Here is an 89,497-nt window from a genome sequence, read left to right as displayed (position 1 = left end):
TGGGATTGTCGAGATTGCGTCATAACAAACTACCTCCGAGCATGTAAAACTACATGATCAAAAGATAGATTGATAATGACTATTAATCAAAGTTTATGGCTGTCCACTAGTTTAACGCCTTTACTGGCAATCCAACGCTTACCGGTATGCGCTGCAAATGCGGCTAATTCATCTAGCGAGCCTACCGCGCCTTGGTAGTCTTTTCCAAAACTACTAGCTAGCGATAACCAACTTTCACTGTCAAGTCCAAGTGTGTTGAGCAATTTAGGATGATGGCTAACAATTGCACCGCGTTTATCATCTCGTAAAATACGACCGATCCAATCGACCAACTCGATATAATCAAGCAGTGAGAATGGTATACCCTTCTGACTACTTACAAGAGATTGAGCTTCATGCTCATCACCTATAAAACCCAATAATGGCTTTTTCTTAAAACTTAACCCGACCAAAGAAGACTCTTTGTTGTTTTCCTCTTTAAAAGCAACACCATGTATGCGCTCATAAGCAGAAGTATACTCTGACGTTTCAACACTATTATTCATTTTGGCACGAACTGGATTAAGGTCGACATAAGCCATACAAGTTAACAATGCATCTTCATCTAGCAAAGCCTGAGACTTAAATCTACCTTCCCAAAACCGACCAGAGCACTCATCTTCCTTATTCGCTTTACGAGCGATAAACTCATTTAAACAACGCATAAACCAAGATATATCGACTAAACGTTCTCGCCAACCATGAATGATAGTTAATGCCGCTTTATTTTCCGCTACTGAGATGGTTTGTTCACTCAACCACCGCTCTACTAATACAGGCTTAGAATAGAGCTCACACCAACGTTCACAGACCTGTTCATTACTTAGCCCTTCATTAAGCAGTTCATCCACATGCAACACTAAATGATAATGGTTAGACATGATGGCATAGGCACAAATATCGATATTAAATACTGAAGCAAGGTAATGCATGCGCTCAATGACCCATTGACGTCGATGTTCAAAGGACTTGTCAGCATATTTATCTTCACCACATAAATAAGCGCGACGAACACAACGGGAAATGCAATGGTAATAAGGCGTATCGGCAAGCGATACTTGGGATTGTCGAGATTGCGTCATAACAAACTACCTCCGAGCATGTAAAACTACATGATTAAAAAATAGATTGATAATGACTATTAGTCAAAGTTTATGGCTGTCCACTAGTTTGCTCACTAGTTTGCTAGTTTGTTCCCTCAAGCACTTGAATGGTTTGGAGAAAAAGACACGATGATATTTTGTGACTTCATTCAAAAATGGCCCTCACTTGCTAAGGTAAAAAAGGCAAGAAAACAAACGTTATTAGACTTCTTCGATAACCATAACTCACATTACTCAGTGGTGAATAACGCACGAATTATCAGCATTCAGAATGCAATGCCGTTAACTGAGGACAAAGGTATTATTGAACCTAACCAAATGCTAGTAGAGGTACTCATTGCTCAATTTAAAGTGTTGTTAAAAGGTATTGAAAAACTCGATAAAGCAATAAAAGCAACTTATAAAACACAACATGATAAAGTGATATTTGATAGCTTACCTGGTGCAGGCCCACAACTTGCACCACGATTATTAGTCGCATTTGGTAGTGATAGAGAGCGTTATCAAAATGCTTGTGAACTACAACAATATGCGGGTATTGCCCCTGTCATTGAGCGTAGTGGGAAGAAGATGTGGACACATTGGCGTTATAGTTGCCCGACATTTTTAAGACAAACATTTGTTGAATGGGCTGGATTTTCTGTCCGATATTCGTTTTGGACAAAGGCTTATTATGAGCAACAAAAAAGCAAAGGAAAACCACATAACAGCATAATAAGATCGTTAGCGTTCAAGTGGATCAGGATAGTTTTTAAGTGTTGGAAAACCAATACTCCGTACGATGAATCAAGATATTTAGAGGCGCTTAAACGAAGGAATTCACCGCTATTAAAATTTGCAATAAAAAGCTAATTTTTACTAGCGGTCCACCTCAGGGCGTGTTGTTAGCTTACCTCACACCAAGCATTTACTCCCATTTGGCCTACCAAATAGAGTAAAGCAGCAACTGCGGGAGCCAGTAACGTTGCAGCAAAACCTAAGGTAGCACCTATCGCAGAAGAAATCGTAGTAATGCAAAGCCCTTTTACAATATTTGACTCCATCCCTAGTTGTTGGCGTACTTGTTCATACGATTCATGGCCACAAACAAATTTACGAAACTCTTCACAAAAACGGTCATAGAAAGGTTCAGGGTTTCCCCCTCCGCCAAAACCTACGGTGGAATTAGGCCCTTGTGCAGATATACACTGTGTTGTTTGGTTTAATTCGTGGGGGTTTATTCCACCTAGTGATATCCCGCCCCCCTCTGGAACATACGCGCCATTTAACATACCGACAATACGTTGGATCGCGGGAGAATAGATTAGTGAACCTGACTGGCCTGGACGAGACTGAATATTTATTACCGCATATTTACTTTTAATACCATGAGATTGCAATAAGACTTTCGAACCTATTTCAGCACTTTGATAAGTCAATACTCTGCGACCTTCAACACAATGAGGATAACCATAAATATGAACATTTTCAGACACTGATACAGAATCAAAACTTCCCAACTGCGGTAATTTCCCACTAAATGTAATTCCTTGAAGTTGAAGCAAGGCAATATCTTTTATCGGGTCACTCTCAACAATAGTGGCAGGAATACTTTGGCAACTAGTATCACTTGTATCTTGATATTGTGAGAAATTTGTTACATGAGGCATTAATGCAACTAAACCATTGTCACTATCACCAACAACATGCCTAGGAGTTGCGACAATTCCGCTATTACGAACCATAAATCCAGTTCCTAACATGTTAATACCATTAGTCCCAATACGACCAATTACGACTACTATTTGAGTGAATATTTGCACAGCTACTCCGAGTTATATTTGTAAGCTAGCGCCGCATTAAGCGGACAAAAATAGTGGGTTAAAATGTGTAGCGAAGCGAAACGTAACCCACTGTTTTTGTTCTGTTTAAATGCCTTGTTAGCCCTTTGATATTAAAATATAGTGCAATTTGTAATGTTACCAACGGTTTGACAATTGCTACGCTTAACCGAACCATATGCTTTAGCTGCATTGTCATACCCCTTACTCACTGCGTTACCAGCTTCTTGAATTGCATTACTCATATCTTCTCTTGCTTCTTGTTTTTTAAAATTGTGACGGACTAAAGCCCCTCGGCCAAAATTTTTGGCCTCAGAGCATAGTTCTTCTGACACATCCCATCCGTTAGGTATATCTTTCCTTCTAAATTGCTCATCTTTTATCATTTTCCAATATTCAAAATCTTCTTGCATACCTAAATTGAAACAAACATCCAAATTATCCATGTTAGAAATTTCTACTTTCCTACCTTGTTCGATCTCTTGAATTGTTTTACAACCAGACAATAATACCAAAGCAATCAAAATTAATTTTTTCATAAGTTACCATAAAGTAAATGATGTTATTTTACTGTAATACTCAAATAGAGGGCTAACAATATTATTAAACAGAAATATTCCGTATAACTGATGGATATACAGAACACACTATTTTATTTAAATTTGACATGACAATACCAAAATAAACAAGCTAATCATAATGTTAATGACAAAAACTAAAAGCTTCGTCATGTGGATAGACAGAAATATTCCGCATTGTCGACGGAAATACGCAATAGCACATTAACTGTGTATAGACGCACTACTTATAGTTAAAGAAATTAAAATGAAGTCTATATTTTTAAATGCTATTACCAGCAATATGCATTTGAAGTTTTATAGACATAAAAAAACCCGCAAGCTTTTTAATAAGCGTTGCGGGTTTTTCCGTACCTTGGCGGTACTTAATGTGGCGGAGAACAAGAGATTCGAACTCTCGAATGTAACTACGATAAATAAATTAGTTTAAAATCAAACGCTTAACTATATAGCAGGTTATGCTTTTGTACCACTCACTTGTACATATTTTTAATATACTTTCATTGTCTCAAAAAACCTAACTATTATTACCTTTATGTTTTCTTGAAAAGTGTATTTACACTTGGACATTCAAACGATCCAGAATTCATAATATCGTATTTCTGCATACTCCCACACCTTAGCTACAACTTAAATTACACACTATACGTAATCAAGATTAAACTGTGATTTTGGAGACATGTATTTTTACTTTCTGATAGAATCTCACATAGAAATAAACTTATAGGAATACACGTGCAGCTACCCTCTCTAAAGGTTGATGATCAATCTGCCTCATTATCATGGGGTTCTTCAGAGCAAGAAAAAGGTGAAATATTCACTAAACCAACTATCGTGGAGTTCATGCTTAAAACTAGTGGTATATTTAATAATCTATTCAATACCGCAACACGAATTCTTGAACCATCATGCGGACAAGGCGAGTTTGTCATATCAGTAACTACAAAGCTGGTAGATTTAACACAGCAAGGACAAGGGGAATTATCCTATCTTGATACACTTAACCTTATAACTGCTTATGATATCTCTCCTTCAAGTATCGAAATAGCCAAACATAAAACTCAACAAATATTGTGTAAAATCTATTCAAAAAAACAGGCACAGGCGATTGTATCTTCATGGTTCCATCATGGGGACTTCTTATTGACTGAACTTGAATCATCTTTTTCTCATATTATGGGTAATCCTCCTTATATTCGAATTGAAAATATTCCAACCACAATCCTTGCAGCTTACCGTTCTCGATTCTCAACAATGAAAGACAGAGCTGACATCTACATCGCATTTTATCAGAAATGTTTAGAGTCATTATCTGACAAAGGTAAGCTTACATTTATATGCACTGACAGATGGACAAAAAACCTATATGGCTCTTCATTAAGAGCCTTTATATCGAATGGTTATCAATTGGACATGTATGTAGATTTATACGGTAAAGATGCGTTCCAATCTAATGTTCTGGCATACCCAGCTATAACTCAGATTTCCAAACAAAAACAAAAACTTACACTTATAGTACATCAACCAATATTTAATAAAAATTTAGCTGAATCTGTATTAAGAATATTTGAGAATAAAGAGCAACCCTCTGAGAATATGCAGATCAGAAAAGATATTATTGATAATCAAAAACCATGGTTATTTGGTAACGGAGATGAATTAGCTCTAATTAAAAGACTGGAGGATACTTTTCCATCTCTTGTAGACGCAGGATGCCAAGTATTTATTGGTGCTGCCACAGGAAATAATAAAATTTACATAGTTAATGACAATGTTGAATTAGAGCAATGCAGAAAGTTACCTGTCATTACAGCTGCTGATATTCGGACTGGTGAGTTAAAACCTTCAGGTAATTTCATTATCAATACTTACAATGATAATGGAGTAATTAACCTTGAAGACTTCCCGCTCTTACAAATTTATTTAAGAAACCATGAGGATATTCTAAGATCAAGGCATGTAGCAAAAAAGACACCTTTACATTGGTTCAAAACTATAGATAAGGTTCATCCAACCAGAGCAGCCAAAGAAAAACTATTAATCCCTGATATAAAATCGAAATTAATGGCTGTATATGATGCAGGAGAATTCCACCCAAATAATTCAATTTATTATATTGTTACAAATGATTGGGATATTAGAGCATTGCAAGCAGTTCTTATGTCAGGAGTTGGTCAAATGTTTGTTGCTGCATATTCTACAAAAGTTTCTGGTGGTAATCTAAGATTTCAAGCACAGCACTTAAGGCGTATTCGTTTACCTTTATGGCAAGATGTCAGTGCCAGTATGGCAGAAAAGCTTAGACTTGCAGCTATAACAAATGACTTACAAAGAGCTAAGCAATTGACAGCACAACTGTATAACTTTAATGAGCAAGAAACTCAACTATTAGGATAAAATATGACCGAAGTGATAAAAAATGCAGTTAGGCATTTCTGGAATACAAGAAATGGTGGGACAGGTGTATTAGGAGGGAAAACCCTCGATGGCTTTGTCAACTTAGTGCAGCATGTTATTGATGATTCAAATTTAGAGGATTATGAAGTACATACTGGTAAAAATACATCACAGCTTCCTGGATATTTTAGACCTCATAAATCTTGGGATATTGTTGTAGTTTACCAAGGGAAACTTGTAGCTGCAGTAGAGCTTAAATCTCAAGTCGGTTCAATTGGTAATAATTTTAACAACCGAACTGAAGAAGTTCTAGGCAGTGGGTTCGATTTGAGCACTGCAATTGAAGAGGATGCTTTCCCAGCTGGGACACCGCCATTTATGGGATATATTATTTTAGTTGAAGACTCTGAAGCTACTAGACGATCTGCATCAATTAATATGAATTTCTTCCCTGTAATGAATGGGTTTCTAGCTGATGAGGATAAACGTAGTACTGCATATCTACCAGTAAATGGAAAGTACCCTAAAGCAACAGGAATTTCATATCTTGCAAGGTACGAAATACTATGCAGGAAATTAATGCTTAAGAGAGTATATAGTTCAGCTGCATTAATAGCTGCATCTATAGAACACTCATCCACAGGTGATTACCAAAGCTTAAGTGGCATAACTAGTATTGAAGCATTTTTACAAAGATTGAACGACCATTGTAATATGGTTGCTGAATTTGATTAATATACAGAAACTTAGCAATTACAGAGTTGATTTTAACTTACAGTACCCATTAGGTATACCCAAATGACTACGGTCAGATACTGATCAAACAGTACCCGTTAGAGTTGATTTTATTTATTAGGTACATTAACCTTTATCACCTCTAAGAACCAAACGGGTACACTACGTGGCACATATTGCTTATCTTCGAGTCTCTACAGTAGACCAAAATACTAACCGTCAGCTTACTGATACAGGAATACCTTTTGATAAGACCTTCATTGATAAATGCAGTGGAGGTTCAACTAAACGTCCTGCACTAACGGAACTTAAAGACTACGTTAGAGAGGGAGATACTATTCACGCTCATAGCATTGATCGTCTAGCACGTAACTTGGCTGATCTAAAGCAACTGATTAATGAATGGAATAACCAAGGTATTAGCGTGAGGTTTCATAAGGAAAACTTAACCTTCACGGCTAGTGGTAATGACCACATGTCAGAGTTAATGCTAAATATGCTAGGTGCAGTGGCTCAGTTTGAGTTAGCAATTATCCAAGAAAGACGTCAAGAGGGTATAGAGAGAGCTAAAGCAGCAGGTAAATATAAAGGTAGGCCTACTAATAAAGCAAACCACCAGCGTATTCATAAATTAAGAGCGCAAGGAATATCTTTAAGAAAAATAGCAGTATCAGTTGGTGTATCACTATCAACTGTTCAAAGAGCTTTAGATAAGTAAGCAATTGTCTAAAAACTTCACCTATCTGCATGAGGTCTATATGCCCTTATGTTTCGACCCAAAATAACCTCCTACGAAACTAACGACTTATATAATTAGTTGCACTTTATTGACTATTTTGCATTGCTAACTTTTGATAAAATTTTAATATAAATCATTATTATCAATACTTTACAGAAAAATAATCCATTGATAAAATTTCCTACCACCAATCACCTATGAAGTTAAAACACGAGCCTTTAGGCACTAAATTAACAATATTAAATAGATAAGGAATAGCATGACATCAACTCTAAAAGACACTAATAACATCGTACGAGCATATGTAAGTGGATCATGTACTCCGCAAGCTAAATCAGGCGGATGGGGAATAGTGTTGATACGTACTGGAAAACGACTAGAGAAACAAGGTTCAGTGGCACATACAACTAGCAATCAAATGGCTTTAACCGCTGCTATTAATGCTCTTGAAATAATAAAGAAAAATAATTCAGATAAGCAAATAATCGTGACTACGGTTAGTAAATATGTTGTTGATGGTATTACACAGCATATTAAGAGCTGGAAACTTAACGAATGGAAAAATAGTAATAAGAAACCTGTACTAAATAAAGATCTATGGATTCAGTTGGATGAGTTGAACCAGTCTATGGATGTAAATTGGTTAAGAGGTGATAAAACACAAGAGGAGCTTGTAAAAAGTGAATCTTTGGCTAGAGATGCCAGAGCTATAAAGAAACACTAACATTAATGAACCTTTGGACTTTTAGAATATCATTGTGACCCTATAAGCCTTCACACAACGGGCTCTACAGGAAAACCACAACCAACCGTACACATGTGTACACTTGAGAATATATTAGGGTGTACACAACAGTGTAGGCTTTATAAGGCATCTAAAAAATGAACTTTTGTAAAACACGTTTTGGTTAAATATCGTTAAACTAGGCAATCGTCATAGGCGTACCAATGCCCCGCCCCTCCCCCCTGTGTATGAACTACAGCAAGCAACAACCTTAATATTTTTAATTCAGGATCTGGGCACCACCACGGATTCATGCAGGGAGACTATGGAAACTTAACATTTAATTTATAGTTATTATCAGTAGTGGCTGTATCGCTTGGGGATACAAGGAGGGAACCCTAAAAGTAGTCTAATATACATTTAGACTACAACTAAAGAACAAAACAATAAAAATAAAATGGAAAGCAGAAAGATAACCCTATCAGCAATCAATGCAGAAGATAGAAGATACCAAGTGAGAGACCCGAGGACTTCTCCATATGGTGAAAAATCAAATCTAGAACGTGCATCAAAGGAGCACATTAAAGGCATTATTAAGAGCCTTAGTGAGAACAAAAGGGCTAGGCTTGCTCCCATTGAAGTAATAGAAGATCCTAATAACAAAGATAAATATATCATTGTGGATGGGTTCCATAGATACGAGGCTTACTCAAAGATCAAGGAGAGAACCAAAGGAGGTCGTTATAAGCAAATTACAGTAAAGGTATACACTGAAGGCGTACCGCTTAAAAGAGCCCTTACAATCAATACAGAGCACAACGCATTACAGTTAACGAATAACCAACGGGATGAGCTAAAATGGCAGCAATTCCTTAAACTAATGCAGCGGGACAAAGAGCCAAGTAAGAAAGTTACTGTAAAAATATTAGGTCTAGCTGAATCGACCATAGGTACTTGGCGTAAGGTCAGAAGACAAATTATTGAAGCAGGATTCTTTAAGAATGGAAGCAACGTACCCAAGCATCCTATTACAAAGCTACCAATGCTTAAACCAAGCCGTGACGAATTAAAGAAATGCACTGACTGGACAATACCTGAAGATCCCGAGGAGACGGAAGGAGCATTAGCAGAAGAAGACCAAGAGACAGCTTATGAGATATTGAAAAAAGCAAATAAAGCAATTGAGTCAGAGAAACTAGGCAGGTTCATAAAATACTTCTGGGGTAAACCTCTTGATGAAGTAGACCTTACCATGAGCAATGAAGATCTTATAGAAAAAATCAAGGAAGAGGATTTTACAACATAGCTATAATAAACAAACATTAACGCTACAAACCACCAGCAGTAACTCAGAAAGAAATCTAAAGGTTAATAAGCTGGTGGGATATCGCGCTAGGTATTAACTAATAAGTAAGTAGACTAATGAATGGACACAAGCGGACTATCATCAGAATAACAACTTATAATCTAGTTAAATCAAGACGAGGTACTCGGTCAATAACTTTCTTTTTAATAGTTAACTCAACCGTACCATAAGACGCCCCTACACCCTTTGTCTTATGTCCAGTAATAGCATCACTAATAGTGTCAGAAACCTCTAAACTACGCATTATAGTTTTAAAGGTATGCCTAAAGGCATGAAAGGGTTGGTCAATAGAGACCCCTAGTTCCTCTACCACATCGCTCCACCATTTGGATAAACAGGGTGATTTTGACTCATATTTATTTTCTTTAAGGTCTGGAAATAAACGACCTTGAGAAGCTTCCACATATTCAAGAAAACCTAATTCAATAAGGTGTTCAGGAATTGGGAGATGCCTTAAAGAAGAGTCCGTTTTAACACTTTGTCCCTCACCCCTACGAATATTGAAATAATGAATCCCATTTTGATGTTTAACAATATCTGATTTATCAAGCTGTGCCATTTCTTCAATTCTTGCACCAGTATATCTACACATTAATGGAATCCAGTAACAAGCCATTCCATAAGGTTTATGAGCATACGCATCTTTAAATACATCAACACTAAATATCAATTCTACTTCAGCAGCTGTATAGCCTTTATCTTTGTCACACTCTATTTTTTTCTTTGCTTTAGGGGTTTTTACACCTGTAATAGGGTTGGTATTTATTAAAGCTAATTCAACAGCAAAACTAAATACTGGGGATAGTTTCTTCAAGCTATTCTTAACAGTCATAGGTTTAATTGTTTCAAGCCCTTCTTTTTTCACTAACTCAACCTGTTTTAATAAGGGTAGACCTCTAATCGATTGTTTTTTTGACTTCGGTAGTTGTAACAAAGTATCTCTATATTCAACTATATGAGCTCTGTTCAACTCACTCACATCAATATCACCAATAAGCTCAATCAGTCTTTTAACCTGCAATTCGGTTTCATCCAAGGTTTTTCTACTTTTATCCGTTATGATCTCAGAATCTTTATAACGCTGAAACAAATCAGATATTGGGTTATCTACGTTTATGCTCTTTTTAAGCTCTTTTACCTCTTTCAGAGAGATAGATAAGGGCTTTTCAGATATAGGATTGATAATTGGGTTATAACCAAAGTCACGCTTATGACGAGCTCTACATAAGGCTTCTAAACGATGTACATAATGATAGAAAGAAACAGCTAAGCGTCTGAATGAATCACTATTAAAGGAGACTACTAGACCTTCACGGACTAATTGAGCTTGTATAGATTCTTTTAAATCATTTGAAAGTTCTTGAAGCTGAGCAGGAGAAGCAAAATCAATCTCATGACCAGATAGCGAAAGTGTATCAGATAATCCAAACTCATGGATATGACCACCTTTATCACGCTCATATTTAAGGATGCTACTGTAACCGCTTGACGTTTCTATTTGATCTCTAATGTAATCAAACCAACGCTCTGCAATGATAGCGCAGTCTCTCTCGCTAAGCTCAATATCGGATTCTTTTGATAACTGCAACTTAGCTAAAGCAAGCTGTTTGTTAGCTTCTTCAAGATACTTTCCAAAAGACTGCTTTGCTTCAATGAGGTTTTTAGTTCGTAAGGAGGACTTAAAGACTGTTTTTCCAATAAAAGGTATTAACGCTTTTGGAACAGCCATTCTGAAATAATAAACACCAGTTTTAGGATGTTTGTATGGGGATGTCATAATACTCATTTGTACCTACCCTTTGTACCACTAGGTAGTTACACTAACTCTCTTAAGCCCTTGAAATACGCCCCCTCCAGTAAGCAAGGGGGTTTATAAATGTGGCGGAGAACAAGAGATTCGAACTCTCGAAGGGTTGCCCCTTACACACTTTCCAGGCGTGCGCCTTCAGCCACTCGGCCAATTCTCCGTAAATTTTAAAACTGCTCATTAATCATACTGGAAGTGCGTATGTATTAGATAAGCGGAGCGCATGATAGTTAACTCGGTGCTGTAAATCAACTATTAACGCTCATTATTCAGATATTTATGACAATTCTTGTTGTAAATAGACGGCTGCGCCTAATAAACCAGGATTTTCATGGGTAATTAAGTAAGTAGGTACTGTTTTCAAAAAGCCTGCAAAACGCCCTTTAGCTTCAAAAAATGCACGGAACTCACTATTTTGGAAGAAGTCGATAAAGCGAGGCACGATACCACCAGCAATATAAACGCCGCCCTTACAATCTAAGTTCAAAGCTAAGTTGCCGGCAAAACCACCCATTGCTTGGCAAAACAAGGTTAATGTTTGTTCAGCTATTTCGCATTCTGCCGCTAATGCTGATTTGGTAATTTCAGCGGGTTCAAAAAACTCAGGTTGTTTACCAGCAAGACGGCAAAGTGCATGATAAATATTCACTAAACCTTGGCCAGATAATAAGCGCTCATTGGATACATGACCAAACTGCGATTGTAATAATAATAAAACATCGGCTTGTTGTGATGTATTAGGTGCAAAACTAGAATGTCCGCCCTCTCCATCTAAACTCACCCATTTTTGATCGTGTTTAATAAGATGGGATACGCCCAATCCAGTGCCAGGTCCAAATATAGCTTTCACTGCATTGTCGACCACTTCACCACCACCAATTTGAATTTTTTGCTTATCGTCAACAAAAGGGACAGCCAGTGAAATAGCGGTGTAATCATTGATAACATAGAGCGTTTTTAAATCTAGCTTGTGCTGTAACTCACTTTTTGAGAACTGCCAGCTCAAGTTGGTCATGCTGACTAAATCATCTTCAACTGGGCAAGCAATGCCAACACAAAGGTGACTAACGGGATCTGATAAAGTAGCAAAATATTGCGCTAATGCAGATTCTAAAGTGATGAATTGTGCACATGGATACTCTCTTACTTTAGACATTTCACCACTGGCGATGTCTAACACTGCTAAACGTATATTGGTGCCACCGACATCTGCAACAACTGATAACATGGTTCTGCTCCTACACTTTTTAAGTTTCTTTGATCAAGAGGCAGATCAGCCTCTCAGTTTTTTTTATTTTAGCCTTTTTTATTTGATCTAAAACATTGTTTTTATGTAATAAAATGACAAGAAAAGCAGGCTACTTTATAATCCATTTAGAATTTAAACGATTTTTTTGTAGTTTTATTTCATTTCTAGTTACAAAAATTCTTACTAGACACTAATCGCATCGTTACTACTGAGTGAACAATATAATGAATACTTTAGAGTTAATTAAAAAAAATCTCGATACATTTAGTAAATCTGAACGCAAAGTAGCGGAAGCTATTTTGGCGTCTCCACAAACAGCTATTCACTCTAGCATTGCTAATTTAGCAAAAATAGCAGAAGTCAGTGAGCCGACGGTTAACCGCTTTTGTCGTCGCTTAGACACTAAGGGTTTTCCTGATTTTAAACTACATTTAGCACAAAGTTTAGCGAATGGTACCCCATATGTGAACCGTAATGTGAATGAAGATGATGGCCCTGAAGCTTATACTTCGAAAATTTTCGAGTCGACGATGGCTTGTTTGAATGCAGCGAAGAACGGCTTAGATGTAAATTTGATCAATCGTGCCGTGGATGTGCTTACACAAGCAAATAAAATATCTTTCTTTGGTTTAGGTGCTTCTTCATCGGTTGCGCACGATGCACTTAATAAGTTTTTCCGTTTTAACATTCCGGTATCGTGTTTTGATGATGTGGTGATGCAACGCATGAGCTGCATTAACTGCACTGAAGGTGATGTAATTGTTTTGATCTCTCATACTGGGCGCACTAAACCTTTGGTCGAAGTTGCTCAACTTGCACGTGAAAACGATGCCTTTGTAATCGCATTAACAGCGGCTAACTCGCCTTTAGCTGAACAAAGCAATTTAGTGTTATCGCTAGGCGTGCCTGAGGATACTGATATTTATATGCCTATGTCGTCACGTATTGCACAACTGGTATTGATTGATGTATTGACCACTGGATTTACGTTACGCCGTGGCGCTAAATTTAGAGATAATTTAAAACGCGTTAAAGCGGGTATTAAAGATTCTCGTTTTGAAAAAACAGAAGATTAGACATTTTTTATCTTGCAAACGTTCACTCGCTTTAATGTGAGCCGTTTGCAAGTTAGCTTCCCTAACAATTGTTCCCAATACTCACAGCTAATGATCATAGCGAAGAACTATAGTGAAAAACCATAGCTAATAATCGTGATAACATAAGTTGTAATCGAAAGTTCATTAACCCCCTTTATACTTATCTTTTTATTTTTAACAGGAGTTAACATGCCAAGACGTACCAAAATCGTAACCACTTTAGGCCCCGCAACGGATCGTGGTAATAATTTAGAACAGATTATTGCTGCTGGCGCTAATATGGTACGTATGAATTTCTCTCACGGTGAAGCCGCTGATCACGTAAAACGTGCCCAGCAAGTAAGAGAGATCGCGAGTAGATTAGGTAAAGAAGTAGCTATCATGGGGGATCTACAGGGTCCTAAAATTCGCGTATCTACTTTTGAGAACAACAAAATACAATTGACTATTGGTGATAAATTTACACTCGATAGCGATATTGAAAAAGGCCAAGGTAACCAGCAACAAGTTGGCCTTGATTACAAAACATTACCGCAGGAAGTTGATACCGGCGATGTATTGTTATTAGATGATGGCCGCGTTCAACTAAAAGTTGAATCTGTTGAAGGTAATAAAGTACATACGGTTGTTACTATTGGCGGACCTTTATCTAACAATAAAGGAATTAATAAACAAGGTGGTGGTTTATCTGCCGCTGCGTTAACAGAGAAAGATAAAAGAGATATTTTTACTGCTGCTGAAATTGGTTGTGATTACCTTGCCGTTTCATTTCCTCGCAATGGTGCTGATTTACATTACGCACGAAAATTAGCACAGGAAGCAGGCTGTTTTGCAAAAATAGTCGCTAAAGTAGAACGTGCTGAAGCAGTTGAAACTAAAGAAGCTTTAGAAGACATTATTTTAGCGTCTGATGTGGTGATGGTTGCCCGTGGCGATTTAGGTGTTGAAATTGGTGATGCTCGATTAGTGGGTGTTCAAAAAGATATGATCCGTACTGCTCGTCGTTTAAATCGTGTAGTGATCACTGCAACGCAAATGATGGAATCAATGATCAGCGCACCGATGCCAACACGTGCTGAAGTAATGGATGTCGCTAATGCGGTATTAGATGGTACTGATGCGGTTATGTTATCGGGTGAAACCGCTGCGGGTGATTACCCTGTTGAAACGGTTAAAGCAATGAGCGAAGTGTGTATTGGTGCTGAAAAACATCCAAGCATTAACGTTTCTAATCACCGTATCAATTATACCTTTGATGATCCAGGTGAAGCTTTAGCCATGACGACTATGTATGCGGCTAACCATACTAATGGCGTGACAGCGATTGTTGCTTTAACAGCCTCTGGCTCTACCCCATTATTAATGTCACGTTTGAGTTCTGGTCTGCCAATTTATGCATTATCAAGCAATCAACAAACATTAAATTACTGTGCTCTATACCGTGGTGTAACACCGGTTAAGTTTGACTCTACAACGACAAACAGTATTGAGTTCATTGCTAATGCGCTAGAAACGCTTAAGTCATCGGGTTTAATTAAAATTGGCGATCTAATCTTATTAACACACGGTGATAATGTTAAACAAGGTTTCACCAATACTTGTAAGATTATTAAAGTAGAATAACGTTTAATTAAGTTTGTAGTAGTTCAGTTAAGCTTATTAACAACTATAAAAAAATGCTCATAAAAACAATGACCATAAAAAAAGCCGCTTTATTGTTAACCTTATTAGTTAGCAAAAAGCGGCTTTTTTGTTTTTATCGATTGATGAGTCAATTAATAGTTAGCTAAGTAATTGATTCGTTAAACACTCAGTCTTTACCCTACAGGTGCTGTTTCTACAAAGATTGGGTCTGTATTCGCTAGGGTTAATAGATGTTGTAAATTCGGCAGATCCTTTAATGATAAAAGATCTCGGTACGTTGCCCAGTCAAGAAATACGGCTACTCTCATTTCTGCATTGGTTAATGGTAAAGCTTGGCTAAACTTTTTGTTATTCATCGCCACTAACCCTGATTGTGTACGCTGCTGTTGACGTGTTAAATACAGGCTTTTTTCAGGCGTGATGCCATCAAACTTAGCTAACATAAATAAGTTTACGTATGCATCCATCAAGGTATTGGTCATATGGTAGAGCTCAACTTCTTCTACATCTGATAAAAAGTCTTCCCCTGCTACTTCATAGATATGCGTTAAAATCGAGCTAGAGTCTGTTAATTGTAATTCACAATCAACCAATAAAGGTACTTTTTGGGTTGGCGATAACTCTGCGCTTTTGACCATGTCTATTTCAATGAAATCAAAATCTAATGCTGTTTGTAAAAATGCAATACGACATTGGCGTACAAAAGGCGAAGTATAACTACCGTATAATTCCATGAGGATCCCTAAAATATCAGTAAACTAAAAAATAAATGCAGCGTCTCAGCTTTCCATGACTTTGCATCAGTGAGGTGCTACAACATTGAGAACGTTATTAGCACCTTGAAAAACTTACTGTATGGGCAGATTAATGAATAGTCAATAAACACTGTTTATTAAGTTAACTATTTTCAATGCGTTGGCATCTTTGACAGCTAGTCCTATAAATAAAGTTGTAACCAAAACTTCAATTACAGCTTTAAACAAAGCTGTAATTAAAACTATCGTTGTAACTGAAAGCTATCGTTGTATCGAAAAATATAACTGTGGGCAGGGGTTGAGCTTTGGCTTTGCCATGTTCGTTATATTGGTAAAACCCGATTACGACCTAAACGTTTTGCTTTATATAAATAGTCATCGGCCCGTGCGATTAATTCGCTGATGCTTTCACCCGATTTACTTTCAACGACACCAAACGATGCGGTGATGTTATTGATCATTTGTCCTGAACGTTTGTCTTTTAAGGTCAATTTTTCAAATTGTTTTCGTGTGGTTTCGGCAAATTGCCGTGCGATTCGTACATTTGTTTTAGGTAATAACATCACAAACTCTTCACCACCAAATCGATAAGCCGTGCTCCCATTGCGCATAACATCATTGATTTTTCTACCGACTGCTTTTAAGACTTGGTCGCCTAATAAATGTCCCCAGGTATCATTGAATTTTTTAAAATGGTCGATATCACAAAGAATAAGGCATAAACCTTTGGTATCGGCTTTTAAATACGCAGATAACTCAGTATCAAATGCATTGCGATTAAATAATCCAGTTAAAGAGTCATACATAGCCGCATGGCGAGTTTGCACTAACTGTTCTTTTAATGAATCAATTTCACTTTTTGCAACGCTTAAGCTATTACCAAAAAAACGCGTTGCATTACGCATCTGTTTGGCATCTCTTTCTAGATTCTTTAATAACCCGATCACCTCATCGATAGACCAGCCTTCTTCTTCCACTTTACTAATATTAGCGACAGTCTTTTCAAAAGATTGTTGAAATTGATTGGTATCAGAATGGGTATCAATAATTGACTTATCAAGCTGAAGCATCATTTTTTCAATGGAGGTACGGAGCTCTGAGGTTGCATTCTCTTCTTCCGAACGAATATGTTCTCGATACAAGGATTCAGCTTGAATAGGTGGGCAGTTATCATTATCTTTCAATAATTTATCCATTGACTCTTTTAATGCAACATTTTTTTCTGCTGCATAATTATACCAAAGTGCATAATTACTGGGTGTGGTCGGGACTGAATATTTCATCATCAGTGGTAATGCTTTTTTTAAATTTTTTGCTGATTCAACAATTAATTCTCTGCTCATAAGGCTTCTTTCTTATCAAGTCATTGTAAATAGTGATTATAGTGGTTAAGAGTATAGATTGATTTATGAAAATTGATTTATTCAGTATCAATAAGTAAACGTAATGGATCACATTTTTAATCATAACTCGCCTTAATTATCGGCTGAAAAATAGTTTTATAGGTATTAAGCGATAATGCACCATTAACTGTGTCCGTTGCCGTTCAAATTACAGAAGCTAATAAGCAGTTAGCTATCCCCTTACTTTCTATTCACTGATTTAAATTAGCTAACTTACTTTACTAACAGCGAGTTTTGGCCCCCCTTTTTTGCCTTAATTTAACTTTTTCTGATCTGGTTCAGTAAATGTTAGTACATGTCGATTTACAACAGAATATAAAGCAAGTACCCTTGCCGCCTTGCGCGTGATTGCGCTATTAAACTTAGCTTTTAATGCTAATAAACTTAACAAAGGTAGACAGTGTGACAGAAAAAAAATCATTTACATTCGCGACGATTTTGACGTTTATTATTCCCTCTTTAATTGGCTTATTATTATTTATGACGCCTATTAATTACGATAATGCGTTAACTATCCCGATCGCGATTATCTCCAAAGCCCTACAAGCGTTTCTAGGAGATTCTGCCACATTGATCGTAACCTTAGTGGTGCTAACTACTGCGGTTTTAAGTTTATTATGTAAATTTATTAAACCTGCTTTTTTAGTAAATAATGAATTTTTAAATGGATTATTAAACGTCAGCCCTGCTTGGTTGTTGGTACGCGTATTAGGCGCGATTTTTATCACTCTAACCTATTGGCAAGTTGGCCCAGAAATGATCAACTCAGGTAATACAGGGGCCTTAGTGTTGAACGACCTATTACCTATTTTACTTTGTGTATTTATTTTTGCTGGTTTGTTACTACCTTTATTGCTTAATTTTGGTTTGTTAGAATTATTTGGTACCTTATTAACCAAGATTATGCGTCCTGTATTTAACTTACCTGGCCGTAGTGCCATTGACTGTATGGCATCTTGGTTAGGTGACGGCAGTGTTGGTATTCTATTAACCAGTAAACAATATGAATCACGTTTTTATACGCAACGTGAAGCGGCTGTTATTGGTACAACGTTCTCTGCTGTATCCATTACCTTTTCATTGGTGGTGATTGCACAAGTTAAATTAGAGTACTTATTTTTACCTTTTTACCTCTCTGTATGTGCAGCCGGTTTAGTTGCTGCTATCGTAGTGCCTAAATTACCGCCTTTATGCTTTAAAAAAGACACTTATATTGATGGTTCTTCACGTCACGAAAATGATGAAAAAACGCCTGAAGGTCACCATGTTTTATCTTGGGGATTACATCAAGCATTAGAGCGTGCTGAACATTCCAAAGGAATTAAACATACAATAGTAGATGGCTTAAAAAATGTTATTGATATGGTCTTTGGTGTGATCCCAGTGATCATGGCGATTGGTACGGTAGCCTTGGTTATTGCTGAATATACGCCTATTTTTAATTATTTAGGCATGCCATTTATTCCACTACTTGAACTATTACAAATTCCAGAAGCTGAACAAGCATCAACCACTATTGTGGTCGGTTTTGCAGATATGTTTATTCCATCGATTCTAGCGGCTTCTATCGAATCTGATATGACCCGTTTCATCATTGCTGCAATGTCTGTGACTCAATTAATCTATATGAGTGAAGTCGGTGCGTTATTAATAGGCAGTAAAATACCGATTAATATTGTTGAATTATTTATCATTTTTATTCTTCGTACTCTGGTGACTTTGCCTGTGATTGCTGGAATAGCACACCTTATATTTTAAAGCGGTACTGAGATAATAAAATGGACATTACACTATACTTGCACGCTATGACCGGTTTATTGGTTATTATTGACCCCATTGGTTCGGCGCTTATTTTTAATTCACTAACTTCTGGTAGTGATCAAAAATACCGTAACTTAATGGCCATAAAGTCAGTTTTAATAAGTGGTGTAACGCTCATTTTATTTGGTAATTACGGTGAGGCATTGTTTTATCACCTTGGCATTAATATTAACTCCTTACGCATTTCCGGCGGTTTATTACTTTTCTATACCGCCTTTATGATGATCACACAGGAGTTAAAATTTGCTAAGACTGAAAAAGACGCGGATATTTCAGTGTTTCCAATGTCGATTCCCTTATTAGCAGGGCCTGGTACCTTAACTTTAGCTATTTTATTATTTTCTCAAAATACAGAAGGTAATTCAGTGGTCTCGGTTAGCGCTGCCATCATCAGTGTTTTAGTAATAACCTTGTTCGCTATGGTCACATCAAAGTACTTAAAAAAAGTCATAGGTAAAACCGGTGATGAAATCTTACGACGTTTTTTAGGCGTGATCCTCGCTGCGTTAGCGATTCAATTTATTTATGAAGGTATTCGTAACATCTCGATGTGATAATAATTGGCAAGGTATAACTATTTTTACACCTTGCTAATTTTTAGTACCTTCTTATCTTTCGATGCTTTGTTAATTTTTTGTATGCTAAAAACAGCAATGGTTAATTAGCACACTTCAATACTTTATAAATCTAAATTAAGCTGCTTTTCTTGTACTTCAGGTTTTAACATGACACTGAGACCGAGTAGCCTTATCTCTCGACCCTGTTGTCGTTGTAGAATTTCCTGTAGTAACTCGCGAAAATGCGATAAATTTAGCTGCTTTTGCCCATGTTCTATGGTAGTTAATTGAAAATCAGCAAACTTAATTTTAATGCTCTGTTTGGTAATTTTTTTAGAAGGGGAAGCACGTTCTAATCGTTTATCCAATTCATGATAAAGGTGCTGTTCAATGAACTGCCAACATTCATCAAAAGTTGAAATATTGCTTGAAAATGTTCGTTCTACTCCAACCGATTTTCGCTCTCGTTCAGTGATCACTTCCCGTTCATCAATGCCATGGCTGTAATTCCATAACGATAATCCCATGCGACCAAATTTTCTAAGTAATTCACGATAATCAGTATTTTTAATATCTTCACAAAGGTAAAAGTTTTCCTGATGAAGTTTTTTTAAACTGACTTTACCCACACCCGGTATTTTCTCAAGAGGCAGTGTATCGATGACACCTTGAACTTGATCCGGTGGAATAACACATTGGCCATCTGGTTTATTCAGATCAGAAGCGACTTTGGCCAGAAACTTGATGGGAGCAACGCCCGCTGAAGCAGTCAAATTCAATTCATTGCGTATATCATTTCTAATGGCTTCAGCTATTAACGTGGCCGAACCATGTAATTGTCGGCATTCTGTAACATCAAGGAATGCCTCATCTAACGATAACGGTTCTATAAGGTGGGTATAGCGCTCAAAAATAGCTCTTATCTGTTTCGAAACAGCTTTATAAACGTGCATTCGACCAGGTACCACAGTTAATTGCGGACATAACTTCAAAGCCTGAGAGGTTGGCATTGCGGAATGTACGCCATATTGTCGTGCATTATAGTTACAAGTACTGATCACCCCTCGCTGTGAAGTACTTCCTCCAACAGCAAGCGGTATATCTTTATAATTTGGTTGATCACGCATTTCTACCGATGCAAAAAATGAGTCCATATCGATATGTACTATTTTACGCTGCAAAGGTGTTTTAACATTCGCCTCTGTATTCGGATAGCGAGTATCTTTACTCATATCATGACAAACCTTAAATAGAATGATGTGATAAACGATTAGATATAGTTAAATTGCATAGTTAAATCAACTGTTTTTATATCCAGTTGATGATATTGAAATATGCAAAAATTACAAGCGTTAATAAAATGTCTTAATTAGGTTTGACATTACCCTAAGGGTAAGGGTTATGCTTTATGCATCGAAACTATACAGTAAGGCTTTTTAGTCTTTTATGAACAACCTATTACTGGATAAACAATAAGCAGGAGATAACTGATATGACAACAACGCAACAAATAACATTCCCTGTCTATGGTATGAATTGTGCAAGTTGTGCGAGTAAGCTAAGTGCTGCCTTTAATACTCTTGATGGCATAGAGGCGAATGTAAATATCACACTAGAAAAAGCAAGTTTAGACGTCAATAAGTCGCTATTAAATGCCCCGCTTGCGCCACAAATTATGACTATTTTAGAGCAAAAAGGCTATCAAACGGATCATCAACAAGTTATTTTTGAAGCTGAGTGGTCTTGCTCAAGCTGTGTTGAATCAACGGTTACAGCCTTAAAAAAACATCCATTAGTTGTTGATGTTAAAGCTAACTTTGCAACGCAGACTGTGTATATTGAAACCCTAGCCAGCTTTGTCAACGACACATTCATTAGTGAACTTGTCGATTTAAGTCCCTACCCATTAACACAAAAAAAAGCACTAAACTCACAGCAACAACAATTAGCGAAACAACAAAAAGAAGATAAAAAACAGTTACATGAAAAACTCGGTTTAGCTATTGCGCTATTACTAAGCTTGCCATTTTGGTTGGCCATGGTGAGTATGCTATTTAATGATGCCCCGCTATTATCACCTTGGTTAGAGTTTGCCTTGGCGACCCCTTTGCAATTTATTGTCGGCGCTCGTTTCTATAAAGGAGCATGGAGAAGCATTAAAGGACGTTCAGCAAATATGGATGTGCTAGTGGTGTTAGGCACCTCTGCCGCCTACTTTTTTAGCCTGTATATGATATTAACAGGACATGCTGGGCATCTTTATTTTGAAAGCAGTAGTTTAGTGATTGTATTGATCCGTTTAGGGAAGTTTTTGGAGTTTCAGGCTAAACAAGCTAGCTCAAAAGCCGTGAGTGCGCTTAGTAAATTACAAGCTGTTGATGCTTTAGTCAAAAAAGGCAAAGAATTTAAACGCGTGCTGATTGATCAAGTACAAGTGAACGATCTAATACAAATCGCTGCCGGTGATAAAGTACCTGTTGATGGAATTATTTTAGAAGGAAGCAGTTATATTGATGAGTCGTTATTAACCGGTGAAAGTAAACCAATACTCAAGCAAGTAAAAGATACAGCCTTTGCCGGTACCATTAATGGCGATGGTGTTTTATTAATGAAAAGCACCGCTGTTAAAGAACAAACTAAATTGTATCAGATTATCCAATTAGTTGAGTCAGCGCAAATGAGTAAAGCGCCTATATTACAGTTGGTTGATAGAATAAGTGCTATTTTTGTACCGATTGTATTAGCCATTGCGCTGGTCACGTTTAGTGCATGGTGGTTATATAATGGTGATTTTGAACAGGCATTAATCCACAGTGTTGCGGTATTAGTGATCGCCTGCCCCTGTGCGTTAGGTTTAGCGACACCAACGGCTATGGTAGTGGGTACCGGCTTAGCTGCACAAAAAGGTATTTTAATAAAAGATATTAATACGTTACAGCTTGCACATAAACTAACTCACATTGCCTTTGATAAAACAGGTACTTTAACTAAAGGGCAAGTTAGTTTAAATAATATTACTGCCTTTGATAAAGACTTTTTGCCGTTATTATTGGGTTTACAACAGGCAAGCAAGCACCCCATAGCCAAAGCGGTCAGTGCACATTGTCAAACACTTAATGTACAGGCAATGGACGTGAGTGACATTAGTAGTATCCATGGTGAAGGCATTCAAGGTCATTTTAATAACCAAGTCGTGATTGCAGGTAATGCTAAGATATTAGCGCGATTTGATATCGATTTAATACAGCAACTTGCTATTCATGGTGTTAAGCCAGACTCAACAGATAATATTATTTATGTTTGTTATCAACAATATCTGATCGGCTATTTTACTATTGAAGATCAAGTGCGTGCTGAAAGCCAACAAGCTATTTCAGACTTACATGAATTAGGTTTAGCAACCACACTTATCAGTGGAGATAAGGAAAATGTAGTGCAGTCGATGAGCAAGAAGCTGGGTATAAAAAGTTACTTTGCTGAGCAAACGCCTGAACAAAAACTGCAACAGCTGTCGACATTACAACAACAATCACTGGTTGCCATGGTAGGTGATGGTGTTAATGATGCGCCTGCATTAGCAAAAGCAGACGTCAGTATAGCAATGGGAGGGGGCAGTGATGTTGCAAAACAAACTGCTTCAATGACATTAATGCGCGACGATCCTCGTTTGATTGCAGTGGCGATTAAAATATCACGCAGTACTTGGTCAACCATTCGTCAAAACTTATTCTGGGCATTTATCTTTAATAGTTTAGCTATTCCAGCGGCTGCTTTTGGTTATTTAAACCCTACCCTAGCGGCCATTGCGATGACGGCATCAAGTTTAACGGTGTTAAGTAATTCTTTATTGTTAAAACGCATTAAAATCGACATTGATAAATAAGTATAGAAATCACTATTACACGTTAATGTGTAATAGTGACACTAAACAATGATCTTATAAATTATGAACATATAAATCATAATTTTATAACGTATGACTTTAACACTCTGCGACAGGTAGGAGCCGCTATGTATTCAATCAGCCAAGCAGCAAAAGAAACGGGGTTGTCAGTCAAATCGATTCGTCATTATGAATCTATTGGTTTGATTAGCACACCGCCTAGGGGAGAAAATGATTATCGTTTTTACACTCCAAAAATATTAAAACAACTACATTTTATCCATAAAACTAAGTTGGCAGGTTTTAACCTAAAAGAATGTAAAGCATTATTAGTACTCGGTGAGGATGAAAACAGAAGTAGCGCAGATGTAAAAAAGATTGCCTTAGAGAAAATTAAGGAAATCGAGATGCGTATTCAACAGCAGCAAGCGATTGTTAATCAATTAACCAAGATCACACAACAGTGTCACGGCGATCAACATTCGCAATGCAGTATTATCGACGCATTTAGCTAAACCTTTTCAGCTTGTATTGATCCTATTGCAATCTAGGCTTGTACTAAAAGTTAATAGCATAAAAAACCCAGTTCAAACTGGGTTTTTAAACCAATGTAACAAGCCACCAGCTCTGTTATTGCTTGGTTTCGCCTAATTGTACTGACTCATCGATAGCACCTGCATTCGGGTCGTTAAATACATCAATGTCCATCTCTCCTTCTGACTTCGCAACAATACAGGTGACCACACTGTCACCAGTAATGTTAACGGCAGTGCGGATCATATCCAACAATCTATCGACCCCAAGGATCATGGCGATACCTTCAACTGGCAACCCCACTTGATTCAATACCATGGCGAGCATTATTAAACCGACACCAGGTACGCCTGCGGTGCCTACTGAGGCTAAAGTCGCGGTCAGAATAACAGCCCCATAATCTGAAAGACTTAAGTGAATATTAAAAGCCTGTGCAATAAAGACTGTGGCAACACCATGCATGATGGCAGTCCCGTCCATATTAATGGTGGCACCCAGTGGAATGGTAAACGAGGCAACTTTATTATTAACCCCTAGACGCTTGGTTGCTGTTTCTAGGGTTACAGGGATAGTTGCATTTGATGAAGCTGTTGAAAAAGCAAAAGTGATCGAAGTTTCCATCTTTTTGAAAAACGTGATTGGATTTAAACCAGTGAATGTTTTAAAGAAAATACTATAGGTCACAAAAGCATGCAGTAACAAGGTAGCACTTAATACTAAGAAGTAATTGATTAAATTGAATATGGCTTCTAATCCAATTTCGCTAAATAGTTTTGCCATTAAGAAAAACACCCCGTAAGGCGCGATGTTCATCAACATAACAACTAACTTCATAATCACTTTGTTGAAGTCATAAAATAAGCTTGCAATGCGCTCGCCCTCTGGGCCTGAAACACTAATAGCAATACCGAACAAAATTGAAAATACAATAATTTGCAATGTATTACCTTCAGCCATAGAGCTAATAGGATTGGTTGGAAACATGTTAATAATAACGTCTCCCAACGATGGCGCGTCTTTAGTGGAATAGCTGGTTGCCTGCGCTAGATCGACACCTACGCCAGGTTCAAAAATATTAGCCATCAATATAGCAAGTGTTATCGCGATAGCCGTCGTGACTATATAAAATGCTAAGGTTTTTCCACCTAAACGACCTAATGTAGAAAGGTCTTTTAAACTACTTGTTCCACACACTAATGACACAAAAATCAATGGCACTACGAGCATTTTAAGCGTAGCGATAAAAACTTTGCCGCCAACATAAAAGATACCGTTTACAATATAATCTTGAACAAATACAACATCAGCTAATAGACTGCGGATCAAAAAGCCGACCAAAATACCTAAACCCATTCCTATCAATACACGCTTAGTTAATGACATTTTATTTTTGCTTATTGTTGGTGTTACTGCGGGATTTACTGAAGGTGTTATGGTCATATTACTTCCCTGCTTTTCATTACGTAATCCTTTACTTTTCAAAACATTAAAAATTAAAAATTAGGCTTCAATCTATACCTCATCGTTAAGTACACACGCAAGGCAAATTAACTACTCATAGGTTCGCAAAATAAATGTAGTTTAAGCACATAATTACGACCTAAGCAGTTTGTTGAATTTTGCAACTTGAATAGTAATGGGTATAGATCACAATTCTACAGAAATGACGACATTTTAATACTTTTTAATCTTCTAACATAAAATCAATATCAGCCAATTGAACACCATTAACTAGGATAGCAACACTATGTTGGCCACTGTAATATTGTCTTGTAGAGATATTTTTAAAACTGAATGATTTATTAATTAGCTTGTTATCTTTATTGATAACCGCCTCCGAGAGTTGGAATATCTTACGGGCTTGTTGTCCATTTTTTTTCATAAAATCAATGGCAAATTCGATTCTTAATTTATTCAAGGGCAAGGATTTTTGATGGACCAGATGACAAGAGAAAGTAAAAAGCTCTCCCATCGACACTGCTTTATCTGCCTTAAAATTAACTACTTCGATATGTTCTGGTGGTAAAAAACCAAATAACGACAATGCAGTTGGATGGGCTTGTTTTAATAAGCTTCGACATGCGTGTTTTATTAAACGTTTTGTCTCTGTAGTTTTACTTTCAGCTAACCACTGTTGTGCTAAGTTAACCACAATCAAAGGGTGATCCTTGGCAATATCATTGAGATTATTAGCCACACTTCGTCGTACATATTCGCTATCATCATTTTTTAATGCCTCTAATATAGGCAAGATGAAGTTGGGATCTTTTTTGAATTCAGGTAAAGCCATTGCCCAAGGTAATCGAGGTCGGCACCCTTCCGACGCTAAACGACGTATATGACTATCATCACTATTACACCATGTTAATAACACCGCTTGCATCTGTTGCGGGTATTCAACAATAAAAGGCCGTACCGCAAACTCCGCACTGGCAAACTGGGTTATATAAGAGAGAGCCTCAATAGACGCTGAAAATTCATGCAATCCATAGCATTCCACAAAAGCAGGAATAAACATACCTTCGTAACTTGTAAAATGAGGTGCTATTTGTTTAATAATCGCTAAGGTTTGTAAGTAGTCGAGATCAATAAACAGATTTAATTGATGCGCAAGGTGTAAAGTCCGCGCTTTAAGCTCTTTATCTGCCCATTCGTCGTTAAACACCGCTTTGATAAATTGGCTTTTTTGTAATGATGGATAACTTTTTTCAACAACATCAGCAAGGTGCGAAATATAATCTGGGTTATAGACATCTTTTAATAAAGCAGCCATGTTGTTCCTATTTTATTTAGTTAGTTGTTTAGTTGTTTAGTTGTTTAGTTGTTTAGTCGTTTAGTTGGTTAGTTGTTTAATCGGTTAGTTGTTTAATCGGTTGGATGTTAAGTTGGTCCTAGATTAGCATAATAAGTGCAATTTCTTAGATTGGATGTTCAACAGTTTAGTAGCATAAATAATAGAAATGGTGCGGGAATGAGAACGAGGCCATTTTATTCACATCTATGACCTCATAGTGATTACTGATTACTGATTACTGATTACTGATTACAAAATTAACTCACCAAAATGGAAAACACAGAACTGTCCTGTTTCCATCTTGTTCCAGGATTCATCTTTAGTGAGCGGTCGCGTTGCAATCACAGTAACAATATCACTGTCAGAAGTTTCCTCTTGAAAATCAACAATCATGTCTTCATCGATTAACTGTGCTTTACCAAAAGGAGCACGTCGTGTTATCCAGTGTAAATTATTAGTGCAATAACACATCACGTATTGACCATCGCTCAGCAACATATTAAAAACACCTAATGCTCTTAATTGATCTGCATAACTGGCTATTTTTTTAAAGATTAATCGCATATCAGTCGGTTGTTCAGGGAAGTCTTGATGTAGCTTGTGCAAAATCCAACAAAAGGCACGTTCACTGTCTGTTTCTCCAACAGGGCAAGCGTGCCCCATTTCTAAGCTTTCGTATCCAGTAAGTTGTCCATTATGCGCATAAGTCCAATTACGTCCCCATAGCTCACGAATAAAAGGATGTGTATTCTCTAAATTAACACCACCTCGATTTGCTTGACGGATATGGCTGATCACCGATTTACTTTTAATTGGATATTTTTTAACAAGCTCTGCAATTTTAGAGTCACAGCTAGGATTTGGATCTTTAAAACTACGACAGCCTTTGCCTTCATAAAAGGTGATTCCCCACCCATCTTTATGAGGTCCGGTTGCACCGCCTCGTTTCACTAACCCACTAAAGCTAAAACAGATATCAGTTGGGACATTGGCACTCATGCCTAATAATTCACACATTGTTTAACCTAAGCCATTTTCTTTTCAATTAAATAGATCAAAATATGAATGATCTTAATATGTATTTCTTGAATACGATCAGCATAACCAAAGTGTGGTACTCGAATTTCAACATCCGCAAGACCCGCCATTTTTCCACCGTCTTTACCGGTTAATGCGATCACTTTAATGTCTTTACTTTTTGCAACGTCAATGGCCTTTAGAATATTAGTCGAGTTGCCACTGGTCGATAAACAGAATAAGACATCCCCAGCACGTCCAACACCTTCTAAATAGCGCGCAAATATTTGTTCAAAACCATAGTCATTACCGACACAGGAAATATGACTAGCATCTGAAATTGCAATCGCTGGGTATGATGGGCGATGTTCACGGTAACGTCCCGTTAACTCTTCCGCAAAATGCATGGCATCACAATGAGAGCCGCCATTACCACAGGCTAATACTTTGCCATCATTTTTAAAAGCATCAGCTAATAATGAAGCCGCATCTTCAATATTTTGTAAGTTTTGTTGTTCCGATAGAAATGCGGTTAACACCTGTTGAGCTTCTTGTAGCTCATCTTTAATAATCGATAAATTCATAGTACCTACTTAATTGGATTGATTGATAATCATCAGCTCAGAAAACGTAACCATCAATATTTTATTAATTTATATTTATTAACTTATATTGTTCAACTTACAAGTGAGCGCTCGTATTTCTCCATGATACTGTGAGATGTAAAGTCAGCAAGGAAAATCTACAACTTCAGCCGACGCGAGAAGTTTATCCTTAGCTTAAAATGACGAATGGCTATAAATTAATTAAATGTACTTCGTCAGTTTCAGCTGTTTTTGCAAATTGATTTTTTAATACTTTTTTTGATTCCATATAAATTTCACCATTTTGAGCAATGGTGAAATGGTCTGGCTCAACATTAAACTCTTTTTGGTAAGCCATCACCAATTGTAGCGAGTGTGCTTTTTGCTCCTCGGTAAGTGGCGCACCATCTAACCATTTCCCTGTTTCTACGGCTGTTTTTAGCTTTTCATAAAGCTCTGAAGATATATTTTTTGCATACTCATTGATATTTGACACAGACTTTACCCGTAACTAGTTTAGTAATGTGAAGCAAGTATATTTATTTACTTAAAATTATCTAGTGATGATTGCGCAAGCATGAATATTTTTGCCATAGATCGGCTTTTTATAACAAACAGTAGTTGAATGAGAATCATAACAAAAGGGTTTTGAACAATGGACAAACCTAAAAAATAATACAAGGGATAAGCTGAAAGGTGGATATCTTGCGGGGACTTATATTCAATAAAGCGAATACGATTTATCACCATCAAAAACGCCTTAAACTTTTAGTTATCTATTATTAACAATAATTAAGATAAAAAATGTTTAAGGCGTTTTTATAAGTTTTATATTCGCATAAGAAGACTTTATTTTTTAGCTATTAATCTCTTAATTTAGCTTTAAATAATAAAATAGAGTGTGCTTTTGCAAATACAGGGCTGACTACTTTTTTAGGGTCTTCAATCAACTCTCCGCTAGGACAGTTAGTATCCATTACTTCATACCAATCTTTATTGTCAGGTAACTCAGGAAGTTGACAAGCAATTTGATAAGTTGATGCATTCAAGATTAAATGCCAATGTTCACCAGCAGGATCCGCTTCTTTTAACTCTACAGCAAGAGCTTGTGAGTTAGAGGCATGCCAATCAGACTGTCCCATCACATAACCATTTGGATGATACCATTGCACTTGATCACTCACTAACTCATCGTCATTTAATATCAAATCACCAAATAAACGAGAACTTTTACGTAACGCGATCAATTGAGAAGTGAATTTAAATAAGGCTAAATCTGCTTTACTTTGGTCCCAGTTAATCCAACTAATTTGGTTATCTTGACAATAAGCATTATTGTTACCAGATTGATGATTACCCATCTCGTCACCGGATAAAAAATGCGGTGTGCCTTGAGATAAAAATAATGTCGCAATCATATTACGTTTTTGTTGCTGTCTTAATGTGTTGATACGCGCATCTTTAGTTGGCCCTTCACAGCCATAATTAGCTGATAGGTTATGGCCATGACCATCTCGATTGTTTTCACCATTGTCTTGGTTATGACGATCTTGAAAAGACACCATATCATCCAACGTGAACCCATCGTGATAACAAATATAATTAACGCTAGTGGTATTAGTACGTAGTCCAATTGGAAAGAAGTCATGTGACCCTAGAAGACGCATTGCCACTTCAGATACGATCCCGGTATCACCTCGCCAAAAAGAGCGCATTGTATCGCGATAGCGATCGTTACACTCTTTCCATTGTTCAGGGAATGCGCCTAAACGGTATCCTCCCGGTCCAATATCCCAAGGTTCAGCAATCAAAATCACATCACTTAACACAGGATCTTGTAATAATGCTTTGAAAAAGGCACTTCGCTCTGTAAAGCCTTGTGCTTCACGCGCTAAGGTAACCGCCAAGTCAAATCTAAAGCCATCAACTTGCATTTCTGTTACCCAGTAACGTAATGCATCCATAGTGATCTTTAATGACCAACTAAAATCTAAATTAACCGTATTACCACAACCAGAGTGATTACTGTATCGCTGATAATCAAGCCCCAGTTTACTGTTTTCAAAGGTATAATATTGTTTATTATCAAAGCCTTTAAAACTCAGAATTAAACCATCACTACCTGATTCTGCAGTATGATTAAAAACAACATCTAAAATAACTTCAATGTTAGCTGCATGAAGTTCACGCACCATAGTTTTGAACTCAGCAATCGCATCATATTGGGCGTAACGAGTTTCAGGTGCAAAGAAGTTGATTGGGTTATATCCCCAATAATTGGTCAACCCTAGTTTTTTTAAACGTGGTTCACTGACAAAACTAAACACCGGCATGATTTGTAAACTGGTCACGCCAAGAGATTGGTAATGTTTGATGCTTTCAGGGTGTGATAAACCTCGATACTTGCCGCGCATTGGCAAAGGAATATTGGGGTTGGTTCGAGTAAAACCTTTAGTATGCACTTCGTATAAAATACGATGTTGTTCTTCTATTGCAGGTTTTTCTACATTCTGCCAATCAAAATGGTCATCAACCACCACTGATTTAGCTACATAGGTATCATTATAATCGCTTTGTGATTGAACAAAACTGTGTTGAATTTTACTTAGGCATTTGGTGTATGGGTCAATTAATAAGTTTTTATCATTGAATAACAGCCCATTTTTAGGTTGATACTCACCGTAGACACGGTAACCATACATCTGCCCAGCCGTTACACCTTCTAAATAAATATGCCAAAGATGTGAATGAGCAGGTATGAGAAAAAAACTATCAATTTGATTTTCATTTTTATCAAATAGACATAATTCAACACGCTTCCCTTCCTGGCAATGCACTGAGAAGTTGCAACCTTGTTTGTCTAAGGTTGCTCCTAAGGGATAGTTCTTCCCCGTAAAACTAACAAATAGATGCTCTTTAGCATCTATTTGTGTAGCCAATTCCATTTTAGTTCCTGACACTTACGATCCTTTTTTCTTCAAATACACTGTCGATAATGGAGGCAAGTTTAACACAATAGAATGATCTTTACCCTGCCAAGGATAATCTTCACTATTAAAGACACCCATTTGGTCTCCCATTTGGTAATTACTACCCCAATAATATTCACTATCAGTATTTAAAACGACTTCGTACTGGCCGGCTTCATCAACGGGTAGACGGTAACGCTCACGCGGTACAGGAGTAAAGTTACTCACACAGATAACATGTTCTGTTTTATCAATGTTATAACGAATAAACGAAACAACACTATTTTCACCATCACTGTGGTCTAACCAAGCAAATCCCTGTGGCTCATAGTCAGATTCATACATTGCACTGTGACTTTTATAAAAATGGTTCAAGTCACAAATAAGTTGTTTTTGGCCCTTATGTTTATCATAAGATAATAGGTCCCAATCTAAACTTTGGTTATGGTTCCATTCACGAGCTTGCGCGATCTCCCCGCCCATAAAGTTTAGTTTCTTACCAGGGTGGCCGTACATATAACCCATATAGGCACGCAAGTTAGCAGCACCCTGCCATTCATCACCAGGCATTTTTTCTAACATACTTTTCTTACCATGTACGACTTCATCGTGTGATATTGGTAAAACAAAATGTTCATTGTAGTGATAAACCATCGCAAAAGTCATTTCATGGTGATGATATTTACGGTACATAGGATCTTGCTGCATATAACTTAATGTATCGTGCATCCAACCCATATTCCATTTGAAGCCAAATCCAAGTCCGCCATCAAAAGTAGGCTTTGAAACACCAGAGAAAGCTGTCGACTCTTCAGCAATGGTCATTGCGTGAGGATATTGTTTATAAACTTCTTCGTTAAACCATTTTAATAAGCTGATCGCTTCATAGTTATGATTCCCGCCATCAACATTCGGTACCCACTCACCCTCTTCGCGAGAGTAATCCCAATACAACATAGAGGCAACCGCATCAACACGTAATCCATCAACATGGAATTTATCAAGCCAAATCAAAGCACTTGCAACTAAGAATTGACGCACATTGTCACGACCAAAATCATAGATATAAGAGTTCCAATCTGGGTGCCAACCACGACGTGGATCTTCGTATTCATAAAGTGGAGTACCATCGAAGCGTGCTAATCCATGGGGGTCTGATGGGAAATGTGCAGGTACCCAGTCAACAATAACGCCGATGCCAGCTTGGTGACATTGGTCAATAAAGTATTTAAGATCATCTGCATCACCGAAACGACTGGTAGCAGCAAATAAACCTACCGGTTGATATCCCCACGAGCCGTCGAAAGGAAACTCTGAAATAGGCAACACTTCTAAATGTGTATATCCCATCTCAACTAAGTAAGGTAACAAGTCAGACGCCAATTCACGATAGGTGAGCATGCGTTCATGACCATTTTCATTTTTGCGTTTCCACGAGCCTAAGTGCACTTCATAGATACTCATGGCAGCGTAGCGTTTATCACCTAACTGCGAAGCACGCCATGCATCGTCATTCCATTGGTAAGCATCATGGTCAACCACAATTGATGAATGAGAAGGATATAATTCAGCTTGAAAACCAACTGGATCGGCTTTATGCGGTAAACGATTACCTAGTCCATCTTTGAGTTCAAATTTATAAGCACAACCAGCAGCTAAACCAGGGATAAATAACACCCAATGCCCGCACCAACTGCGTTGCATAGGATTACGTTGTCCATCCCAATGATTTTCAGCAGAAATAAGACTGACACTACTTGCATTGGGTGCATATACAATAAACCTAACACCACTAACTTCAACACCGTCAACAGTCACTGTTTTTAATTGAGCGCCTAACGTATGGTAAACATTTTGTGGTGCTTCATGCAAAGTAGATAAACCATCAAATGCAATCTCATGAAACTGATAGGGGTCGATGAATTGATGACTACCACTTTTATATTGAGCATCTAACTGATAAACAAATTTATCGGTTACTTGCGGTAAGTTAATTTCAAATAAACCATCTTCGTATACTTTTAATAATTCACCAGAAATACCGCTATCATCAAGAGCAGAAAATGAAACTGAAGTCGCATCAGGCAGCCAAGCACGTAACAAGAAACCATCACTAATTGGATTTTTAATTAACCCTAATTGCTCAAAAGGATTGGCTAATCGCGCTTCTTTAAGTGATCCTAAAAGTTCATGCTTTAATGGCATCGTTTTAATAGTTGCAGGCACTTTTGCAGCAACTGCTTTTTGATCAGATGTTGCTTTTACCGGTGATTTCTTTGGTGACACTTTCTTTGACGTTGTTTTTTTAGTCATTTTAAATACCTAATCCGAAGTTTATTTAGCCTAATGTCTGATTATTTAGATCTTGCTTCTGTCAAATCTTTCAATAGGCACTGAATAGCTGAGTCAGCAAAAATAGCGTCTAAATTTTTAGATAATTTCCGTTGCCAGTTTTTATATTCATCGCTTGTGCCAGGCACATTAACTGGTTGATCCATTTCTAAAAAATCTTCTAGCTGCAAACTTAACAATGAAGCACTGCCCGCCGCAAGGTGTTTTTGTAACGCAAAGTTCAATACTTGATCCATGCCAGTAGTATTGGCGTCTCGGTTGTAATTTTCAGGTAAACTACCATGCCCATGTAAGCTATCGAGAATCTGTTGCTTGCACTCTACACGGTCACGAAATAGCTTTTCCAACACAGCGGGGTCTGGATATAAACCTAAACTTTTGCCTAAATACAAATCTTCACAATGCCAATATCCTTTAATTGTCGGCATATCATGGGTTGATAACGTAGCCATCGCCTGTTGAATATAATGTGATGGGGATAGAAAACCGCCATCTTCAGCTTGCTCAAAGAAAAACACTTTATAGGAATAAACGCCGGCTTCTTTAAGTAGTTCATCCATACCATCAGGAACGGTCCCTAAATCTTCACCAATAACTAGACATTGATTACGCACACTTTCTAATGCCAATAAATTTAACATGTCATAAATATTGTAATAAATATAAGCACCACAACCAGCAGGTGCACCTTCAGGAACCCACCAAAGTCTTAATAGAGCCATCACATGGTCAATACGTAATGCGCCACAATGACTCATATTTGATTGTAGTAATTCAATAAAAGGTTGATAGCCAGTTTCAAATAACTTATCTGGAGACAGCGGAGGTAGTCCCCAACTTTGACCTAAAGGACCTAAAATATCAGGTGGCGCACCAATACTAATATTTTCATAATAAAGTTCATGATTAGCCCATATTTCACTGCTATTCTTACTCACGCCAACGGCCAGATCACGATAAATACCTAGAGTCATGCCTAATGATTTTGCAAGTTCATCAGCTTCTGCTAATTGCGTTTCTGTGAGCCATTGGCAATAACACCAAAATAAAATTTCAGCTTCATTTTCTAAGCACCATTGTTGGGTTTCAGGTGTAGCGAATGATTGAAAACCTTCCGGCCATACAGGCCATCCCCAAGCTTGCTCGTTTTCAGCCAAAAACTTAAACTGCAGAGCATCGAAAGCAGCTTGCTGCTTTAATGAATCGCCCTTTTCTTCTACAAACTCATTAAGTGCCTGCAAACGTAGATTATTTACCGATTGTCCATCATTTAAGGTTGCAAACAAGTCACGTAATGCACTCAATTTTAATGCAGTAACATTCTCGTAATCTACCCATTCAGTCGCTCGCAGCGAACTTAATTGTTGCTGAAAATCACTGGTTGCTAATTTATCTTTTAACGTTTTGCAATGTTCAAATTCAGGAACCGCATGAATATCGGTATAAAGGATATTTAACCACTTACGTGATGAAGGACTGTAGGGACTTGCATTGTTAGGTTGTGCAGGGCTAAGCGCATGGATTGGGTTTAAGCCGATGAAGTCGCCACCGCTTTGCGCTGTTTTAGTCAATAATGACTTCAAGTCTGAGAAATCACCGATACCCCAGTTATTTTGACTTTTCAAACAATATAGTTGAACACTGGTGCCCCATAGTTTTTTACCTTCTTGCATCGCCTTCGGCGTAAAACAAGCACTTGGAGTAATAATTAAAGCCATATTGGCTAATGGTTCATCATTACCCTGTTCCAATAAATTGAGTTGGTGATAACCGATGGCTAACTCAGTGGGTAAAGTAACTTGATATAGTTGAAATTCAACATCACCTATATCTTTATTACCTAATAATGGGAAATCTGTTGCAGTAATTGTTGTATCTATTTGTTGACCATCTTCCGTGATGATTCTGTAAATAAGAGGATCGGTAACAAAATCAATAGGCAGATGCACCTCAAGTTGATATTCCGATGCCTGCTGTTGCACTGAGACAGGAGCGATTAGTCTCAACCAATGTTGTGTTTCTTGTTCTTCATAATGTGCAGATAGTGCTTGCTCATCCGAAGCATCAAACCCCATATGATTGATAATATTTTTAATACTTTCATCAAGAACAGTTGCAGGCGCCCCCCACGCATCAACAAAATTTGGATCAATCCCTTTCAATTGCATAAACGACTCTAATGCAGAACTATTCATAAAACACCTATGTATGGTTAATTTATCGCTAGATTTTAATATTAAAAATGAATGTGTAACAAAATAGATAAAATTTATAACGAATTCATCAGTGGATAATAACTTAATCAAATAGTTATTTTACTAAAAATATTAAATCTTATGCATGTTTATAATTTACTTTTCAAAACCATATCAAAATTTGTTTCACTTTTATATTAACAAGCTTCGCAAATGATTTAGCTCACTAATTTAAATAAACAATATAGTAGAATGAATAAAACATAACTGAACTTCATACAATTCATGACATAGGGAACAAAAATGATTTCACATTTGAGACTTAACACAACAAAAACTCTCTCTGAACAGGTTTCACTTCAAGTGGACAGTAAAGGCTTTGAGTTTATTATTATTAATCACCCCAAATTTGATGCTGCATTTACCTTACATGGCGCACATTTGATTCACTTCCAAGTAAAACAGCAAGCACCGCTTATTTATTTAAGCAAAACGGCTTTGTTTGATGATAAAAAAGCAATTCGTGGTGGTGTGCCTGTTTGTTGGCCTTGGTTTGGTAATACTGAAGAAAGCCTTAGCAAAAAATTACCAGGGCATGGCTTTGCTCGTACCAGCAAGTGGGCTGTATCAATTATCGATGAGACATCCGATGCAATTGACCTTGAATTCACACTATCAGCTAATGAAGTAACTAAAGCGATTTGGGATCATGATTTTACATTAACGTTGAAAGCTTCTTTGTCTGACCACGTTGAACTGTCACTAATTACCCAAAATACCGGTACCGATACTTTCAAGTATGGTGGTGCTTTGCACTCTTACTTATGTGTTGCTGATATCACTCAATGTACTATTGATGGTTTAGCATCGACTTATTCTGATTCCTTAGATGAAGGAAAACAGAAGAATGCAGAAAAAACATTACCTATAGATGGTCCTATTGATTCAATTTATGCAATCAACGAAGGTGATGTTATTGTTAATGACGCAAATAATGAACGTAAAATAATAGTGACTAACACCGGTAATGACTCTGTGGTAGTTTGGAATCCGTGGATAAAAGGTGCAATTGCATTTGCTGATATGCCAGATGATGGTTACCAAACAATGATGTGTATTGAATCAGCAATTACTTCAAAACAAGGTGTATTAGTTGAATCAGGGCAATCTCACACACTAAAAACCGTGATTAAATAACGCACTGTTATTCATAATAATGAAATTTACTAACAAAAAAAGAATAAAAAGCACCAATATAGTGAAATAAAAGTAATCATATTATTACAGTTAGGTATTGACTTATTGAAATCGCACTTTAATCATGGTTTTTCTTTATTTTCTCTAGAATTGCCCTTAATATGCTCGTGTAATTTAATTACTGTGATACCAGTTCAAAAAAACACACTAATTTTTAATTAAATACTTTAAAAGGTTTAATCAAACAAAAAATGTGTTTTCAGAGCTATAACTTGACTAACATCAAGTCGTTGGCGTTTTTGACGCTTATAATGATGACAAGTTTAAAATCAAACCTCCATAAGGAACAATAAAATGACAATTAAAGTAGGTATTAACGGCTTCGGTCGTATCGGCCGTTTCGTATTCCGTGCATCATGTGAACGTGATGATATTCAAGTTGTTGCAATCAATGACTTAATCGACGTTGAATACATGGCTTACATGCTTAAATATGACTCAACTCACGGACGTTTCAACGGTACTGTTGAAGTTAAAGACGGTAACCTAATCGTAAATGGTAACACTGTACGTGTAACTGCAGAGCGTAACCCTGAAGATCTAAAATGGGATGCTGCTGGCGTTGACGTAGTAGCTGAAGCAACTGGTCTTTTCCTTACTGACGAAACAGCTCGTAAGCACATTACTGCTGGCGCTAAAAAAGTTGTTTTAACTGGTCCTTCTGGTGACGTACCAATGTTCGTTAACGGTGTAAACTTTGCAGCTTACGCTGGTCAAGATATCGTTTCTAACGCTTCTTGTACTACTAACTGTTTAGCACCTGTTGCTAAAGTACTTAACGACAAATGGGGCATTGAATCTGGTCTAATGACGACTGTTCATGCAACAACTGCTACTCAAAAAACTGTTGACGGTCCTTCAATGAAAGACTGGCGCGGTGGTCGTGGTGCTTCTCAAAACATCATTCCATCTTCAACTGGTGCAGCTAAAGCTGTAGGTAAAGTTCTTCCAGAACTAAACGGTCTTCTAACAGGTATGGCTTTCCGTGTACCAACTGCTAACGTTTCTGTTGTTGACTTAACTGTTAACCTTAAAACAGCTGCTACATACGAAGAAATTTGTGCTGCAATGAAAGCTGCTTCTGAAGGCGAAATGGCTGGTGTTCTTGGTTACACTGAAGATGCTGTTGTTTCAACTGACTTCAATGGTGAAACATTGACTTCAATCTTCGACGCTAAAGCTGGTGTTGCACTAACTGACAAATTCGTTAAAGTTGTATCTTGGTACGATAACGAAATCGGTTACTCAAATAAAGTTCTAGACTTAATCGCTCTTATCTCTAAATAAGTTTGTTTAAATAGAATTTATAAAAGCCTGCCTAGTGCAGGTTTTTTTGTATCTGTAATTTATGTTAAAGCTAACTTCTTGTAGTTGGATCTTGCTCCGATTACGAAATCTAACGGTTTAACATTACATAAAAACAAAGTTCTAAACCTAATCTCACTCCTATAGTAAATGACGCTAAATAAGTTTAATTAGTTAGCATTATAAAGCCTACCTAGTGCAGCTTTTTGTATCTGTAATAGTATTAAAAACTAGTTAAAGCTAACCCTCGGTAAGATAACCAAAGCAGTTACTCAAACAAAGTGCCAGATCTAATTTCAGCTCTATATGTAAATACGCTAAATACTCGCTACAAAATTTACGGGATATAATCGTGCTTTTATCGTTTAAAGTTGCTTTTTTTTATCTCTAAATCTAAGTCGTTATTGACGACTAATTCTTGAAATGAACGCATTTAACTTATTCTTAGAATAAAAAATCACTCGAATGACATTCATGACACATTACTGTTTACCCATTATTAAAATGTTTTACATGAAGAAAAATATTTAAAAAGACAAGTTATTCTTAGTGCTTTAGTAACCAAACTGTAATTAATACACTAAAAGATGAAAGTGAGACCATCTAAAGAAACATAAAAATAACATTGAGCAACATTCAATAACATCTAACAACGTCCAATAACAGAACAGTCACTTTTCAGATCAATTCTCACGATTCATCAACAAAACCTTCATATACAAAGAGCATCAGCTTAATTGTATTGAAAAATTATGATTGTTTCGTAAATACTTATTATTCAACCGCATTAAGTTCAATTGATTCGCTTTTTAGGATCAAATTAGCCACAATATAACAACTGAACATTTTGGATATAAGAATATGAATCAAGCATCTCCAAGCCTTTTTTGGCACGATTATGAAACATTTGGATTGAACCCTGGCACTGACCGCCCTTCTCAATTTGCAGGAATTCGAACGGATCTTGATTTAAATATTATTTCAGAACCTTACGAGTGGTATTGCCGCCCACCGAATGATTATTTACCTGCACCAGAGGCCTGTTTAGTGACAGGAATAACGCCTCAACATGCTTTACAACATGGTGAATTTGAAAATCAATTTATATTCAACATATTGCAACAATTCCAACAACCTCAAACCTGTGTTGTTGGTTACAACAATATTCGTTTTGATGATGAAGTTACACGCTTTACTTTGTACCGAAATTTTCACGATCCTTACCAAAGAGAGTGGCAAAATGGCTGCTCACGTTGGGATATTATCGACATGGTACGCGCATGTTATGCCCTTAGGCCGGAAGGTATTGAGTGGGTATTTGATGACAATGATGCACCAAGCTTTAGATTAGAGTTATTAACTAAAGCAAATGAGATAACTCATCAACAAGCACATGATGCAATGTCTGATGTTTATGCCACTATTGCGATGGCAAAACTGATCAAGGACACGCACCCTAAATTATACGAATATTGTTATAGCCTGAGACAAAAAAATAAAGTTTTAGAACAACTTAAGCTCGGCACTTTTACACCATTAGTGCATATTTCCGGCATGTTTTCTGCGCTACAGGGTTGTTGTTCTTATATTCTTCCGATCGCTCAACATCCGACAAATAACAATGCGGTTATTGTGCTTGATTTAAATAAAGATCTTTCACAGTTGGCTGCTTTAACGGTAGAACAATTACAAACCTATTTATATACCGCTACGGATGATTTACCTGAAGGTATTAATAGACCTCCTATAAAGCTTATTCATATTAATAAATGTCCAATCGTCGCTAGTGCAAAAACATTAACCGCAGAAAGAGCTAAAGAATTGGGTGTCGATGCTAAACAATGTCGCCTTTCTATGGACTTTTTCTCGGCAAACAGACAGCTAGTAGAGAAGCTGATATCAGTATTTAATACTGATGCCAAAATTAATAAGGAACAGCAGCCAGAGCAAAAACTCTATTCTGGTGGTTTTCCAACGGCTAATGATAAACAACAAGCAAAAACGATTTGTGCTCTTTCTCCACAGCAAATAATCAATCATGAAGTTAATTTTGACGATCCTAACTTGGCTACACTTTGGTGGCGATATAAAGCGAGAAATTATCCTCAAACGCTGACGATTGAAGAGCAACAAAAGTGGGCTAGACATAGAGAAGCTTATCTGATTGATCATACTAATGACTATGTAGAACGTCTTAATATCTTGGCGATCGAGCATCAACATAGTGCTGAAAAGATAGAGATCTTACAAAAACTGGGACATTATCTAGAGTTTTTGAATGAAAATGGTTAAAAAATAACAAAATTACTCTACAATTAATGATTAACAGCAAAGTGCTGCAATTGTCATACTAGGATTAAGAAGATCAAGGAGCGATCAAGTTGAGTATGTGGTCTGGATTAAAGTTACCTTCAGTAAAATTAACAATATTGGTGCTAAGTTACTTAGTCACTCCAAGTGTTAGTTTTGCTCAAGATAATAACCAAAATCAACTACAACTGGATTACCAGTTAAGCATGAAAAAAGTTAATTTTTTGGAGAAGCCCTTCTCTTCATTTTATTATATTTCAGAAGCAACTTATCACTACCTCGATTCTGCATTCAATGGTTTTTATCAACGCATAACTTTCGACACTTCTATCAAAGACAGTACCTTTAAAAAAAGTAAACAATACGAAATAATTTCAGTTCCGTTCATTTCAAATAACAGCCAATTAGTTCAATTTGAGATATTTGGAAAGTTCTCTGATCCTAGTAACGATAATCATCGAGATATGTCACCAGGCCGTACTTTATATGAATATATTGAAAACTCCGAAGCCCTCGATATTTATAATAGTGAACTATCTCTTGGAGCCGGTATTAGCTTTCAAACATCCCCTTACAGTAAAATCAAAGTATTGATTTCTAATAGAAACCTACCAGGTTACGGTGCAAGCCAAGCTTTAATTGGTTTCGAATCACGCTTTTAACTTATCTTCCCCCTCTAAAATACAACTTATCTCAAAAACCTATATGGTATAACAAAATTTCACTTCCCCATTTACAAACATTAGATATGCTATCAAGAACTAATTATTAAATAACCCAACGGATAGGAACATCATTATGAGTAAGATTTTTAGCGATAATTCACAAACCATCGGTCATACGCCGTTAGTACGTTTAAACAATGTGACTACAGGTAATGTATTTGTAAAGGTTGAAAGTCGTAACCCAAGTTTCAGCGTTAAAGATCGCATCGGCGCTAACATGATTGATGCAGCGGAAAAAGATGGCACATTAACTAAAGGTGTTGAATTAGTTGAAGCAACAAGCGGTAATACTGGTATCGCACTTGCTTTTGTTGCAGCTGCACGTGGTTATAAAATCACCCTAACAATGCCAAATACAATGAGTATTGAGCGTCGTAAATTATTAAAAGCATTAGGCGCAAACTTAGTATTGACTGAAGGCGCACTAGGCATGAAAGGCGCAATCAATAAAGCGGAAGAGCTAGCAGCATCAGCGCCAGGAAAATACTTAGTTTTACGCCAATTTGATAATCCTGCTAACCCGCAAATCCACGAACAAACAACAGGACCTGAAATTTGGAATGATACAGACGGTGAAATAGATGTATTTGTAGCTGGTGTGGGTACTGGTGGTACGATTTCTGGCGTTAGTCGTTACATCAAAGAAACACAAGGCAAAGCAATTATTAGTGTGGCAGTAGAACCGACAGATTCACCGGTTATATCTCAAACATTAGCTGGCGAAGAGATCAAACCGGGTCCACATAAAATACAAGGTATTGGCGCAGGATTTATTCCTAAAAACTTAGATATCTCATTAATTGATAGAGCTGAAGCGGTAAGTAATGAAGATGCAATCTCAATGGCTCGACGCCTAATGGAAGAGGAAGGTATCCTTGCTGGTATTTCTTCAGGAGCAGCGGTTGTTGCCGCAGCACGTTTAGCTGCTCAACCAGAATTCAAAGATAAAAATATTGTCGTAATACTACCTAGTTCAGGTGAGCGTTACTTATCAACGGCATTATTTGCAGGTCTATTTGACGGCGAAAACTTTGCATAAAACGTAGAATAATATGTGACTTTATGATTTTACAAAGGTACTTTTTAGTACCTTTTTTTTTACTTCCAATATCCCTACAGGTCGCATAGTCCAAAAAACATACAAACACACGAATAATACCTTGTTTTCATCACCTATTCAGAGAAAATCATTGACCTTATCTGTCTTATTTAGGATCATGAAATCCAATTTTTTAATTGTTATAATTACAAAAAGCTGAATAAAATTAACAGAAAAGTGAAAGTGAATATTTATTCAAACAAATATTGACCTATGTCTAAACTTTCTTATCGTTTTTTATGTTTAATCAGCTTGTTATTATAATTTACTTCAGCTAATAACTATTTTTTTAATGACATTAAATTAATTGTTATTACCATTTAAACTTAAATAAGGTGCTCTCATGTATCAAAAAACAGTAACTATCACAGCTCCAAATGGCCTTCATACTCGTCCTGCTGCACAATTTGTTAAGGAAGCAAAATCATTTGCATCTGACATTTCTGTTGAAGTTGGCAGCAAGTCTGCAAGTGCTAAAAGCCTTTTCAAACTACAAACTTTAGGTTTAACTCAAGGTACATCTGTAAACATCAAAGCTGAAGGCGCAGACGAACAAAAAGCTGTTGATACTTTAGTTGAATTAATGGCAACTTTAGTTTAATTCAAAACATCTTTTATTAGATCAAATTCAGTAGTTTTTTAAGGATAGGTTATGATATCTGGCATACTTGCATCCCCTGGTATTACGTTTGCAAAAGCGTTGTTATTACAAGAAGACGAAATTTCTCTCAATACTGAGAAAGTAGACAATATTGAACACGAAATTACTCGATTTGTTGATGGCCGAGCAAAAACTTCAGCTCAACTAGAAATAGTCAAGCAAAAAGCGCTTGAAACATTTGGTGAAGAGAAAGAAGCTATCTTTGAAGGGCATATAATGCTCCTTGAAGATGAAGAGCTTGAAGAAGATATCATCGCCTATATGAAAAAAAATAAGTGCACAGCTGATTTCGCAATCAACTCGATTGTGGAAGAGAATGCACAAATGTTACAAGAATTAGATGACCCATATTTACGTGAACGTGCTGCGGATTTCCGTGATATCGGCAATCGTTTACTTAAAAATGTATTAGGCATTGAATTAGTTAATTTAAGTGATATCGCTGAAGAAGTAATTTTAGTAGCTAATGACTTAACGCCTTCTGAGACAGCACAGATTAATCTTGATAAAGTATTAGGTTTTATCACTGATATCGGTGGCCGTACTTCACACACATCAATTATGGCACGCTCATTAGAAATTCCAGCGATTGTTGGTACTAATGATATTACAAAATGTGTGAAAAATGGTGACATGATTATTCTTGATGCCTTGAATAATAAAATCATTATTAATCCAAATAAAGCACAATTGGCTGAAGCTAAATTGGTACGTGATGCCTTCTTAGAAGAAAAAGCTGAACTTGCTAAATTAAAAGACTTACCTGCTATGACTTTAGATGGTCATCAAGTAGAAGTAGGGTCAAATGTTGGTTCGGTAAAAGATACCGATGGCGCTAAACGAAATGGCGCTGAATGTGTTGGTTTATACCGCACAGAATTTTTATTCATGGACCGCGATCAACTACCTACTGAAGATGAGCAATTTGTTGCTTATAAAGATGTAGTTGAAGCAATGGAAGGCAAACCTTGTATTATCCGTACTATGGATATTGGTGGTGATAAGGACTTACCTTACCTAAATCTTCCTGCTGAATTAAACCCATTTTTAGGATGGCGTGCAATTCGAATTTGTTTCGACCGCCCTGAAATAATGAACCCACAATTACGTGCTCTACTTCGTGCTTCTGCATTTGGTAAGATCCGTATCATGTTCCCGATGATCATTTCAGTAGAAGAAGTTCGCAAGCTAAAAGATATTTTAGAATTGTTGAAAACAGAATTGCGTAATGAAAATCTTGCCTTTGATGAAGAAATTGAAATTGGCGTAATGATTGAGACACCAGCAGCAGCTGCGATTGCTCATCATTTAATTAAAGAAGTCGATTTTTTCAGTATCGGTACAAACGATTTAACACAATATACACTTGCTGTAGACCGTGGTAATGAACTAATTTCTGATTTATATAATCCACTTTCACCATCGGTGTTAACGATTATTAAGACCGTTATTGATGCTTCACATGCAGCCGGAAAATGGACGGGTATGTGTGGTGAATTAGCGGGTGACGAGCATGCAACACTATTGCTATTAGGTATGGGATTAGATGAGTTCTCTATGAGTGCTATCTCAATACCAACCGTGAAAAAAATTATTCGCAGCACTAATTTTGCTGATGCTAAAGAACTCGCTGATAAAGCCCTTTCAATGGCAACTGCTGCTGAAATTGAAGCCTTAGTTAACGATTTCAATCGAGCTAAAGGAATTAGTTAACTAATTCATTTTAAAGGTGATATAACATCACCTTTTCTTGCACTTTATCAAATATTCGGAGTTTACTAATATGGGTTTTTTTGATTCTTTAAAAAAAGCAGTAACAGGCAATACACAAACAGCTAGTACTATTAATATCATTGCACCACTTTCAGGTGAAATTGTTGCTATTGAAGATGTGCCAGATGTTGTTTTTGCCGAAAAAATTGTTGGTGACGGTATTGCAATTCGCCCAACAGGCAACAAAATGGTTGCACCTTGTGACGGTGAAATTGGTAAAATTTTTGAAACAAACCACGCATTCTCATTAGAATCAGATACGGGTATTGAGCTATTTGTTCACTTCGGTATTGATACAGTTGAGTTAAAAGGTGAAGGTTTTACTCGTATCGCTCAAGAAGGTCAAAAAGTTAAAGCCGGTGATACTATCATCGAATTTGATTTAGCTTTCTTAACTGCAAAAGCAAAATCAATTTTGACACCTGTTGTGATCTCAAATATGGATGAGATTAAAGAGCTACAAAAAATGTCTGGTACTGTTGAAGTAGCAACTGATGTAGTATTAAAAATAGTTAAATAATCTTTTTAATTATTTTGATATTCTCTTATTAAGAGTCGCTTAGGCGGCTCTTTTGTTATCTCCATCTCTTTAATTACTATACATTATCAAACAACTGACCTTCTCAAATTTTACTTAACGAGTCTTCGTAAACACCCATTGCCATTCAATATGCAAATATCATCCGCATCATAGAAGGTATATTCACAGCTATATATTTTTCTTCTCCTTGCTTACTTGTTACAATCCCCTATCTTTTTTATTCTAATACTTAAGTGCTTCTTATGAATACAATAATGTACGGTATCCCAAATTGCGATACGATTAAAAAAGCCCAAAAATGGCTTAATGAAAATAATATCTCGTTTACTTTCCATGATTATCGTAAAGATGGTTTAGATAACCAATTACTAAAAAAATTTTATCAACTAGCAAGTTGGGATCAATTGCTCAATAAGCGCAGTACTAGTTACCGAGTGTTAACCGAACAACAAAAAGAATCGTTAAATGCCGAGACCATTAGTCCCTATTTTATTGAATCTCCAACATTGATTAAACGTCCATTAGTGCTCCACAATAATGTGGCTATAGTCGGCTTTAATGCTAAGAACTATCAACAATTTTTTGCTGTATAAGGAAATACAATGACTCATTCCCCAGTGGTAAGCCTGTTACAGGATTTAATCAGCCGTCGTTCAGTCACACCTGAAGATGCAGGATGCCAAGACTTATTAATCGCACGTCTTGAAAAACTTGGTTTTGTCTGTGAAACCATGGAATTTGAAGATACGTTAAATCTATGGGCGAGAAGAGGAACTGAAGCTCCTTTATTTTGTTTTGCAGGACATACTGATGTAGTACCAACAGGTCCGGAAAGTAAATGGGCAACACCTCCATTTGAACCAACTATCATCGATGGTATGTTATATGGCCGTGGTGCTGCCGACATGAAAAGTGGTATTGCCTGCTTTATGTTAGGACTTGAAGCTTTCATTGAAGAACATCAAGACCATAAAGGTTCTATTGCATTGCTTATCACCAGTGATGAAGAAGGTCCGTTTATCAACGGGACAACGCGTGTTATTGATGTATTAGAAGCAAGAAATGAAAAAATTGATTACTGCATCGTTGGCGAGCCTTCAAGCACCAATCATGTTGGCGATATAATAAAAAATGGTCGACGTGGTTCGTTAACGGCAGATATTACCTTCAAAGGTACGCAGGGGCATGTTGCTTACCCACACCTAGTTAATAATCCAATTCACCTTGCGACGCCAACCTTAACTGAATTAGTACAAACAGAATGGGATAAAGGTAATCAATACTTCCCTGCGACTAGCTTTCAAATCACTAATTTCAACTCCGGCACAGGTGCCAGCAATGTTGTACCAGGTGATGCAGTTGTGCAGTGTAACTTCCGCTACTCAACAGAGTTAACAGCGGATATGATCACAGAGAAAGTAGAAAAGATCCTTAATAAAGCAGAATTTGAGTACGAAATACACTGGACCTATAACGGACAACCTTTCATCACTGAACCAGGATCGTTAACCGATGCAGTTGCACAAGCTATTTTAGCAACCAACGGTATCACCACTGAACTATCAACCAGTGGTGGAACATCTGACGCACGCTTTATTGCGCCGACAGGTGCACAAGTTGTTGAGTTAGGGCCTATTAATGCCACTATTCATAAAGTTAATGAATCAACCAATGTGCAACAACTTGATGAGCTTGTAGATATTTTTAAACTCACCTTGAAAAATTTATTAGCATGATCTCAAGGTCAATGACACCAATGCAGTTAACCGGACAGGTACAAACTCATCTTGTAGAGTTCGCACCTAACCGATTACTGCACAAACAAGTCATTGCTGATTTTTCTGCGCTCCAACAGGCGGCGAAACGTGATGGGTTTACATTACATATTGCCAGCGCGTTTCGTAGTTTTGAGCGTCAGTTACTTATTTGGAATAAAAAGTATGCAGGCCTCACTCCTATTTTAGATGAACATGAAGTTGCCATACAAAGTGATAAGATCAGTGAAATAGACAAATTATACAAAATCTTACATTGGTCCGCACTACCTTCTGCCAGTCGTCACCATTGGGGTACGGATATAGATGTTTACGACCCCACTTTATTACCCGCTGAACAATCTTTACAACTGCAAAAAAGTGAATATTTAAACGGTGGTTACTTCTCAGAGCTAACCGAATGGCTGGGTAATAATATTGAACAATTTGGTTTTTATCGGCCTTATCAGCATGACCAAGGAGGTGTTGCACAAGAGCCTTGGCATATCAGTTACTTTCCATTGGCCGATGATTTTTTATCACAACTGGATTTAGATCTTATTTCCAACACCTTAAAGCAATATTCTATTCAAGGTGAATCGCTAATTCAGCAAGAGTTGCCTACCATATATAAACAATATATTTGTAATATAAACACACGGTAAGTATCCACTAAAGGAATAATCATGTCTGAACGTCGTAAATTTTCGCGTATAAACTTCCAATGTCATTGCTCACTCATTTTTGATCAAAAGATTGCTACACATGACTTTGATGCTTCACTGGTAGATATCTCACTTAATGGTGCATTAGTGGCTGTTACTGCCCTTTCACCCGATGTAAATCAACAACAGGTTCAGGTTAGTCTGACGCTTCAAGGATCTGACGTACAACTGCTGCTAAACGGCACAGTAAGTCATCAACAAGATCAACTATTAGGTATTCACTTTACTAAAATTGAGTTAGAAACAATGTCACATTTAAAGCGATTGATTGAGCTTAATATAGGCGATCATGATGAAATGCACAGGGAATTCGAACAGTTGATTGAAATGCATATTGCTGAGAGTTAATCTATTCTCTATCTGTAAAAGAGACGGTTAATGATTTATTCTTAATAAGTTAGTAATGATGAATGTTTAGTATGAGTAGCTAATATGAATGTTTAGCCTAGTTGCCCATTCATACTTAACTTTTCATCGACTTGCACTTAAGAAATAAAGGCAGAGGATCAAATTGAAAAGCATAAGAGTAAGAGGGTATAAGTTCAAAGCAGTAAACTAAACACCATTAAATTGCTTAATTTACTGCTTAATCAATAAAAGTTAGTCTTTAAAGTTATTAAATTGAAAGCCCATTCCTAGGTCACACTCTTTTACCAAACGCATTGCTTGTTGCAAATCATCACGTTTTTTACCCGTAACACGAAGTTGTTCACCTTGGATAGAGACTTGCACTTTAATTTTACTGTCTTTAATTAATTTAACTAGTTTCTTTGCAGTAGGTTGGTCAACCCCTACTTTAAACTTAACCGTTTGAGACCAAAATTTACCCGATTGGTCACATTTTTCAGGATCCATAGCACGCGTGTCTACATTACGCTTAACTAAATTAGCACGTAACATGTCGCGTAATGAATTAATTTGCATTTCCGCTTCAGCTTCTAATTTCACAACTTCTTTATTTAGCGTTATAGATGCTTTTACACCACGAAAATCGAAACGAGTACCGAGTTCGCGACTGGTATTATCGACGGCATTTTTAACTTCCACTAAATCAACTTCTGAAACGATATCAAATGAAGGCATTTTTGTTCCTTAATAAAGAATTAAAATAATTAACAGTAAATTTACCAGAAAACCTCGCTAGCATCTATCTCCCTACTGGACTTTGTTAGGTATCTCTTAGGTTGATATCATCTCTTAGACTTAAAGGTACTCTCTGAATCATTTTTTAATCAACTATTGAGTTTTGTACAAGGCTGATTAGTAACGGGTATAATAAGATAAAGTAAGCATAAAATAATGACATGATAGAGGTAAGGGACAAGTATGATTCAAATTATTGGTGCAGGTGCAATTGGCTGTTTATGGCTGGCAAAATTACAACAGTCAGGCAGTGTTTGTCACCTTGTATGTAGGTCAAAAACCACCAAATCTATCTTACAGTTTACCAATTTATCTGGTCAGCAAAGTTTACTCACTATTTCTGTAAGCCAAAAGGTATTAAATACAAGCACAGAGCAAAAAAACAGTACTATTCTGGTTTGTGTCAAAGCACAGCACGTTGTCTCTGCTTTATTAGCACAGCAACAATATATAGATATAAAACAAAAACTTATTCTAATGCATAATGGCTACGGTTGTGCAGAACAAGTACGGAAACACTTCCCCGACAATCCAATCATTTGTGCGACTACAGCAAATGCAAGTTTAGTTAATGCGCCATTGGATGTTATGCACACGGGTATGGGCCCTACTTACCTAGGCGCTTTTATAGATTCAGCTGAAATGGAGGAACTGACAGAGGAAGATAAAGAATCACCAACACAATTACATCATTTTTTAAAGCCCGTTATTGAGCCACTGCAACAGGCAATGCCAGAAGTATATTGGAGTGAAGACATTGTAAAAAAATGTTGGCTAAAGCTGGTCATCAATGCTGTTATTAACCCCCTCACGGCAATTCACCAAATACAAAATGGACAATTGCAATCACCTGAATATGCTGTCGTTATTCAACCTTTAATTTCAGAAATTTTTGCCATTGCAGAAGCAGAGCATATTGATTTTGAATTACTCGCTTTACAGCAAAATATAGATCAAGTGATCCTAGCTACAGCAAAAAACTTTTCATCAATGAATCGAGATATTTTTTATCATCGCCCCACTGAAATCGAATTTATTAATGGTTATTTAATAAAAAAGGCACAACAACATAACATTGAGGTGCCTCTTTTACTTGAGTTATACAATAAAGTTAAAGTGTTGGAGAATCACTCAGCAATTGCTGAAGGTAAGTATTAATATTCTCGTTTAACTTATCTCTTAAACGCAACTGCAATAACTCTGGTTGCTGCGCAGAAACTTTAATCGGCCAACGTTTACGACTCATCACTTTACCATTTTCTGAAAAACTCAGTTCATAACTGCCACGTAGCCAGTACCACTGTTCAAGACGCGTTGGCTTAGTCACATCAATCGAGCTTGATAATTGTAAAGCTGACGTATCAACAACTTTCACACCCAATGTTGATAGTCCTGCTTGTAATAAACTGATATCTGTCTCGCTATCTTCGGCAACACTAACTTCTAAAGAAGCTAAGTTATTACGTATTAACTGTTCAATGTCTTGACTAGAAACTTCATTAGGAATGCCGCGTCCTCTAATATAGGCTAACTGTAAATCAGCCATTTTTCGAGAAACTTGCAGATCTCTCGCATTACGTAATGCGTTAACAGCTAAAATAGAATTAGGTGCGGTGTTTTGACTATACTCTATCAGCTTGAGAGCCTCTTGATCCGCTTCCATAATTGTTTCTGTCAGGTTTTGCGCGGCACTAATTTTATGTAGCACAGCTAACGCATAATATTCACCACTTTGGCTCAACCAAGTCTCTTTTATTTCAACGCCTGCAATGGCTTGATTTGTCTTCGTCGCAATATTACGTTGTAAGCTGCTCGAACTCTCCATGGTGACACCTAAAGCGCTTTCATTTTTGATTGCCTCGGTCAATGTATGTGTTTCAGCTTTAACATTAACGGAAAATATTTCAACTAAATTAGCAACCGCATTTTTACCTGCAAGTGTTCTACTCGATGCCTGTCCCACAGCCGTTAAATAGACATTACTAGGATAAGTTGTCTGCGCATGGTCAATCCAATCTGGTCGTTTCTTTTTATCTTGTTCGATATCACTCGATGATGAACAAGCAGAAATTAACAATATTGATAATAAAATAGGTAACGAGAAGGTTATTTTGTTCATAAAAACTCCATAAAATTTAATCGGTAAAAACGTATGAATAAAAATTTGATTCTATTCTACGAGCTGCAATGTATTCTTTATTATGTATTTTAATCATTGCTCATAATGGAACACTTTATCGGATAATCCTGTACTTAAAATGACATGCTGATTTGGAGCAGCTAATTCCACTACACTATCCCCTTGATGATTGGTTGATACAACAATATTATCAGCATCTGTTTCTAGATAACTAAACTGTATGGTTGCAGGTAACATATTCCAACTTCTCAAATCCGCTACCTCACTAAATATCGTCGCTAAGTTTGCTAATAGCCCCAAGATTGGATCTTTATCCTGTGCTTCCTTAACCAATTGATATTTAGAAATAGCACGCGTCGTGGTTAACAATAAAATGGAGGGATATTCTTTATCTAAATCTTCTCGTACTAGCTTATCTACATTTTCTACTACTTCACTGTTGATTTGCTGCTTATCATCATTAATTTGGTTGTGCTGAGTTCTGCGCTGAATACTTGCGTAAGTTGGCATTGAAACTCTGACAATTTGCTTCCCATTAAAACTAGGAACCGCGAGACTTTGTTGCACCTTATTTGAAACTACCCCGTCAAAATAAAGACCGAAGACTTGGTGCTTTTTCTGCTTTATTTGTTTTTGTTTACTCAGTGCTGGATATTGTTGACTGTAATATTGGTATTGAGTGTCATTGCCCATTTTATCACTCATGCGCAATAGGCCTAATTTCAATCCTTTAGGTAAGCTTATGTTACGTTCCTTGAGTATTTTTTCTGCTAATTGGTAACTAATAAATGCATTAGAACGTTCATCCAACAACTCATAGATAATTGCAGACAACAAATGAGTACTGGCTAATTGACCATTCAATTGATCATTTTCAGCCAGCTTTTTCATTGCTACATCTGCTTGTAACATTTCAACACGTGCATCATCGATGCTGTTGTTAAATAAGTAACCCAATGCCAACATGTTATGCACCATTACACGATCAGTAGGATAACCGCTGTAACGCCTGAACGTTTCATTAACAGTGCCCGCAGCAACATTCTCCGAAATAGAGGTTGCTTGCAATGAAAGCATTTCATTTTTTGCTTTTAATAAAGAATCGATTGATAGTTCAAACTCACCGGAAAGTAGCTGTAAATAACCTAGATTCAAATAGTACTGAGCAAAATCTGATTGATCAGGCTCTGTCTCACTAAGTATCGAGAGGATCTTTTCTGGGGGTTCTTGTTGAAGTTGGTTAGCCAGTTTAATATTGTTATGTTGAGCTGCGCAGCCCGATAATAAGCATAAAAGAACAAACATTATTTTGTGCATAAAGAGACCACTTTCAAATTAAATAAGCGCTAAGCAGAGCTTAATTAGATATACCCGCTATATTCAAACTATAAAATAAGCAAGATTCAAACTCTGAAATGAACAAAGTTAAATATGCACAGTTCCTAGCTAAAAAGTTGAATATGTAACGGGTATATGAATGTCGATTGAATATGCTTAACCGCGTAGTTTGCTGTTTTTAACCAGCTTTTTGATTTTCTTCTCACCAATCCACACTTTACGGTTATCTTTAATGCTGATCAACTCTAGATTAACTTGATAGAAACGAACTTGAGTACTGCCATCAACATCGATAATCGTATTGATTTGACCTTGCATCATAAAGTCAGCACCATATTCTTGGCCCATTTCTTTACGTGTTGCTTCAGAAGCATTTAAGTCTTGATCCGCTCGTTCATCACGAATTTCTTGACGATTAGCAGAACTTGCTACAAATTGTACTTCACCTGAATTGATTAACTCACGCTCCATGTTAGCAATAAACGTATTAGTGTTGATATGCTCATGACTTAAGTTTTTTACACGCCCGACGATCACCGCAGGATCTTTACCTTCACTCTTAACAAATTTAGAAATCCAAGCGCGGGATAAAGAGTCTTCGATCATTTCACGTGCAACTAACTGTGAATCAGTATCATTCCATGCACCACTTAAATCAATTTGTTGTTGTGCATCTAAGCGCTCAACCGATGTTGAACAAGCTGATAAAATCAAACTTGCCATTATTGCTAACCAAAAACTAGATTGTTTTTTCATCGTAAATTCCACCTAAAAAGAATGATTGAAGATAACTGTAAATATTTGTTAACCATGACATAAAAAATTATCTATTTACAGTAATGTAATTAGATTATCTATCTGTAACAGTATAATGAGCTGCTTTGGCTTCTATGCTCCCCATTAAAAGCGAGTACAAAAGGCTAAGAGTAAGCTAATCTATTTTAGCTCACCAATTTTCCCAGAGCTTTGCCACCTAACAAGTGTAAGTGAATATGGTACACTTCCTGTCCACCATCAGCATTACAATTCATAATTAAACGATAACCTGATTCAGCAATCCCCTCTTGCTTCGCCAATTGTTTTGCAACGGTATACATTTTACCAATAAGAAACTCATCTTCTATTTCGATATCATTTGCAGTTGCGATCAATTTATTAGGAATGATCAAAATATGTATAGGAGCCTGTGGAGAAATATCGCGAAACGCAGTCACATATTGATCTTGATATAACGTATCAGACGGAATATCTTTATCGATAATTTTTCTAAATATAGTTTCTTCGGCCATCTTAAATCCTTAAAGCGAGTATTGAATTAATTTCTTAACGGCAGTTAAATATTTGCCGTACCATACAATTAAACAGGTGAACGATTACAACTCGGCAATCGCACCTTTACCGATCCCTTCATAAGCATAAACAATGACATTGTTTTGCCCTTCTTCTTGTTTGATAGTTTCGCATATAAAGCGGGCTAACTCTTCAACCGTTGTGTCATTATTGAGTACTTCACAGCGACTTGCAGGCATCAACAACTCAAAATACCCCTGTGCAGAATGATAAGCAGAACAATGCATTGGCACCGTTGACTCTGAAGGCGTAAAAGATAGTAACGTAGAGTCTAATAAATCTTCGTCGCTTGCTAAATAAATATCAGACCAACGTTGGGCCCATTTTTTAACCCATAGTTCACTATATTGACCATTAATATAAATATCAATTTTTGAACGATGCCCATGGGCAATACGTTGGCAATTACCATCGTGCTTTTTTAATCCATGCGTATAATGATAATAAGGTGTTGAAATTACTTCTGAACGTAACGTAATGGATAATCCGGTTATATTTTTAGGTAACTTAACTAATAATACTTGCTCTAAATATGCCTCTAATAACGGAATGGTTATGCTTTCAGCATCTAACAAGCAATAAGCTTGGTGCGGGCTTTTTAGCTGAATAACACTATGATCTTCAAGTATATAATCTACTTGAGTGCGATCAGCTTGAATCGATACAGAACAATAATCAGCAGACTGTGGCACCAGTAACTTATGATCTACTTCCGCGTCAATAATTGCTTTGATTTGTTTTTTAACTAGTGAAAAATCTAATAACATAGATTGTTCGTTTAATTGTCCATCTAGTACGACGTCTACTTGATAGCTTTCGCCAACAAAACCACGTCTGTGATCTAGATAGGTAGAATCGATGACCGTTAAATCTCGTACAAATAATTTCATGCTTTAATCACTTTTTTAAATTAACAGTCAACCTTAAAAAGGCGCTTTGTCATCGTCAGATATTTGTGCAGACTCAGTTTTACTATCAGTCTCGATTAACGCATCGCGTTTAAGTTGTTCACGAAGATTTGGTGGAATACCTTGGATAGTCAATGTATCTGAAGCTTCATCATAGCTGATTGAAGTACCTAAATGTTTTTGGTCGAAGCTGATGTTCATACCGCCGCCTTGGCCAGTGTACTTGGTTAGCTTTCTCATTAATGTTCGATCAGCAGGAAAGTTCTCTTCTAGTTGATAATCCTCAGTGACAAAATCATAAAAACTACCTTCAAGGCTAGAAGCGCTTTTAAACTCTTCGGATAAACTCGACAGGTCAATATCTTCGCCTTCTTTTAATTGCTCTTTACAATAATTTGAAGTGACTTCACGTACTGTTTGTTTTTGTTCTGTAGGTAAAGCTTGTTTTTCACAAAATTCATCGACCGCTTTTAACAAACCTTGGTTTTGTGCTTTTGCATCAAATCCTTCTTTTGCGCCCATAAAGTCTAAAAAGAAATCGGATACTTTTCTACCCACTCGCCCTTTAATAAATGATATGTAACGATTAGCTTCTGGATCGCGAGCTAATAAAGTGAGGTCAATTCTGGCCACAAGTTGAATTTTACTCGTTTCAATATGCTGACTAACTTGTAGTTCTAAGTTTTCGTTGACGCTAATCGATTGGTTATTTTGTAATAACGCCACCAATAAATAGTCACTAGTTGTCCAACTATACTTAGTAATCAACAACACACCCTCTTCTGCAAAGTCATGCTCTTTTAATTCATCAACCAAACACGTTGCTGCTTGTTGTGAAAAGCTAACAAAGTCTAATTCACCCGATAACTCTTCTTTCAAGGCGCGATGAAATACTTGTGGCTTGTCAGCTTCAGCAGCGAAATAAGCAAATGCTTTATTAGATTTACTTTGATAACCACGGTGTAAGTCCATCACCAGTTGCTCAATAGAAGGGGAAATAGGTAATTCACCTTCGCGCATTTTACAATTTAAAACCCCTTCGCTATTGTAACTAAGCGAATGTAAAATGATGTTAGTAGCAGAAACGTTCATAGATAGAGAGACCTTATTGAAGCAAGTGAACTTAATTGGTAAATTATACACACCACGGCGGATCTTAAAACAGCAAATCGAAGCTTATTGTGCGAATCTAGGTTCGGATTCACTTTCATAATTAACAGACAGATACGCTAAAGAGGATATTATGTTTGGTTAATTATCCGATCAACTTTAAAATTCCAGTCTTTAAGTGATTGGTATAATAATATGAGTGCGGTATCATATCGCAATTATTATCCCTTAATTAGAAGTTTATTATGCCAATTCAATCGAAATACTCTAGCCAAAAAATCGAAACTATTCTTGACCAGGTAATGGAGGTTTTACACGACAATGATGTGTCCGTTGATTTGAGTCTAATGATTCTCGGAAATAGCATTACACATGTTATTAATAGCCAAGTACCAACATCTCAACGTAAAGCCATTAGCGACAAATTTGTAAAAGCATTAAGTGCTTCTATTAATTTGAAAGATAAATAATAACAATGGTAGAAACGGGTCATAAATTCCACGATAACGTAGCCAAGCAAGTAGCTTGGGCTCACTGGTTTACATTTTTCAATATTGTTGCCATCTCTTTAATTAGCCTGCGTTATATCGCCTATTCAGGGTTAGCTGATTCAAGCTTAGGCATTTTTTATCAATTCTTAAGCTTAGTTGGCCATTTCAGTTTCCTTGGGGCGATGGTCTTCGGCATTCTGTTATTTCCGTTAGCTTTTTTAATTTCCCATAATTTGACCTATCGAATAATTTCTATTGTGATCGCAACCACTGCGATCACTTTTTTGATTATTGACACCCAAATTTTTCGGCTTTATGATTTCCATCTAAATCCACTTATTTGGCAATTTTTACAAAAACCGGAACAAGTTGAAGCTATTTATTCAATCAACCTTCACTATATTTCAATACCAATCACATTCTCATTGGAACTGCTTTTTTCCTTTTTATTATGGAAAAAAGTACGAAAAATTCAGTCTAAACACATCGGCAAGCCTATCGCCCTGTTTTTATTCGCGGCTTTTGTGCTCACACATCTTGTTTTTATTTGGGCTGATGCCACGCAATACCGACCAATCACCCATCAAAAGTCACTTTATCCGTTATCCTACCCGATGACTGCACGCACTTTTTTGACTAAACAGGGTTGGTTAAATGAAGACAAATTACAAAAAAATAGTCTGGGTCAAGCAGGAACCAATCAACAACAACTTAATTATCCACTCACGCCGTTAAGCTATGCACAAAAACCAACAATAAATGCCAACAATAACGTGTTGATCATTAATGTAGAGTCTTTGCGTGCTGACATGTTAAACCTTAATAATATGCCTAATTTAGAAGCTTTAAGCGAACAAGGTATGAATTTTAAAAATCATTTTAGTGGCGCTAATAATAGTCGACAAGGTGTATTTAGTTTGTTTTATGGACTACCCAATAGTTATTGGAATGCTGTTACAGAAAACCATATCGCACCAATTTTAATGAACGAAGTGGTGGCACAACAACGCCCTATTGGACTGTTTTCAAGTATTGGATTTGTACACCCAGAGTTTTTACAAAGCAGTTTTAGTCAGTTAAAAACGATACCTGATGTCTATTACTCAAAAGCAGAAAATAACATTCAAGTAGTGCAACAATGGGTAAAATGGGCAGCAACTCAACAGTTGGATAAACCTTGGTTTAGTTATGTCTACTTAGAACAAAAAAATGACCATTTATTTTCTCAAGCTACGCACAGAACAATTCCGGAACAAAGTGAAAATTTGTCTCTATATCAGTCTCAGGTTGCAACTATCGATAACCAGATACAACGTTTAATAGAAACTTTAAAAGAACAAAAACAATACCAAAATACTATTATTGTTATCACTGGAACTCACGGACAATCATTTAAAGGTCAAAATACAAATGATGAGTTAATTAATGGTTCACATGTACCATTAGTCATTATTTGGCCTGATAAAACACCTAAAAACATTTATAGAATGACAAGCCATGTGGATATTATACCGACGTTAATGCAAGATATTTTTGCAGTGACAAACCCTGCAAATTCTTACAGTAGTGGCCAACATTTATTAGATAACAATGTACGGCAGTATGTTTTATCTGGCGATATAGATAATTATATTATTTATGAAACAGATAAAATCACGCAATTCTCAGGAAATGGCGATATTGATAGTATTGACTGGCAAGGTGAAGGTGTTGGTAAAGCGGGTAATGAAAATGAATTTGATATTACCTTACTGATTGACGTGCTATCGAAATTACGTCGCTTTAATTAACACTACGACTGACACTGCAACTAACATTATGACAACAAAAAAGGGCTCAATGCTACTACTTAAAGTAATAGCGTTAAGCCCTTTTTTATTAAATTAATGCTATTGAAAGAAGTAAAAAGCTATTTAGATATTTTTACCGTACTAGGATCAATCCCATATTGACTGGCGAGATATTGCAAATAACCGAGATCTTCACACATACTTTTACCAGGCTCATCAGAAATTTTAGCAACCGGTTTGCCATTAACCGTGATCATTTTAATCACAATACTTAATGGTGTGTTGCCTACATCGTTCATTAAATTCGTACCAATACCAAATGTGACTTTAATACGTCCTCTGAATCGTTTCCATATTTCGATCATACGAGGAAAGTCTAAAGAGTCACTAAATACCAGTGTTTTATTTAGTGGTTCAATGTCCATACTTCGATACAGAGCAATGGCTTTTTCTCCCCATATAAAGGGACAACCACTATCGTGACGAAGGCCATCATACAATTTACCAAAATACGGATCGTCAAAGTCGCGAATAAAAGAATCCATCGAATAACAATCTGTTAATGCAGTACCAAGTCGTCCTCTGTATTCTCTTACCCAACCTTCTAATGCTGCAGTTTGCGCATCCGCCAAGCGGGTTACTGCTTGCCAACTCTGGAACCATTCGTGAGCCATGGTACCGAGCGCGGGTAAACCCAGCGTTCTTGCAAAATGAACACTACTTGTTCCGACAAAGGAATCTGGTAATTCAGCTTTCAAGGTTGTTAATACTTCTTCTTGCCAATCTTTACTGGCTCGACGCCGAGTTCCAAAATCTATAAAACTAAAACCACTTAAATCACCTTCGGCTTTAAGCAGCGCAATTTTTGAAGCTAATTTTTCACGAGCGATAAATAGATCGAAACCACCACAATTAATATAAGTGTGTAATTCACTGATAATGGATAAGGCATAAATTTCAAATAAACTGACGTGTAATAAAGGACCATCAAAACGTAAATTAATATTTTCACCGTCTGAATGTAGATGGATGAATTTCATATTTAATTTAAAAATACGTAGGAATTCAATGTAATCAGGTTTAATAAAAGACAGCTTCGCTAGATAATCTAATTCTTCGTCTGTAAAAGATAGCGTACAAATATGCTCTAGTTGCTTTTGAATTTCTGGAATCAAAGGCGTTAAATCTAAGCCTTCCTTATTTCTACATGCAAATTTCCACTGCACATTAACTAGACGGAACTCCGCTGCATGATAAAAAGCCTGCAACATGGTTATTTTATAAAAATCAATATCCATTAAGCTATTAATCAACCAACGATCTATTTTTGTATTACTCATTACAACTCCAGTTCCTGACTATTATTAATCAGTGTTGCACCTGCCATTTGCATTGTTGTACAGGCTATTTTTGTCGATTCACGGTCAACCCCACGGCAAGCCGCTAAATTAACAATCACTTTAAATCCAGCCCTACATAACTGTAACACCGATGTTTTAACACAATAATCAGTCGCAAGCCCCCCAACAATAACCACTTCAACCCCTTGTTGTTGCAACCATTCAATTGCACCAGTGCTTTCAGTTTCAGCAAGGTCTTGATAACAAGCACCATAGGGGTGTTTAAAAGGCTGCTCACCTTTTTTAACTAATAAATCGTACTCAGTTTCATTAGGTAATCCAGGTATTAAACTATTTCCTTTTGTACCAACCACGCAATGCGCTGGCCATTTAATATCTAAACTAGGGTAATCCCCCTCCACCGGCGTCATCACTTGATCAGCAGATTCCGCGATCCAAGGTGCCTGAGCAGGATGGCAATCTTTACTAACTAATCGATAGTCAGCAAACTTAGCTTGAGCATTTAACTCTGGTGCAATTAAATCCCCTTCAACTATCGGTAACTCATCGGGACACAAAGGAGTAAAACCACATTGAGGGTCGATATCAAAACTGGCCGTTTTCGTTTTTACAATTTTGATCATTAAATACTCCTATTTATTTTTTGATGTTTAACAGTGTACGAGCCGAGTAACTGTAATGCTTCATCAAATGACAGCTTTTAGTCACAACTTTTAATTGAAACCTCTGTTGTTAAGGTATTAATTTAAAATCTTGGCGTATTTGATCTATTAAATTTACACAGAAGAACAGCTTGAGAGATTAAGATTAAAAAAGCATTTAGTTTACTCCTGTACACAATGACTGGCAAGGTAGTGGAAATACAGTGTCATGCTATAGCTATGATCATTAAACTATTTTTTATTTACAAAACACCAATAATTATGATTTAAAAGATTCGAGTCAGCTTTAAACCTGATATATAGAATATTGTTTGCAACACCTTAAAAGTCGATTATTCTGTGCAATATCAATTTCTATAAACCACAGCAATGCTAAGGTATTGCTCATTTCACTGAGTTGCGTGCCATTTTATTGAGCTGAGTATGCTTTCAATAACATAAATTAATTTTTATGATGGTTTATGTAGCCTATAGCCCGAACTTTTATTATTCTTAGGCAATTATTCGCTTAAATTATGTTTTAATACGTTTCTGCTATAAAAATATCTATTTTAATTACATCTCAAGGATTTAAATGAACACTGATACACATGTCTCCAATCGATGGTCAAGTCGATACGCGTACGTTTTAGCTGCAACCGGTGCTGCAGTTGGACTTGGTAATATTTGGAAATTCCCCTACATCATGGGTGAAAATGGTGGTGGTGCATTCGTTTTTGTATACCTTCTATGTATCTTTTTAATCGGTATACCTGTGATGATGGCTGAAGTAGTGATCGGTAAACGTGGTCGTTCAACACCAGCGAATGCTATAGCGCATGTTGCTACCGAATCAGGTCATTCCTCTCATTGGTCAATCATTGGCACTATAGGTGTATTAGCGGGTTTCTTAATACTTAGTTTTTACGCAGTAATTGCAGGTTGGGCAGCAGCTTACGTATTTTTTGCTGGCTCAGGCGAGTTCAGTTCTGCGGCTGCAGTACCTGCAACTAATGCAGACGTAATTGGCGCTTTATTTACTGACTTAATTACTAGTGTTTCACAACTGCTTGTTTGGTCTTCATTAACACTTATTGCCGCTGTTTATGTAATTTCAAAAGGTGTAAAAAATGGTTTAGAAACAGCCATTACTTACTTAATGCCATCTTTATTACTACTATTAGTGGGCATTATGCTTTACTCCGCTGTCGTCGGTGATTTTGCATCTGCATTTAGCTTTATGTTCCATATAGACTTTTCTCAGCTTACTATTGAAGGTGCATTAGTTGCATTAGGCCACGCCTTTTTCACTCTAAGCTTAGCAATGGGTATTATGATGATTTATGGTGCGTACCTGCCAAAAGGTGTATCAATTGTAAAAACATCTATTACTATCGCGATTGCCGATACGGTTGTTGCATTAATTGCAGGCTTAGCTATTTACCCAATCGTATTTGCTAATGGTTTAGAGCCAAGTGCAGGACCTGGTTTATTATTCCAATCGCTTCCACTTGCGTTTGGTTCAATGCCATTTGGTGATTTAGTAGGCACACTATTCTTTATCATGATTGTATTTGCAGCCTTTACTTCTGTAATAGCTTTACTTGAATCCCCTACTGCTTACTTAGCTGAACGTCAAAACATGAGTCGTACTAAAGCGGCTATCATTGCTGGTGTAACAGTTTGGCTTTTAAGTCTATTAACTATTTACTCATTTGCAGGCGCAGAATGGACAAAACTATCATTCGGTATGGGCGGAGACATTTTTGAGTTCTTAGATTACATCACGGCGAATATTCTATTACCGCTTGGTGGTATCTTTATCTCAATTTTTGCTGGCTGGGTGATCAAGCCAGAAATTTTGAAAGAAGAGTTCCAAATGTCAGATACAGCTTTCTCGATTGTATTATTGTTACTACGTTTTGTAGCACCAATCGGTATTTTATTAGTATTTGCCAATGCTATCGGTTTATTTTAAACATAAGCTTATTGCGTAAAATAAGCACAATATACTGATTGTTGTGCTTATCATGTATAACAGAATATAAGCAACTCCTTGAGTTGCTTTTTTTTGCTCTCGAAATAGAATATTGGAACGCTTACTTATTTTGATACTTTATCACTACAGGCGATGGTCTTAACACTTTAAGTTAAAATGCATGGCGGATTCAACATTGTATTATGACAATTCCACTAAATAACTGATCAAGCTTGGTTAGCGAATTCAACATTGAAGATCATCACTTCTGGATTATCAATTTTGCAAGCAGAATAAATGTTTGACGCAATATTTAATCACGCACTTAATAGAGTTAGTATTACAGAGAGGTGTTTAGTTTTTTGATAAATAATGCACTTCAAATAAACGAGTAGAACACTGCTATATATGAAGATTATTCAGTTAATCTATCAATTATTTCAAACATAAATACAAGCAATGATGCAACATGAAAGAATTTAAGGAAAATATATAATGGGATTTTTATCAAGTATCACTTCACTTTTTTCAAGCAACACTTCAGAAGCAACAACAACAGCCGAAGAGGCTGCAAGCGTAACCTATAATGGCTTTATTATTACGCCTGCCCCCATAGCAGAGGGCGGACAATTTCGAGTAGCAGCGACGATCACTAAGGGTGAAGATGAAACATTACAAACGCATCAATTTATACGCTCTGATTTAGTAGGTAGTCGTGACGAATGTATTGAGATCACCATTAGAAAAGCAAAAATGACCGTTGATCAATTGGCAGACTCCCTATTCAATTAACTTATTTCTTCACATTGAAAATTAAAATTTGAATGTTGAATGTTGAATGTAAATTATAAAAGAATTTCATCGCACCTTTTTAATTAAGATCTTGTTTTATTGAGGAGCTTATTTTATTAAATGAGCTCCTCGTTATCATCACTTAAATAATTTCAAATTATTTGTCATTGTCTCACTCACTTTATTAAACACGCGCAGTTCTTCCTGAGATAACCCTTGTAGCATCTGCTGTTTGATTTTTGCTTGTGCCTCATAAAGTTGCGTAGCTAGCACTTTTCCATCTTTTGTCAGTGACAGGATCAAGCTACGTTTATCTTCGGGATTTGCTGTTTTAGTGATCCATTTATGCTCAATCATTTCTTTAATCAATCGCGCTATTTGTGATTTATCTTTGTCAAAAAAACACACAATATCGTGCGCGGTACAGGATTCATTTTTTTTAATAAAAGATAAACATTTTACATGCATCGAATTCAACCCAATTTCATTAGCTTTCAGTTCTGAACGCATCGCTAGACGATAGCAATGAACGATATTGAAAACAGCATCTGAACTAAAGTCATTTTTCATAGAGGGCACCTTTAAAGTTAGTTGACATTGTCAACTTAAATACATTATAGTAGACTTTATCAACTAAAGTAGTTTAATTCAAGGAAAACCCTATGCAACCTAAAAAGCCAAATAAGAATAAGCGATTAACGCATGTTTCACAGGTGATTGACCTTTCACCGCATTTACGTCGCATTGTTGTCACAGGTGATAGCCTTAACGATTTTCCGATTGACCAAGAAGGTTCCTATGTCAAAATTGTAATAGAAAAAGAAGATGAAGTCGTCATGCGTTCATATACGATTCGACTATTTGACCAAGAAAAAAATGAACTATCTTTAGACTTTGTCATTAATCGTCATCAAGGTCCAGCGACTGACTGGGCCCAAAATGCGAAAATAGGTGATAGCGTTGGTATTGCAGGCCCAGGACCAATGAAGATAACAAATTATGATCACCACAGTTATTTACTTGTGGGTGACTTAACCTCGATGAATGCATTAAATGGATATATTCCAAAGTTCAAAAAAGAAGCCGATATTAAAGCCATTATCGCAGTGCCTAATCGTAAAGACATTATAAAAATGGATTATGATGATTCCCTTAACACACACTGGTTTATTGAGGATGAAGCCACAATAACATTAGAAGAAACGGTACTCGAGGCAGCTAAGAATATGGCAAAAGATAGTCATGTATTCCTAGGATTAGAAGCCAGTAGTATCCGCGCGCTACGTCCTGTTTTACAAGAAGAGATAGGTTTTGATCGCTTAAATATCTTTGCCGTGGGCTATTGGAAAAAAGGGGTTAATGCTGATCGTTTTGGAGCAGAAAAGCGTAATAATCCACTATAATAAAAGGCGAGTTCACCGGAGACAATTTGATTAAATTAAAATGTTAATGAGCTAAATAACAATAGTTTAGTATTTTTGACTACCGGTCATAGATATAATTTTCCGTTTACAATGACTTATTTAGCTTTCATTATGCTTTCATTATGCTTTCATTATTTAACATTAAGAATTTAGTATTAAAGAACAAGCACGCCTTTAAATCACAATTTATAAAGGCTGTTGTTCTTAGATCTTTTTTGCCATCGGGAAACAATTCTCATTGAATAGTGCATATCTGCATAAATTATCCTGCATGCTAAATGATCAAAACTTGCTATAGCTTACAGAAACGACTGCCTTTAATTGCAACATCACTAGTAGCGATTAATATGTTATCTCTGTTTCACTCAAATTGCGTTTATTGTTGTTCATATAAGTTAGCCGATGTACTCGTCACTATTCAGATACAAAAAGTTTAACAATAAAAATTTCTGTTAATCAAAGAGTTAAATTACTTATTGAGTACAATTTACTGCAATATGAGTTAAATGTTATTAATCATTATTTGGGGTATTTATGAAATTAGAATCACTTGCGTTACACCATGGTTATGAATCAGAAGCGACCACTAGAGCAGCTGCTGTGCCTATCTATCAAACCACTTCTTATACTTTTGATAATACCCAACACGGTGCTGATCTATTTGATTTAAAAGTACCTGGGAATATCTATACGCGCATAATGAACCCAACGACCGATGTATTAGAAAAGCGTGTAGCTGCAATGGAAGGCGGTATCGCGGCACTAGCAGTCGCATCCGGCATGTCAGCCATTACTTATGCTATTCAATGTATCTGTGAAGTTGGCACCAATATCATCAGTACCAGTCAACTTTACGGTGGGACTTACAATCTATTTGCTCATTCATTACCTAAACAAGGCATTGAAACCAGAATGGTTTCTTATGATGACTTTCAAGGGTTTGAAGATGCAATTGATGAAAATACGCGAGCTATCTTCTGTGAATCAATCGGTAATCCGGCCGGTAATATTGTTGATTTGCAAAAGCTAGCCGATATAGCGCATCGCCATGGATTACCATTAATTGTTGATAATACAGTAGCAACACCAGTGCTTTGTCGCCCTTTTGAGTTTGGTGCGGATATTGTAGTGCATTCTCTGACTAAATATATTGGCGGCCATGGTACCTCCATTGGTGGTGCAATCGTCGATTCAGGCAAATTTGACTGGGTTGCTAACAAACAACGTTTTGCCGTATTAAATGAGCCAGATCCTTCTTATCATGATGTGGTTTACACTGAAGCCTTTGGACCAGCTGCTTTTATAGGTCGTTGCCGCGTAGTACCTTTACGTAATACAGGCGCTGCTATCTCACCGATGAACTCATTCCAAATTATGCAGGGGCTAGAAACGTTGTGTTTACGTATGGAGAGACATTGTGAAAATGCAGAGAAACTTGCCACTTATTTAAGTAACCATGAAAAAGTCGCTTGGGTTAATTACGCCGCACTTGAAAGCAGTGCTTATTACCAAACTTGTCAAAAGATTTGTGGCGGTAAAGCTTCCGGTGTATTAAGTTTTGGCATTAAAGGTGGCGCTGAAGCTGGCGGTAAATTTATTGATGCACTACAAATGATTTTACGTCTTGTGAATATCGGCGATGCAAAATCCCTCGCTTGTCATCCTGCATCCACCACTCACCGTCAACTTAATGCCAATGAGCTAAAAGCGGCAGGTGTGAGTGAGGAATTAATCCGTATTTCAGTAGGGATTGAAAACATTGTTGATATCATTGCTGATGTAGAACAAGCATTAGCGAGTGTTTAAGCATTAATTAGCCAATACCCAGACAGTATAAAAATAATCATCACCTTCATTAAGGTGGTGATTATTTAGCTCAAGCAATTACTCAATCGCTTCTTGTTGTTGTTTTACAAGCTCAGAAACTCGGTCACTTGCCCAACTTTCTAGTCGCCAATTCTTAATAAAAGCACAATGCCCCCCTTTCTCTTGCAACTCTATGGTTAACCAAGGCGAGCTAAATAATTCATCCAATTGATCAGCAGGGATCATAGGATCATCTGCCGCAGCAATAATGGTTGTCGCAATCGCCAATTGACTAAGACTCTCACCCAATATTGAATAAGCATCGAAATATGCTTGAAGACTCTTAAATGGCGTATAACCTAATACAAAAAACTCATTCATTTGATCCAATGTTTTTAATTTTTTTAACTTATCGCCGTAATCAAAATGATCGTGATGTTGTAATTTTTTGAATAATGAATTTTTCCATCTTTTTACAAAATATTGCTCATACACAGGAAAACCCGTATTCAGCTTTTGCATCGTTGTTGTAGGATGTAATAATGGGCAAATGGCAATGGCTTGGTGCAAATTAATATGTTCAACCTTAGCGATATTAGCCACGCGTAAACAAAAATTACCGCCAAGCGAATAACCACACAAAACATTATGCCCCCCTCCAAATCGCTCGCAGAGATATTTAACAGCTTCCACTACTTCTTGCAAACGTGTTGAATTAAACAAATCTTTATTGAGGGACTGCGTACCGCCATGATCGCGAAAATTTAAACGGAAAACATCATAACCATCATTTAATAATTTTTGACCATTGGAGAGTACATATAAAGACTCTGAGCACCCTTCCCACCCATGTAAAATAATGGCGAGGCCTTTGCTAGCAACCTTAGTATGACTTTTTGTTAGAAAGCCCAGTAGTTTTACACCTTGAGGTGTTGTGAGCACATGTCGTTCAGCCGTTTTTAATAATACAGAAGCACGTCGTTTCTCTAATAGCTTTCTCGGCCCAGTGCTGGACAAAATAGATTGTAAATGCTGATTGCTAAGCCCTTTGGCTGGTTTAAATTGACTCAATTTTTTTACCCATATATTTTCACAATAAAAGCGATATACATAAACAGATTTACCCTGATCACAGAAATCAGTAAACTAGCCGACATTATATTCAAATGGAATTGTTATTCATGCCAATACTTATTGCCGTCACCTTTTTATGGGCTTTTTCTTTTAGTTTAATAGGCGTTTACCTAGCCGGACAAGTCGATGCATGGTTTTCAGTGCTAATGCGAGTTGCGTTAGCGACAATAGTCTTTTTACCGTTTTTAAAACTACAACAAATCAGCATAAAAGTCGCGTTACAATTGATGGTCTGCGGTGCATTCCAACTCGGCATTATGTATGGCTTCTATTATCAATCTTTTTTATACCTTTCAGTCCCGGAAGTTTTACTGTTTACCGTAATGACCCCAATTTATATTACGCTGCTGAATGACTTATTAGATCGAAGATTCAATGTCGGTTTTATTATTAGCGCATTATTAGCGGTTATTGGCGCGATTGCTATTCGTTATGAGGGTATTGATCAAGGATTCTTGAAAGGGTTATTAATAGTGCAAGGTGCCAATTTATGTTTTGCAACGGGGCAAGTTGGCTACAAACGTATTATTGCAAAAGAGCGTGAAGATTTGCCACAACGTACAGTCTTTGGATGGTTTTTCATTGGCGCATTAACCGTCGTGATCCCTTGTTATTTAGTACTTGGCGATCCCGATAAATTACCGACAACCACCCTACAATGGTCAATTTTGTTTTACTTAGGTATCGTCGCTTCTGGAATAGGTTACTTTGCTTGGAACAAAGGGGCAACGATGGTTAATATCGGTACATTAGCGGTGGCTAATAATTTATTAATTCCAGCAGGCATTATTGTCAATGTGTTATTTTGGAACCGAGATGCTGATATTTTAAGATTATCCATAGGTGCTGGCATTATCTTATTAGCGTTGGTAGTCAATGATAAATTTAATCAGAAAATTCATAAGCCTAACGTAGAATAACTAAAAAAGAATAGAAAGGGTTAACCATCTCACGGACTATTTTATAAATGCTCACTATAAAAATAGTCCAACACCTCATTTTTCATGCCCACTCTCATAACTAGATGAAGTTAATAGATGAAAATTTGAAAATGTTTATTGCATAGACCAAACAGCTGCATGTAATTCAAACGCATTTTGCCTATTAATGAACCACATTATTCAGCTATTACTCTACAACCTTCATTTAAATCAAATACATATCATATATCTATCTCTTTACAGGTTAATATATTGATCTATGATAACTTTCTTTAGTACACTCCTTTGCAAAAAATAATGCTTGTAACTCACTGTTTTAAAATATTAGTTGCTCTAAAAAACGAGCTGCTTTAAAAGACGAGTTTTGCATTAGATTGAATGTTTAAAGCATAACAAAGGTTTTGATATGAATAATAATATGAAGTTGTTTTATTTGGTTTTAGTGATCACAGGGTTATTTTGTACCGTGGCAGAAACGCTCACTTCACTACAACATAAATCACCTTCTTTGTTTTTACCTGTTGCGATTCTACTGTTTTTTACGGGGATCATTGGCGTATTTAATATTAAGCGAGCAGAGAAAAAAGCAAGGGTCGTTAAATCTGCAAAATAACAGCGTCTGAATCGGAATACCTGCTCAAAATAACCTACTCAAAATAACAACGTCAACAATCAGAATAGCTATCTCAAAAAATAACGATCAGGTGTCAACTCAGCGACACCTTGTTTTGCTAATGGGTAAAACTCACGGTATTGTTTTGATTACTTTAGCGGGATTACCGCCAATCACAACATTGTCAGGAAAAGACTTTGTTACTACAGCTCCTGAAGCAACCACTACATTATGACCTAATGTTACACCTGGATTTATTGTCGCGTGTCCGCCTATCCAGCAGTTATCACCAATTCTTATTGGCTTAGCAAACTCGATTCCACTTACTCGCTCGATAGGGTCAATAGGATGACAAGCAGTATAAATACCGACTTGTGGTCCAAGCATGCAATTGTCACCAATAATAACTTCCGCACAATCCAATATCACACAGGCAAAATTAGCATAAAAATTTTCACCCACTTTGATGTTTTGACCATAATCACAATTAAAATGTGGCTCTATAGCAATGTTTATACCCGTACGTCCAAATAACCCTTTCAGCAGTTTTTCTCTTTCTGCTTTTTGGTCTCGATTAGTCGCATTATATTTAGCGGTAACCTCCCTCACATTGGCACGAATTTGTGACAAGTTATGATCACTAGGGTCATAAACTTCACCCGCCAGCATTTTATCTAATTCATTCATTTTAATGTCCAACTTATGTTCGAAACGTATTATCTAATACTTATGCAGAAACTTATTTATACATTCCCTAGATTTGTTTAATAAACTCACTTCCTAGATTCACACAATAAGTGCAATGTATCAGGATGTTGAATATAAACTATTTATTTCATCTTACATTAACCGTTAATTTAATAAGTCATTTAATTTCAAATAGGCGATGGTTATAGCGATCAGTATAATAATGGTTATACATTATTCATGTCTTAGGTCGGTTTTTTTCTGCAGTTTGAAGTAAAAGTATATTAAGAAGTGACGTTAATTAAATAGATGATAAACATTGAGCCTATTCAGCTTTTCTTTTTACATCTTATAACCTTTGTTTCCCGTACCTTTACAATCAAAAAGGGACGGGAAAAAGGCTATTCCCCCGCTCCTCTGATCGATTGCTCGCTGTTCTCAACAAGTATCGCAGTAGCGGTGTTTTTTAATAGCTCCCACTCGTGATCTTCAACAAAAACCCCTTTATTCCAAGCAGTATCTTGAACTCCACTGAGGTTTTTAGCATCTATATGCTTGCTATAACCCGAGGATAAATTGTCGATATCAAAATCATTAACCGATAGTTCAATGGTCATATCGTTTAACCCATTAACCTCTCGTTGCAGCGTTTCTGCTAAAAATAACTCAGGTAACACACAACCTCTGTTCAAAATATATAGGGTGTGTTTAGGGCTACTTCCATTATCCCATTGTGCTTTACAAGCAATACCTTTACCGGCCAACATCAATAATTCACTATAGGCCAACCAGCGATTGTGGCAGTTTTTTAACGACAGTTTTAAATGCTTATTAGCAATCATTTGTTCAAGTGCATAATCAATAATCACCGGTAAATGGCAAGCGACACTACTGCCATGCAGATCGGCTATTAAATGCCCATCAATGACCTTAATATCAACGGGTTCATCTCTCTCTAAAGAGATGAACTGAGTAGCATTATTAAAATGCTTTACCCCATGCAAACCCACCATTTGTAGATCAGCCACCATATTTGCAATCAAATCAGCTTCACCGCATACACGTCGCATACCCAGGAAAGCCTTATTCGTCACTGTAATTAATTCATTGTGTGTAACAATCATTTACTGCTCTCCTGTACTGCAATTATTGATTTATCTACTGCCGCATCTGTACTTTTATCAACGACTGCTTGCTGAGGTAACACTGGGAATAACCACTCACCATCATGAATCTCATTCAACAAAGGTGCACCTTGAAAGAAGCTAACCCTTACCCAACGATCTGAACGGGGGTCAAATTTAGTCGCCCCAAAAAAAGATAACTTACAGCGTAATAAATGCATTGGTAACGATTGTTTATGCAGCACATTCATTTGAATATCGCCCATTACTTTATTACCTAATGTCCATACTCGACGTGCAATGGCTCTATATTGTGGCTTTTGTAATAGAAACTCAGCCAAGGACATTTCTGGAGAGTAAGCTAATAAAGCATAATATAAACGATATACCTGACGACCAATGTCTAGCGGTAATTCTCGCTCCTCACCTATCTCTTCACCGCGAATACCTAAACGTGGTTCTTCCTTATCCTGCGATCGATACCAAAACCAATAATTATTTTCTGATTTGCTAAAATCAGTCTCAATAGCCCAGCGGTATTTTTCATTTAACAGCAATAATAAATCGTTAACTTTTTTACCCTTTGCTAGGTTTAAACTTTCATGTGTATTGACTTGATCTTGAAAGTTATCAACTAATTCTGGATAAATTTCCATTAAACAAGAAATTAAGATTTCTTGTGTTTCTACACTTAAGTCTTCAGTTGCATTCAGCAAGTCACGCCAAGTGTTACTGGCAGAAATTAAATCTTTTAATTGACCATTAAAACTCTGTAACTCATTAACTGAACAATGATTTAACTGATCTTGATTTTGATTCTGCGTATTCACTTGTTGTAAATGACACACCGCTTTATTAAGTAAAAATAGCAATGATTGATGCTTTTCAGAATCCGCAGGACAGTCTAGTACCAATGTTAATGCCGCTTCACGATTAGACATCCATTGGTCAACAATACAGGGATGATTAATTAAATAAGGTGCCATGCCTAAACCAGTCGCATTACCCACACCAAGATAACGTTTTAGGTCATTACTTAAAGGAGACGCTTTTTCACCACCCTTCTGCTTTGCTAGGTAATCAATCCAATCTAAACTGAATTCACGTAACAAATATACCGCGCACATTTGAGCACTAAAGGATTGTTTAAAATCAGAGTTGTTCTCTAATATTTTAAAATCAGCAATACCAAATTTACCATTACCGTAAACAGCCGTAGTACGAAGAATATACCCCACATCAACCAGTTCATCAGAGGTCGGTTGCTTACCTTCAGCTAAGTGAGAAACAATATGTTCAAACACACGCACACTTTTATTTGCTCTTGCTAATACCAGTACATTAGTTGGATTTCTACCAGCTTCTTGTAAAGGAACATTGGCTTGCAACTGAGCTAATAACTGTTCTGATACGTCTCCATAAACCAGCGCAAAGGTAACGTCCCATTTTTCAGCGATAACACGATCATTACGTTCATCGTCTTCTATTTCATTACAAAAAACGACTAGATGATAAACATGATTAGGTGTCTTAAGTTTATAAATAACATGCCCAAAACCCTGTGGCGATAGTTGCCAGAGATCCTTAGTGACTTGCCATTTCTGTTGTGCCATTTTACGAATTAAAGTACGAACAAAGCTTATTCTATTGGAATGCATAGCACCCAATCTTTGTGGTGCCATAACAACTTCTGGACGACGCATATTGACGTCATTATTTGTTAAACGATGTGCTTCCATACTGCTCACCACCTTTCAGTGTTAATGGTTTATATTTGGGCGCGATTTTAGCGCCCTTCTTGCTTAAATTCTTTATTACGACCTTTAGAAACCCTGTTCTTTTGCCATTTTCATCGCAATTTGAGGTGCATTCCACAAAGATGGTAATAAGATAATCGACACTGGCACAGCAGTTATAATGATGAAGGACTGCAGTGCAGATATTCCCCCTGACCCGATAGATATTAAGATCAATGCAGTCAAGCCCATCATTGCTCCCCAAAATATACGGATCATTGCATTTGGTTCAGTTTCGCCACTGATCACAACACTGATGGTATAGGTCATCGAGTCGCCGGTGGTGACAATGAAAATAGTAGTTAATATCAAAAATAGAATCGAGATCAGCATCGGAAACGGTAGTTGAGTCGTTACAGCTAATAAAGCGCCCGGTAAGTTAAAGCCCTCAAATGCTTTACTCACACTACCAGGTTCTGCTATTTCAAATGCTAACCCTGAACCACCCACTACGGTGAACCAAAAACATGTCACCAACGGCGCTATAATACTGATCGTACACACTAGCTGACGAATACTTCTGCCGCGAGAGATACGGGCAATGAATATCGCCATCATTGGGCCATAACCCAGGAACCATCCCCAAAAGAATACAGTCCACCAGCTTAGCCAACCTTCATCACCACGGAATGTTGCCATCGGAATAAAGTTATTAACTAGACCACCAACGCCTTGAATATAACCATTGATGATAAAATTGGTTGGACCAAAAATTAAAATATAAATCATTAACGCAGAAGCTAAGATCACGTTATAACGGCTTAACATTTGCATTCCACGGTTAAGACCACTTAATGCAGATAACGTATATAAAACAATGGCAAACATGATAATTACAAGCTGAGTTGTAAAACCATCAGGGATCTCAAACAATACGTTTAATGCATAACTAACTTGTAGGCCTAGGAAGCCAATAGGCCCAATAGTGCCGGCGGCAACGGCGACAATACAACACGCATCAATCAATGCACCGGTATGGCCTTTTAGTGCTCGTTCACCAAGTACAGGATAAAGCAGAATACGTGGTTTTAATGGTAAACCTTTATTGTAATGCAGGTGCATCACAACAATAGAGGTTAAACTTCCGACGATAGCCCAAGCAAGGAATCCCCAGTGCATAAATGATTGTGATAATGCATTAAACGCCATTTGTTGCACATCTTCTGACGCCCCATAGATAGGAGGAGGACTAACAAAATGAGCAATTGGCTCTGCAGCCGCCCAAAAAACACCACCACCGGCCAACAAAGTACAAAAGATAATTGCCATCCAACGGAAACCGTCCATTTCAGGTTTATCAATACCACCCAAAATAACTTTACCGGTTCTACCAGCGGCTAAAGCAAGACCAATTAAAAAAGTCAGTAACAACAACACTTGCCAATAAGGACCAAATACATTAACTGCCCATGAAAACCCCGTGTTGACTACACTGGCCAACAGTTCGCCATCGTATAAAGCCAGTAATACAAACAAACAAATAAAACCGCCGCTGTACCAAAAAGTAGGATTACCTAACGCTAACTTGGCAGCCGTCGAGCTATTATCTTTGTTCGAACTTGCATCGGATTGTTGCTTCCCATCAGCTAATTTATTACTTGCAACAAGCGAATTATCGATACCTGTAACTTTCATATTATTAGTTAAATCAGTCATATCTGACTCCTAAAAAGTTTGTCTTGCTAATTTATTAATTAAGCCGTCTATTTGTGCACAAAACAAAACTATCGATTAAAGTCACTAATTGTTCTAAATCTTTGTTCTAAATCTAGAATAGAGAGTTAAAATTATTAATTAGTTACGATAAATAGCTTCACTCAAATCGCTTTTACAAGCGTATGGACAGTTAATTTGTAAATTTGCTTTCACTGCATGCATCAAAGGAGAAACACAATTGGTCACTATCTTCAGGGGGCACTTTTGAAATACACCAGATGTCCAATTGCTCATCACCATTGATACATACTTTATTTACCACCTAAGCAATAATTTTATATTGAGAAGATGACTCCATGTGTGGGGTACTTTGTTGAGAGATTGGTATAAGTCCTTTTTCTAAGAAGTTGCACCAATTACCACCAAGTATTAACCCAGCCTCAGATTCCTTGAACCCATGACTTATTAATCCGTTATAAATATTTTCCATACCAGCACTACCGCAGAACCAAGGTAACGAATCAGGCCACCCGGCATTACCAGCAGAACCTTCACCGTAATCCATGTCTTTTGACCAACGTCCATTACGCATCCATTGCAATACACTTTGTGGTTGATTTAGACATAAATCACTGCCGATGCTTAAGTGTTCAACCCCGACCATATCCGCTGTTTTGGCGACCATTTGGCAAAATTGTTGCAATGTACATTGGCTGCCATTAGGTAAATGGAAGGGATACAAACTAAAACCTAATAAACCACCATTTTCAGCTAATGCTTTAATCACGGTATCTGACTTGTTACGTAAAGCATCGTAAGCAAAACTAGGGTTTGCATGACTAATGCAAATTGGACGAGAAGATAGTTCAATCGCTTCCAGCGTAGAACGCTCGGCACTGTGTGACATATCAATAATCATTCCAACGCGATTCATCTCTTCTATCGCCTGTTTGCCAAAGCGCGTGATGCCTGTATCGTTCTTCTCATAACATCCCGTCGCCAATAAACTTTGGTTGTTATAAGTCAACTGCATAATCAGCAAACCTTGTTGGCGCATTACTTCAATCAAACCTATCTCATCATCAATAGAGGAACAGTTTTGCGCGCCAAAGAAGATACCGACCTTGCCCTGAGCCTTGGCAGTTTTAATGTCTGCCAAAGAGTGGATCGGCATAATTAAATCTGCATTTTGCTCAAACCGTAAATTCCACTCAGCAAAACGACTTAAGGTTTCGCGTGCATTTTCGTGATAAACCAAAGTAGCGTGTACCGCTGTGATACCACTTGCTTGAAGCGTTTGAAAATACTCTCTGCTCCAATTGCAATACTGCAATCCATCAATCACAATTTGTTTTTGATACATAATATTTCCTTACTTTCACTCTTTGTTAATTTGAACTGAGCACTAATCCGTTGTTCACCTATATCTAACTGACCTTAATAAGGACGTTGATAAGTTGTTTTAACCACGGTGTAGAACTCTTTCGCATATTGACCTTGCTCTCTTGGACCAAAACTAGACTCTTTACGCCCGCCAAATGGTACGTGATAATCTGTTCCTGCCGTTGCTAGGTTAACCATTACACAACCTGTTTGAGCTTGTTCTTTGAACATTGCACTGTTACGTAAACTCTGAGTGATGATGCCGCCTGTCAGACCAAAACGAGTGTCATTAACCGTTGCAATACCTTCTTCTAAATCGGCAACACGGATCACACTCGCCATTGGAGCAAACACTTCTTCTTGATTAATTTCCCAGCTATTTTTTGTATCTAACAATAAAGTCGGAGACATGTAATAACCTTCATGTTCAAGATTTAGTCGCTCACCACCAACCCCTATTTCAGCACCGCTAGTGGTTGCTTTGTTAAGCCATGCAAAGTTTGACTCAAGTTGTTTTGAATCAACTACTGGTCCCATGAAAACGCCTTCTTTTAATGCATGGCCGACGGTTAGTTCACTCATACGTTTGATTAATGCTTCCACATAAACATCGTGTACTTTATCCATAACCACTAAACGTGATGATGCCGTACATTTTTGACCTGAACCTGAAAATGAGCCGGCGATAGTTGCTTCAACAGCAATTTGAATATCTGCATCATCTGCAATTAATAGTGCATTTTTACTGCCCATCTCTAATTGGCTGCGAATGAAGTTTGGCGCCGTTGCCGCGGCTACTTTACGACCAGTATCCACTGAACCGGTAAAGCTCACGCCATTAATCTCTTTACTGTGAATCAAGGCATCACCAACTTCAGAACCACTACCTAAAACAAGGTTAAAGGTGCCTGCCGGTAAACCTTGGCGAGAAATAATTTCAGTTAATGCAACAGCACTAGCAGGTGTTAAATTCGCAGGTTTCCAAATCACACTATTACCAAACGCAAGTGCAGGTGCTATTTTCCAAGCGGCAGTAGCTGTTGGAAAATTCCAAGGAGAGATAATCGCAATCACGCCCACTGCTTCACGCGTGACATCAACAGAAACACCTGGTCTCACTGAATCTGCGTTATCACCAATTTGACGTAATACTTCAGCGGCAAAATATTGGAAAAATTGACCTGCACGGTAAATCTCACCTCTTCCCTCTAAAAAAGGCTTACCTTCTTCACTAGATAATAAACGCCCTAGCTCATCACAACGTGCAATCAGTTCATCACCAATCGCTTGTAATACTGACTGTTTACGCTCAAGAGGTGTTTTTTCCCATTCTGGTTGCGCTTGTTTTGCTGCAGCAATCGCTTGGGCTACCTGTGCTGAACTTGCTTGAGCAAAATGACCTAGTGTTTGACTAATGTCAGACGGGTTAATATTGGCAACTGTGCTTACACCCGCTTGCCATTCTCCAGCAATATAAAGAGACTTTTCTGCTTGAATATTTTGTGCTTGAGCTGTCATGTTTATTTCCTTTTGTATTCGTTAGCGATGATGTTTTTTACATTTATTAACAAACTAGCGCTGTATTCTTTAATAGATAATTTTTAATAAACATTTACTAACAGATAACTGCTAATAAACATTTACTAATAAATAGTTACTGTTCAGATTGAACCGATGCATAGACGACTAATTCCACCAGCATCTCTTCTCTCGCGAGCCCTGCAACAACCACTGCTGCACGGTTTGGATAAGGAGCCTTAAAATACTCGGCATAAATATCATTAACTGTTTTTAGGTATGCTCGATCGGTGACGTAAATTAACACCTGAACCACTGAATCTAAAGATTCTCCTGCCGACTCTAAGGTATGTGCTAGGTTTTCAAGCGTTTGACGTGTTTGTGCTTCGATCCCACCGGGTACAACAACACCACTTTGATCAATAGGTATTTGTGCGGTATATAAAGTGCCATTATTGACAATAGCCCACTCAAGTGGAGCTTTTGACGCAAAAAGCGCTGTTTTAACTGCATATTTGTTGTTCTTAACTGTTACGCTTTGATTCATTTTTTGGCTCTCCTTATAAAGTGAAAATATACTAACCTTTGACTATTGATAAATATAACGGTAAATTTTATCAAAGTGATAAATAAAACTTATCACTTTAAGAGTTAATGCAATGTAACAGACAGTTTGTAATGCTGTTGTCCGCGATAAATTGCTGTTGATAAATAAAAAGCAGCAAATCTTGAATATGTGCGATCAGGAATAAACCATGAGCTTTAAAATCCAACAATTAAAACATTTTATTTTAGTCGTCGAGTCAGGAGGATTTCGCGCTGCAGCGGAACTTGCAAATCGATCACAAGCTGCACTTTCAACATCAATAAAGGAGCTGGAGCGTATTCTAGGGCAGTCTCTTTTTGAAGCAGGTAACAAATCAACATTAACTCCTTATGGAGAAATATGCTTACCAAGAATCAAACAATTTATTAATGTTTACAATACGTTAGAATATGATTTAAAGGCTACAGCAGCGGGGAAAAAAGGCAAAGTTAGAATTGCTAGTGTACCCTCCGTGGCCGCCAAATTGATTCCGAGTGTGCTAGGTGAGTTTTATGAAAAATATCCTAACGTAGAGGTCAGTTTAATTGATGATAATGCGGCAGGTGTAGAGGCACGTTTGCTCTCTGGAGAGGTTGATTTAGCATTAGGTAATTGTTCTTATATTGACGAGCAAAAGATTGCATTTACCCCTTTAATTTCTGATCCAATTGGGGTGGTATGCCTAAAAGATAATCCATTAGCAGCCCAGACTAAAGGTATAGAATGGCAAGCATTGTTAGATCAACCTTTCATTCGAAATGGGACCTGTGTCTTACTTGACCCAACTCCCGCACGACTACTCAGTGAGAAAGCGATTTGCTCCGTCGAGAATATTACCTCTTTATTCTCAGTATTAGAGCTGGGCATAGGCGTAACAACATTACCTAAATTAGCTTTTCCAACACATTCCACACACTTAACTTGGATCCCGCTGATTAATCCACTCATTGAACGACAAATTGGCATTTTCCGTTTAATTGATAAAATAATGTACCCTCAAGCGCTAGCGTTTCATGACCTGTGTATTCAGTATCTTACTAATTCAAAGTAAGTTATGAATGTGACCTCATTTAAAATAATTGAGGGCTATTTGAAGGAGCATGTGAGTTTAATAGTTGGCGGATTGAATATTGAAGGTGCTGTTATTTAACATTTAATAACACGCTTATTCACTTGAAAGGCACCCATAAAAAGTGCCTTCAAGTCACCGTTATGCACTAAAACGAGATGTGAAATTACAACTCATTTAAATACTCATAAAATCCGGCTTCCTCCGCATAATCGTAAGCTGTTTTTCCTTCATTATTTTTTTGTTTTATATTCGTCCATGGTTGCTCCATTAACATTTCAAATATACGACGGTTATCGTGCTTATTTTTAAATAAAAATAGTAATGGGCTATCACCAGTTTCATTTCCATTAATGGCCTGGGCATTATAATAAGCTGGCTGTTGTAACAATAGCTCAACCATATCTGCGTGATTACCTTCTATTGCTAAATGTAAAGCCGTGGATTTAGTTGAATTTGATTCTATTAAAGGATCCACATATTTCTGTTTAAGTAAAAATTTCACAATATTCATATGCCCACGAAAAGCGGCAGTATGAATCGGTGCGTAATAAGATTGTTTTTGTAAGTCTGCGCCATGCTCTGCTAAAAAAGTTAAGACTTCTAATTGATTATTTTTAGCAGCAAGGTAAGCCCCAGTTACTCCCAGATTGGCATCAAAATTAATATTGAAGCCTTCACCGATTAAATATTTTACCATGCCTAACTTGCCTGCTGCTGCCGCCTTAGATAATAACGATGAGCTATCATCGTTAGGGCTGAGTTGATAAATATTGTTCATTCGATTCACTTCACGCTTAAACTGCGTTAAGTTACCGGCTTCAATCGCATCATAAGCAGCAAAACCTCCTTTTGCATTAAACCTTTCAAATATCTCAATCACTTCTTTATTGTTTTTATGCGAAGCCCATTCCCATGCGCTACTTCCCGCATAATCTTCTGCCCATAGTTCAGCGTCATTTTCTAATAACAAGCTAACCATCTCTGTTTGATTATTTTTAGCCGCATAAATTAATGGTGACAATAAATTGGTTGCTATACGTGCATTAACATCAGCCCCCTCTCGGATCAAATAGTTGGCAATGTTGATATAATTTCCTGCTTTATTTTTTCTATTTTCAGATACCGAACTTAATAATGGCGTTTTAGTCTCCGTTCGTACTTTAATATCAGCACCGTTATCAACCAATAAACGTAATATTTCTAAAGACCCATCTTGTGCCGCTTGGTGTGCCGCTGACCAGTTTTTATAGTGTTCATTAATATCTGCCGTTTCCTGCAACACTTTTTTTATACCCTTCATATCTTTAGCATTAACTGCTCTTACGAGTTCTGAATAATCATCGCTTAATACCGTGTAGTCTTGTTGTTCAACTATTTGTTGGGTAATTGCATTTCTTAACACTTTATTTTGCAACTCTAGAAAAACTCGATCTCCTCCTTTTTGTAGGCTATCGTAAATATTTAAAGTCTCTTGGAAATACAACTCATCGCTAAATTCTTGATTTGTACTGTAACGATTATAAAAGGCTGAGAATGCAGGCAATATTTGACCATGAATGACATTATTGATTTGTGTATGTGTCATGCCTTGACCTTGATGCGCTAAGAGAAACAGTTCATTGGCATGATAAGCAGGCTGAAAGTAAGAAAGGTAGGTTTTATAACGATCACTTTTTGCTTGCGATAAAAGCTGCAGAATATTGAATCCTACTAATTTATGTCCTTCATTTAAATAACTGGTTAATTGTTTTTTTAGGCCCTCAAAACTATCTTCAAATAGAAAGTTAATCTCCTTTTCGCCCTCTCCTTCAAGCGACAGATCCTCTTGGACCCGCCAATTTAACTGTTTAGTTTTTGATAATATATACCAGATCTCCGGTTCGATAACGAACTGCTCAAAACCGTTATCGTTAAAGCGTATTATTTTTGCATAATGTAAATTATTGATTAAATCCTTATTCTGGCTCACTAACAATACATATTCAGCAGTTAAAGGTATTGTTTTCCAAGTAATGAAACCAATGTTGTAAGTATTATCTTTGTTTCTATTTAAATAAACTTTCCCCCCTTCATTATCTTCAGCATAAATATCACTTGGCCAATGATTAATGGTTTGTGAATGAAGTTGATTAAATTTATTTTCACTAACAAAAAAGCCGACTTTTTGATCCTTCTGTGCATAGCGACTAGTACTGACATCGCTATTGCTTACTTCGTGCAATACTTCCCTAGCATGTTCATTACTTTTAGAAGATGAAGGATTAGTAGCACAGCTCAATACACTGAATGCCATAACCAATGTAGTTGTATATTTTATGATCTGTTTTTTTATCATGATGCCATCCTTGGTAAATTAGATTGATAACAATATAATAACAATACGCATTAATAATACCAGTTCCATGACATTACTGATTGGCTAGGCAGAGATGATAAAACAATAAAATACTATCCCTCAATATGCCTCAATAAATCATTAAAGACTTAAACATTAGTTACACCGCTAAAATCATGATTAAACAAAACGTACCTCAGCTGAAGATATGCAAATAACGTTTGCATAACACATTTGCTAACGAACATCGGTTTAAGCTGCCACATACAAAAAAGCATCTCATACAATTTTATTTGCTTAAGATCCTAAATTTACAAAAGACAAACTCCCTAAGCGAGTAGATGCAGAAGTTAGCTCAGGTCACTTACCTGCAAAAATGTACGGTAACGTCATGGGTGCTTACGCTTTTGCAGATTGGAATACAGACAAAAATGGATTTATAACCAGCTAAACTCAAAATTGAGTATTCTAGAAATAGCCCAATCAAAATGTAAATACCACCATAAAACGACTTAATTTTTAATTCGCTAAATCAATGTGAGGAGGAGTAAAAGAGGCTTCATTATGCATTCATTCAAATAGACTATTTTCATGATTTTTAAAGCAGAATTGATATGTTTTAAGTAATAAAATAATCAGCTATTGAGTGGTATTGGATAGTATTGCTATAAGCAGAAACGAAAAAGGCTTCTCAATGAGAAGCCTTTTTCTTAATGTGGCGGAGGAGGAGAGATTTGAACTCTCGGAGAGCTATTAACCCTCGCTGGTTTTCAAGACCAGTGCATTCAGCCGCTCTGCCACCCCTCCGCAGAACGAGGCGTATAGTATAGAAATTGAGATAAAAACCAAGTACTTTTTATAAATATCGACAAATTTTAATTTTTTTAAAAAAAATGAGTAAAGATTAAACAAAGCATATTGATTACTCATGGGTATATACCCATGAGACTTCAAAGTGCGAAGCCAACAAGGAAAATTAGTGACAAATGGTAGGCATACAATTTAACTTTAGAAAGATTAACTTCTGGCGCTTCTATCGCTAAAATGATTAAAAGGCCCCATTCTTTTATGGTTATTTTATTTGTTCTACGAGGCACCTACGTAAATACCGATTCAGTGTTGCAATAATCACAAAGGGAAATCATTACCACATATTGTTCTGATATCTGAGCGCGTGCCTGACAAAGCATTATGAAGTAATATAGGTATATGTCATGATCAACTTATAAAATAAAAAAGGGTTAAATTCCATGAAATTAGTGGCTTCAGATTACGATAAAACCTTCCATCGACACGATCAACAAGATTTAGAAACCAACATGAATGCGGTAGCTAAGTGGCGAAATAAAGGCAATATTTTTGCTATTAGTACAGGTCGAGATGTTGCGAGTATGCTCAACGAAAAAAGAATGAGAAATATAGAGTATGACTACATTGTTTCTCTGAATGGCTCATTTGTTGTTGATATAGACAACAATGTATTGTTTAAGCAACCTTTAGAAAATACATTAGCCAGAGATTTAGTGGCGATGTTAAGAGAAAAAATGGGCGATGAAATTAACATCTCCAATGGCTTTGATGGTTTCAATATGACGCATAAAAGTGCCAGCCTCACCAACGCAGTGTCCAAAGAAATATTCGATAGAAATTCAACAATATATACAAAAACCATGCAAGCTGCGCTAGATGACGATGTGCTATTAATTGGTTGTTTAAATGATAATTTTGAACAGGCAGAACAACTCAAAAAAGAAATCCTACTCAAATATGAAAACCAAGTAGAAGTTTTTCTTAATTTAAATTACATAAACATAGTGCCTAAAGGTATCAGTAAAGCCACCGGAGTTGCTGTTCTCATAGAGCATGCCGGTATAGATGAGCAGTTTGTATCTGTTATAGGGGATGATTTAAACGACATTCCGATGATAGAAAGATACAAGGGTTATACGGTAAATAATGCAAGAGATGATGTGAAAGCAGCCTCTGTAAAATCATATAACAGTGTTGCAGAATTAATTGAAGACGTTTATTAAATAATAAAACTATATAGCTTAGATTAGATATAGCTTAGAGACAGGCTAGTTGAGTTTAGAAATAGATGATTAATGGGGTCACAATAATTCATGTGTTCCCATTATTTTTCAATGATAATACGATTTATATGCGGCTAGACTGTAATACCTAGACTGCGTCATAACAAACTACCTCTGAGTTTATAAAACTATTTCACTAAAAGGTAGGTTGATTATGGTTATTGATTGAGATTAATGCCGGCTAATGATTAGTGGTCTTAATTCAGTCAATAAAAACTAATTACATCGCATTTTTACGTTTATCAATGATCTGTTGAGCATGGGTAACCACAGATTCCATAGACAATTCAGTCGCTAGGTATCTAATACGGTAAAGTGAAATGAGAGGTAAATCTTCAATAGGCTGTTCTAGCAATGCTTTAAGTTGATTTTTATCACTGTTTGGATTGCTATCTTGGTTGTTTAAACCCGACATATATAGTTGGTTCCTTATCTTATTAAAATAGTGCCTGTAAGGGCTTTGTGATAGTGTCCTTTAAAATCGCGTAAAGCGCAATATTAATAATACGGCAGTTTTTATATTTTTAATGTTCAGTGCTCTTTTACAGCAAAATAAAAAGTCATCGATTGACAGAATCAACAAAAATTCATATGGCTAACGTTGCATCAATTGTAACGCTTACTTAAAGTTAATGAGTCCGACAAACCAATTAAGCCATTGTATCTAAAAGAAATAAAATATCCAGATAGACTAAAATTATTGATACATTAAGCGAATACGATCCATTCTTTGAGCACCTCAACTAAATATTCACCGCCAATGGAGCACCTAACTTTGTATGACTAATGTAAGCAAATAATTTTTAGCTGCCATAAGCTTTTTAATATCTCGCGTTTATATTTCATTACACTCGACTTAATAGGAATCTTCCTTAAAAGTGAATATATCAATTTATTAGTCGTTTCATCTGTGATTACAAATCAAATATTTCGTGAATTAGAGAAAAAACAGCTAATTAAAAAGGAGCTTGGGGATCCTAGATCAGTGATGGCGTTAATGTAAAATGAGCTGAGGATTACGATAGGTCATCAACTGCTCATTTTTTATGATCAGGCTCTATTCTATGAGCCGCCATTTACTACGATAGTTATTTATTGGTGATTTTACGACGCCAAAATAGCCCTGCGATAGCTAATGCAAAGATAGTTAGAGTAGATGATTCAGGAACCGATGTTGCTTCTTCTTTAAATCCTGTATATCTGACTTGAGATTGAGATGAGTTAAAGAAACCAAAGTTCCCAGAATCATTATTTAAACCTGCAAGACTGAATATATTTTCATCACTAAATGTGCCGCCATTAATAAAAATATCTATCGAGGTATCAGTATAGTTTAAAGTAAAGTCATACGTTGTATTATCAATCCAACCGCGATCATTGCCATAATCAGTATCAAGAACGTCGATACCATTACCAGTATGACCCCATAAAGCATTTAAAGAATTCACATCCGCACCAGCCGATATTTTTGATAAGGTGAATCCTTCTGAACCAGTGTTACCTAAATAATTTTGTTCACTTTGTTTCCAATCAAAAAGGTAAAAGTCATCTAGACCGTTATAACCAAAAACAAACCCTATAAAGTCATCGTCAGATGTCGTTTCAACGCCAAATGTCCCTGTAAATTGATTATTGATAAAAGAATCATTACTTATAAAGAAAGTAGGATTACCGTTAATAGTTTGTAAAACAGAAGTACCGTCAGCAGCAACATTCCAATTTCCATTTGAACTATTACCTGATTGATTCCAAGTATTGAGATCTATAGCACCAGCATAAGCAACACTAGCAGAAAACATTAGCCCTGATGCAATCACATTAATTAATTTCATAAAACATCCTTTTTTTATTTTTAGAGGTCATTTAAGACCTAAGAACGAGGAAACTAGCAAATATCAAGCCAAAACAATCAACACATTACTATCAAGTACTTAAGTGAAATAAAAAAGATAAAAAAAACAAAATGTAAAATAATTCGACACTCTATTGCCATAACATCCATCTTAGGCACTGTAACTTTTTCTAATCTAATCATTATAAAAAGCACTTTTGGACAGCAATAAATTTAAAGAAATCGAAAGTAAAATAGAGCACCGATTGAAATGTAAATCAGGAAATAGAGTAAATTATCGTTTGGATATATAAAAGTACTGCTTAAGGTAATACATCGTGAATTTTAACTGAAAAGAAGTTTTAGTTATCACTAAGTATTTAGGACAACCAATGTTTAGATAGATAATGCTCAAGGAACTAGTGCATATTTCATCGAAACTTATTTTTACTGGCGTTACAACACTTACCAGTATACTCAAAACATGATAATTATTTTAACGCCCCCTGCATCTTGGTAGTACTTACCAAAACTACTCGCGAGTGATAATGGTTCGCCATGGTCGCGTATGCACTAATATTAATGCTGAATATAGGCGCGAGTTGATGAATGCACTCAACCGTCCATTAAATAGGATGCTCAAATGATCGGCCTATATATTTATCTTTACAACACACATAAGTACGGCGAACACAAAAGTGAAAAACACAATGACAATAAATTGCATCATCAAGTAACGCTTAGGACTATCGTGATTACATGAAAATGAAAGGAGGTCGGCAATTAGCCGCTAATTTCTATTAACACATAATATTTTGTTGTGTTTTTCTGTAATTATTAATCATTTTTAATAATTAAAGCTTATCAACAATAAACGCATTTATATTTTTTGTTGAAGCTAAACGTATCGCTTTTGCCTTCGCATAATCAGCATCGTTGTCCCATGCTAGCGCTGCTTCACGACTTGGGAACTGTATAATTACTTTCATTGCAGTCTCAGCTCCATGTAATCTAAGCGCATCATTACTTGCAACAATAATCTCACCGCCATGTTTAGCGACAGTACTCCCGGTTATATGGTTTGAACCAGGATTATATTGCGCATATTGTACAGAGTCGGCGATATCGTAAGTAATAACAAAATAAGCTGTCATGTTTCAATTCCTTGAATATGTTGAAAATTTAGATGAGCCTTCTAATTAATTAATGAAGGCTGGAACCGTAAAAGTTTGGCCTTATCGCTATTTGACCTTATAGATAAGGTATTAACCTGCGAACCTGGGACTATTACGTCAATCGACATATGATAAATATTATCTTAGAAAAGAAAATGATTTAACTCTCCAATCATTATGGAAAAATAGTTCTACAATTTAAAATCTAATTTTCTAAATATATCCACGATCAGCAAATACGAACCTAATTTTAAATCGAGAATTAGAAATCGAGCATTAGAAAATCGAGAATTAGACAGCCATAAACTTTTTAAAGCCAATGATCGGCAGTAAAATAGGGAGCAAAATAGGGAGCAAAACAATAAGTAAAACCAGTAACGAAGCAAAACCAACCTACCCCGCTACTCTCAGCAAAATATTTAAAAATAAAGGTTAATGCTGAGTTCCGTTTACATATTTTTTTTGCGCATGAGCCTTGATGTGATCATATATATGAAAGCACTTTGTAAGAGCAAAGAGAATGCCATAGAGAACTCATACCAATCATAATAAAAAGTTGGAGCGTTGTTGCCCAATACACCTGTCGCTTCAATGATTTTAAGCGGCCAAACACAATATAAGTTTGATAGTTCACCATCCAAAACCATCAATAAAAATAACGTCATAACTGAAAAAACAAATGAAATTGTAAAGACCTTCACTAGCAACACCCCATATTAGCTCGAACAGAAAACAGATTATTAGGCAGAAGAATCCATGTTTACAATGGATAAATAAAGCAATCTAATCTGTTTTAATTTGACCTCACAATAGCAATTTTGATTAACTAATCAAGAAGTTAACAAGCAGAATAAAACCTGAATCATATGTATAAATAGAAAATGTCGATTCACAGCAAAAATATGAAGTAACACGTGTACTGTGCGTAGATATATTTAAACTAAAAATAGGGGAAAGAAATTATAGGTAGCTAGCATTTGTTGGCGGCGATGTTTAAATGATTGACCCGTTTATTTATCTCCACAACACAAATAAGCACGTCGAACATAATAAGAAATACAATGATAATAAAGTGTATGTATCTCAAGTGATGCTTGGAGAAGAATTAAAAAAGCAAAACGCAAGACTTGCTCTCATTATTTCGAGTTTCGTGAGATAGGTCGTCTACGCTCATCCAGTCAGCTTTATTCTTATCAACAGTGTTTTCGCCCTGTCAGCGACGGTAACTGTCAGCTCCTTCGCCATGTACAAGGCTTTCCCCTGCTCAGACTACTATGGGCTGATCTGACTTCCAAAAGATCTTCGTTTGCCTTGCTTTTCACTCAACTTCCCTACCACCTTCCTTGTGGAATACCTTTGGATCTCTCAAGTTCTCAATGCATCTCTACATACATGCCACGGCTTGAAAACTCCGCTGACTCGCCACAATCTCACCACTGCGATTGCTTTGCTTGGACTTCGATGGCGTTGCAAACCTCGTCAGTCAGATCTAATATTTATCGGAGCGATACCAGCACTTCAGGGACACGTCCCCCCTATGGCCTATATGATTCTCTGTGTACGCTTCACCTTTCTTGTTCATCTGGAGCGATAAATCGCAGATAAGTGATACACGAATCCCAGACTCCGCCAAAGGCGCAACACTCGATACAGGTGGTTGGTTAAACCTTACCTGACAGGGACTTACACCCTGCAAGACGCATCAAGCTTAGCTTGACGCACCAACGCCGCACTAAGCGGACTAAAATGGTTGGCTATACTTGTTGAGGCACGAAAAAAGCCAACTTTTTTGTTCCCTTTAATTGCCTTGTTATGTTTTTTATACCATAATCCAATATATATTGGTACTAACTAAAAGGTTTTAATTATGGCTAAAAATACGAGCGTTACTTTAGGTGATCATTTTGATCAGTTTATAAGCCAACAACTTCATTCAGGTCGCTACGGTTCGGCAAGTGAAGTACTTAGAGCAGGCTTGCGAGCATTAGAAGACGAAGAAGCAAAACTACTTAATTTGCGTAATATGCTAGTTCAGGGTGAGCAAAGTGGCACCGTTGATTATAGCTATGACTCATTAATTGCTGAACTCGATAAAGATAGCCATTGATGAATAAATTCGCACTCTCAGCTAAAGCGAAATCAGATTTAATTAAAATTGCAAAATACACCCAATTAACATGGGGGCAAGCACAACGAAATGATTATTTAAAAATATTAGATTACTCATTTCAATTACTAGCAGATGAACCTGAAATCGGAGTCAACTGTGATTATATTAGAGAAGGCTATAGTAAATACCCCCAGGCAAACCATGTAATTTATTACAAAAATCACAAAGTAAATCAAATACTCATTGTCCGAATCCTACATAAAAGCATGGATGTAAACCGCGCACTCTGATAAAAACCTAACAGCGTAATTAAGCAGAAAAATACAGAATGCATTGATTTATTAAAATTGACATAACCATACTCTCATAAGATCCTTGGATTCAGATTATAAGTGCATAACTTGAATTAGTAGAAAAAGCGGTCAGCTGAATATATGCTTATCGCTTTTTCTCCGGCAAGAGATGCAACAATGAAAACATATAAACAACTGACCTATGGGCTAAGATGCCAGATTTATGCTTTAAAGAAAATAGGTCTGAGTCAAAATAAAATTGCGCAACAGTTAAAAGTTAGTCAATCAACTATCAGTAGAGAGCTTTCTCGTAATACAGGTAAGCGAGGATATCGCATTAAACAAGCCCAATCGTTTGCACATCATCGTCGATTACATTCTCGTAAAGCAATTAAAATGACGAGTAGCCTCATTGCATTAATTAACTCAAAGATTCGACTCGAATGGAGTCCCGAGCAAATATCAGGATGGTTGCGAGAAGAACACAAAGTGCGGATTAGCCATGAAACGATTTATCTTTATATTTGGTCTGATAAGAAACGTGGAGGTCAGTTATTTCAATACCT

At 36.8% G+C, this 89,497-nt stretch carries 76 protein-coding genes, 2 tRNA genes and 1 pseudogene; 39 read left to right on the top strand and 40 right to left on the bottom strand.

The window, feature by feature from the left end; genetic code table 11:
• Window positions 1-86 precede the first annotated feature (86 nt).
• Entirely contained in the window at window positions 87-1,121 is a 1,035-nt protein-coding gene (locus GQR44_RS14745; protein WP_166372507.1) for a transposase, read from the bottom strand.
• A gap of 150 nt (window positions 1,122-1,271) precedes the next feature.
• On the opposite strand from GQR44_RS14745, the gene GQR44_RS14740 reads away from it, so the two are divergent.
• Complete coding sequence (locus GQR44_RS14740) at window positions 1,272-1,994, top strand: transposase (RefSeq protein WP_240923665.1); 723 nt, start codon at window positions 1,272-1,274, stop codon at window positions 1,992-1,994.
• 32 nt (window positions 1,995-2,026) lie between these two features.
• On the opposite strand, the gene GQR44_RS14735 is transcribed toward GQR44_RS14740, so the two are convergent.
• Window positions 2,027-2,944, bottom strand: coding sequence for a serine protease (locus GQR44_RS14735; RefSeq protein ID WP_166372506.1), 918 nt, complete (start codon window positions 2,942-2,944; stop codon window positions 2,027-2,029).
• A gap of 131 nt (window positions 2,945-3,075) precedes the next feature.
• Window positions 3,076-3,501 (bottom strand): hypothetical protein, encoded by a 426-nt coding sequence (locus GQR44_RS14730; protein WP_166372505.1) that lies wholly within the window; start codon window positions 3,499-3,501, stop codon window positions 3,076-3,078.
• 774 nt (window positions 3,502-4,275) lie between these two features.
• Here GQR44_RS14730 and GQR44_RS20070 point away from each other — a divergent pair.
• From GQR44_RS20070 to GQR44_RS14705, 5 genes are all read left to right on the top strand, one after another.
• Window positions 4,276-5,937: a TaqI-like C-terminal specificity domain-containing protein gene (locus GQR44_RS20070; protein ID WP_166372504.1), complete on the top strand. Its 1,662-nt coding sequence runs from the start codon at window positions 4,276-4,278 to the stop codon at window positions 5,935-5,937.
• A 3-nt stretch (window positions 5,938-5,940) separates the two neighbouring features.
• The gene (locus GQR44_RS14720; protein ID WP_166372503.1) at window positions 5,941-6,672 is read left to right on the top strand and encodes a PaeR7I family type II restriction endonuclease; all 732 of its coding nucleotides are present in this window, start codon (window positions 5,941-5,943) and stop codon (window positions 6,670-6,672) included.
• A gap of 166 nt (window positions 6,673-6,838) precedes the next feature.
• Window positions 6,839-7,390 carry a recombinase family protein gene (locus tag GQR44_RS14715; RefSeq protein ID WP_166372502.1) on the top strand — a complete coding sequence of 184 codons (552 nt, stop codon included), beginning with the start codon at window positions 6,839-6,841 and terminating at the stop codon, window positions 7,388-7,390.
• A 280-nt stretch (window positions 7,391-7,670) separates the two neighbouring features.
• Window positions 7,671-8,135 carry a ribonuclease H gene (locus tag GQR44_RS14710; RefSeq protein WP_166372501.1) on the top strand — a complete coding sequence of 155 codons (465 nt, stop codon included), beginning with the start codon at window positions 7,671-7,673 and terminating at the stop codon, window positions 8,133-8,135.
• 457 nt (window positions 8,136-8,592) lie between these two features.
• Window positions 8,593-9,441 carry a ParB N-terminal domain-containing protein gene (locus GQR44_RS14705; RefSeq protein ID WP_166372500.1) on the top strand — a complete coding sequence of 283 codons (849 nt, stop codon included), beginning with the start codon at window positions 8,593-8,595 and terminating at the stop codon, window positions 9,439-9,441.
• A 154-nt stretch (window positions 9,442-9,595) separates the two neighbouring features.
• On the opposite strand, the gene GQR44_RS14700 is transcribed toward GQR44_RS14705, so the two are convergent.
• From GQR44_RS14700 to GQR44_RS14690, 3 genes are all read right to left on the bottom strand, one after another.
• Entirely contained in the window at window positions 9,596-11,287 is a 1,692-nt protein-coding gene (locus GQR44_RS14700; protein WP_166372499.1) for a site-specific integrase, read from the bottom strand.
• A 93-nt stretch (window positions 11,288-11,380) separates the two neighbouring features.
• Window positions 11,381-11,468 (bottom strand) — tRNA-Ser (locus tag GQR44_RS14695).
• Window positions 11,469-11,585: 117 nt separating this feature from the next.
• Window positions 11,586-12,536 carry a glucokinase gene (locus GQR44_RS14690; RefSeq protein ID WP_166372498.1) on the bottom strand — a complete coding sequence of 317 codons (951 nt, stop codon included), beginning with the start codon at window positions 12,534-12,536 and terminating at the stop codon, window positions 11,586-11,588.
• A 245-nt stretch (window positions 12,537-12,781) separates the two neighbouring features.
• On the opposite strand from GQR44_RS14690, the gene GQR44_RS14685 reads away from it, so the two are divergent.
• Together GQR44_RS14685 and pyk are read left to right on the top strand one after the other, a co-directional pair.
• Window positions 12,782-13,633, top strand: coding sequence for a MurR/RpiR family transcriptional regulator (locus tag GQR44_RS14685; RefSeq protein WP_166372497.1), 852 nt, complete (start codon window positions 12,782-12,784; stop codon window positions 13,631-13,633).
• 210 nt (window positions 13,634-13,843) lie between these two features.
• Entirely contained in the window at window positions 13,844-15,277 is a 1,434-nt protein-coding gene (gene pyk / locus GQR44_RS14680) for a pyruvate kinase (RefSeq protein WP_166372496.1), read from the top strand.
• Window positions 15,278-15,471: 194 nt separating this feature from the next.
• Here pyk and GQR44_RS14675 read toward each other — a convergent pair whose 3' ends face one another.
• Both GQR44_RS14675 and GQR44_RS14670 read right to left on the bottom strand, forming a co-directional pair.
• Window positions 15,472-16,032: a glutathione S-transferase N-terminal domain-containing protein gene (locus tag GQR44_RS14675; RefSeq protein ID WP_166372495.1), complete on the bottom strand. Its 561-nt coding sequence runs from the start codon at window positions 16,030-16,032 to the stop codon at window positions 15,472-15,474.
• Between the two features lie 344 nt (window positions 16,033-16,376).
• Window positions 16,377-17,396: a GGDEF domain-containing protein gene (locus GQR44_RS14670; RefSeq protein WP_166372494.1), complete on the bottom strand. Its 1,020-nt coding sequence runs from the start codon at window positions 17,394-17,396 to the stop codon at window positions 16,377-16,379.
• Window positions 17,397-17,828: 432 nt separating this feature from the next.
• Here GQR44_RS14670 and GQR44_RS14665 point away from each other — a divergent pair, with 432 nt between their 5' ends.
• Window positions 17,829-19,214 carry a YjiH family protein gene (locus GQR44_RS14665; protein ID WP_166372493.1) on the top strand — a complete coding sequence of 462 codons (1,386 nt, stop codon included), beginning with the start codon at window positions 17,829-17,831 and terminating at the stop codon, window positions 19,212-19,214.
• Between the two features lie 20 nt (window positions 19,215-19,234).
• On the top strand, window positions 19,235-19,831 hold the full coding sequence (locus GQR44_RS14660; RefSeq protein ID WP_166372492.1) for a MarC family protein: 597 nt from the start codon (window positions 19,235-19,237) through the stop codon (window positions 19,829-19,831).
• 125 nt (window positions 19,832-19,956) lie between these two features.
• Here GQR44_RS14660 and dinB read toward each other — a convergent pair whose 3' ends face one another.
• The gene (dinB, locus tag GQR44_RS14655) at window positions 19,957-21,066 is read right to left on the bottom strand and encodes a DNA polymerase IV (RefSeq protein WP_166372491.1); all 1,110 of its coding nucleotides are present in this window, start codon (window positions 21,064-21,066) and stop codon (window positions 19,957-19,959) included.
• A 260-nt stretch (window positions 21,067-21,326) separates the two neighbouring features.
• Between dinB and GQR44_RS14650 the strand changes: the two genes are divergently transcribed.
• Both GQR44_RS14650 and cueR read left to right on the top strand, forming a co-directional pair.
• On the top strand, window positions 21,327-23,717 hold the full coding sequence (locus GQR44_RS14650; RefSeq protein WP_166372490.1) for a heavy metal translocating P-type ATPase: 2,391 nt from the start codon (window positions 21,327-21,329) through the stop codon (window positions 23,715-23,717).
• Window positions 23,718-23,845: 128 nt separating this feature from the next.
• On the top strand, window positions 23,846-24,232 hold the full coding sequence (cueR, locus tag GQR44_RS14645) for a Cu(I)-responsive transcriptional regulator (RefSeq protein ID WP_166372489.1): 387 nt from the start codon (window positions 23,846-23,848) through the stop codon (window positions 24,230-24,232).
• A 115-nt stretch (window positions 24,233-24,347) separates the two neighbouring features.
• On the opposite strand, the gene GQR44_RS14640 is transcribed toward cueR, so the two are convergent.
• The 8 genes from GQR44_RS14640 to malQ form a co-directional block, all read right to left on the bottom strand.
• Entirely contained in the window at window positions 24,348-25,649 is a 1,302-nt protein-coding gene (locus tag GQR44_RS14640) for a dicarboxylate/amino acid:cation symporter (RefSeq protein ID WP_346774363.1), read from the bottom strand.
• Between the two features lie 286 nt (window positions 25,650-25,935).
• Complete coding sequence (locus GQR44_RS14635; protein WP_166372487.1) at window positions 25,936-27,024, bottom strand: DNA alkylation repair protein; 1,089 nt, start codon at window positions 27,022-27,024, stop codon at window positions 25,936-25,938.
• Window positions 27,025-27,294: 270 nt separating this feature from the next.
• Window positions 27,295-28,062 (bottom strand): class II glutamine amidotransferase, encoded by a 768-nt coding sequence (locus GQR44_RS14630; protein WP_166372486.1) that lies wholly within the window; start codon window positions 28,060-28,062, stop codon window positions 27,295-27,297.
• Between the two features lie 8 nt (window positions 28,063-28,070).
• Window positions 28,071-28,646 carry a D-sedoheptulose 7-phosphate isomerase gene (gene lpcA / locus GQR44_RS14625; protein ID WP_166372485.1) on the bottom strand — a complete coding sequence of 192 codons (576 nt, stop codon included), beginning with the start codon at window positions 28,644-28,646 and terminating at the stop codon, window positions 28,071-28,073.
• A 211-nt stretch (window positions 28,647-28,857) separates the two neighbouring features.
• Window positions 28,858-29,142 carry a DUF1315 family protein gene (locus GQR44_RS14620; protein ID WP_166372484.1) on the bottom strand — a complete coding sequence of 95 codons (285 nt, stop codon included), beginning with the start codon at window positions 29,140-29,142 and terminating at the stop codon, window positions 28,858-28,860.
• A gap of 367 nt (window positions 29,143-29,509) precedes the next feature.
• On the bottom strand, window positions 29,510-31,606 hold the full coding sequence (gene glgX / locus GQR44_RS14615; protein ID WP_346774362.1) for a glycogen debranching protein GlgX: 2,097 nt from the start codon (window positions 31,604-31,606) through the stop codon (window positions 29,510-29,512).
• The gene (glgB, locus tag GQR44_RS14610) at window positions 31,607-33,820 is read right to left on the bottom strand and encodes a 1,4-alpha-glucan branching protein GlgB (protein WP_166372508.1); all 2,214 of its coding nucleotides are present in this window, start codon (window positions 33,818-33,820) and stop codon (window positions 31,607-31,609) included. It abuts the gene before it with no gap.
• 149 nt (window positions 33,821-33,969) lie between these two features.
• Window positions 33,970-36,162 (bottom strand): 4-alpha-glucanotransferase, encoded by a 2,193-nt coding sequence (gene malQ, locus GQR44_RS14605; protein ID WP_166372483.1) that lies wholly within the window; start codon window positions 36,160-36,162, stop codon window positions 33,970-33,972.
• 303 nt (window positions 36,163-36,465) lie between these two features.
• On the opposite strand from malQ, the gene GQR44_RS14600 reads away from it, so the two are divergent.
• The 12 genes from GQR44_RS14600 to GQR44_RS14545 all read left to right on the top strand — a co-directional run bounded on the left by GQR44_RS14600 (window position 36,466) and on the right by GQR44_RS14545 (window position 48,660).
• Window positions 36,466-37,359, top strand: coding sequence for a D-hexose-6-phosphate mutarotase (locus GQR44_RS14600; protein WP_166372482.1), 894 nt, complete (start codon window positions 36,466-36,468; stop codon window positions 37,357-37,359).
• Between the two features lie 354 nt (window positions 37,360-37,713).
• Window positions 37,714-38,706, top strand: a complete 993-nt coding sequence (gene gap / locus GQR44_RS14595; RefSeq protein WP_166372481.1) for a type I glyceraldehyde-3-phosphate dehydrogenase — start codon at window positions 37,714-37,716, stop codon at window positions 38,704-38,706.
• An 879-nt stretch (window positions 38,707-39,585) separates the two neighbouring features.
• Window positions 39,586-41,016, top strand: coding sequence for an exodeoxyribonuclease I (sbcB, locus tag GQR44_RS14590; RefSeq protein ID WP_166372480.1), 1,431 nt, complete (start codon window positions 39,586-39,588; stop codon window positions 41,014-41,016).
• 89 nt (window positions 41,017-41,105) lie between these two features.
• Complete coding sequence (locus GQR44_RS14585) at window positions 41,106-41,696, top strand: hypothetical protein (RefSeq protein ID WP_166372479.1); 591 nt, start codon at window positions 41,106-41,108, stop codon at window positions 41,694-41,696.
• A gap of 136 nt (window positions 41,697-41,832) precedes the next feature.
• A complete protein-coding gene (gene cysK / locus GQR44_RS14580) occupies window positions 41,833-42,798 on the top strand; it encodes a cysteine synthase A (RefSeq protein ID WP_166372478.1) in 966 nt (321 codons plus the stop codon).
• A gap of 403 nt (window positions 42,799-43,201) precedes the next feature.
• A complete protein-coding gene (locus GQR44_RS14575) occupies window positions 43,202-43,459 on the top strand; it encodes an HPr family phosphocarrier protein (protein WP_113818788.1) in 258 nt (85 codons plus the stop codon).
• 51 nt (window positions 43,460-43,510) lie between these two features.
• Entirely contained in the window at window positions 43,511-45,232 is a 1,722-nt protein-coding gene (gene ptsI, locus GQR44_RS14570) for a phosphoenolpyruvate-protein phosphotransferase PtsI (RefSeq protein WP_166372477.1), read from the top strand.
• Window positions 45,233-45,302: 70 nt separating this feature from the next.
• Window positions 45,303-45,812, top strand: a complete 510-nt coding sequence (crr, locus tag GQR44_RS14565) for a PTS glucose transporter subunit IIA (RefSeq protein WP_028867124.1) — start codon at window positions 45,303-45,305, stop codon at window positions 45,810-45,812.
• 263 nt (window positions 45,813-46,075) lie between these two features.
• Window positions 46,076-46,426 carry an ArsC family reductase gene (locus GQR44_RS14560; protein WP_166372476.1) on the top strand — a complete coding sequence of 117 codons (351 nt, stop codon included), beginning with the start codon at window positions 46,076-46,078 and terminating at the stop codon, window positions 46,424-46,426.
• Window positions 46,427-46,435: 9 nt separating this feature from the next.
• Window positions 46,436-47,569 carry a succinyl-diaminopimelate desuccinylase gene (gene dapE / locus GQR44_RS14555; protein ID WP_166372475.1) on the top strand — a complete coding sequence of 378 codons (1,134 nt, stop codon included), beginning with the start codon at window positions 46,436-46,438 and terminating at the stop codon, window positions 47,567-47,569.
• Window positions 47,570-47,589: 20 nt separating this feature from the next.
• A complete protein-coding gene (locus tag GQR44_RS14550) occupies window positions 47,590-48,252 on the top strand; it encodes a M15 family metallopeptidase (protein WP_240923664.1) in 663 nt (220 codons plus the stop codon).
• 21 nt (window positions 48,253-48,273) lie between these two features.
• Window positions 48,274-48,660 carry a PilZ domain-containing protein gene (locus GQR44_RS14545; RefSeq protein WP_166372473.1) on the top strand — a complete coding sequence of 129 codons (387 nt, stop codon included), beginning with the start codon at window positions 48,274-48,276 and terminating at the stop codon, window positions 48,658-48,660.
• A 252-nt stretch (window positions 48,661-48,912) separates the two neighbouring features.
• Here the strand turns inward: GQR44_RS14545 and GQR44_RS14540 are convergent, their stop codons facing one another.
• Window positions 48,913-49,395 (bottom strand): YajQ family cyclic di-GMP-binding protein, encoded by a 483-nt coding sequence (locus tag GQR44_RS14540; protein WP_166372472.1) that lies wholly within the window; start codon window positions 49,393-49,395, stop codon window positions 48,913-48,915.
• A 243-nt stretch (window positions 49,396-49,638) separates the two neighbouring features.
• Here GQR44_RS14540 and GQR44_RS14535 point away from each other — a divergent pair, with 243 nt between their 5' ends.
• Window positions 49,639-50,613 carry a 2-dehydropantoate 2-reductase gene (locus GQR44_RS14535; RefSeq protein ID WP_166372471.1) on the top strand — a complete coding sequence of 325 codons (975 nt, stop codon included), beginning with the start codon at window positions 49,639-49,641 and terminating at the stop codon, window positions 50,611-50,613.
• Here the strand turns inward: GQR44_RS14535 and GQR44_RS14530 are convergent.
• The 6 genes from GQR44_RS14530 to yejK form a co-directional block, all read right to left on the bottom strand.
• The gene (locus GQR44_RS14530) at window positions 50,567-51,574 is read right to left on the bottom strand and encodes an LPP20 family lipoprotein (protein ID WP_166372470.1); all 1,008 of its coding nucleotides are present in this window, start codon (window positions 51,572-51,574) and stop codon (window positions 50,567-50,569) included. The genes GQR44_RS14535 and GQR44_RS14530 overlap by 47 nt on opposite strands.
• 93 nt (window positions 51,575-51,667) lie before the next feature.
• Window positions 51,668-52,912, bottom strand: coding sequence for a hypothetical protein (locus GQR44_RS14525; RefSeq protein ID WP_166372469.1), 1,245 nt, complete (start codon window positions 52,910-52,912; stop codon window positions 51,668-51,670).
• Window positions 52,913-53,089: 177 nt separating this feature from the next.
• Complete coding sequence (locus tag GQR44_RS14520) at window positions 53,090-53,689, bottom strand: penicillin-binding protein activator LpoB (protein ID WP_166372468.1); 600 nt, start codon at window positions 53,687-53,689, stop codon at window positions 53,090-53,092.
• 185 nt (window positions 53,690-53,874) lie between these two features.
• Window positions 53,875-54,222, bottom strand: coding sequence for an HIT domain-containing protein (locus GQR44_RS14515; RefSeq protein ID WP_166372467.1), 348 nt, complete (start codon window positions 54,220-54,222; stop codon window positions 53,875-53,877).
• Window positions 54,223-54,306: 84 nt separating this feature from the next.
• The gene (locus GQR44_RS14510) at window positions 54,307-55,173 is read right to left on the bottom strand and encodes a 6-carboxytetrahydropterin synthase (RefSeq protein WP_166372466.1); all 867 of its coding nucleotides are present in this window, start codon (window positions 55,171-55,173) and stop codon (window positions 54,307-54,309) included.
• A gap of 33 nt (window positions 55,174-55,206) precedes the next feature.
• Window positions 55,207-56,283: a nucleoid-associated protein YejK gene (gene yejK, locus GQR44_RS14505; RefSeq protein WP_166372465.1), complete on the bottom strand. Its 1,077-nt coding sequence runs from the start codon at window positions 56,281-56,283 to the stop codon at window positions 55,207-55,209.
• A 263-nt stretch (window positions 56,284-56,546) separates the two neighbouring features.
• Between yejK and GQR44_RS14500 the strand changes: the two genes are divergently transcribed.
• Window positions 56,547-56,771 carry a DUF1414 domain-containing protein gene (locus GQR44_RS14500; protein ID WP_028867137.1) on the top strand — a complete coding sequence of 75 codons (225 nt, stop codon included), beginning with the start codon at window positions 56,547-56,549 and terminating at the stop codon, window positions 56,769-56,771.
• 5 nt (window positions 56,772-56,776) lie between these two features.
• Window positions 56,777-58,582, top strand: coding sequence for a DUF3413 domain-containing protein (locus tag GQR44_RS14495; RefSeq protein WP_166372464.1), 1,806 nt, complete (start codon window positions 56,777-56,779; stop codon window positions 58,580-58,582).
• Between the two features lie 119 nt (window positions 58,583-58,701).
• Here GQR44_RS14495 and pncB read toward each other — a convergent pair whose 3' ends face one another.
• Both pncB and GQR44_RS14485 read right to left on the bottom strand, forming a co-directional pair.
• A complete protein-coding gene (gene pncB, locus GQR44_RS14490; RefSeq protein WP_166372463.1) occupies window positions 58,702-59,922 on the bottom strand; it encodes a nicotinate phosphoribosyltransferase in 1,221 nt (406 codons plus the stop codon).
• Window positions 59,922-60,566 carry an isochorismatase family protein gene (locus GQR44_RS14485; RefSeq protein ID WP_166372462.1) on the bottom strand — a complete coding sequence of 215 codons (645 nt, stop codon included), beginning with the start codon at window positions 60,564-60,566 and terminating at the stop codon, window positions 59,922-59,924. The genes pncB and GQR44_RS14485 overlap by 1 nt, the downstream gene beginning before the upstream one ends.
• Before the next feature lie 613 nt (window positions 60,567-61,179).
• On the opposite strand from GQR44_RS14485, the gene GQR44_RS14480 reads away from it, so the two are divergent.
• A complete protein-coding gene (locus GQR44_RS14480) occupies window positions 61,180-62,562 on the top strand; it encodes a sodium-dependent transporter (protein ID WP_166372461.1) in 1,383 nt (460 codons plus the stop codon).
• 495 nt (window positions 62,563-63,057) lie between these two features.
• Window positions 63,058-63,354 carry an HlyU family transcriptional regulator gene (locus GQR44_RS14475; protein WP_166372460.1) on the top strand — a complete coding sequence of 99 codons (297 nt, stop codon included), beginning with the start codon at window positions 63,058-63,060 and terminating at the stop codon, window positions 63,352-63,354.
• Window positions 63,355-63,492: 138 nt separating this feature from the next.
• Here the strand turns inward: GQR44_RS14475 and GQR44_RS14470 are convergent, their stop codons facing one another.
• On the bottom strand, window positions 63,493-63,924 hold the full coding sequence (locus tag GQR44_RS14470; RefSeq protein ID WP_166372459.1) for a MarR family transcriptional regulator: 432 nt from the start codon (window positions 63,922-63,924) through the stop codon (window positions 63,493-63,495).
• A 92-nt stretch (window positions 63,925-64,016) separates the two neighbouring features.
• Here GQR44_RS14470 and GQR44_RS14465 point away from each other — a divergent pair, with 92 nt between their 5' ends.
• Window positions 64,017-64,757: a siderophore-interacting protein gene (locus tag GQR44_RS14465; protein WP_166372458.1), complete on the top strand. Its 741-nt coding sequence runs from the start codon at window positions 64,017-64,019 to the stop codon at window positions 64,755-64,757.
• A 555-nt stretch (window positions 64,758-65,312) separates the two neighbouring features.
• Window positions 65,313-66,584 carry an aminotransferase class I/II-fold pyridoxal phosphate-dependent enzyme gene (locus tag GQR44_RS14460; RefSeq protein WP_166372457.1) on the top strand — a complete coding sequence of 424 codons (1,272 nt, stop codon included), beginning with the start codon at window positions 65,313-65,315 and terminating at the stop codon, window positions 66,582-66,584.
• A 78-nt stretch (window positions 66,585-66,662) separates the two neighbouring features.
• On the opposite strand, the gene GQR44_RS14455 is transcribed toward GQR44_RS14460, so the two are convergent.
• The gene (locus GQR44_RS14455; protein WP_166372456.1) at window positions 66,663-67,655 is read right to left on the bottom strand and encodes an alpha/beta fold hydrolase; all 993 of its coding nucleotides are present in this window, start codon (window positions 67,653-67,655) and stop codon (window positions 66,663-66,665) included.
• 110 nt (window positions 67,656-67,765) lie between these two features.
• Here GQR44_RS14455 and GQR44_RS14450 point away from each other — a divergent pair, with 110 nt between their 5' ends.
• Window positions 67,766-68,638 carry a carboxylate/amino acid/amine transporter gene (locus GQR44_RS14450; protein WP_166372455.1) on the top strand — a complete coding sequence of 291 codons (873 nt, stop codon included), beginning with the start codon at window positions 67,766-67,768 and terminating at the stop codon, window positions 68,636-68,638.
• Between the two features lie 427 nt (window positions 68,639-69,065).
• A complete protein-coding gene (locus tag GQR44_RS14445; protein ID WP_166372454.1) occupies window positions 69,066-69,272 on the top strand; it encodes a hypothetical protein in 207 nt (68 codons plus the stop codon).
• Between the two features lie 132 nt (window positions 69,273-69,404).
• Here GQR44_RS14445 and GQR44_RS14440 read toward each other — a convergent pair whose 3' ends face one another.
• From GQR44_RS14440 to GQR44_RS14410, 7 genes are all read right to left on the bottom strand, one after another.
• Window positions 69,405-69,959: a sugar O-acetyltransferase gene (locus GQR44_RS14440; protein WP_166372453.1), complete on the bottom strand. Its 555-nt coding sequence runs from the start codon at window positions 69,957-69,959 to the stop codon at window positions 69,405-69,407.
• A gap of 401 nt (window positions 69,960-70,360) precedes the next feature.
• On the bottom strand, window positions 70,361-71,083 hold the full coding sequence (locus tag GQR44_RS14435) for a DUF3726 domain-containing protein (protein ID WP_166372452.1): 723 nt from the start codon (window positions 71,081-71,083) through the stop codon (window positions 70,361-70,363).
• The gene (locus GQR44_RS14430) at window positions 71,080-72,822 is read right to left on the bottom strand and encodes a hypothetical protein (protein WP_166372451.1); all 1,743 of its coding nucleotides are present in this window, start codon (window positions 72,820-72,822) and stop codon (window positions 71,080-71,082) included. Before GQR44_RS14430 ends, GQR44_RS14435 begins: the two co-directional genes overlap by 4 nt.
• A gap of 84 nt (window positions 72,823-72,906) precedes the next feature.
• Complete coding sequence (locus GQR44_RS14425; protein ID WP_166372450.1) at window positions 72,907-74,535, bottom strand: BCCT family transporter; 1,629 nt, start codon at window positions 74,533-74,535, stop codon at window positions 72,907-72,909.
• A gap of 322 nt (window positions 74,536-74,857) precedes the next feature.
• On the bottom strand, window positions 74,858-75,898 hold the full coding sequence (locus GQR44_RS14420; RefSeq protein WP_166372449.1) for a membrane dipeptidase: 1,041 nt from the start codon (window positions 75,896-75,898) through the stop codon (window positions 74,858-74,860).
• A gap of 74 nt (window positions 75,899-75,972) precedes the next feature.
• Window positions 75,973-77,436, bottom strand: coding sequence for an aldehyde dehydrogenase family protein (locus GQR44_RS14415; protein WP_166372448.1), 1,464 nt, complete (start codon window positions 77,434-77,436; stop codon window positions 75,973-75,975).
• Window positions 77,437-77,572: 136 nt separating this feature from the next.
• Window positions 77,573-77,983, bottom strand: a complete 411-nt coding sequence (locus GQR44_RS14410; RefSeq protein WP_166372447.1) for a RidA family protein — start codon at window positions 77,981-77,983, stop codon at window positions 77,573-77,575.
• Between the two features lie 208 nt (window positions 77,984-78,191).
• Here GQR44_RS14410 and GQR44_RS14405 point away from each other — a divergent pair, with 208 nt between their 5' ends.
• A complete protein-coding gene (locus GQR44_RS14405; RefSeq protein WP_166372446.1) occupies window positions 78,192-79,073 on the top strand; it encodes a LysR family transcriptional regulator in 882 nt (293 codons plus the stop codon).
• Between the two features lie 184 nt (window positions 79,074-79,257).
• Here the strand turns inward: GQR44_RS14405 and GQR44_RS14400 are convergent, their stop codons facing one another.
• Window positions 79,258-81,429 (bottom strand): ankyrin repeat domain-containing protein, encoded by a 2,172-nt coding sequence (locus GQR44_RS14400; RefSeq protein ID WP_166372445.1) that lies wholly within the window; start codon window positions 81,427-81,429, stop codon window positions 79,258-79,260.
• A gap of 212 nt (window positions 81,430-81,641) precedes the next feature.
• On the opposite strand from GQR44_RS14400, the pseudogene GQR44_RS19860 reads away from it, so the two are divergent.
• Window positions 81,642-81,865, top strand: a pseudogene (locus tag GQR44_RS19860) (NAD(P)H-dependent oxidoreductase); the annotation flags it as partial.
• Window positions 81,866-82,145: 280 nt separating this feature from the next.
• Here GQR44_RS19860 and GQR44_RS14395 read toward each other — a convergent pair.
• Window positions 82,146-82,236: transfer RNA gene (locus GQR44_RS14395), tRNA-Ser, on the bottom strand.
• A 443-nt stretch (window positions 82,237-82,679) separates the two neighbouring features.
• Between GQR44_RS14395 and GQR44_RS14390 the strand changes: the two genes are divergently transcribed.
• The gene (locus GQR44_RS14390; protein ID WP_166372444.1) at window positions 82,680-83,462 is read left to right on the top strand and encodes an HAD family hydrolase; all 783 of its coding nucleotides are present in this window, start codon (window positions 82,680-82,682) and stop codon (window positions 83,460-83,462) included.
• A gap of 280 nt (window positions 83,463-83,742) precedes the next feature.
• On the opposite strand, the gene GQR44_RS14385 is transcribed toward GQR44_RS14390, so the two are convergent.
• The 3 genes from GQR44_RS14385 to GQR44_RS14375 all read right to left on the bottom strand — a co-directional run bounded on the left by GQR44_RS14385 (window position 83,743) and on the right by GQR44_RS14375 (window position 86,507).
• Window positions 83,743-83,937: a hypothetical protein gene (locus GQR44_RS14385; protein WP_166372443.1), complete on the bottom strand. Its 195-nt coding sequence runs from the start codon at window positions 83,935-83,937 to the stop codon at window positions 83,743-83,745.
• Between the two features lie 673 nt (window positions 83,938-84,610).
• Window positions 84,611-85,354, bottom strand: a complete 744-nt coding sequence (locus GQR44_RS14380) for a PEP-CTERM sorting domain-containing protein (protein WP_166372442.1) — start codon at window positions 85,352-85,354, stop codon at window positions 84,611-84,613.
• An 853-nt stretch (window positions 85,355-86,207) separates the two neighbouring features.
• Window positions 86,208-86,507, bottom strand: a complete 300-nt coding sequence (locus tag GQR44_RS14375) for a DUF1330 domain-containing protein (RefSeq protein ID WP_166372441.1) — start codon at window positions 86,505-86,507, stop codon at window positions 86,208-86,210.
• A 1,888-nt stretch (window positions 86,508-88,395) separates the two neighbouring features.
• Between GQR44_RS14375 and GQR44_RS14370 the strand changes: the two genes are divergently transcribed.
• The 3 genes from GQR44_RS14370 to GQR44_RS14360 form a co-directional block, all read left to right on the top strand.
• On the top strand, window positions 88,396-88,635 hold the full coding sequence (locus GQR44_RS14370) for a type II toxin-antitoxin system ParD family antitoxin (protein WP_166372440.1): 240 nt from the start codon (window positions 88,396-88,398) through the stop codon (window positions 88,633-88,635).
• A complete protein-coding gene (locus GQR44_RS14365; RefSeq protein WP_166372439.1) occupies window positions 88,635-88,928 on the top strand; it encodes a type II toxin-antitoxin system RelE/ParE family toxin in 294 nt (97 codons plus the stop codon). The genes GQR44_RS14370 and GQR44_RS14365 overlap by 1 nt, the downstream gene beginning before the upstream one ends.
• Window positions 88,929-89,108: 180 nt before the next feature.
• On the top strand, window positions 89,109-89,497 hold a 389-nt coding region (locus GQR44_RS14360; protein ID WP_166371881.1), incomplete at its 3' end, for a helix-turn-helix domain-containing protein.

Source organism: Psychromonas sp. SA13A, from assembly GCF_011378715.1.
Lineage (GTDB): Bacteria > Pseudomonadota > Gammaproteobacteria > Enterobacterales > Psychromonadaceae > Psychromonas.
The sequence above is the reverse complement of the archived record's forward strand: the minus strand, read 5'-3'. Positions and strand labels throughout refer to the sequence as shown.

Coding starts and splice junctions, on each gene's coding strand:
- GQR44_RS14600 (WP_166372482.1), top strand. CDS start 36,466: ATGATTTCACATTTGAGACTTAACACAACAAAAACTCTCTCTGAACAG.
- GQR44_RS14420 (WP_166372449.1), bottom strand. CDS start 75,898: ATGTATCAAAAACAAATTGTGATTGATGGATTGCAGTATTGCAATTGG.
- GQR44_RS14535 (WP_166372471.1), top strand. CDS start 49,639: ATGATTCAAATTATTGGTGCAGGTGCAATTGGCTGTTTATGGCTGGCA.
- GQR44_RS14530 (WP_166372470.1), bottom strand. CDS start 51,574: ATGAACAAAATAACCTTCTCGTTACCTATTTTATTATCAATATTGTTA.
- GQR44_RS14380 (WP_166372442.1), bottom strand. CDS start 85,354: ATGAAATTAATTAATGTGATTGCATCAGGGCTAATGTTTTCTGCTAGT.
- GQR44_RS14415 (WP_166372448.1), bottom strand. CDS start 77,436: ATGACAGCTCAAGCACAAAATATTCAAGCAGAAAAGTCTCTTTATATT.
- GQR44_RS14525 (WP_166372469.1), bottom strand. CDS start 52,912: ATGCACAAAATAATGTTTGTTCTTTTATGCTTATTATCGGGCTGCGCA.
- crr (WP_028867124.1), top strand. CDS start 45,303: ATGGGTTTTTTTGATTCTTTAAAAAAAGCAGTAACAGGCAATACACAA.
- dapE (WP_166372475.1), top strand. CDS start 46,436: ATGACTCATTCCCCAGTGGTAAGCCTGTTACAGGATTTAATCAGCCGT.
- GQR44_RS14560 (WP_166372476.1), top strand. CDS start 46,076: ATGAATACAATAATGTACGGTATCCCAAATTGCGATACGATTAAAAAA.
- GQR44_RS14690 (WP_166372498.1), bottom strand. CDS start 12,536: ATGTTATCAGTTGTTGCAGATGTCGGTGGCACCAATATACGTTTAGCA.
- GQR44_RS14635 (WP_166372487.1), bottom strand. CDS start 27,024: ATGGCTGCTTTATTAAAAGATGTCTATAACCCAGATTATATTTCGCAC.
- GQR44_RS14475 (WP_166372460.1), top strand. CDS start 63,058: ATGGGATTTTTATCAAGTATCACTTCACTTTTTTCAAGCAACACTTCA.
- GQR44_RS14720 (WP_166372503.1), top strand. CDS start 5,941: ATGACCGAAGTGATAAAAAATGCAGTTAGGCATTTCTGGAATACAAGA.
- GQR44_RS14520 (WP_166372468.1), bottom strand. CDS start 53,689: ATGAAAAAACAATCTAGTTTTTGGTTAGCAATAATGGCAAGTTTGATT.
- GQR44_RS14500 (WP_028867137.1), top strand. CDS start 56,547: ATGCCAATTCAATCGAAATACTCTAGCCAAAAAATCGAAACTATTCTT.
- GQR44_RS14545 (WP_166372473.1), top strand. CDS start 48,274: ATGTCTGAACGTCGTAAATTTTCGCGTATAAACTTCCAATGTCATTGC.
- GQR44_RS14730 (WP_166372505.1), bottom strand. CDS start 3,501: ATGAAAAAATTAATTTTGATTGCTTTGGTATTATTGTCTGGTTGTAAA.
- GQR44_RS14660 (WP_166372492.1), top strand. CDS start 19,235: ATGGACATTACACTATACTTGCACGCTATGACCGGTTTATTGGTTATT.
- GQR44_RS14370 (WP_166372440.1), top strand. CDS start 88,396: ATGGCTAAAAATACGAGCGTTACTTTAGGTGATCATTTTGATCAGTTT.
- GQR44_RS14485 (WP_166372462.1), bottom strand. CDS start 60,566: ATGATCAAAATTGTAAAAACGAAAACGGCCAGTTTTGATATCGACCCT.
- GQR44_RS14385 (WP_166372443.1), bottom strand. CDS start 83,937: ATGTCGGGTTTAAACAACCAAGATAGCAATCCAAACAGTGATAAAAAT.
- GQR44_RS14390 (WP_166372444.1), top strand. CDS start 82,680: ATGAAATTAGTGGCTTCAGATTACGATAAAACCTTCCATCGACACGAT.
- cysK (WP_166372478.1), top strand. CDS start 41,833: ATGAGTAAGATTTTTAGCGATAATTCACAAACCATCGGTCATACGCCG.
- GQR44_RS14410 (WP_166372447.1), bottom strand. CDS start 77,983: ATGAATCAAAGCGTAACAGTTAAGAACAACAAATATGCAGTTAAAACA.
- GQR44_RS14430 (WP_166372451.1), bottom strand. CDS start 72,822: ATGGAAGCACATCGTTTAACAAATAATGACGTCAATATGCGTCGTCCA.
- GQR44_RS14365 (WP_166372439.1), top strand. CDS start 88,635: ATGAATAAATTCGCACTCTCAGCTAAAGCGAAATCAGATTTAATTAAA.
- dinB (WP_166372491.1), bottom strand. CDS start 21,066: ATGAGTAAAGATACTCGCTATCCGAATACAGAGGCGAATGTTAAAACA.
- GQR44_RS14665 (WP_166372493.1), top strand. CDS start 17,829: ATGCTAATAAACTTAACAAAGGTAGACAGTGTGACAGAAAAAAAATCA.
- GQR44_RS14630 (WP_166372486.1), bottom strand. CDS start 28,062: ATGTGTGAATTATTAGGCATGAGTGCCAATGTCCCAACTGATATCTGT.
- GQR44_RS14685 (WP_166372497.1), top strand. CDS start 12,782: ATGAATACTTTAGAGTTAATTAAAAAAAATCTCGATACATTTAGTAAA.
- GQR44_RS14450 (WP_166372455.1), top strand. CDS start 67,766: ATGCCAATACTTATTGCCGTCACCTTTTTATGGGCTTTTTCTTTTAGT.
- GQR44_RS14650 (WP_166372490.1), top strand. CDS start 21,327: ATGACAACAACGCAACAAATAACATTCCCTGTCTATGGTATGAATTGT.
- gap (WP_166372481.1), top strand. CDS start 37,714: ATGACAATTAAAGTAGGTATTAACGGCTTCGGTCGTATCGGCCGTTTC.
- ptsI (WP_166372477.1), top strand. CDS start 43,511: ATGATATCTGGCATACTTGCATCCCCTGGTATTACGTTTGCAAAAGCG.
- GQR44_RS14495 (WP_166372464.1), top strand. CDS start 56,777: ATGGTAGAAACGGGTCATAAATTCCACGATAACGTAGCCAAGCAAGTA.
- GQR44_RS14670 (WP_166372494.1), bottom strand. CDS start 17,396: ATGAGCAGAGAATTAATTGTTGAATCAGCAAAAAATTTAAAAAAAGCA.
- yejK (WP_166372465.1), bottom strand. CDS start 56,283: ATGAACGTTTCTGCTACTAACATCATTTTACATTCGCTTAGTTACAAT.
- GQR44_RS14425 (WP_166372450.1), bottom strand. CDS start 74,535: ATGACTGATTTAACTAATAATATGAAAGTTACAGGTATCGATAATTCG.
- GQR44_RS14575 (WP_113818788.1), top strand. CDS start 43,202: ATGTATCAAAAAACAGTAACTATCACAGCTCCAAATGGCCTTCATACT.
- GQR44_RS14550 (WP_240923664.1), top strand. CDS start 47,590: ATGCAGTTAACCGGACAGGTACAAACTCATCTTGTAGAGTTCGCACCT.
- GQR44_RS14675 (WP_166372495.1), bottom strand. CDS start 16,032: ATGGAATTATACGGTAGTTATACTTCGCCTTTTGTACGCCAATGTCGT.
- GQR44_RS14540 (WP_166372472.1), bottom strand. CDS start 49,395: ATGCCTTCATTTGATATCGTTTCAGAAGTTGATTTAGTGGAAGTTAAA.
- cueR (WP_166372489.1), top strand. CDS start 23,846: ATGTATTCAATCAGCCAAGCAGCAAAAGAAACGGGGTTGTCAGTCAAA.
- pncB (WP_166372463.1), bottom strand. CDS start 59,922: ATGAGTAATACAAAAATAGATCGTTGGTTGATTAATAGCTTAATGGAT.
- GQR44_RS14700 (WP_166372499.1), bottom strand. CDS start 11,287: ATGAGTATTATGACATCCCCATACAAACATCCTAAAACTGGTGTTTAT.
- GQR44_RS14470 (WP_166372459.1), bottom strand. CDS start 63,924: ATGAAAAATGACTTTAGTTCAGATGCTGTTTTCAATATCGTTCATTGC.
- GQR44_RS14740 (WP_240923665.1), top strand. CDS start 1,272: ATGATATTTTGTGACTTCATTCAAAAATGGCCCTCACTTGCTAAGGTA.
- GQR44_RS14375 (WP_166372441.1), bottom strand. CDS start 86,507: ATGACAGCTTATTTTGTTATTACTTACGATATCGCCGACTCTGTACAA.
- GQR44_RS14480 (WP_166372461.1), top strand. CDS start 61,180: ATGAACACTGATACACATGTCTCCAATCGATGGTCAAGTCGATACGCG.
- GQR44_RS14465 (WP_166372458.1), top strand. CDS start 64,017: ATGCAACCTAAAAAGCCAAATAAGAATAAGCGATTAACGCATGTTTCA.
- GQR44_RS14745 (WP_166372507.1), bottom strand. CDS start 1,121: ATGACGCAATCTCGACAATCCCAAGTATCGCTTGCCGATACGCCTTAT.
- GQR44_RS14460 (WP_166372457.1), top strand. CDS start 65,313: ATGAAATTAGAATCACTTGCGTTACACCATGGTTATGAATCAGAAGCG.
- GQR44_RS14435 (WP_166372452.1), bottom strand. CDS start 71,083: ATGATTGTTACACACAATGAATTAATTACAGTGACGAATAAGGCTTTC.
- GQR44_RS14405 (WP_166372446.1), top strand. CDS start 78,192: ATGAGCTTTAAAATCCAACAATTAAAACATTTTATTTTAGTCGTCGAG.
- GQR44_RS14440 (WP_166372453.1), bottom strand. CDS start 69,959: ATGAATGAATTAGATAAAATGCTGGCGGGTGAAGTTTATGACCCTAGT.
- GQR44_RS14705 (WP_166372500.1), top strand. CDS start 8,593: ATGGAAAGCAGAAAGATAACCCTATCAGCAATCAATGCAGAAGATAGA.
- GQR44_RS14445 (WP_166372454.1), top strand. CDS start 69,066: ATGAATAATAATATGAAGTTGTTTTATTTGGTTTTAGTGATCACAGGG.
- glgB (WP_166372508.1), bottom strand. CDS start 33,820: ATGCCATTAAAGCATGAACTTTTAGGATCACTTAAAGAAGCGCGATTA.
- GQR44_RS14515 (WP_166372467.1), bottom strand. CDS start 54,222: ATGGCCGAAGAAACTATATTTAGAAAAATTATCGATAAAGATATTCCG.
- GQR44_RS14710 (WP_166372501.1), top strand. CDS start 7,671: ATGACATCAACTCTAAAAGACACTAATAACATCGTACGAGCATATGTA.
- sbcB (WP_166372480.1), top strand. CDS start 39,586: ATGAATCAAGCATCTCCAAGCCTTTTTTGGCACGATTATGAAACATTT.
- GQR44_RS14510 (WP_166372466.1), bottom strand. CDS start 55,173: ATGAAATTATTTGTACGAGATTTAACGGTCATCGATTCTACCTATCTA.
- GQR44_RS14400 (WP_166372445.1), bottom strand. CDS start 81,429: ATGATAAAAAAACAGATCATAAAATATACAACTACATTGGTTATGGCA.
- pyk (WP_166372496.1), top strand. CDS start 13,844: ATGCCAAGACGTACCAAAATCGTAACCACTTTAGGCCCCGCAACGGAT.
- lpcA (WP_166372485.1), bottom strand. CDS start 28,646: ATGAATTTATCGATTATTAAAGATGAGCTACAAGAAGCTCAACAGGTG.
- malQ (WP_166372483.1), bottom strand. CDS start 36,162: ATGAATAGTTCTGCATTAGAGTCGTTTATGCAATTGAAAGGGATTGAT.